Source organism: Ruegeria aquimaris, from assembly GCF_025751555.1.
GTDB classification, from domain to species: Bacteria; Pseudomonadota; Alphaproteobacteria; order Rhodobacterales; family Rhodobacteraceae; genus Ruegeria_B; species Ruegeria_B aquimaris.
In genome coordinates this window covers 1-114,050 of sequence record NZ_JAOWLB010000016.1, presented here as the reverse complement: position 1 = coordinate 114,050, position 114,050 = coordinate 1, and the positions used below count along the sequence as shown (strand labels likewise).

Sequence of the window (114,050 nt, the reverse complement as noted above, 5' to 3'; positions counted from 1 at the left end):
TACGCAAGCTTGAACGCTGACGAAAAAGCAGCCTAATCATTGAACCACAAACTCTCCGGTAAACCCGGGGCGGTTCACATCGTCGTCGGCGGACCGCCCCTAGCTCAAAGCCTGAAACTCGACACGCCGGTTTTCATCGGCCTTGGGATCGGAGGCGTTGAACGGAAACCGCTCGCCCATTCCGACGGTCTCAAGCCGTTCGGATGCGATTCCGCATTCCTGCACCAGATGCCGCGCGACTTCCTTTGCCCGCAGGACCGACAGGCGCTCGTTGTAGTCATCCGAACCAGAACTGTCTGTGTGGCCGACAATTCGAACAACGTTGATATCGGCAGTCCGCAGCACAGTGCACAGCGTATCAAGCTTTGGCTTCTCTGAAGCAGAAAGCGCCGCCGAGTCGAAATCGAACTTGATATGCAGATTGACCTGCAACTCGGGATCGAGTTGGCCAAAAACCAGTGGTTTGTTGGGATCTGCGGCGACCGTGGTTGTCACCTCTTCACTCGGGGATGACTGACTTTGAACACTCACCGCCGACTCACTGCTCACATCCTGGACCGTCACCAGCTTGAGCCCCCGTGTCTGACCCATTCCACTGTCCTGTGCCGCCGAGAACGCCTGTTTCTGACGCTCGAACAGGGCCTGGAGTTGCTCGGCGGTATAGTCCTGTGCAAGCACCGGATTGGCCAGCGCCACAAGGGCAACCGCCAGTCTGAGTGATGTCATGCGCATCTCTCCTTTTCTGAAAAGGCTTTGTGTCTAACTGCAAGCAGAGTATCATCAAAGTCGTTTGAATACATCCCATTTGAAAGGCCGGAACCGAACCTTGTCTCTGATGTTCGTGATAGACCTTGGATGATGACGGGACCGACGACGCGCATACCGTCCGTTTTGCCCCGCGCGCCGATCTTTGTCGGGTCGGGGCTGACCCATGTGGGTCGTGTTCGCGAGAGCAATGAAGATTCGATCCTGACCGATCCTACGGGCGTGGTGTGGGCTATCGCCGACGGAATGGGTGGATACGGGCATGGAGATGTTGCGTCTGACATCGTCACAGACTGTTTGAGCCGACTGAAGGATGATGCTTTGGCCGGGCCAGAACTGCGGATGAAACTGGCTGAAGCAAACGCAGCCGTGATTTCGCAAGCGCGCTCTCAGCGGTTGGATGGAATGGGCGCGACGGTTGTCGCGATGATGATCCAGAACGCCGTCGCAACGGTCGCCTGGGCCGGAGACTGCCGTGCCTATCTGCTCCGGCAGGGCGGGCTCAGGCTGCTGACCCACGACCATACGGTTGTTCAGGACATGGTTGATCAGGGTCTGCTGGATATCCGCAATCGAGACGATCACCCTGAACGGCATGTGGTCACCCGCGCTGTTGGGGCGCAATCCGAACTGGAGATCGACACGGCGACTGTCCCGCTGATCTCGGGCGACCGTCTGATGTTGTGCAGTGATGGGTTGACGACTTGCCTTGCAGATCAACAGATTGCCACAATCCTGGGAGAGAACGGCAACCCCGAGGACGCGTGCACGGCCCTGGTGACAAAGGCACTGGAACTTGGTGCCCCGGACAACGTTTCGGTCATAGCGGTCTTTGCCAGGGAGGGATGATACATGCGTCAGGGAACCCTGATCGGTCCCATTATCATCGCCATCGGCCTCATCGTCGCGGCCATAGCGTTCGCCGTTGTTGGAGCGTTGCTTCAGACTGCGGATGGGACCATGGAAATGCGCCTGAACGGAACGGACAAGGACATCGCGGACCTGCGTAGCGACATTGTGCGCCTGCGCGACACGCAGCGTGACCTTGAAGCCGAAGTCAAGCGTCTGTCCGAGGACACCAGCCTGTTGTCCGGGCTCGCGGCCAGGGGACAGCCGACCCAGGTGGATGCAGCTCAGATGACTTCGCTGGAAGAAACCGGAGATCACCAGGAAACAGAAGAGATGACAGAGGAGATGATCCTGGCGAAATCTCGATTCAATGCCGGTATCACCCAGCCAAAGAACCGCGTGATGCTGGATATCCTCGGCCATCCCCGAGACAGCTATTCCACCGAATGCCAACCGGTCAGCAACCCGCGCCTCAAGTCGCTATTGGAAACCCGTCAAATCGGCCCGATCCGGGTGACCATGGTACGTCCAGCGCTCGATTCACTGGAGCGCATCATGGCTCAGTTGCAGACGTCAGAACCCGATATCTATGCGGCGATGGGAACCGCAGGCGCCCTGTGCGCGCGCCTGATCCGGGGATCTGCAACCTCCGTGTCGAACCATTCATGGGGAACGGCAATAGACCTGAAGCTCGAGGGCCAGCTGGATGGGTTCGGAGATGGCGGTACGCAGTTCGGCCTGTTGCTTTTGGCCGAGCTTTTCAACGAAGAAGGATGGTTCTGGGGGGCCACCTGGAACCGCGAAGACTCGATGCATTTCGAGATTGGCGAAGAAACCCTGCGCGACTGGCAGGCCGAAGGAAAGCTGTGATTGATGGCGCGAGGCGCGCGTCCCCCGGGTCCCGGCAAGGGCCAGCCTTACGTGGCTCTGTCCGAACCGGTTCTTGCGTTTGCGGATGCGATGGAACGGAAATCGAAATCCGGCGAACGGACAATGTGCGAAGAGGCGGAGGCTCTTCTGGATGCCTTCGAGACGCGGCTACAGGATTCAGGCGTTCCGCGCGTGGCGATAAAGCCCGCGCGCTACTCGCTTGGCGTTCTCATTGATCGGCGCGCCCGGTCCTTGCCTCGAACCCGTCTTTCGACTTGGGCTATCGTCGCACAGCAAAGACTGTTTGACGGGCGGGAAATCGATCTGAATCGCATCCGGGATTTTGCCGACACGGCCCGGCGCGAAGGTGGCGAGCTGACCGCGTTGGGTGAATTCCTGGATAGCGTCATGGCACAGTGCAGGGACTTGCGGCAGGGTTACCAGCGTCAACGCACCGGCTGGGGGAAATACGCCCTGTTCAGCGTGGCCTTGTTTGTTGTTCTACTTGCAGCTTATGCGGGATTTCTTGAATACAGGTACCAATCCGCCGTTCTCGACCGCTTTCAGCAGGCGCAGGCTGATCTCGACCCATCTCTTTCTGTTGCGGCGCAACTCGATGCAAGCGCCGAAGCGCTGGCGCAAGTGAAGCGCGCCGCGACCAAGGCCCCGTTTGGTGGTTCGTTGCGCTTGCCTGTTTTCGATGCCTTGACCCAGGCAAGTACCCGGCATGCGGAGCGGGTGCAAAGGATGCTGCCGTCTGAGATACGGGCTGCAATCGAGGAGAGGCTGGCCGTCGAAGGCCAAGGCTTGATGATCTACGACGCCCTGCGCGCCTGGGCGGTGCTGATCGGTGATCTCGACTGGCATCCCGCCTACTTGACCGGTTGGCTGGAAGATAACGCGCCAGAGCTTGCTCCGCATGTTTCCGAACTGACCCGGCCCAGTATCGGGTTGTCGGCCGAAGACCCGGAACTGATGAACCTGGTGCGCGAGTTTGCCGCGGAAGCCGACGAACCCAGCCGTGCCTGGCTCGAACTGCTGCGTGCCGAGGGAACCCGCAGCCTGCCGCGCTGGCAGCCGGACCAATGGGTCCCCGGCATAGGCGCCGTGTTGGTTCACCGGTCCGGCGCATCCTTGTCAGGTGGTTTGCCCGGACTGTTCACCGCATCTGGTTGGCAAACCGCGCGCCAATACGAACTGGGTCTGGCGGTGCAGGCCGCCCGGAAGGCCGGACCGATAGTAACCGGAGTGACGCTGTCACCGCGCAATGATACCGCGGATCTGTTGGAAAACCGGCTATTGAGCGAAACGCTGGATGCCTGGAGCGACTGGCTGGCCGATGTAAGGGTCCGGCCCTTTGTCGACAGGGAAACCGCAATTCTCGTTTCCGGGGTGCTAAGCAAATCCCCCGGGCCGCTGGACGCACTGCTGCGACGGGTCTGGACAGAAATCGGCGGCGGCGACACCAGCAGAAGCCATGCGCAACAGTTGCGGATTGCGACCCGCTTCGGGGCGATGATCCAATATGTGGAACAGGGTCGCCTGGCCGAAATCGCTCGCCTGTTTTCCAGCCTCAACGTGGCGCTTGGATCCATTGATGTGAATGCCGAGCGCGGTGATCAAAGGCTGATGAGCGTCCATGAAAGCGCGCGTTCCGTTCAGGCGCTCAAGGCAGCGCCGCGGATCGTTGTCCAGATTGCCGAAGACGTTCTGGCCCAAGCGGGGCAGACAACCGGATCGCGCCAATCAAACCCAATCCTCAGGCAGTGGCAACAGGATGTTTTCCCACTCTGCCGCCAGTTGATCCAAGGGCGTTACCCCTTCTCCGACGGGGCAGATGTGGATCAGGGGGGCCTTGCCGCTCTGTTTGGACCTACCGGTGCCTTCGCCGTATTCCTGTCGGCCTATGCCGGTCCTTATCTCGATACCTCCGAAAGCCCGTGGAGATGGAAGCCCGAGGCGCGTTTCGCTGGTCTGACCCCCGAAGGCGCGGCGTTTCTCGAACGCGCGGCCTTGGTCGACCAGGCGCTCTTTGGGGCCAACGGCGAGTTGGGAACAGAGATGAGAGTGTCGGCGCTGGCCGAACGTGGCGAAACGCTTATGACGCTGGGTGGCAATGCGGCACCGATCCGGGCAACCGGCGAGGCCGCACATCTCTCTTGGCCCGGCCCCGATCCAACGGGGGGTGTCGAAGTGACCTTTCGCCTTGGCGATCAGACAACACGCCTGTCTCATGTCGGCCTGTGGGGGCTATATCGTTTGCTGGACGACCTGCGACTACGCGCGCGTGACGGAGGGCGCAGGATCCTGGTGGATTTGCGAACAGAGGGCGGGCGGGTGTTCGTCGAGATGGAGTTCGATCACGAGGTTAACCCTGTATCGGCGCGCGCGGCTGTTCAGGGCCTTTCGTGCCCACCGGTCTTGTAGTCCGACGAAAATCCACGCAGCACGCTGAAAACGCGCTATACTGAAACGGATTTGTTGTTGTCTTGGTGAGCCACCGAGGACGAAAGATGTTTGAAGCACGTAACATTAAGCTGCATTCCCCCTTACCGCCCGCGGATGACGACGCCGAGGACGGACTGCGATTCTGTAGCCTGAAAGGTCGGGATATGGCCGGTTCGTGTTTCCGGTACGAACTGACCGCTGTGAGTCTGAACCCCAACATCGATTCCCAGGACCTGTTGGGTGAGATGGTCTCGATCACGATCCAGGGCGACCATGAGCCCCGGTATTTCAACGGCTATGTCGACGAGTTCTGCTTTGGTGGAGTGACCGAGGGGATGGCGCGTTATGTGCTGATCCTGCGGCCGAACCTGTGGTTCCTGTCGAAGACAACCGACAACCGGATTTTCCAGGAAAAGACCGTTCCCGACATCATCGAACATGTTCTCAATCAGCACGGGATCGGCTCTTACGAAATCAGACTGACCGGCAGTTACACGCCCCGAGAGTACTGTGTGCAATACGATGAAAGCGATCTGAACTTTCTCGAACGCCTGATGCAGCACGAGGGCATTTGGTACTTTTTCACCTTTGAAGACGGCGAACACAAACTGGTTCTGGTTGACGGCAACCAAGAGTTGGACAGCGTGCATGGTTATGAAACCGTCGAATATGACATGAACTTGCAGCTGGCTGCGTTGGATGCCGAATGCATCAGCGAATGGAAACGCACCGACAGAGTGGTATCCGCAGGCTGGACCCATACGGATTACGACTTCACCCGCCCCTCTGCCGATCTGATCGCGATGTCCGAAGAGATGCGCGGCACTTCGCTGGCCGACAAGCAGCAATATTCCTATCCCGGGTACTACGTTGATCACGGGCGCGGAAAGGATCTGGCCCAGGTTCGAAACATTTCCGCGCAATCCAAAGCCGAACGGGCCGAAGCGCAGACATCGGCCCGAGGCCCCAGCAGCGGCTACGTGTTCAAACTGGTCGAGCACCCCAGGCGCAACGAAAACGTGGAATTCTTTATCCTGCAGGCCGATTATGACATCTGGGATGCCGAGTACTTCGCCGGACAAGGCAAGCGTGGCGAACAGGATGGGTTCGAGGCACGCTGGCTGGTGCAACCCCTGTCGCTCCCCTATCATCCGCCCCGCAAGGCGCGCGTGCCGGTCATGCGCGGCCCGCAAACCGCGGTGGTCGTGGGGCCCGCTGGCGAGGAAATCTACACGGATGAGTATTCTCGCGTCAAAGTGCAGTTCCACTGGGACCGCGAAGGCGTCAAGGACGAAAACACCACCTGTTTTATCAGGGTGAGTTCGGTCTGGGCCGGGTCCGGCTGGGGTTTTATCCAGATCCCCCGCATCGGCCAGGAAGTGATCGTCGATTTCCTCGAGGGCGACCCGGATCAACCGATCATCACCGGGCGTGTCTATAACGCCGAACAGATGCCGCCTTATGCCCTTCCGTCAAACGCAACCCAGTCAGGGTGGAAATCCAACAGCTCTCCCGGCGGCGGCGGGTTTAACGAGCTTCGTTTCGAAGACGCCAAAGGCAGTGAAGAGGTCTATTTCCAGGCCGAGAAAGATCACAACGAACTGGTCAAGAACAACGAAAGCCGCACCATCGGCAATGACTTCTATGAGTCGGTCGGGCACGACGCGAGACAGGAAATCAATCACGACCGAAGCGAGTATGTCGCCAACAACAAGGATACGACCGTCGATGTAAACCGGACCGTAATGATCGGACAGAACGACACCGAAACCGTTGGGGTCAACAGATCGCTGACGGTCGGTTCCAATGAAACCATCAGCGTTGGTTCGAATTCGACCGAAACCATCGGGGTCAACCACACCCAGACGGTTGGCGCGATTCAGACGGTCAGCGTCGGCGCGGTACGTGTGGACACGGTCGGCGCGGCCGAGCAACGAACTGTCGGTGGACCCCAATCCAATGACATCGGAGCGACGCGCTCGGTCTCGGTCGGCGCAAGTCAGACCCACTCTGTCGGCAGCGATGACAGCTGGACCGTTGGCGGCAACCGTTCCGTTCAGGTCGGCAAGGATCTGACGCAATCGGTCGGCAAGAAGGCCGACTATACGGTCGGCGACAGCATGACGCTTAAGGTCGGCAAGAAACTGGCCATCGACGCAGGTGACGAAATCCTGATCAAGACCGGATCGGCGTCCATTCTGATGAAAAAGGACGGTACGATCCAGATCAAGGGCAAGGACATTAAGGTGCAAGGCAGCGGCAAGATCGACGTCAAGGCGTCGAGCAGCATCAAGATGAAAGGCTCGAAGATCGACCAGAACTAGTGCGCGCTGAAATAGCCGTCCGGATGCCCGGGCGCTCGCTCATCGCACCACAGCAGCGGAGGCTGCAGAGGAACCGCCGAATCTGGTAACCTGATCGCGCCAAGGCTTGTAGCCAGATGCTCCAGATCGGCCCCGTTGCTGGCTGCCTGAGATAGCAATGGAAACACCTGATCTGCCCATTCGTCGACACCCTGCCTGTCTGAAACCCCCATAACACAAGCCGTAAGGGGAAAGACCCGGCCAGGGGTGTCTCGACTGGGCAACACGAGGATTGCAAGGGGCCCCGCCGGGCTCTGAAGCAGACCCCGCACTCCGCGATGCGGCCAGGGCGCACCGTCACGCAGCACCAAGGCCAATCCTTGACTAAGCCATCGGTCCAGATATCCTCGCACGCCCTGGCCAAGACCGCGCACGACAAAATCCCCATGACTGGGAAGCTTACCAAAGAAACCGGTCAACTCAGAACCCCCGGGGGCAGGCAAAGCCGGAGAACACCGTCAGGTCGAACGGATTCTCGACGGAATTGGCCCGCAGCTCAAACCGCGCGCTGTGACCGCCTGCTGCAAGACCCAGCTTGAACACTTCGGGCAAGTTTGTCGCCTGGAGCCTGCCTGACCGGATCAGCCTGAGAAACGCCCAGGCCCCGGTTTGTGAGGTGATCTGATCGCCGGTGCCGTCCACGGGGGTGAAACTGATCGTGATCATGTTGGTGCCATCCGGACCAGGCCAAGTCATCGGCATGGGACGGGCCGCCGCGTTGAAGTAGCTCAGCACCTGCCCATCCACGTTGAGCGTCACCCGAACTGCCGATGCGCTCAGGTCCAGTGGCATCAGGTTGAACGCCATGACCGGACCCGATCCGCCTGGGAACAGCGCATTGCGCAGCATGCGCGCATTCTCAAACGGTTTGAGCAGCGCATCATCCAATCCCAGATCCGCACGCCACCGCCATGGCCGGACGGAATTGTCGATATAGGTCTGCAAGTGATCATTGGTAAAGCTGTCAATCAGACCGCCCGCACCAAACAGCCGAGCAAAATCCTGGGTGTTCACATCAATCGCGCTGCGCTGATCGAACGGATAGCGTCCGGCTGTCGCCGACAGGCAGAAGGGCAAGACATCCGCTTTCCACCGAGCATTTAGTTGGTCGACGATGGCGTCTCGGGTGACTGCGATCGTGTCCCCCGCGATGCCACCGATCCAATCGTCGATCGGGTCGGGTAATCCGGCGGCCTCGTTGACGATTGCGCCGGTCAGCAAGGGCAGACCGCCACGGGCCAACAGGGCCTGTTCCGGATCGGGGCTGGCCGCCACGGTCTGCAATTCGTTGGACAGTGCAGTCAAAGCGGCGACCGCGTCGTCCAGCAGCGGCGGCACTCCGTCGACCTCCTGCACCGTGGCGCGGATCGGTGCAAAATGCAGCGCTACAGGTTCACCGGGCAGGGCTTCGGGCGCATCCGATCCGCCGGATTTGCCCGCGATCTTGGACCCTTTCTTGAGCAGCCCTCCGATTTTGCCCAGTTTCTTTTGCGCAGCTTTCAATGCCCCTTTCTTGGCAGCGTCATTACCGGCACCGCCGCCGTCTTCGGGAACCCGGGTCAGGTGCGTTTCCGCCACCACGGCCAGGATCAGCCGTTTCAGCGCGCTATCGGTCGAAGACAGATCTTTGAGGTTCTGGCGCGCTTGCGGCAAGTCCGAGATGGGTGCGAGCCGTACATCGCGCAGGAACCCGTCCCATTGGGCAACGAAGTCGTCATAGTACAGTTTGAGGATATCGGCCTCGAGCACGGCAACCGAGGCCTCGGCGCTTTCGGCGCACCCACCGGCGAACACTTCACGGTCAAGCACGGCCTGCGCCGCGACCTCGGGTACAAGCGGCAGAACAGTCTGGTGGAATCCGTCATAGGTGAACGCCCCGGGCAAACCTATGCGGAGGGTTTTTTCCGACAGGCGCGTCAGGACACGCGCACCATTGGGCCCGGTGTGTTCCGCGGGTATCCATTCAGGCAGACCGCTAATCTCGGGAAGCGTCACCAAGTTGCGATAGGCACGTACCGCAAGGGGAATGGTGCAGATGCTTTCCAGAGAGATGCTGACCAGTTCCGGATCGGGTGCGATCCGGTCTGTTTCCGCCCCTGCCCGCTCTATCGCTGCGAGTTGGTGAACCAGCGCCTCTTCGGTCGGGAACGGATCGATCGGGGCATATTCAGGCAGCGCCAGTTGCCACCAGTCGGCAATGTATTCGCCGTCGTATGGCGAACGCCCTGTGAGCATGAGATAGGCCTTGAGCGCACCCATCAGAAAGTCAGGATCGCGCGAGTGGCGCCACATTGTGGCTTCGAGCATCGCCACCATGCGCGGTTCGAGGATGTTCCGCAACGTACGGTCATATGCGATTTCTTGTGCTCGCGCCAACTCGGTCTCGGCTGTGGGTCCAAGAACCGTAAAGAAGCTCTCGGGCACAACAGAGGCGGCGTTCAACGTCTCGTTGGCGGCCTCAAGTGCCAGGTTCAGATCCAGCGGGTCGGTCGGCGCCTGCCGCGAGGCGACGTTTGACAGGCGCGCCGACAGTTGCGTCAGTTCGGTCTCTTGCGCGCGAATGCCCGCCGAATAGCGGATGAAGGAAAACAGAAAGAATATCCCGGCCACCACGGCCACCAAGGCCGAGGTCGCAAGTGTTCCCCGCCAGATCCAACGCCTGCGATCTTCGGCGCGTGGATCAAATCGACCAATCCCGGCCTCGGGAAAGATCAATTCAGTCAGAAGGTTGCGCAGGAAGTAAGAACGGCTTTCCCCGTGTGCACGGCGTTCGGGCGGGGGTGGAGCCAATCCCAGGGATTGGGCCATGCCGGACAGCATGCGGTCAATGGGCGAGCCTTCTTGTGTGCCAGAGGTAAAGTAGAACCCCCGTAGCCAAGGGCTGTCTTCGTATCTGCTTTCGCCAAACACCGCGTCGATGAGCGATTTCATCGGGCCTGTCAGCGCCGCGAATTGCCCCGGGAACCGGAATAGTTCCGCCCGCTTGGATAGGGGCAGATCGGAACCCAACCGAGCCACCAGTCGGGATTCCAGCGCCTCTTGCAATGCGCGCATTTCGCGTTCGACGGTGACACCGTCGACCCGGTCTTCGATACCCAGAGTGGCGCCCCAGACCTGTTCACGACCGCGCGACGACAAATCGCCAAAGAAATCCTCGAACCCCGGAACAAGGTCGGTCTTGGTGATCATCAGGTAGACCGGCAGCTTGATCCCAAGCTCGTCGCGCAGCTCGGCCAGTCGCTTGCGGATTTCGCGGCCATAGTCGCGAATGGCCGCGTCGTTCATTGACAATTCCTGTACCGACAATGTCAGGATAACGCCGTTCAACGCCCGGCGGCCCCTGTGTTTCTTCAACAGGCCGAGGAAACCCCTCCACTCGGCAGCATCGACTTCGGGATCGCTCATCTGTTGAACATAACGACCGGCGGTATCGACAAGCACCGCGTCCTCGGTAAAGAACCAGTCACAGTTCCGGGTACCGCCCACACCTTTGATGTCGTCGGACAGATCAATGGGAAAATGCAGCCCTGATTGCCGCAAAGCGGTCGTCTTGCCCGTCCCCGGCGGGCCGATGATCACATACCATGGCATGTCGCGAAGGAACTTTCGGCCGCCCAGTTTCGATCGTTTCATCTGATCGAGGATGTTACGGAACTTGACCTGCACCTCGGCCACGTTTTCCTCGCCTGGGCGAATTTCTGGTTCGGCAGCGGACAGGTCGGTAACAAAATCCCGGTTTGCGCGCGCGGCGCGCAATTGACCGATCAGTAGCGAGAGCAGCCACAGAACCAGGATAACACCGATCACGATCAGCCGGACCATTTCGCTGGCCAGGGGATCGGCATCGCCGATGCTGATCAAGGGTCCAAAGAACCAGATGAGGGCACACAGAGCCAGCAAACCAACCGCGGTCCAAAACAGGCGGGACAGAAAGAAACGAAAGACGGATTTCAGGACTTTCATTTCCTAAACCTTCTTTTGCAGAATGATTTCGACACGGCGATTTCTGGCGCGCCCGTCGCGGGTCTTGTTGTCACCTATCGGCTCGGTCGCCGCACGGCCTTCGGAAGTGATCAGTTCGGGAGGAACGCCTGCTTCGGTCAGGAAATCGGCAATCGTTCTTGCTCGCGCTTCGCTGAGCCCCTGGTTCGATTGAAACGGGTTTGACCGTTGAACCGGCACACTGTCGGTATGGCCTATGACCTTTACCGCACCGACGAACTCGATATTGGCCAGTATCACCCCGGCGACCGAGCGGATCAGCTCGTCATATTCGGCGTTCAGGTCCGCCTTTGCAGACTTGAACACCTCGGGGTTGGTTGATTGTACGACCACTACGGCGACTGACACATCCTCACGTCCTGACAGGGCCGCCACCCGGTCCTTGGGGGCGGCCTCGGCGATCAATGGCAGCAGTTCAAGCACTACAGGTTCAAGCAACACCGGTTCCGGTTGAGTCGTCTCGATGATCGGCCGGTAGATGTCCGCGCGTTCGGGGGGCGGCAAGACAGCCGCCAAAGTAAACAGGTTTTCGCCCCGGGCTGACAGGCGGATCCCCAGTGCGACATAGGTCGCGGCGATCATTGCGGCAGCTATAAGCACAATCGCCCAGATCGGCAGAATGAACCCTTTGTCCTCGTCCTGTGCGAGAACACCCTCCCAATGCGGGGACAAGGGGCGTTCAAGCGCCTCGCGATCCCGGTTGAGCCGGTCCAGTTGCGCCCGAAGCTGCATCAGGGCCGCCTCTCCGCTGCTGCCCTGAACCCGGTATTTTCCGCGAAACCCCAGTGCGGTGCAGACCTGAGCCAGTTCCAGCAAATCAGGATCGCGTTCCGGGTGGCGCATCAACTCTTCGATCAATTCGAAATACCGGTCGCCGACATCCACGTTGCCATAGAGCGAGACGACCAACGGCAACCGTGGCCAGCCCGAAGAGCCGCCCCACGGCGTATTGATGGCAATATCGTCAAGCAGGGCGGCAACGAACCACGCCCCCTGATCCGCCCGGCTCAATGGCACCCCGGCAGCTACCGCGCTGTCACGGGCATAGGTGAGATTGTCGAGCAGTCGCGTGCGCAGGGTCTCGGGATTTTCCGGTGCATTGGCCCGCTCGAGTTCCGGCGCCAAGCCCAAGAGCGATGCAAACGCGTTTATCAGGGGGTTCTGACCCGCACGGCTTTCCCGCAATCGGGGCGAATATCCCGGATCGGCGGCTGGCTGTCCGCCCGCCGTGGGCTGCGGTTGCCGGTCAGACGGGCCAGACGCGCCGCGCCGGACCGGTCGCACCCGTGTGCGGCCCGCGTCGTTCTTCAAGCCAAATGGATCATCCTTGGTCATAGTGTCACCGTGTTACGGCATAGCAGTCGATTTCCGGCTCGCGGTCCAGCTTTCCAGCCACCCCAAGCACAAAGCCAGGCGCGTCGCGTAGCGCGGCCCAATGTTCAGACCCGCGATCCAGTTCCAGGCAGAGGCGCTCGCCGTCATATGGAATTTCACGCGGTTGCGAATGCAGTGGGCGCAAAGGGATACCGGGCAAGCGTGATTTCCAGAGCGCGTCAAACTCGTCTGCCGCCCCAACCGTTGCCTGATCGACGAATATCTTGCGCAGCATCGCCTCGGACATGTCGCCACCGATGCGAAGGACAATCCGGGAGGAGTTCAGGATCTCTGGGTTGTCGATCCTAATGGTCCAGATATTGTCGGAATGTCGCGCGACCCTCAGCGCCCGCGTTTTCGGCTCGACATGCCGCAAGGACAGAACCAGCGAACGGAGCGTGTTGGCCAACTCGTCAAAGGCGGGCTGCGGATCAATATGATCGTACTCTGGCAGCACGGCCATGCGCCGCGCGGATGCGCCATAGGTCGACATTCTCCCCGCCAATTCCGCAAGTTCACAATATAGCTCGGAGGGATGAATATCGTTCTGGCCCAAAAGGTGGGCGATCTTGGGTCGGGCCGAATTCGCCAGTTCCAGGATCAACAGGTTTTCCATCGAAGCCCCTGCCCCGCCAACAACCAAACTGGCATGGGCTTCGGCGATGCGATCAAGGCCGGTCACCAGCTCTCGCAAGAAATCGCGATACCATGAAACCGCAGACAACCGCAGAGCCGGCGGCAGGAACCCAGGCACAAGGGCCACCCCACCATCGGCACCCAACCCTTCGATGCGGGCGATCGGAAGAACGACAAAACCCTTGGTTTCTTCGTCGGGGCGCAGCAAACGTGGGGCCAGCCGCGCGGTCTCGATCTCGGCGGGATCGGCTCCGTCGCGGATCACATCTCGCGCTTCGTGGATCTCGCCGCGATACCGCGCCCCTGACGGCACCGCGTGGGCCGGGTCGATTTGCGCCGCCCCGGCCCGTTCTGCCGGGATTGCAAGGGAGACAAGGCCGGATTTCATTCCGGCAGTGACCGGCATGGGTTCCACATCCGCAGTTGTTTCGGGCAGCGCGAACACCGTTCCATCAGGAAAAACACCCTGCGCCGATGAGAGGCTGACCATACCGGCCGCAAGGGCCGCCTCATCAAGCTCCAATCGTGTGAAGCCAAAGCCTTGCCGTGGCATGGCCCCAAGTGCAGCCCGTACCAGCCATTCGCCATGTCGATCTTGCTGCTGAAAGTGCTGGGTCCTGAGAAAGAGCCCCTCAGACCAAACCACCCTGTTCGAATTCGACATGCCTGCCGTTCCCTTCCTTGTCTTCAGGCTACAGAAATCCCGCGGGATCCGACCGTGACAGTCATGCCGCCGCTGCTTTTTGGCGCCGGCACGCGGCTCCGAAACGATTTACCCGCCGGATCGCGGAACCCGGCAACCACGCCGACCGCAGCCACCCCCGGCTGAACTGAAATGACCTTGGTGACCGGGGTCGCTCCGGAAACGACGATCTGATCCGCGCGCACAAAATCGGTGCCAAGCGCGGCGGAGGGGTTTTGCAGCGCGAAATAGTCCGCGCTGTCAAAGGCACCTGTGCCAGTCATCTGTACGATTGTCAGTGTCAGCGGCCGATCCGCACCGTCAGGGCCCGGGTTCATGCCAGGTGTCCCCACCGCCTTGACCGTCAGGTTTGCAGCCGAGGGGCCCAGACATCCCGAAAGTCCAGTTGCGGCGGTTATGCCGCCCAATATCACGAATTCTCTGCGTGCAAGTGCCATGTCAGTTCCTCCGTTGGTTTTCATATGCGTCTCTAAAATCCTGCCCGATCTCTCCAAGAAACTGCTCTTCGGCAGATCGCGCGATTTCGCGGTACCGATCCTGGTAGAGTTGCCACATCTTGGCGCTGCGCCCACCAGCGATGAGCTTTTCAAGCAGGCCGGTTTCGTCCATATCCTTTTCAATCTCTTCGGGATCAAACCTGTCGATCATTCGCCTCAGTGATGTTTGCAGCGCTGTCCAGGTCCTGAGCTGATGATCCACAAGATCGCTGTATGCCTCTGCCACAGCCCTGTCGGGCGACAGATATCCGGCGCCGCGCGGATGGAGTAACGCGGCAACGGCTTCGTCTGTCGACGCCAGGAACTTGAGCGGGTTCACGTCGGCGTTGGAAATCAGGGTCTGCGCCACCCGTACCTTCTGCTTTTCCTGCGCCCGCGTGCGCAGCAGCAGCATCAATCCGTCGACCAGTTCGCGGAGACGAGACCCGACTTCTTCAACCTCAGCGGCCAGATCTCCGGCAGGAAACCGATCCGGATCCAGACCGAGGCCACGATAAAGCGCGGCCCTGATCACGTCGGTCTCTTCGGTGTTTGCCTGCAACAGGCTCGGTCCGCTCTTTTGATCCGGAAAGGCCCTCTCGGGGGAAGGGGCGGACTGGACCAGCTCGGGGGGTGGTGTAGGCTGAACCGGATCTGACGTCACCACCGGTTCCACTGGTTTGGGAGCCGGTACGGGCGTGTCGAAGTAACCACCGCGCTTTAGGGGTGGTTCCGATGGCGGATCATCCGGTTTGGGTGCCTCCCGCGCCTTGCGCATATCCAATCCAAATGGATCCTCCTGTGCAAATGGCCGTGGTGTCGGCGGCGTTTCGCCGCGCGCGGGAAAGCGGTCTTCACGGCGCACGCCAAACGGATCCGGCAGGCTCCCGGGCCGCGCAGCGGGCTCTTCGGCCTTTTGGGCTGGGCCAAAATCGAACGGACTGTCCGGCAAGGCAGGTTCGGGCACCGAACTGTCCGCAGTCGAGGTTTCGACCCGAAAAACAAAATCACCAAGACGCAAGCGCATGCCTTGATCCAGCGGCACAGAGTTCCCGGCACCAAGCGGATTGGCCGCGTTGTCGATGTACAAGCCCCCGCTTGACGCATCGGTCACCATGACAGTGCCGTTCTCTTCGCTCAGGATCGCATGACGGCGGGATACGAACATGTCTGGGTCTTCAAGTCGCCAGTCGGCCTCGTCGCTGCGTCCGATGACAACCTGGCCGCCGGCGTACGGGATTTCCGTAAAATCTTGCGGCCTGGGCGCATTTTCGAGAACCAGACGCAACATCATGCCGCTACCCTCCGCCGGTCACGGGCGGTGAAATGGATGAAACACATATCTTCCGCTCCCTGGCTTTCATCAGGCGATAACCACGACGTACGTCCCAAACGCGAAGCGCCAAGCCTTGCCGCAGGAACCTCTCTAGCCGCGAGGATCAGACGCAGATCAAACTCGATAGCTTTGCCCTGGGCAAAAACCACCGCATGCCGCAAACGTTGCCAAGTGGCGTCATCGTCCAGAAAAGCTGAGAACTGGGAAAATGTGAGCGGCCCAATTCGGATCTCGGCCCGAGATTGGCGATCAAAAACCCGCGCTCCAGCCACCGCGCCCTGACCCAAACCTGAATGGGCGCGTCCTAGCCTTGATTGAAGGTGTTCGGGCAGGACAATCCAATGGCCCACGAACTCTCGCACGGCAACCGGCAGTTCCAGAACCGTGGACAGAAATGCCGCAAGGCGACCGGGACTTTGGACTTGCTGCACAAGTGCCGTCGCCTGCCGCAGTTTCCCGTTGTCGAGACGACCGTCGCCGCTGGGTGTTCCGGGAAGCCCGATACCGGCCAGCGCCCGCATCATGGCGCTGACATTACCTCCGCCGGAATAGCCAACCTGAACATCCGCCCGAGCATCCGCCCAGGCACGCCAGAACAGGGCGATGTGGCGATGTTGCAACAAATTGATGAAGTTCAGAAATGACGTATCCGCCGTTGCACCTGCGGTATCTCCCGCAAACCAACGGTTGGACATCCGTTCCATGATCCAGCGGGTAAGATGAAGGGGCAACGGTCCTTCCGGACCGATCAACCCAAGAACATTGACGGCAACCTGAGCCGGCTTGTCCGCCGTCCCCGGCACCATTTCCGCCACATCGGACGCCGCAAACACCATGCGCGGAGATTGCCCAAGCCGCGCCGGCTCGGTTCCCGGACCACCGGCCCTGCCAAACCGCGCGCCATCCCGTTCCAGCAGGCGCAGCAACTGGAAGAAGTTCATTTGACGCACAGTTTCGGCTTGCCTGGTCAGATCAGAACCCGGCTGCCGGGCTTCATCGGCCATGTCACCTCCTGTTGTTGTTGCAGTAGCCGGGTCTTGGTCCGGACAAAGGAGTTCGTGGCAGCTGCTCGGGTCAGAACCTGAGCCAGCAGCGACGACAACAATAGAGAACTGCCCCCGGACAGCTGGCTTTCGTCAACATCAAGCGTGATCTCCGTTCCATTACCAAAGCAAATTGGCCCCGGCACCTGCAACCGTTCGATCAGTGGCCGCGATCTCAATGCCGCGATCGAGCGCCCGTGCCGGGCCAGCACCGGATCGCCCCGGTCCGCGTAGAGAGATATCATCGCGCGTAACGGCTCGGCGCCCGCGCTGCCTTCGGCCAGCGAAACAAAACCCATGTTCAATTGCGCGATCCAACGCCAGATCAGATCGTTCATTCGCTCCTCGCCGCCGGGTCCCCCCGGGCGCGCACTGCGCAACGAGGGGCGTGGCCGGCGAAACGGCTGCAACAGGTTGACGCTTCCAACCGGGTCGCCGGTTTCAAGCGTCAGAACCGGAGTGTCATCCAGTATCGGCAGATCACGATTGGTGCAGAGCGCCCGAATATCCAACCGGGTTGGCGGCGAGGCCCCGGCACGCGCACCGGCCGGACGTGCCACGGAAATGAAAAGATCATCGCCGGTGTAGCTGGTTCGCGTCTGACCGCGCCTGATCTCGTCATCGCCGGGGCGCCGCGGTCTGCGATCCGTGGTGTAGACATAGCCGCTGTCGGCCTTGTCCTCGAAAGAGAAGAGTGGCGGGACAACAGCTTCGGGACCGTCGATATCGGCATCTTCAACCCGCAACAGCCTGTAGATTTCGAAATCCCGAGGCCGCGTGCGATCCGCATGGACAATATGAGCGGGTCGATGGGCATCGAGACCAACCAGATTGCATTCATGTTCGAACAAGTTGACAAGCGGCGCGACAAAGAGGCGGAAGTCGTCCGCCGCCAGATCCCTCAGATTGTCGAACGGTTCGTTCAAAAGCAAAACCACTTCGACATCGGTCTCTTTCGCCATCTGAATGGTCGGCAGCAGCCCCGAAATTGTGAGGGCAAGGAACCGCTCGGGCATCAGAAAGTATTCCCTCAGCAACCGGTATCCTTCGAATGCTGACCGGACACGGGGCAACAACGCCTGCTCGTCAGACAGGCCTACCATCGCAGGCGCATCGCACGTGGTGAACTTTGCGTCGGGCCGTCCCGGTCGGGCAATGACCGGCCCGCCAAACCCAAAGATCGCATCAAAGAGCAGCGCCCCCCGCCCGGCCGAACCAAAGTACAAGTCCAACCGATCAAGAGAGAGGTCCGACAGCGCACCCGGCCCCGTTCTGGTCAACACCAGCCTGATGCCGGCAGCGGCCGACCTGCTCAACCCCTCGGGCACACCCGCCTCGGACAAAGCACCTGTATCCTGAAGATACCGGGCCGCCTTGATCTTGATGGGCCAAAGATGAATGTCTTGGGCCGTAGTGTATACGGCACGGGTACTGAGACCCTGTTTGAGACCTGCTACCAGCCGCGTGCCGCGTTTGACCCTATGACCCGAAAGCATGCTTTCCACTTGCGGCCCGGGATTCAGCTGAGCCATGGACATCGCCGGTCCCGGTCCGGCCAAATCCGGATAGAGCATGTCCAGCAGATTACGCACATACCGGCTTGCCTCGCCATCGACCTTTAACCGCGTCCGCGCCGCCAGAAACGCAACCCCTTCAAGCAGGCGTTCGACATAGGGGTCGGGACAGGGCACGCTGTCCAGGGACAGGTTTCGCGCCACGTTCGGATGCAAGGCCGCAAATTCCTGAGCCAGGGCTCTAAGCTGGATCAGTTCTTCCTCATAATACTCCAGGAACGCCTGATCCATCACATATCCTCAAGCTGGGTCCGTGCCTGCCCGTTGTCCAGATCCACTGTTGTCGACAATCTCAATCGTTCCGGAACGGGTGACAACATCAAGACCCCGTCCACATCTATGCGCATACCGGTCTTGTCACCGACACGGACCTTGACCTTGATGCTCTCCTTTCGCAGTCGCGGTTCATAGACCTGGAGGACCTCTCGTATTTCCCGGGCCAGAGCGTCCTTGTCGAAATCGTTACCCGACATTCGGCCCGCGAAGGACGGGACACCATAATTGAGCACACTGCGCCGGATTTCTGGAAATCGCTCCAGCTTGGCGGCTGGCGTTTCGACCGACAGGCTTTCGCGTTCGGTCATCAGGAAATCCGCTTCCAACCGCTCGACGTTGAACAGCATTTCGATATCGCGCCGAACGGCCTCGCGCAGAACATCCGCGGAAACGACAACTCCACGGTCCTCGAGACGCATTCGATGCGAGAGTTTCTGTTGCAGACGATGCAGCAACAGCCTCGTTTTTTCCGACAGGTCAATCCGCTTCTCAATGGCCCGCGGACCGCCGGAAACCAAAGCGTCAACCTCCGCCACGCCTCCGAGAATGCGCGCGAGTTCCGCGCGCATTCCCTCTGTTTCTGCGACCAGTCCCGGCATGTCATCAACCAGCCGGTCCCAGAGGGACGGCTGCACCGCCTCGTGCCTCGACGTTCTTATGTCGTTGGCCTCAGCCATGCGCCGCCGTCCGTTTCTTCAAGTCATACGCCCTTGGCGATGTCGAACTCGATTTCGTGTTCGTCACCCGCCGAATGGTCGTCGGCCTGAACAATGTACTTGACGTTCACCTGCTCGAACGAAAGCCCGCCCTGTTCCTCGATCATGTCGTGCCGGTCACTGTTGTTGCCTAGCACATGATAGCTAGAAAGGACGGCATTCGTCATCGTGATGGTCAGATAGTCTAGATGGGCTTCTCCCGAGTCCTTGCGCACGGTCAGAACGATTTCGTCAAACGACCTTGCCTGCATACAGGCCAGCGCAAGATAGGGCGATGAAGCGTCATAGAACTTGCGAAACTTCAGCGCCTCTACACGCGCACGAGACTGCGACCGACCCCGGCCAATCTGCGCCACGGCGGCCTGTTCAATGGCCCATTCAACGTCGTGGATGTCGATTTCGTCTTCGTGCTCGGCACGCTGGGATTCCCCATCAATGTCGGGGATTTTCAGATAACCGGTCAACGGCATAGTATAGTCTCCCTGTTCTCAAGTTGGAGTAAAACAATCAGCTCTTTACAGAGGGCAGTTCCGAAACCAGCCGCAGGCTCGCATTGATACCTTCGAGTTGGTAATGGGGCCGCAGGAAGAACCGGGCATTGTAGTACCCCGGTCGTCCTTCGACGCTGTCCACCTGTACCTCGGCCGCAGCGAGGGGGCGCTTGGCCTTGGCCTTGTCGTCGGCCATGGCAGGGTTGGCCAATACGTAGCGGTTGATCCACTCGCTAAGCCAGACCTGCATGTCCGAGCGTTCCTTGAATGTCCCGACCTTGTCGCGGGCGATTGCCTTGAGGTAATGCGCGAACCGGCTGACCGGGAACAGATAGGGCAGGTTCGCCGAAAGCCGCTCGTTCGCCTGAGCGTCCGGGTCAACCAGACGGCCCGCACGTGCTTCGTCGTCCTGAAGGCTGTGCGCACCGATAAACGCGGCCACATCAGTATTCTTGCGATGGAGGATCGGCATCATGCCAAGCTTGGCCAGTTCCGCCTCGCGCCGGTCGTCGATGGCGATTTCCGTCGGACACTTCATCGCCACGGAGCCATCATCGGTCGGGAACGTGTGAACCGGCAGGTTGGTTACCGTGCCACCGGATTCGACCCCCCTGATCTGGGTCCCCCATCCGTACAGCTTGTGGCTGCGATTGATGTTCACGCCCATGGCAAACGCCGCGTTCATCCAGACGTAGTGGTCGTGCTTTCCGTCGATCTGCTCTTCGAAATCGAACCCTTTTACCGGCACCGTATCGGCCCCATAGGGAAGGCGAGCCAGGACACGCGGCATGGTCAGACCGATGTAGCGGGCATCCTCGCTTTCCCGCAGGGACTGCCAACTGGCATAATCGGGGCTGGACACGATCTGTTCCAGATCCTGCGGATTGGGCAGTTCCTGCCAGCTTTCCATCCGGAACAACTGTGGCGCTGCGGCTGCGATGAACGGCGCATGTGCCGAGGCGCAGATGCCAGAAAGGTTGCGCAACAGGCCCACATCCTTGGGCTTGTGGCTGAATTCATAGGCCCCAACGATGGCCCCAAAAGGCTCGCCACCGAACATCGAATATTCGTCGCTGTAGACTTTCTTGAAGATCGGCGACTGGTCCCACATCTGGCCTTCGTAGTCTTCCAGATGGTCGGCCAGATCCTCTTTCTTGATATTCAGAACCCGTATCTTGAGTTTCTGATCCGTTTCCGTGTTGTTCACAAGATAATGCAGACCGCGCCAGGTGCCTTCCATCTGGCGAACTTCCTCGCAATGCAGGATCTCGTTCATCTGCGTGCTGAGCAGACTGTCGATACCCGAAATCAGCGATTTGATCGACTTGACCGCGTTGCCCGAGATGGTTGCCGTTCCGGAACGTTCCTTGGCGGCGAGGGCCAGATTATGCACCAGCGACTTGATCTTGTCGCCCTCGCTGTCCTTGACGCGGAAATCCTTTTCCAAAAGATCGCTGAATTCACCCAGATCAAGCGCTTCGGCTTCGGCGGCGCCAGCGGCGCCTTGCTTCTGTTCTTCGGCCATGTCAGTCCTCGCTTCCGCCCGCGTTTGTCTTCACCGCCTCGTCCGCGACCTGGGCCAACAGCGGTTCGTTGTTCAACAGTTGCGCAATTCGTTTCTCGGCATCGACCTTGCCGTCCATGTAGCTGAGCAATTCTTCGAGCTGCCGGCGCATCTTCAGCAGTTCGGCAAGCGCCGGGACCTGTTCGGCCACTTTGTCCGGAGCAAAATCGCTCATGCTCTTGAACGAAAGATCGACGAACATTTCTTCGTCCGCCTCTTCGCCCTCGGCGGCAGGCAGCTTGTTCGGGACCCGCGCCTTGACCCGCGGAGCAAGCGCTTCCATGAACTTGTTGAACCGACCAGCGTCAGTTTCCACGAACGCCCGATCAACGACAGCCTTCTTGGCTTCTCGCGTCTCGGATTCTCCGGCCAGATCAGCCATCACGCCCATCACGAATGGGAGCTCGATCGTTGTGGGGCTGCCGTAATGTTCGACGTCATATGCAATCTGCACCCGAGGCGCGCGATTGCGTTCTATGACTTTCTGCTTGCTTTCGCTCATTCTAGTGACCTCTCCTGACTTCCCTTATTTTTTCTTGGACTCTTCCATACCCGCGACCAACCTGAACTCTTTCAAACCGGATGGTGCGACTTCCTCCATCAGTTGCACGAAATCCATCGCCACCATCCGGCGCAGACGTCGGGCAAGGTGCGGGATCGGACTCGAAGGTTCGGTCCGCTCGTAGAACGCAATGATGGCGTCCAGGCTTTTTTCGACATCGGCGCGTGACCCAATGGTACCGGGCGTCGGTGCAGCGGGTCTTGCCTCCGCCGCAGATGCATTTGCTACCGTCGCTGGGCCGGGTGCCGGTTCCGCTGTTTCAGCAGAAGGCGGCGGTTCGCCAGCGGAATGGGCAATGCCGGACTCTATTGCGGACTTACACTGGTCAAGAAACTCGGTCAGCGCAGGCACCGAGAAACCAAGGTCACCTGCTCCATTGCCCTTTTCGTTCAAGGCGGCGCTGATGGCCGCAATACCGCTCAGGGCCGCAGACAACCCTTCGCTCAACTCAGCGGCCCGCTCGGATTCTTCTGCCGCCAGCGCCCTTACCGCCGAGGTCACCCTGCTTCGGCGGTTCGAATGGCTGGCCAAGATGGCGTCTTTCTCTGCCTGGCTCAGCCCCGAGGCCGCCCGGTTGAGAATCTCGAAATCGGTCAACAGACCCTGGGCCAGATCGTTGCCGGAAACTCTGCCAATGCCGCGCGGGGTCAGGACGGCGTTGAACTTCAGATCTCCCAACAGACCATTGTCATCGTTTTCCAATTGCCGCAGGGCGTTCATTCGGGGAAGCGCCGCTGCTTTTGGGTCGTCCCGGTCGCGCAAGGCGGGATGCAGCGCATCCCAGTGGTTCGCAATGATCTGCGCAATCATCTGTAAACCTTGCGCAAGCCCTTGAAACCCCTCCAGATTAGCTGCGGCACGGGTGGCAATCACAACAAGCCGCAAGTCGCGCCCGAAACCTGCCAAGTCCTGAATCTGGTCCCAGATGTCTTGCCAATCGACCTGCGGAGCGCTCTCGTTGACAGATCCGTCCGGGTTCACGCGCTCTGACCTTGCGGCAGGCTGAAGCAGCCGCTCGATCGCGTGAAACGCAGGCTCGTTTCTCAACTCAATGCCTGCGGGATTTTCGCCTTTCGGATCCGCAAGGAGCGTGCCGAACTCCATCTCATCCAACCCCAACAAAAATAATGCAAAATCAATGCAGGTAGTCTTTCAGATGATTGCGATTCTTGCAACATTCATGGTTTGTCGGCGGCAGTAGTGGCGACAAACAGATAAGCCCACTCTCCTTTGAAACCCGGTTTGGCCATGAGAAGACTCATACGCTCGCGTAGAAAATCCAGGTACTGCGGAGCGGTTTCGACCAAGGGCCTGGGCGAGTTGTACAAAGGCGCGTTCACCGCAATGGTCAGAACGATGTCCTGCCCGAAAGGCGGTGCGATCTCGAACTTCATCGAAGGTTCACCGTCTCGCGATCCGGGCACGGAAAAAACATCGCCCGCCGGGCGCAACGGCGGAGTGCCACCTGTGGCATCGAGATGCAGAACCTGTCCTTCGCCATCGAAGTAATCGACATAAACATACGCGTCATAGTCCGGCGCGGTCAGATCAATGCGCAGCAGTTCTCCCTGCCTGAACGCATATTCCCGGGCGAAGCCTTGCGCGCCGATCATCGCGGCGTCTTTGAACTGCTCTTCCGATTGCGGAAGACCGCTTGCCTCGATCTGACCCAGAACGTCACATTGCGGATGAGGCAGAATGCGCAACCCATCTTCGATCTTGAGCGCCGAGCCAAGCTGCGTGCCGACCGCAGACAGCGCTGTTGCGCGAAGGTCGTCGGCTGGAATGTGGCCTAACAAACGCACCCGACCGGTGACGGGGTCGAATTCGGTTCGCATGCGGGCGCAATCAACCGCCATCATCGCTGCCCGGATACCATCCCGAACTTCGGTCGCGCCGGACGGAACAAGAAATGCCTCAACCGCCGACAGGGTTGTCGCATCCAACTCACCAACACCATCGGGACTCCAGTCTAGCGACGGTGTTAATCGGGTCTCGGTCAGCGCAGCCACAGCCGCAACAGCGCTCGGCGGTACATAGACCCGCGCCGGCTGACTGATCGGCACCAGACTGTCGACGCCACTTGCCGACGCCGGTTTTTCAGCCGCGGTTCCCGCCACCGGGCGCTCTTCGGACAACGAGGTGCCAAGAGCGGAAACCCTGTCAAGATTGACTGTTTGCGGCCGTGTGGAGCTTGCCAGAGAAAGCGTTGGTTGCGATGATACAACTCTTGTTTCTGTTCTTGCTATTGAAACGGCCACCGAGGGTTCGGCGATCAAGTTTGGCGCTTGCTCCCCAGAGCCGGTCTTTGCCGACAAGACCTGCACAGGCGGATTTGTGGCGGCAACCGTCTGTGAATCCGGCCTGTCAGATCTGGAAAGAACGCTCTGCGCCGTTGGTTGTGATCGCAATGTTGTAACTGGCAAAGCAGCGGGGCGCGCGACATCAATTGGCACGACAGCCGGGTCGGCCCGGCCTCCCGCAGGCTTCGCGGTCCGCGCATCAGAGGCGTCTGGCGAGACAGCGGCGCCCTGAACTTCGGGAACGCGAACCACGGCCATCATGAGCTCAGAGCGCGTTAACGGCTGTTGAGGCATGGGACGCGGCAACAGGAAAGCGGCGACGACCAGCACAAAGCCGCCATGCAGCGCCAGCGAAACCATGCTGCCGACGGCGGCATGGGCAAGCCGGGTCACTGCCCCGTCTCCGGGGTGACAACCAGAACGACATCGGCCAGTTCCAGCGCCTCCAGTTCCGTGAACAGCGGCAACACATGGCGAAGCGGCGTTGCGGCGTCGGCATTGACCCGGATCAATTCCACGTCTTCGGCAAGGGCGGCGCGCCGGACCCGGTCGATCCAATCTGCTCCGGCGGCCTGACCATTCACGGCCAAGGCTCCATCGGCGGCGACCGACAGGGTAACGCCGCCACCCGGCATATCTCTACCCGAAACCGCTGTCGGAGGAGTGACCTGGAAAGGCGCCGACGCATCCAGGCGGGCAACCAGCATGAAAAACACCAACAGGAAGAAGACGACATCCACCAGAGCCACGACAGGTTCTGCCCGTGGATTGGCGGGGCGCCGCCGCAGTCTCATGGGTGTGCCTCAAGCCGGACCAGACGCGTCCGGGTGATGCCGGAGCGGGCCAGTGCATCCATCACTCTGGCCAGCGCCTGCACGGGTGCTTCTCCGGACGGCAGGATCAAGACGGTATGCGTGCTGCGGCCTGTCTCTTGAAGCCAGTCGCCCAGTTCAGCGGCCGGAACAACCTTGCCGTTGATCACGCTTTGACCAAGCGAGTCGATACGCAACAGGATCGACCCACCGGGGTCTTCGACAGCGTCGAACCCGGTTTCTTCGGCCGACTGCGAGACCGGGATCATATCGAGATCGAGGTAGACCGAGGTCACCATGAAGTAGAACAACAGTATGAAAAGCACGTCGATCAGCGGCACCAAGGTGACCTTTGGCAGTATGCCGCCACGCCGCGCCGTCTTCATTTCTGCATCCGTCGGCGCGCCGAGGTCAGGGCGCCCACCATCGTCCGCTCTATCTGTGTCGCGCCGACCTCGGCCCGCGCGGTCAGAAGAGCGGCCCCCACCAGGGCCGGAATCGCCACAACAAGGCCCGCGGCAGTCGTCAGAAGCGCCTGCCAGATTCCACCGGCAAGTATAGAGGCATTGGCCGCGCCCTCGGCCAGTTCAAGAGATCGGAAGGATTGAATCATGCCCAGGACTGTGCCCAGCAAACCCAGAAGAGGGGCAATCATGCCCACAAGTTCCAGAAACCGGACCCCGCGATAAAGCACATGAGACTCTGCATTGCCATGTTGTTCCATTTCCGATGTCAGCACCTCAACGGAAACACCCTTCTCGAGCAAAGCCGCCGCCCGGTTCAGAACCCGATCGGCTGGACCCTTTTCCGGGACAGCGACGACCTCTCCCCGCGCCAGCTTCTCGAGCATCTCGTCTCGTTCCACACGTCCCTTGCCGACGCCCCAGAGCGCCAGAATTCGAGTGGCCAGAACGGAAACCGAGGCCAGTGACAGCAGCCCAAGCAGCAACAGGATCGGCCCCGATACCCCAAGCTCCGAAAGATCGAAGGAAATCATGACTATTTGACCAGCGGAACTGCGGCTTTGCTGTCCAGCTCGATCATCTCGAAACAATCCGCCTCATCCCGATTCTGCGGCTTGCAGCTTCCAATCTCGTGCAACAGGATCTCGCCGAGCCCGCTGCAATTCGTTTCCGGGAATTCAAACAGTTTCAGCGTTGTACGGGCTGCCGGCAAGGGCGAGGCGTCGACGGTCACCAATCGGTCGATGACACCACCCGTACCCAGCAACGCGAGAGATATCTCCAGCGCCTCAAAACTCATGCCGGTCTGATTTCGAAACAAGAAATACGCGCGACAGCCGCTGCCTTCGCCCGGTTCCAGTTTGTTCAGTTCGACGGTCAGCGGACCGGGTGCCTGGGCGGCGACACTGATGGGGACCAGCAGAATGGCGGTAACAATCCGTTTGATCACTGTTCCTGTTCCTCCGTTTCTCTATTGACGCGAGACTAGCAGAGATTCGCACTGCGGTCGCTAACCTTGGTGTTTGGCGATTTGTCGTGGGTGTGAGATAATGAGGGCAATTGTTGAGGAGATTGCCATGGGTGAAACCCGTCAGATAGATGGCGTGTCCATTGGATTGCTGTTGGGCTTCGAAGAAAACGCGCCCCTCGTCGTCTTTCCCGGTAATCCATGTGACCATGCGGTGACGGCGCGCAGCCTGGCGCGTCTGACGGATGAAGATGTGGGCGGCGAGGTCGCGCTGATGTTCGAAGACGGCGACCTGCGGCGGCCGCTGATATTGGGAAGAATTCAGCGAGAGGTGCGCGAAACCATCGAACCGACGGTCATCCACGATGGGGAGACCGTTCGTGTCAGCGCCGAGAAGCGTCTGGAGTTGAGGGTTGGCAAAGCATCCATCATCCTTGAACGGGATGGTCGGGTTACGATCAGAGGCACCAATGTCACCACTCAGGCCAGCGCGGCAAACCGCCTGCGCGGCGGATCAATTCATCTGAACTGAGGATCAAAGGTGGAAAACCGGATCGTCGAAGATGTCATCCGGGCGCACGCCGAGGGCGCGGCTTTCTCTTGGGCGCAATTCAGCCTGGCATCACTGGCTGACCCGGTCGATCGGGTCGTGATTGACCGGCGCCGTTCCGAAGCCGAGGCGCATCTGGACGGTCTGCGTATCGCCGGGATCGCGGCCTGGCCCATTTTGATAGATCAACTCGAAACATATGAGGAGCGGGGCGAGGTCTTTGCTGCTGCGCTGCTGGCCTTTGAGCAGTCGAATGATCGCCGTCTTCGACAGGTCCTCGGCCTCTCCGCAACTGAAGAAGGCAGAGTGGGCCTGCGTGGTGCGGTTGCTTGGGCCGCGCCAGAGCTTACCGCCGGTTACGTTCGCGAATGGCTCGATGCCGCGACACCCGCACTGCGGTGGCTGGCTGTCGCGGCCTTTGCCGATCGACATGCTGACCCGGGCACACGGCTGGAGCGCCTGTTGTCCGATCCCGACGACACCGTGCGCGCTTTGGCCTGCACCGCCGCGGCCAAAGCCCACCGGGCCGACATGGTGCCGCGATTGCGCGAACTACTGGAGACTTCCGGAGCGGAGGTGGAACTTGCGGCGGCAACCGCTCTGCTAGAGTTGGGTCACCCGCCGGATGACACTCTGACCACACCGCTCCGACGGGCGGTTTTGGCCGATCCCGGCAATGTGGATCTCATGAGAAAACTGGTCAGGGTCAGCCCGCCGGAAGATATCCGGGCATGGTTCGCAACGCTGCTGAAAGACAGCGAAACCGCCCCTATCGCCGTCCGCGGGGCCGGAATACTGGGAGACAGGACGCTCGTCCCCTGGCTTGTCGAACAGATGCGCGAGCCGACATTGGCCGACGCCGCTGGCCGTGCGTTTCTCGATCTGTTTCCCGAAGCATGGGAGAGCTGGGACGACTTGACCTCGCTCGACCCCAAAGACCACGGCCCGGCATTCGTCGAGGCATTTGGGGGCGAAATGGAGGTTCTGCCGGTTGCCGAGAAAATTGCATATTGGCAATCCGAACATTCCCAATGACCTTATTCAACTATGATCGATCTGACCTGAGGGGCGTTGTTACCAGTTGCCAAGATTGCATTTGCCAGCCCATTTAGGGCGCCCGCATGACAAAGGAAACGGTGTAGCGGAATCTCAATCTCGTTTTTGTAAAATCTGATTTCTCCGGGATCACGTACACTGCAGAACTCGGGCTCAACTGGTGCAACCGGATAGAACCCGGAAACAGCTCCCACCATCCAAGAGCCAATTCTACCCAGAACTTCATCTGCGCTCTCGCCTCGCGGTTGGTTTTCAAAGATGGCGGTTACCAGAATGTCAGACGAATAGTCACCATCTGAAACGAGAACAGCTTCCGTCGAAGGATGCAAACCTGGATAGGGGTCATCTCGAACCGATGATTTTTCCGGCTCGATCAGCTTTCCAGAGAAGCCTTGAGGAGACAGAGATATTTCTAACAGCCGCGAAGATCCCTTCAACATCATGAATGATTGGGCCAAAATGATTTGCGCAGCGTCATCCAAGCGCATTCCACCTATTTTCCAGTGGATTTCGTGACCTCGGATTCCAACAAACTCTGAATACTCGATGTCTGCATTTGCCGGCGAGATTTTTCGCCCGCCTAAACCTCCAGAAGCAACAAGCGCATCAAAAGTCATCACCAAAGCAGCCGCTGTTTCTACTTGGTCGCCACTGGGCACATCATCGAACAAAAGCTTAAGTTCGAAATCCAGGCCTCGCTCGCTCTGCCCAGGCGGGCTCAACAACGCACGATAGGGCAGATCATAGGCGCTGATCATTTATCTCTTCCACCGAGGAAACGCGTTTCCCATCTCTCGAGGGCATCTTCGTCGTCTTCAAAATACTCGAGCAGGTTCGCGTCCCCAAAGAATGTAATAGGTTCAAGATACCCAGCCACCCACTCGAGTCCCTGACAGTCTTGCTGCCTATTGGAATCGCAAACCTCCGGCATTTCGGATGTCTGAAGCTTCCGAATACCGCTGAAGTCCGAGATGGATAACTGGTGGGGTGGAGTCGGCAACTCTATCTCGTTCAATTGGCCCGAATGGGAGCGGGATAGAAAAGTAATCCATCTCGCCCCTCGGCTGAGACGCCCCAAACTTCCAGCGGTCCATTCGTTTTGCGCCAGATCCAAGCCAATGAACCGTTGTGCCAGTGCGCCTATGGCTTCGGCTACCTCGCCAAAGGCTTCCTCGGAAGTTGCGACCACGGCAGGCGCGGCATATCCCGTATCCAAAGGAAACTTGGCGGCAACTGAGGTCAGCCAGCGGCTGGCCTCGTTGGCCTGCTCAACCGTTTCCGGGAAAGGCAAGACAATTTCAATACTGTTTGTGACTTCGACTTCTTCGCTGGCACTGTCTTCTGATGTCATCCAGAACAGTGCATACTCTGGACCTTGGGCGTCAGGACCGCGAAGCTTGATGGCTGTAATGTCCTTTTCGCCGAGCGCATCCAATTCACGTTGAATCTTTGCCGCCGTCCCTTTGCCCGTTTTGGTGAAACGCATAGCGTTTGCTCCAACTGCCGCCCATGGCAAGGGTCCACCCGCATACTCTTGGAACGCCTGGAGCAACCACTCGCCAGCTGATCGCAACTCAATTGGAGGTGTCTTGCAAAATAGACAACATATCAAGCTCAAGCGCATGTTGGCGCTTTCAGGATCAAGTGTCTCCAGCCGACTCTTCAGGTTTTCTAGCATTTTCGACCATCTACGTGAATAATTGTCGGTTTGATCTTGAATACTGCCCGGTACTTCGCTGTCTGGCTCGGGGCCATATGGCCACCGGCCTTGCAGTTGAACTTGTAGTCATACGCGCGGACAGGTTTAGGATTATAGCGCACGACATCCGGGATAAAATCCCCCCCACGCGCTTTTCGCAACGCGTTGATATAGATATTCCTATTTCGAGCGGCACGTCTCGCGGCGGCACGGCCCTGCGCCTGTGTTAAAGATTTACTGTAGCCTGCCATACGGTTCGAAATGAAGGTCTCGTAGGCCTGTGTTGCCTGCTGTTGAGGCGATGGTCCTGCGCCGGGTGCTCGGCGCCGAAACCTCAGTGGATTGCTCGATACTCTTTGGTAGGGAACTTCTGTTTCAAAACCGTCAAGATCACCACCTGCATTCTGCTTCTCTTTCTTAAGTTGGTCTTCGCAACATTTGTGTTTGAGCGTACCAAGCCGAGTACATTCCCTGCCTCTTGGTCCAGTATTGGTCGTTCCTGGTCCGCAATAACCTTCAGCCTGGTTAACAGCCTTGTTGCAAGCCGCAGCAATTGCCTTGAGCCCCTTGGTTGGCATGACCGGATCCACGTTTCCGGCCAAATCAACCGTATTCTTATTGTTGTGAAACTTCTTGTCTGTGTTACGACAGGCGTTCTTGCCGTCCATCTTCACGTCAAAGGAATAGGTGATCCAGTCCGTCGCCTTCATGTTGACGTTGGATTTGATACCGCCAGCGGTTCCAGGCTCGTCCCCGTTCGAGGATTTGTATTGCGAGCCCTTGATGGCGATCATCTTGCCCTTGGCCTTGACCGTCGTCGTGCCGCCACTCAGCGTGCCCTGGTTGGCAATGTTCGGGTAAGGGACCGGGATCGGCCCCCCGGGCGATGGGGTCTTGCACACATCCGGTATGGTGGCGATCGAAATGCCGATCGTCGATTTGTAGGTCAGCCCAAGGCCGTTGACCAAGACGTGGCTAGGCATGCGCGCCTCCTGTCGTTGAACTCAGCATGACAGCCGCCCGGCTGCCATTGTCCGAACCGCCCCAGACCACGGATAGCGGCCCACCGGCATAGCCCCGGTCATGCGCCTGCATGATCAACCCGACGCAGGCCGGCCCCGTGGCCGCCCCAAGATCACCCCAGCAATCCGCCGGGGTTTCAAATCCGGCCGCATCGCGAAACAGTCCCGTGCTCCGCAGTACCGCGAAACCGTACTCGTTACCGCGATAACGTTCGCCATTCATATCGCAGAGAATGCGATCAACCGGTTGCTGTGGGTCAGGCAGAAATGTCCCAAGAGCAGCCAGCACGGATCCAAGTCCTTCGCCCAGACAGATGGTTTCAGTGCCGATCAGGTTCTCTTCTTTTCCGATCTCTGTCGCCACCACCCTCAACACCCGATGCAGGCCCAATCGGTTTGCGGTATCTTTTCGCGCCATCAGACAGAAACCGGCCCCTTCGCCTGGGCAGAAGCCATATTTGTTCCCGTCGGAATGCAACCGCTCGCCCTCATCAAGCCATTCCAGCGTTTCTGGAACAAGGTAGCTGTCAACGCCCCCAACCAGACACAGCTCGGCCTGCTGGGTGACCAACGCGCGCGCGGCGTGATGCAGCGCGACCAGACCCCCGGAATGCCCTTCGGCAATCACGCCGCCACGGGATGTTCCGACATGATCCGCAAGCCGATCACACAGCCCAGCGTAGACAGAGTCAGCATGCGAGAGAGGTTTTCCAGGTCGATCCTCTCCGGTCGAGATCATCAGGGTCACATCGGAGATCTTTGTGTTCTCAAGGACCGGTTTCAGAGCCTCCAACGCGGCTGAAGTGGCCAGATCAACTTCACGATCAATTCCCGACGCAATGGGGTCGAGCGCGGTATCGCGCGTCACCTTCATCGGCTGACCGAACCGGTCTATCATGAATGGATGGTCACCGATCACCGAGATACCGGCCCGGACCGCCGCCGCGCTGGCCGGCAGTGAAAAGCCCAATGGGGTGCGCGCGCCGGCCGAGATGATGACGATTTCATCACTCATCAGGTGACCCCCAGCCAGACGCCGGTGCGCCGGATCGAGTCAGGAACCCCAACTCGGGTGCGCAAGGACACCGTTGTCGATTTTAGCCGTTCCTCGTCATAGGGAACCGGAAGTGCGGACAGCCAGACCACAGTGAAACGCCGTTCGTCCGGGTAAAGCCATACGGAATGGATTTGCACATCACTGCGCCGGGTGGGCCGATTGTAAAACTCGGTCACGACATCAAAGCTGAGGCGCGGCAAAAGGAACTGCCAGAAACCGTCCGAAGTAAAATTCCCCATGCGGATATGTTCGTAACCGACGAGCGGTTTTTCGCTTTGCTGATCGCGCGGGGCCGCCTGATAGAATTGCCGGTCGAAATCAAGCGGTGGCAGCGGATCGCGGGCTTTCTCCCAGACCGCATCATAGGTTCCGGCATATTTCAGCCTGGGTAGCCAGTGCCGCGCAACAGGACCAAAGCCGGCGGGTCTGCCGCGTCCAGGTCCGGAATATGGCGTATCAGGGTATTCGAAATTCGGTGCGATCCTTCCGGCCAGACGATTTACGTCGGTCGCAAACCCGGTCCCGATGGTGTTCGCCGGTTCCCAACCCGGATGATCGGGGTCCTGATCCCAGCCGCCATAGGCCCGCCGCCAGCTGAGCGGTATCTTGGCAAACTCTCGCGGCCCCCCAATGGCCAATCCCATCGGCCCGACACCCATCTGCCGATCACCCAGCACCCTGACCCGCTTGTCGATATCAGCCACCTTTAAACGCAACTCGCACTCTTGCGCCCAGCCGCCGGGGGCATGGGCATGCCCGGCGACAAACACGTCGGTTCGCGGCTTGAAGATGTTCAGATCGGTTTCCTCGATCAGTTCCGCCGTGGGGCCTGACCCTTCATAAACCGGCGATAACGCCACCGGACGCTGGTCCGCCGCCGGGGTTTGCACGCCGTCCGCAGCGACGTCAAAGGTGCCCTTGACCACCACCAGCCAAGTCTCCGCTCCGCTTTCGTCGCGGGTCCAGCCGCGATCGGCCGCAAAAGGGGTGTTATTGAACAGCAACCACATGACGGGTCCCAGTACCCAAACCTATTCGAAAACGTAGTCGAAACCGTTCTCACCTCCGGTGACCGTCACCTTGGAAAAGCTCTCTCCGCTCAACCGCCCCTGCAACAAACGACGGCTCAGTTCCGGCATCAGCGTATTGGTCAGGATCGCGTCGATCATCCGGCCACCGCTTTCGATTTCGGTGCAGCGCGCCTTGATCAGGTCCATCGCGCCCTCGCCCAGCACAAGTTCCGCATCATAACCCGCCTCGAGCCGCTTCGCGATCGAGCGCAGTTTGTGCCCTGCAATTGCCTCGATCATCACATCTGACAACGGATAGTACGGAATGGTGACCACCCGCCCCAGCAAAGCCGCCGGGAAAACCTTGAGCAAGGGCGCCCGCAGGGAGGCGGTTAACTCATCTTGATCTGCGGTCTTGGCGCCATCCTCTGTCATCGCCATGATCTCTTCAGACCCGACATTCGAGGTCAAAAGGATCAGGGTGTTCTTGAAGTCGATCCGGCGACCCTCGCTGTCGTCCATCATCCCCTTGTCGAAGACCTGAAAGAAGATCTCGTGCACATCTGGGTGCGCTTTCTCCACCTCATCCAGCAAAACGACGGAATAGGGTCTGCGACGCACCGCTTCGGTCAACACCCCGCCCTTTCCGTACCCGACATATCCCGGCGGCGCACCTTTCAGGGTGCTGACCGTATGTGCCTCCTGATACTCGCTCATGTTGATCGAGATTAGGTTGTCTTCTCCTCCAAACATTTGCTCGGCAATCGCCAGCGCGGTTTCGGTCTTGCCCACACCCGACGGACCGCACAGAAGGAACACGCCAACCGGCTTTTCCGGTGCTTTCAGACCCGCCGATGAAGTCTGAATCCGGTTCGCGATCATTTCCATGGCGTGATCCTGCCCGACGACCCGTTCGGTCAGGGCCGATGCCAGATTGAGCGCGCGCTCAGCCTGGCTGGCCAGCATCCGACCCATCGGAATCCCGGTCCAGTCCTGGACCACCGAGGCCACCGCCATCCTGTCGACCGAAGGCAGGATCAACGGGTTTTCACCCTGCGCCTTGGCAAGCTCGACCATCCGTTCCCGCAAGGTGAGCAGCGTTTCTTCTCGGTCGAACGGGGTTGCTTCGGGCGCCTCGGCCACCTCGTCTTCGCCCCCGGATTCAGGTGCGTCAACAACCGGCGCATCGCCAACCTCGCCGGTGTCGTCCAGGGCCGCCCCCGCGCGGCGGAGCTGGGCCCGCAGATCGAGAATGTCGGCGACAAGCGCCTTTTCGGCCTCCCAGCGCGCATTGGCGGCGTCCATGTCCGTCCGGGCGGCTTCCAACGCGGCTTCGACATCCGACTTGCGTTCGCTCACGTCGATCCCGATGGCCTCTTCGCGTTCGATGATGCCCTGTTCGATCTCGAGCGCGGCAAGCCGGCGGTCGATATCCTCAACCTCGGCCGGTGTCGCATGCTGCGAAACCGCAACCCGCGCACAAGCGGTATCGAGCAGGCTGATCGCCTTATCCGGCAATTGCCGGCTGGGGATATAGCGATGCGACATCGCAACGGCGGCCTCGATTGCCTCGTCCAGAACCTCGACCTGATGGTGTTTTTCCAGAACACCCGCCACGCCCCGGCACATCAGCACCGCGTTGGCCTCGGATGGCTCCTCGACCTTGACCACCTGGAACCGCCGGGTCAGCGCGGGATCAGGCTCGATATGCTGCTTGTATTCGGCCCAGGTCGTGGCCGCGATGGTCCGCAACTCGCCCCGCGCCAGCGGTGGTTTCAACAGGTTGGCGGCATCCCCGGTCCCGGCCGCCCCACCTGCCCCGATCAGCGTATGCGCCTCGTCGATGAACAGGATGATCGGAACGTCTGAACTCTGCACCTCTTCAATGACCGATTTAAGCCGCTTTTCGAACTCGCCCTTGACCGAGGCACCGGCCTGCATCAGCCCGATATCCAGCATCTGCAATTCTACGTTCTTCAATTGCGGCGGCACATCGCCCTTGGCCAGGCGCTGTGCGAACCCTTCGACCACAGCGGTCTTGCCCACCCCCGCCTCACCGGTCAGGATTGGGTTGTTCTGCTTGCGCCGCATCAGGATATCGATGATCTGGCGGATTTCGGCGTCTCGGCCCACCACCGGATCCATCTTGCCGCCGCGCGCCCGCTCGGTCAGGTTCACCGCATATTGCGACAATGCCGACTGCCCACCTGGTTTTGGTTTCGCCTTGGGCGCATCGCCTGCGGCATCGCCGGTTCTTTCCAGTGACGCCGCCAGCAGATCGTCGAGCTGCCCGGACATCGCACCGGCGTCAAGCTTGTCGAATTCCAGGCTGATCTTGAACAGCAACCCTTCCAAGACCGGTGTCTGCAAGGCCGCGAGCAGGATGTAAGCCGACCGAACCTGGTCGTCACCAAATTCCAGCGAGCCAAAGTTCCACGCCTCTTGAATGGCCCGGAAGATATGATCCGAAAACTCTTCGACCGACCCCGCGCCATGCGGCAGCGCGTCGGTTGCCCGCAGCATGTCGCCATCCAGCTTGCCCCGATCCACGCCCGCCGCTTCCAGCAGCAGGGCAAAATCGGATCTTTCGCTGTCGGCCAGCGCGGTCACAAAATGCACCAGTTCGACATATGGATTGCCACGTCTCTTGGCCGCTTGTGCCGCAGCTGAAAACGCTTTCAGGCAAACCGGGTTCAGCTTGCCCACAAGTTCCTTACGCTTGACCGTCTCCTGCGCAGCGCGTGCCGCCATGACAGACCTCGTTTCTGAAAATTGTTGTTGGAACCAAGTTCCGGTGAAATAATCGACGCATTGCTATTCCGGTAGTGTAAGCCGGATTTCCGATTGAATCGACAATTTTTCTTGGAAACTGCCACAGCTTACGGAGTCTCTCAGATGATCGATCCGCTGCCCTCCGACATGTTCCGCCCAGGGCAGGTTCTGAACAACACCTACGAGATCCAGGGCGTCCTGGGGCGCGGCGGAACCGGCGAGGTCTACCTGGCCCGCAACCAGATCACCGGCCGCAGCTTTGCCATCAAGGCGCTGAATGCCCGGTTTTCAGGCAATGACGACTATCTGGAACTGATGAAGCGCGAAGAAGAGATGCGCAGCATCGTTAATGACGCGGTGGTGCGCTATGCCGATTGTTCAAAGGCGGACAGCGGTCAGGTCTTTCTTGTGATGGACTACATTGACGGACCGTCGCTGAACGATGTGATGTTCGAGCGGCGCCCCACTGATCGCGAATTGATGATCATCGTGCATCGGGTTCTGGAAGGTCTCGAGGCCACGCATGCGCAGGGCATCGTTCATCGCGATCTGTCGCCGGACAATATCATCCTGCGGGGCGGCGAAGCGGAACGTGCGACGATCATCGACTTTGGGATCGCCAAAGATACCTCTGCCGATGCCCGCACCATCGTTGGCAACGACTTTGCCGGAAAGTACGAGTTTGCCGCCCCGGAACAGTTGGACGGCAGGTCCGAATTCCGGACCGATTTCTATGCCTTGGGGGCCTCTATCCTGGCCGCAGCCAAAGGTGAGATACCCGATGTCGGCACCACACCGGGCGAGATTATCAGACGCAAGCAGCAGCCATTGGATACCACGCGGCTGAAAGAGCCACTCAAGGGTCTGATCGATTGGTTAAGCGCCCCCAGGCTGGAGGACCGCCCCGCTTCGGCCCGTGATGCCCTCAGGCGCTTGGACGCGGTTCTGAAACCGGAAACCAAGGCAAAACGAGAGCGCAACGAGAAGGGAGGCAAGCGCGCCAAAGGGTTGATTGCCGCAGTCGCGCTGTGCCTCGTCGCGGGTGCGGCGGCGGTGGGATATGTCTTGTTCAAGGACCACCTGTTCCCGCCGCCCTTACCGATTGCCTCGCCCTACAGCCTGACCGCCGCTTTCGCAGGCGGCGAATTGACCTTCGCGGCAAACGCCCCGGATGCCGAGACGGGAACGGCGCTGAACGCAGCCGCAGGCCGGATCGCCGGGACCCCGCCAAAGACCAGCGAGGTCGCGCTGGCGCAAGGGATGCCTTCGCCGGATTGGCCCGCGAAGGTCGAAGAGTTGCTGGCGCTGGCCGCCCGACTCGACGAGTGGCAACTCACGGTCGAAGACGCCCAGGCGTCGCTGACGGGCCTTGCCCCGGATACGGCGGTCAGAGACGAGTTGCAAACGCGGATCAATGAATGGCAACAAATTTCAGGCTTCTCTGTACGCACCGATCTGGCTGCCGGCCCGGTGACCTTGACCGCGCAAGAAGTTCAGCAACTGATCACACCCCTGAGCACCTGTGGCCCGCTGACACAAGCAGCCGGTTCGGACGCGACCTATCAGCTGGGTGATGTGATCACGCTCTCGGGCGATGTGGAACAGTCCGAGGATAGCAGCATCCTCAAGGAATTCCTGAAACCCCTGATCGGTGACCGGGACCTGCGCCTGAACATAGCCGTTCTCAATCCCGATCTCTGCGCCATCCGCGCGGTGCTTCCTCCGGCGTCGGCAGAGGCCTTGTCCATCCGCCTCGCCAATGGCGCCAGCGGGCAGACATCGCTGTCCGGAGTTTTTCACACCGGCGATAATCCCGTCGTCGATATCCGGATCCCCGCATCAACCGAAGGTTCGCTCTGGGTGATGGTGGTGGACAACACCGGCAAGGTCTTTCACGTGTTGCCCAACATATCGCAAACCGAACATGATCTGGCCGAGCTTGGAGCGATCAGTAACGGCCTGAGAGACATCCGCGTCCTGTGGTCAATTCCCGAGTTTCAGGAGGACAACAGCCGCCTCGCCATGCAAGTCACCGAAGGGGACTACGGCAAGAGCGAAATCATCGCCATCCTTAGCCGGACTCCTCTTTTCGACATGCGACGCCCGAGGGATGAAAGCGTTTCTTCAGTCTCCGAAGCGCTGGCCGAAACGCTGCAAGGTCGCGAAAGCGATATCCTTGGCGTTGCCAGCCGGATCATCGAGGCGCGGCAGTAGGCCGGACAGATCAGGCACGGTTTTTCTTGCCGCCGAATGGCGGGCTCCCTTAGGCTGTGGCGAGCAATCCTGAGGTAAACCATGTCTCATCCGCCCGTGTTCTCGTCACCGTTGCTGAAGACTTGCCCGGCTTCGCTGCCGCCGATGGCGTATTACGAACAGACCTGGTTTGAGCGGGAACGAGCGAAGATCTGGCACAAGGAGTGGGCCTATGCCGGGCGCCTTTCAGACCTGCCGCCAAACACACTGCGACGGGTCGAGATCGCCGGTCAGCCGGTCCTGGTCGCGCGCGGTCAGGGTGACGACATTTCCGCTTTTCTGAACGTCTGCCCGCATCGCGGGTCGGAGCTTTGCGGAACACAGGACAGGACCTTTAACGGCAAGCTCATCTCCTGTCCTTATCACGCGTGGTCCTTTGACATGACGGGCCGCCTCAGATCGACCGCATATGCAACCCCTACCGACGATTTCGACAGGGAGGCGCACGGGCTGTTTCCGGTTTCGCACAGGGTCTGGAATGGCTGCCTGTTCCTGTGCCTTGACGAGACCCCGCCCCAGTTTGCGCCGGATCTGGGTCTTGCCGCCCTGGACAACTGGCCCATGGACCGGTTGGTAACCGGCCATACCCGCGAAATCGAGCTGGCCTGCAACTGGAAGGTCTTTTGGGAAAACTACAACGAATGCCTGCACTGCCCAGGTATTCACCCCTCGCTCAGCACACGGGTGCCAATCTATAGGCAGGGTATCATGTCGGCCGCAGAAGCCAGCGGAACACCTTACAACGGCCCGGTTCTGGAATCCGGGACCGAAACCTGGACCGTCAATGGTCAACCCTGCGGTCCGATCTTTCCCGATCTGTCTGCGGTGGAACGCGCCGCCGGGCATACCTTTGTCACGATCTATCCGACCGCGTTCATCGTCGCGCATGTCGATTACGTGCGCATCGTCTCGCTGACACCGGTTTCGCCCGAACGCACCCGGCTGAAGGCGGAATGGCTGTTCCTGCCCGAAACGCTCGCCGCGCCCGGTTTCGATCTGGACAATGTCGTCGATTTTGCCGCCGCCGTGTTGGAAGAGGACGGTTCCGCCTGTGAGATGAACCAAAGAGGTCTGCGCGTCTCCCGGTTCAGGGGCGGCCGCCTGATGCCTCAGGAATTTGACATCAAGCGGTTTCACGACTGGGTTCTGACACGGCTGGGCGACTGAAACGGACAGGCTGATCAAAGATACCAGTCGTATTCGCGAGGCGAGATCTCTTCGCGGAACGAAGCGAACTCGGCCTCTTTCACCGCTGCATAGATCTCCAGGTACCTTGCCCCCAGATAACCGGCCAGGATCGGAGCATCCCGAAGAGCTGCCAAGGCATCCCACAGGGTCAAAGGCAGAGTCTCGTCCAGTTCCGAGCCCGCATTCCCGGTCGCTTTCGGCCCCGGATCCAGGGCTTGGGTTAACCCGTGGTGAACCCCCGCCAATACCGCAGCTGTCACCAGATAGGGGTTGGCCTCTGCCCCCGCGACGCGGTGTTCAAGGCGGCGGCCCGAGCCCGCGTTCGTCACCGGCAGGCGAAAGGCCACCGAGCGGTTGTTCTCGCCCCAGTCGCGGGTGACAGGGGTGAAGGCATCGGGCTCGAACCGGCGATAAACGTTAAGGTTTGGCGCAAAGATGGCCATCCCCTCGGCCATGGTCGCCCGTAATCCAGCAACCGCGTGCCCCAGACGCGTTTCACCATCAGCGCGCGCAGGGTCGAATACATTGCCCTCACCGTCGGTCAGGCTGAGATGGAGGTGCAGTCCGCTGCCGGTCTGACCGGCAAACGGCTTGGACATGAAAGTGGCATCGTATCCGGCGGCGCGCGCCGCACCCCGGACGACCCGACGCAACAGCGCGGCATGGTCGGCGGCGGCCAGCGGATCGCTGACATGCGCCAGGTTGATCTCGAACTGGCCAGCGCCGTATTCGCTGATGATGGTCGTGACCGGCAGACCCTGTGCCTGCGCCGCCGCTTCGATTGCACCCAGAACCGGCGCGAACTCTTCTAGTTTGGCCAGCGACAAGACCTGCCCCTGCCCTTCGCGCCGACCGCCAAAAGGCGAAGCAGCAGGCAAAGGCTCTCCAAAGGGACCGCGTTTCTGGTCAATCAGATAGAACTCCAATTCCAGCGCCAGAACGGGCTTTACCCCCAGGCTTTCGAAACGCTTGGCGACTGCGTCCAGAACAGCCCTCGGCTCATACCAGTAAGGCAATGCCGTTTCCGGGTCGCACATGACACAGAGCGCCTGCGCCCCGGCGCCATTGGACCACGGAATTGGCATGAAACCACCGGCAAGCGGACGCGCCAAACCATCGGGATCGCCGTCTGAGAAGCCATGCCCCATCGGGTCGGCCGTATTGCCCATCACATCGACCAGTTGCATCGCGCCGCATACCGGAGTGCCCCGCCCAAGGATCCCGGCCACCTGCGAGACCGGCAGCCTTTTCCCGATCGCATTGCCACACAAGTCGATCACAACGGTGTCGAGATAGCGCGTCTCGGGGTGGAGGGTCAGATAGTCCTGCCACTCGGCAGGATCGGCAAAATGCATCATGGTTTCCTCGCGAACAGATGCGACGGGCAATGCTCGCCCGTTTCAAGAACCCTGATCATCAATGTCCAGGTGTTGATCTGATAGTCGATGTAGTCCTTGCCGCAAGCAGCGCAGAATTCCGCGTAGCGGGTATCCTTCAGCTCTCTTAACTCAGCTCTTGCGCGCTCCAGATACCACGGGTTGCGGGAAACAACCCGTACCTCGGTGAACCCCGCACCCTCCATGGCAGCGCGGTAGCGGCCCGGAGACCCCATCGCAAAACCCAGATCCTCAGCCGCGACATAGGCTGCCATTTCGGCTGACATGGGCGCGTCATGACCGATCATCCAGTCCCCGACAGCCACCTGCCCACCCGGGGCCAGAACGCGATGGATTTCGGCGGCGAGCGCATCCTTGTCGGGAACGTGCAGTAGCGAGTCCTTGGAAAACACCAGATCGAAAGCGCCATCATCAAAAGGCAAAGGTCCGGGATCGGCCCGGACAAAACTCGCGCGATCGGCAAGCCCCTCCTCTGTCGCGCGGCGCGTCGCAACTTCGATCACCGGACCTTCAACATCGAAGCCGGTGATGTGTTTCAACGACCTTGTTCGCGCCAGATGCAAGGCGTTGCCACCTGATCCGCATCCGATATCCAGCACCCGCAGACCGGCAAAGTCGATGTCGGCGACGATACGATCCACCTCATCCGTGCCACCCGGCGACAGATGACCTTTGCCCCACAAAAGCTCAAGAAACGCAATCGCGTGTTCGTCGTAATCCGGATTCTCTGCGTCTTTCGCCGTCTGCGCCATGTCTCTGATCCTTTGCTGATCTGCGGCAATGCTAGCCGCGGCTCGCCACTTGGCACCAGCTTTCATCTTGCCTGCACGGCAAGTCTAGACTAAAATTTATTTAACCGCTCAAAAAAATATTGAACAGGGACATGACAATGGGGCGCACGCAAAATCCGCCACAAGGCGCGGAGGCCGCTCGGGATCGCAGCGGATTGCCGGCCTGGGGCTATTTCAGCCAGGACTTGCTGGAGCAGGAAAAAGAGGACCTGTTCCGCCGCCATTGGCAGGTGATCTGCCATGTCAACGACATTCCCGATCCGGGCGATTTCTTTACCTGCGACATCGTGGGCGACCGCGCGCTGATCGTGCGCGACTCACAGGGGACTGTACGCGCCTTCCACAATCTTTGCCGCCATCGCGGCAGCCGGGTGCTGGGAGACGAACACGGCAATTGCCGCAACTCGATCATCTGTCCATTTCACGGCTGGGTCTACAATCTGGACGGCACCCTCAGAAGCCCCGCCCAACCCGAAAGCCTGCCGGACCTTGACCCGATCGAATGGGGACTGAAGCCTCTCGAGTCGGAGATCTGGAATGGGTTCGTCTTTGTTCGTTTTCAACCCGGGCCACAACCCTCGGTGGCGGAACTGCTTGGTCGGTGGGACCAGGAACTGGCCCAATACAGAATGGACCGGATGGTGCCCGACGGAAACGGGGTCTGGTCAACCGAAGTCGAGGTGAACTGGAAGTGCATTCGAGATGTCGACAACGAGGGCTATCACGTCCCGATGGCGCATCCGGGGCTGGATGATCTGTTCGGGAAAAACTACTTCGACGAGCCGTTCCGTGACGGGACTTCTCGCTCCTATTCCGGCTTTCGGGCGGGTGACGGTCGTCTCTGGAGCGTGCGGAACTACAAGAAGATCCTGCCGGATGTCCCGGAACTGGATACCGATCACAAACAAGCGTGGCTCTACATCGGCGTGTTCCCGAACTTCGTCTTCGGGCTCTATCCCGACTCGATCTATTTCTATCAGGAAATCCCGGTTGAGGTTGGCCGAACCATCCAGCGCGGCGCGGTGTACCGTCATCCGGACGAAGACCGCCGCATGCGCGCGGCAAGATATCTTTCCGGCCGGATCGACCGCATCACATCCCGCGAGGACGAGATGCTGACTAAATGGACCTGGGAAGCCGCGTTTTCATCGGCGTATGACGGCGTTCTATTGTCCGACCTCGAGGTCGGGGTGATGAGCTATCACGACCAGTTACGAGATGTCTTCCCCGTGCTGGCAGAGGCAGAGCCAGACCCAGGAACCCTGAAGGAACGAAATGACTTTTTGCGGCAGAAGGCCGGGCAATCCTGGGAATTGCCGACGTAGGGAAACAGGATAATCTGTCGGAACCAAGCCAGCAAAACAGGACGGACCGACAAGCAGGGAGTTGCGCAACTGATCGACCGTGACCAAAGGCAAGGCCTGATACTCGTCGGCCCGCCATTCGCCTATGCTCTCCTCCTTCTCGCCGCTCCGCTGGCGATGGTGGTGACGTTCAGCTTCTGGACGCAGAACTATCTGGATCTGGACACGACATTCACCCTCGCCAATTACCGCGAGGCCTGGACCGACCCGCTATATCGCGAACTCACGCTGCGCTCGCTCAGGATTTCGCTGGTTGTCACCGTGGTGACCGTGCTTCTGGCCTTTCCCATCGCCTACCACGTTTCGTTTCACGTACACCACCGCAAGGCGCTCTGGCTGTTCCTGATCACGGTGCCGTTCTGGACAAGCTACCTGCTGCGGGTATTCCTGTGGAAGGTGATCCTGGGATATAACGGGGTCCTGAATTCGGCGCTGCTTGGGCTGGGCCTGATCGACGAACCGCTTTCGTTCATCCTCTACAACGCCAACGCCGTGGTGATCACGCTGGCCCATGCCTGGGCCCCGTTCGCGATCCTCCCGATCTTTGTCGCGTTGGAGCGGATCGACCGTTCGCTGCTCGAAGCGGCCAAGGATCTGGGCGACGGGCCGGTGCGCAGCTTCTTTCGCATCACGTTGCCTCTGGCCATGCCGGGTGTCGTCGCCGCCACGATCATCGTTCTGATCCCGACAGTGGGCGACTACATCACCCCGCGCCTCGTCGGTGGAACCGAGGGGCTGATGATCTCGAACATGATCCAGGTCCAGTTCGGCAAGGCGAACAACGCCCCGCTCGGCGCGGCGCTGGCAGTGTCATCGATGTTCATCGTCGGTGGTATCAGCCTGCTGATCTTCTTCGCGACACGCAAAATCGGGCGCGGAGGCGCAGACTGACCATGTCGAACCGTCGGAAAAACCTGAATTGGCTGAACGTCTACGCGGTCGTCTACATGGTGTTTCTCTATGCACCGGTCGTTCTGCTGCCGATCTTCGCCTTCAACAGCGCCACCATCATCGCCTTTCCGCTCAGCGGATTCACAACCGAGTGGTTCGGGGTCCTTTGGACGACACAGGCGCTGCACGACGCGGTCTGGAACAGTATGCTGGTGTCGGTCTCAACCGCGGTCATCAGCACGGTTCTTGGGCTTTTCGCCGCCCGCGCCGTGGCGCGATACACCTTCCCCTTTCAACGGGGGATCATGGGTCTGGTCATGCTTCCGCTGGTGCTGCCGGAAATCATCATCGCAGTGGCTCTGCTGATCGTTCTGATCCAGCTTGGGCTCAGCCTGTCCTTGTGGACGGTGGTTCTCGGGCATGTGCTGGTCTGCACCCCGTTTTCGATCGCGGTTCTCAGTTCCGCCTTTCGCGGCCTCGATCCCAGCATGGAAGAAGCGTCTTTCGATTTGGGCGAAACACATTGGGGCACCTTTCGCCGCGTGACCTTTCCGCTGGTCATGCCCGGCGTGATCTCAAGCCTGCTGATCACCTTCACGATCTCGCTGGACGAGTTCATCATCGCCTTCTTCCTGACGGGCACCGAGGTCACCCTGCCGGTATACATCTGGAGCCAGATGCGCTTTCCGACAAAGCTGCCCAGCATCATGGCGCTAGGGACCATATTGCTGGCCCTTACCGTGGCCCTGCTCATACTCGCCGAATTCTTCCGTCGCCGTTCGGCCACCCGCCGCGGCCTTGACGCCTCGACAACCGAAGGGCTGATCTGACCATGCTCGACACCGAAAAACCGCACGCGCGCACGATCATCGAACTGGACGGCGTTACCAAGAACTTTGGTGCTGTTCAGGCGCTCAAGGGGATCACGGCGAACATTCGCGAAGGCGAGTTCTTCTCGCTTCTGGGTCCGTCGGGCTGTGGCAAGACGACCCTGCTGCGCATGATCGCGGGGTTCGACGATCCCACGACAGGAACCATCACCATAGACAACAAGGCCATGGCCGGGATCGCGGCAAACCACCGGCCCACCAATATGGTGTTCCAGAGCTATGCGATCTTTCCGCATCTCAGCGTGGCCGACAATGTCGGCTATGGGTTGAAGAAACGTCGCCTGCCCAAGGCCGAGTACAAGCGAGAGGTGGAACAGGCGCTGGAGATGGTCGATCTTGGCGGATACGGCCCGCGCGCGGCCCATACGCTCTCGGGTGGGCAACGCCAGCGGGTCGCCCTTGCCCGCGCGCTGATCATGAAACCCAAGGTCGTACTGCTGGACGAGCCTCTGTCCGCGCTCGACAAGAAACTGCGCGATCAGATGCAGCTGGAACTGCGCCAGTTGCAGCGCTCGGTCGGCATCACGTTCATCCTGGTGACCCATGACCAGGAAGAAGCGCTTATCATGTCCGACCGCATCGCGGTGATGTTTGACGGGCAGATCGAACAGCTGGCCACACCCGAAGAGCTTTATCGTCGCCCTGTCAACCAAAGGGTCGCATCCTTCATTGGCGTGATGAACTTTCTCGAAGCGCGGGCCACGAAGTCGTCTGAAACACATGTTTCGCTCGACGTTCAGGCGCTGGGAAAGATCGACATTCCCCGCGCGGGCCTGCCTGACGGCATGAAACCGGAAGAGATCCATCGCGTTGGCGTGCGGCCCGAGATGATGACCATTCTGATTGATGGCGCCCCAAGCGCCGAGCGCATCGTCGAGGGCGAAGTTGTCGAGACGTCCTACTATGGCGACATGACCTACTACTCGGTTCGACTGAACGGCCTGGAGGCACCGGTCACAATCTCCATGCGCAACACGGCGGGCCGTGCGGTCCTGCGCCCCGGTGAAACCGCGCGCGTCGGTTTCGCCACCGATTCCATCATCGTCTTTCGCTGACACGACGACAGATTTCCAACGTTCCGCTACAAAGGAGGTTCAGCATGACTGGAAAACCCACACTGCATCTTACTCCGTGGCAGGACGAGGTCACCGCTCTGATCGCGGCATACAGGCCCGGCTACGCACTGGAACAACCGTTCTATACCTCTGATGCCGTGTTCCAGCGTGATGTCGAACGTGTCTTTTTGCGGGAATGGCATCTTGCCGGGCACATCAGCGAATTGCCGGATCCGGGCGACTATCTGTTGTTCGATCTTCTGGGCGAGAGCGTGATCGTCGTCCGCGACCGCGAAGGCGCGTTTCACGCCCTTGCAAACGTGTGTCGGCACCGTGGGTCACGCGTCTGCCTGGAACCCCGTGGCAATGTCAGCCGGTTTTCCTGCCCCTATCACGCCTGGGTCTACAACCTGGATGGCAGCCTGTTTTCCGCCCGCCTGATGGGAGCCGAGACCAACAAGGCTGATCTGGGGCTGAAACGGTTCTCGGTCGAAGTGTTCCACGGGCTCATTTACGTGTCGCTGTCGGATACGCCCGAGGATTTCTCGACCGCCCGGACCTTGCTGGAACCGATGATCGCGCCCTTTGGCCTGGCCAGAACCAGGATCGCCGCAAGAGCCTCTTATCCGGTGGCCGCCAACTGGAAGCTGCTCGTCGAGAATTACAACGAATGCTACCACTGCACATCGGCCCATCCCGAGTTCTCGCGCAGCCACGTGATCCATCTGCCCGACCGTTTGCACGCGCCCCTGAATGCCGAGGTCGGCGCAAGAGCGGCGGAAACCGGCGCTCCGGCCGATCTGCTCGACGCGACCGGCCCGAACAAGCCCCAAGGGTCGATAGACACTTACTATCGCCGTTACGCCCTGTTCGACGGGTACCAAACCGGCAGTGAAGACGGCAAGCCGCTGGCGCCCTTGCTGGGCGATCTCACCGGGTGGGATGACGCGGCATCCGACATCTATGTCGGTATCCTGAACCCGATGCTGGTCTATGCCGATCACGCGATCCTTTACCGTTTCATTCCCGTGGACAAGGACAACTCGATCCAGGAGATCATCTGGCTGGTCCACGAGGACGCAATCGAGGGTCGCGACTATGACAAGGCCCGCCTGACCTGGCTCTGGGATGTGACCACCGAAAGCGACAAACTGATCATCGAAAAGAACCAGGAAGGGGTGAATTCGCGGTTCTACGAACCCGGCCCCTTTGCCCCGATGGAAAGCTACACCCAGTGGTTTGTTGAAACCTACCTTCGCACGATTGCATGAACAAAGGCCGCCCGAAACCTGTCCGGGCGGCCTCTTTTCAGTTTGGAAAGGTCAGAAGCCGGCTTTGATTTTCTCGAAATCGGCGATCAGACGTTCCCGCACTTCCGGGCTTGTAGGTGCCTGCCACAGCGTACCGGCCCGCAGATTGTCCGAGGTTTCCAGGCCGACAGCGGCCAGATCTTCGACATTCATCTTGTCCATCGCTTTGGCATTGGAATGTCCGTAACCCCAGGCCGACACGATATAGTCGGCCGTCCGCGGCGCCAGCCAGGCGTTCACGAAGTCATAGAACTTGTCGTCGCTGCCCGGCGCATCGGCCAGTTTCGAATATCCACAAACCCAGCTCGACGACCCTTCGTCTGTGTCCCGCTTCATCGCGATCGGGTGGCCCTCGGCGCTCATGGTCGCAAAGGTCTCGTTCCAGGCCCAGGCAAGGTAGACCTCACCGCTCTGCATCATCTGCGCCAGTTCCGATCCGCTGGTCCAATAGGCCCGCAGGTTCTGGTGAACCTGACGCAGAAAATCCGATGCGGCGTCAATCTGTGCGTCGGTGACGTTGGTCCAGTCGTTCACACCGGTTGCCAAAAATGCGAGGGCGTAGGCATCGTCGACGCTGTCGCCGATGGACACGCGGCCCGCATGTTTGGGATCGGCAAAGGCTTTCAACGATTGCACATCCTCGGGTTTGAGAAGCTCCGTGTTATAGGTCATTGCGGTGTTGCCCCAATCGACCGGAACGAAATAGGGCTTACCGTCCTTCCAATATGCCTTGATGTCCCGGAAGCCGGGTTCCAGGTTGTCCCATTCCGTGATCTTCGAAGGGTCGATGGGGGCCAGCAATCCAGCGTCCATCCATTTTGGTACCGACTGGGAACAGGGATGCGCCGCATCCGCCTTGAACCCCGCCCGCAGTTTCTGAAAGGCTTCTTCCTCGTCCGAAAAGAAGGCAAAGGTCGGAGCGTCACCGTGCTTCTCGGTGAAGTTCACATAGAACTCGGGATCTTCATACCCTGCCCAGTCGAACACGACCAGTTCGGGGTCTCCGGCAAAAGCGGCGCTTGCCACCATACTGGCCGAAACCAGCAACGCATTTCTGAGGTGTTTCATCAGTTTTCTCCCTGTTTTGGTTCTTTGGATTCTCTTCTCTACGGCCTCGTTCGAATATCCCCCGAATCGAATGCCAGGGGTCGCCGCCCCGATTAAACGGGGCTGTGCCACGCCCCGACAAGCGTTTTGCGCAGCCGGAAAAACAACGAAATCCGAAGCGGTCAGCCATCAATCCCCATTTCGCGTGAAACCTGTTCCAAGGCGCCCTCGATGATGTCGAACATGGTGTCGATCTGGGGCTTCGAGATGATCAATGGCGGTGAGAAAACAGCCATGTTGAGCAGCGGACGCAGCAACAGACCATTCTCTTCACAGATCATATCCAGCCGGGTGCCGAAATCGCTGTCTGCGGCCAACGAAGCCCGGCCCTCGGTCACCTTGCCCTCGATGCATCCCAACAGCCCCATCCCGCGCAGGTCACCCACGATCGGGAACTTCTCGAAACTGCGCAGTCGCTCCTGGAAATAGGGCGTGACCTCGCGCACATGGCCCAGGATGTCCTCGCGCTCCATGATCTCGATGTTCTTCAACGCGGCGGCGCAGCTGACCGGATGCGCCGAATAGGTATACCCGTTCGAGAACAGCACCTCCTCGGGTCCGGTCATCTGCTCCATGATCCGGTCTGAAATGATGCAGGCACCTAGCGGCAGGTAGCCCGAGGTCAGCCCTTTTGCGCAGGTGATCATGTCGGGCACGATGTCAAACACGGGTTCCGAGGCGAACCAGTGCCCCAGCCGCCCGAAACCGGTCACCACCTCGTCCGAGATGTATAGCACGTCATGCTTGCGGCAGACCTCCAGCGTGCGCTTGTGATACCCCGGTGGCGGCACGATCACGCCGCCGGAACACAGGATCGGTTCCGCGATGAAGGCGCCCACGTTTTCCGGGCCAAGTTCCAGGATCGCCTGTTCCAGATCATCGACCTTCTGGTCACAGAACGTCTCGACGCTCATGCCCTCGGGGCGGTGATACGGATCGACATCGGGCAGGAAATGCACCAGCCGGTTTTCCTTGTCGAAACGGGTGCGATTGCGCTCCTTTCCCGATACCGTCGCCGACAGATAGGTCGATCCGTGATAGGCGCGTTCGCGCGAGATCACGATCTTCTTGTCCGGCATGCCACGCCGGTTGTTCAGGAAATGCATCGCGCGCAGCGCCGTATCAACGGCCGTCGACCCACCGGTGGTAAAAAACACGGTGTTCAGATCACCCGGCGCGAATTCGGCCAGCTTGCGCGCCAGGATCGCCGCTGGCTCGGTTCCCGTCGAGAAAGGAGAGGAATAGGCGAGTTTCATCACCTGATCAGCGATGGCATCCGCCATTTCCTGCCGTCCATGGCCGATCTGCACACACCACATGCCACCCGGGCCGTCGATCATCCGGCGGCCGTGGCTGTCCCACATATAGATGCCATCACCCCGGTCGATGATCTGCCCCTCTTCCTCGCGCCATGTGTTCATCATCGACCATGGTTTGAGGTTGTGCAGGCGGTCCCACTCGTGCAACTCCTCGACCGAAGGGCTGTTACTGATGGGTTTCAAATGAGCTCCAGACATGATTTGCTCTTCTTGCTTCTTCAAAATGCGGCCGGCGGCGTCGCCCGGGCGCGGGGGTTGCGGAAGAACGGCTGCGACAAGACGGTCGCGCGCGCCATGCGGCGCTGCCAGACGCCTTCCTGATTGAGATAGATTTCGACCCAGAGGTCTTTGGTTCTGTCGGGACCAAAGGGCGCGCGGACCTCGGCCAGCGCGATATTGCGCTTGAGCGTCGGCGACCACATGGCCGAAGTGATATGCCCGACTTCGCGTTTCTTTCGGTAATAGATCAGCGCGTCGGCGGCCGGTTTGAACCCGCCGATATCAAGCTTGACGATCATCGAGCGCGGCCCGCGTTCAGCCTGGGCCACCAGCGCGCGGCGACCGTTGAAATGCCCCTTGTCGAAATCGACCAGCCAGGCAAAACCCAGTTCCACGGGCGTTCGTCCGCGATGCAGCCGCAAGGTGTGATGGATCGGCTGGAATTCGACACCGGCGGCAATGAACCCGGCTTCGATCCGGGCCATGTTCAGCGCATGATAGCCAATGGCGCGAATGCCCCAGGTCTGCCCCGCATCCCACAGCCGATCCCACAGCGCCAATGCATGGTCCGGCGAGATCCACAGCTCATATCCAAGATCGCCGGTAAACCCGGTACGCGAGATCAACAACCCCGGCTCGGCCTCGGCCAGATCAAACGGGCGGAGATGGTCGATCTCGAAACCGGCCTCAAGCAAGACAGACGCCGAGGTCGGCCCCTGCAATGACAGGCCCGCAACACTGTGCGACTCGTCCTCGACCCGGACATCATAGCCCCAGGCCGCATCCAGCAACCATGAGAACTGCGGTTCCTGGCAGCACAGGCGGAACTCGGTTTCCGACAGCCGGAACAATGTTCCATCGTCGATCACCATGCCATCCTCGTCGCACCACATCACATAGGCAACGCGCCCCGGTGCCAGTTTCCGCACATCTCGGGTGACAAGCCGGTTCAACATCCCCAGTGCCTCGGGGCCGGAGACGCGGTATTTGTGCATGGGCGAGATATCGAACAGCGTCGCCTGGTTGCGGATCGCGAAATACTCGAACTCCATCGTGTCCAGTACGGCGGGCGAGATGTAGCCCGCCCAGTTCATCCAGTCCTTGGTCCGGCTCAACGGTTCCAGCCGTGGTTGGAACGGCGTCGGGATCAGGCCCAGCGGGACATGCTCCGGGGGCAGATCGTGGCGCGTATCCTTCATGCCGCCATCTCCTTCAATGCCTTCAGCGCGGCGTTCCGGCCCGGTGCGCCCGTGACATCGCCACCCGGATGCGCCGCCGCCCCGGCAAGGTACAGTCCCGCCGGACCGAAGCCATAATGGGCCAGGCCATTCGCTGGGCGCACCGACAGGAGCTGATCGAAACTCATCTCGCCATGATGCCAATGCCCACCCGGCGCACCGGTCTCAGACTCAATATCGGCAGGTGTCAGCAATTCGCTGGCCGTGACCATAGCGGCCAGTCCCGGCGCGAACCGATCCAGTGCGGCGACGACTTGGTCGATCACCGTCTGGCGCGCGGTGTCGGTCCAGCCACCGTCGGGGGCATAGGGGACATATTGAACAACCGCCGAGACCACGTGTTTACCGGACGCATCAGGCACGGTCAGCGTCGGCACCACCGCCTCAATGACCGGTGCTTTGGAAGCTTCGCCATATTTTACCGGGTTGAAGGCCCTCTCGACCGCCCGGACAGACCGTGCAATCAACAGTCGCCCGGATGCCTGTTCACGTGAAAGGCCGCTGAACTTGGGCGCACCACTCAGAACTAGGTTCACCTTGGCAGCCGTGCCCTTGGTGCGGAAGTTGCGCAACCTGCGGACGGCCTCGATATCATAGCTGCCGTGCCCGGCCAGCATCATGCTTTGCGCCGCACCCGCAGTAGACAGCACCATCGCCGACGATACCCGTGAGCCGTCGGCCAGTTCGACGCCCGTGACCCGATCACCTTCGACGACGATCCGCTGGACTGCGGCCCCGGTCCGGATCGTAGCGCCCCGGGCCTCTGCCGCCTTGACAAAGGCGGACACAACCGCATCCATCCCGCCCGAAGGCAGGGCAGCGCCACCGCCCTGCGCCAAACGGTAGATCAGCGAAAACACCGTGCCCGGCGCCGACGGCCCCGCCCAGGCCCCGCGCACCGCATCCGCTGCCAGCGCACCGGCCAGCGGCCCGTCAGCCAATTCGTCGAGAATAAGGTCCTGCGCGTTGGACAGGACGATCCGCAGGAATTCGCGCATCTCGGCCTTGCCCATCAGGCGCAGCCGCAAACCAAGACGCGCCAGCGCGCCCAGTTCTCCCGCCTGCGCCAGACTCAGCGACCCGGACAGGTCCGGCGGCGCTGCCTGTGCAAGCTGGCCCAGCAAGGTCCCAAACCGCACAAGCCTTTGGTACAAGGTCACAAAGGCCGCAGCATCGGGATGTGCCGTGCCATCGGCGAACCGGACCTCGGCTCCATCCATCACCACATGCCGACCATCCTCGGACAAGGCAACTGTAGGCACAGGTTTTGCGTCCAGTTTCAGACCCAGATCCCTGACCACGACCGGATTCAGGTTGTAAAGAAGATGGGCCAGACGGGGCAGCTGAACTCCATTCAGCGTTCCTGTCGCCATCATGCCGCCCAGTGACGTGCTACGCTCCAGAACAAGGACCCTTTTGCCCTTGCCCGCCAGAACCGCAGCCGCCGTCAGGCCATTGTGCCCCGCCCCGATCACGATCGCATCGAACTGTTCCATCGCCCGTCTCCTCACGCGGCCTCGGCCGGCAGCCCGCTGCGGCGGCCCAGGTCGATCAGGATTTCGCGCGCCGCATTCGCCCCGGGTGCGGCCATGACCCCACCGCCGGGATGCGCGGACGAACCCACCAGATAGAGGCCCCGGATCGGCGAGCGATAGTCGGCATAACCCGGCACCGGTCGATTGAAGAGCAACTGGTCAAAGGTCAGCTCACCCTGAAAGATATTGCCCTCGGTCAACCCGACCTCGGTCTCAAGTTCCAGCGGCGAACGGATTTCCACGTGCTGCACACGCTCTTTGATATCCGGACAGGCAGCTGACATCTTGTCCAACACGCAATCGGCAAAGGCGCGGCGACGCTCCTCGGTCCAGTTGGCGGCGTCGCGCACGCCGTCGACTTCAAGATCATAGGGCGCGTATTGTACAAAGACGGTCATCATATGGCTGCCCGGCGGCGCCATGGTCGGGTCGATCTGGCTGGGGATCAGCATGTCGAAATAGGGGCTTTGCGACCAGCGGCCGTCCTTCCAGTCGTCATAAGCGCGCTCAAGCTCGGCCAGCGAGGTCGAGCAGTGCATGTCACCGCGCAGGAATGGCGCCCCGGCGGGTGCGGCCGGAAACTCGGGCAGGCGATCCAGCGCGATGTTCAGCTTGCCCGACGAACCGCGGATCTTGAACCGCTCGACCGCGCGCAGGAAATCGCCCGGCAGATCGTCGCGGTCGGTGTGCTTCAGGAAGGTCCGTTTGACATCCATGTTCGAGGCCACAACAGGCGCCTCGTAAGTATCGCCGTTTTCCAGCGCGACGCCGGTCACCTTGCCGCCCCTGGTCAGGAACTTGTCGATCCCAGAGCCGGTCACGATGGTGCCGCCCGCCTCTTCAAACGCCAGTCCCAGCGCGCGGCTGATCGACCCCATGCCACCCCGGGCAAACCCCCAGGCACCGATGGTTCCGTCCACATCCCCCATATAATGATGCAAGAGCACATAGGCAGACCCGGGCGAATAGACGCCCAGCCCGGTTCCGATGATCCCCGAGCCAGCCAGATGCGCCTTGATCAGGTCATTCTCGAAATGCTCGTCCAGGAAATCGCCGATGGACATGGTCCAGAACCGCAGCGTCTCGCCGATCTCGCGCGCGCCCAGCCCGTGCACCTTGCGCACCAGATAAGCCAGTTCAGAGATATCGCGCGGACGCATCCGCACCGGATCGGGCGCCGTGCGCAGCAGGAACGGCCGGATGAACCGGCATTGCCGCATCACCGTCTGGCTGAACCGGTCATAGGCATCGACATCGCGCGGCTCGTGCCGGGCGATCTCGCGCCGCAGGGCGTCGTGATCAGAATAATAGGCGAAATAGTCGCCATCGGAGGTAAAGGTCGCGCCACCCTCGTAAGGGATGACCTGAAGCCCGAAGCGCGGCAATTCAAGGTCGCGCACGATCTCGCGCCGCAACAGAGAACAGACATAGGAACAGTTCGAATAGGTCCAGCCGGGATGCAGCGAGCGGCTGACGGCGGCGCCGCCGATCCAGTCGTTCTTCTCGACCACCAGAACCTTGAGCCCGGCCTTGGCCAGATAGCAGGCCGTGGTCAGGCCATTGTGGCCCGCCCCGGCGATTATCGCATCATATCGGTCGTGACGCCCCATCGCGTGCTCCCTTTTGCTGATCAAGGAATACCTCGGCGTCCGGGGTTCGTAAAGTTTTTTGAGCGCTCAAATAAATTTTGGACTACTTTATTCACGATACCGGACAGGATAGAGATGCGTCATGGAAAACCCGGAGCCGCCAGGATGACCGACAAAGCCCCGCCGCCGCCCCGGCAGCGCAAGGAACGCAAGGACAATGCCGACCGCCGCCGCAGGCAGCTGATCGAGGCGACGCTGCGCTCGGTTGTCGAGAACGGGTTGTCCCGCACCACGCTGGCAACGGTTGCGAATGCCGCCGGGCTGTCCCAGGGCGTCGCGGTTTTCTACTTTAAAAGCAAAGACATGCTGTTGGCCGCAGCGCTGGAGTACCAGTATTCGATCTATGCCGACACCTGGCGCAACGCAGTGGCCGAAGCCGGGACCGACCCGGCGGAGCGGCTGGCGGCGCTGATCCGGGCCGACTTCTCGCCAGTGGTCTGCAACCGTGAGGCGCTGGCGGTCTGGTTCTCGTTCTGGGGCGAGGCGAGTTTCCGCCCGCGCTATGCCGACAGCGCCCGGGATTTCGACGTCCAGAGGGGTGCGGCGCTCTATGAATTGTGCCGCGAACTGTTACCGAATGCCTCGGAAACCGAGGCCCGCGACGCGGCGTTCGGCATCGATTCACTGACCGACGGGTTCTGGCAAAAATTGTACCTGACCCCCGAAAGCTTCTCGATCGAGGAAGGGTTGCGCCTGACCATGGCGCATCTGCGCATGGTCTTCCCCGACCACAAGGCCACCTTCGCGGACTGAAGCAAACCGGCGTTTTGACCGTTTTGTACCGGGTTCCAAGGGGGGATTGACCGTTTTGTACAGGCCCCGAGAGGCCATTCCGCACCGGTTACCCGGATCGGGCCTACTTCGATCTTGCGGCGCAGATCGACCATTGGCCGTCAACGCCCCGCAATTCCCGCAAGCCCAGATTGTCGAAGATCAGGCCGGACCCGGCCACCAGATCGCGCACGGTTTGTGATACAAGGACCTGTCCGGCTTCGGCCATGCCACCGATGCGGGCCGCGATATGAACCGCTATTCCGGCAACGTCATCGCCGGAGATCGTGCACTCGCCGGTATGCAGGCCGATGCGGACCTTGAGGCCGATCGCATCCATGGCGGATTGAATCGAATGCCCGCAGCGGACCGCCCGTGCCGGGCCGTCGAACATCGCAAGAAACCCGTCGCCAGTGGTCTTGACCTCGCGCCCGCCAAAGATCTCAAGCTGGTTTCTGACCTCGTCATGATGCGCCGCCAGCGTGTCGTTCCAGGCCCTGTCTCCGACCTTGTGAACGAGGCTGGTCGACCCGACAATGTCGGTGAACATGATGGTCCCCAGAACCCGCTCCTCGATCTGGCGTCTCTCCTGTCCGGTAATGAATTGCCGGATCTCGGCCAAGACGCGTTCCGAGACCTCGGTATAGGGAGGATGATCGTCGGCGTCGATCTCGACCATCCGGGCGTTCGGGATGTTCGCGGCCAGGTACCGCCCGTTTGAACAGGCGACGACCCGATCCCGAACTGCGTGCAAAATCAAACTGGGCGCCTGCACCGAAGCAAGGATCGGTCGCACGTCGATTTCAAGGTTCATCCGCAGCAAAGCCAAGGCCGCTGCGGGTGAGGCGCCGCCGCGCAGAAACCGGGCCCACCAGTTGCGGAACCTGGGGTTATCCGCAAGGCTGGGAATGCGCCGCTCGATGTCCAGCGCGGTGCCCCAGTCCGCACGGACCCTTTCGACCAACCTTTCGATATCCGCCTCAGACAAGCCTTCGGGATAATCCGGGCGTGCGCGCCTGTTGGCATAACTGCCCGCCAGGACAAGGGCGCGGGTGCGGTCCGGATAGGTGGCGGCGAACAACACGCTCATCGGGCCGCCTTCGGAATAGCCAAAGATCGTGGCGCCTTGCGAGCCAACCGCATCCATGACGGCCCGGACATCATCCATCCGCTCTTCGAGGGTGGCGGCGCCAGAGCCCCGGTCCGAAAGACCGGTACCGCGTTTGTCGAACAGAATGACGCGACAAAAGCTTGAGAGTTCGGTGAGAAAGCGCGCAACGATCGGCTCATCCCAGAACAGATCGACATTGGAAACCCAGCCCGGAACGAGGACAAGATCCTCGTCGCCTTCGCCAAAGACCTGGTAGGCGATGCTAAGATCTCCGCTGCGTGCGTACCGGGTGTCGGGTCTCACATCTCTTTCCTTACCACCCTTTGTCAAAGCTCTTGTGGTGTTGGCTCACGATAGGATTTTCCTTTGGATTTGGCGAGATATTCAGTGCGGCAGGCGACCCCGGCCACCTGTCCACAGCCGTTTTCCGACCGCCAAGTTGCCTGCGTGCCGGGCTTTGGGCGCTTCCGCCGCAAAAGTCGATCCTGCAAAGCGCCCTGTTCCGACTGAAACTGACCACCCACCGTTGTCACAACCGCAAGCAGGCCCATTCGTGTCCGAAAAATCAGGCGCACTAAATCCGCGTCGCGGCTTCTTGTTTGTTTTCAAGGGGGTTTGATGGTGCTGCCGGAGAGATTTGAACTCTCGACCTCTCCCTTACCAAGGGAGTGCTCTACCCCTGAGCTACGGCAGCGGGGTGAGCGGGTGATTAGACTCAAACGAAACGGCGCGCAAGGGCATCTAGACGGTTTTTTTAGCCTCCTGTAGAGAAAGGCCATGGCAAAGGAAAAATCCCCCCCGAAGGCGAAACGCGGCACTGAGACCCGAGAGGACCGGCTTAAGGCGGCGCTCAAGGCGAATCTAGCGCGGCGCAAGGCGCAGGCGCGAGCCCGGTCATCGGCGGAGGAAGAAAAAGCAGCGGACACGGACTAGGCCGGGATCGCTGGGCGGGTGGCCTGGGACAGGGCGCGGGATGCTGCGAGGTGGGCCGAAACAGATGGGACACAGGGCGGCAGGGTCTATCATCGGGACCGGTGATATGAACATGTGTTGGACGGGCTCGAATCCTCGGGTGCAAGAATCGAACGGATCAGGGACGAATGGTGGACGCAAGTTTTGAAGATGGCAGAGAGGCCCCGCTGAACCTGGGGGCAGAGGATTCCGACGATCTCAAGATCATCTCGTCGCTGGTGCAGGATGCCGTGCTACCGGTCACCGAGATGACCTGGCGGGCCTCGGAGCGGCGGTTTGCGCTGTTGCTGAACCGGTTTCGGTGGGAGGATCGCGCCGCGGCCGAGCGGCGCGGCCGTGGTTATGAGCGGGTGCAGTCGCTGTTGGTGTTCGACAATGTGCTGGGCGTAGCGAGCCAGGGTATCGACCGCACCGACGCCGACATGATCCTTTCGCTGCTGTCGATCTCCTTCGAGCCCACTGACGATTGTGCCGGCGAGGTCTTGTTGACCGTTGCCGGGGACGGCGCGATCCGGCTGTCGGTCGAGGCGCTGGAGGTGACCTTGAAGGACGTCACCCGGCCTTATCTGGCGCCGTCGCGCCACGTGCCGCAGCATTCGGAATGATCCAGAACAAGCGCGGGATTTCCCAGGCATTCTCCCCGACAGGATCGGATGACATCCTGCGGCGGGCGACGGTGTTCGATGTGTTCGACATGTCGCAGGTGCTGGTCCGGTCAATCTCGGACCTGTGCGGCGCCGATCATGGCGGCGACAAGGAAGCCATCGCGCGGTGGTGCGCCAACAAGGAACCCGGGGCGTTGCGCGATCAGATGGCGGCGGAGGGATCGGAGTTCTGGATTCTGATCCGGGGCGGTCAGACGGCCGCGGTGGGCGCGCTGTCGGATCTCGACTCCGCAAGCGGGACCGGGCGCATCACCCTGAACTATGTCGATCCAGGGTTTCGTGGCACCGGGGCCAGCACGGCGATGCTGGCCGGGCTGGAAGAGCGGCTGCGCGCGTTGGGTGCCAGCGAGGGCCTGCTGACCAGCACGGCGACCGCGCGCGCGTTCTATGGCAGGCGCGGCTGGCAACCGGCGGGACCGGCCCGGCGCGGCAGGTGGATCCTGGGATACCCGATGCGCAAATCGCTGCACCCCTGACGGAAAGGGTTGAGAAGCACCGCCGCCATCGCTATCCCGCTGGCTCAACTGCCCGAGGAACCGCTCATGCCGCAAATTCTTGACACCACCGACCCGGATTTCGACGCGGCCTTTGCCGCGCTGTTGTCGGCCAAGCGCGAAGACAGCCCGGATGTGGACAATGTGGTGGCCGGGATCATCGCCGATGTGCGGGCGCGCGGCGATGCGGCGGTGATCGAGCTGACCGAAAGGTTCGACCGGATCGCGCTGACGCCCGAGACCCTGCGCTTCTCTCCCGACGAGATTGCCGAGGCCATAGCGCGGGTCTCATCCGAGGATCGCGCGGCGCTGGAGCTGGCGGCGGCGCGTATCCACGCCTATCACGCGCGCCAGATGCCACGGGACGAAGAATGGACCGATGAGGCGGGTGCAACCCTTGGCTGGCGCTGGTCGGCGGTCTCGGCGGCCGGGCTTTATGTGCCGGGCGGGCTGGCCTCTTACCCGTCCTCGGTTCTGATGAATGCGATCCCGGCCAAGGTCGCGGGAGTCGGGCGTCTGGCCATCGCGGTGCCTACGCCCGACGGGCAAGTCAATCCGCTGGTTCTGTTGGCGGCGCATCTGTCGGGGGTGGACGAGATCTATCGCGTGGGCGGCGCGCAGGCGATTGCGGCCTTTGCCTATGGTACCCGGTCCATCGCACCGGTCGACAAGATCACCGGGCCCGGCAATGCCTTTGTCGCCGCCGCAAAACGGCGGGTGTTCGGCAAGGTCGGCATCGACATGATCGCGGGCCCGTCCGAGATTCTGGTGATCGCCGACAAGAACAATGATCCCGACTGGATCGCGCTGGACCTGCTGAGCCAGGCCGAACACGACGAAAGCGCCCAGTCGATCCTGATCACCGATGACGCGGGCTTTGGCCGTGCGGTGGTGGCCGCCGTCGAGAAGCGGCTGGAAACGCTGGAGCGGCGCGCCATCGCCGGGGTCAGCTGGCGCGATTTTGGCGCGGTGATCACGGTGCGTGATCTGGACGAGGCGGCGGCGCTGTCCAACCGGATCGCGCCCGAGCATCTGGAGCTTTGCGTTGCCGATCCCGAGGCTCTGTCGCAAAAGACGGTGCATGCCGGGGCGATTTTCCTGGGCCAGTATACGCCCGAGGCCATCGGCGATTATGTCGGCGGGCCGAACCATGTGCTGCCTACCGCGCGCTCGGCACGGTTCTCGTCCGGCCTGAACGTGATGGATTTCCTCAAGCGCACCACCCTGTCCAAGATGACGCCCGAGGCGCTGCGCGCCATCGGCCCGGCGGCGGCGCGGCTCGCCCGGTCCGAAAGCCTGGAGGCGCATGGCCTGTCGGTTCTGGCGCGGCTGGATCGCCTGAACGGCTAGGCCTGCAATTCCCGCGCAAAGGGAAAGAACCAGTCCGACAGGCGGTCGTACATTTCGTGCACGGTCGCGGCGCGCGGGTCGAATTCGGCGAGGAAGGCACAAAGCGTCCCAAGCTCGCCACATTGATCCGCCGCTTCGATCAGGTTCGAGGATTGCCGCCCGGTATAACCATGCACCACCTCGGGGCGCAATTCGCGCGGCCAGTGGCGGGCGCGCTCAGAGAGCGCTTGGGCAAGGCGGACGGTGATTTCGCCCTCCTGGTCGTCAAGAATGTGGCGCAAGGGTGGGTAGAGATCCGGATTGAGCCCCCGGAACATGCGAAAGGCGGTATCCGAGTGGGGGAGCCGTTCGCTTTGCAGCAGTTTGACGATGTCCTCATCTTCTCCAAACTGCCGGTAGAGGGCGGCGATTTCCGACAGACCCACAGCTCCCTGCGCCCAGAATTTCTCGATCCGGCCGGCCAGGTCGGGTGCGGCTTCGAAGAGCGATGCGAACTCCTCCTCCGCGCCGATCCGGCCCGCCGCCAGAGCCAGGGCGCGCGGTGAACGAGGTGCGGCGGCGGACCCGCTGCCGGGTTCTCCGGTTAGAGAGGCCAAGGAAGAGTTGCGCCCCAACCAGTCGTCAAGCGGGCTTTCGGACAGGCGGTAGGAATCGACATAGGATCGGAAGCTCGCCGTCCGAAGGTAGTCAAAAGCCATTTCGCCAAGAGTCAGATCAGCGGAAAAATTGTGGATCGCCATGACCAACGACTGATACCCGTCGAATGATCCCACGAAGTTTCGGGCGGAGATGGCCATGTCCGATCTGTCAATATTTGTCCCCGCAACCAGCAGGCATTGCCACAGCGATTGCCGCCAGAACCCGCGTGTCAGCGCTTCGGCATTGTCCGCCTCGGCCTCTTCGAGAGACTGGTCGCCCAGGGCCTCGATATATTTCGCGCCCAGCTCGGCCACCTCATCGAACCGGGCGGCGGCAAAGGTGCGCTGGATGTCGCGCGACAGGCGCGAGGCCGAGCGCCAGTCGGCGCCTTCGGCGCGGTAGCGGTCTTCATGGGCCTCGACCTTGGGCCCGCGCGCGGCGCGTTTCCTGCTGGCCGCGCTGACAGTGCTGAACTCTTCTTCCGCCGCGCTCAACCCATGTTGGACGGCGGCGGTAAACTCCTGCGCCTCGGCTTTTTCCCTCAGGTCTTCGGGCACATGCGCGGCCTCTTCGCGTGTCAGGACGCGGTCGAGATGGATCTTGACCCGCGCCCGCCAGGCGGGCGGCAGCGTTTCCAGATCCTCGCCCAGGGACAGGTCCAGCGCGCGGGCGGTGGCCGCGTCGAAGGCGGGAGGGTCTTCGGGCGCGACAAAGGCCGAGTAGTGCAGCGCCTGCACCTCGCGCAACGCTTCGTCCAGCGCCGCCCAACGCTCCATGGGTTCCGCCCCGGCCTCGCGGGGCGGCCCGTTCAGGAAATAGTCGCGCGCGGCAGCGCAGACCGCCAGCGCATCGCGGCGCAGTTCGGTCTTGCGGGCGCGGTCTTGGGGCGTGTCACCGGCGCGCGGCCCGGCAAAGAGACCCGCCACCATCATGCGCCGGACATCGGCCCGGTGACGCAGGGCAAAGGGCGGTTCGTCCTCATCGACCAGCCAGTATTCGTCTTTCAGCTTTTGGCCCAGCCTTGCGGCCTGCTCTTCGCTGGGCAACGTTCCGTCGGGCAGGCCCAGACACGGCCCCGCCAGCACGAAACGGATCAGATCGTCGTTGATCTGCCTGAGGACAAGGCCGGGATGGGCGAGCTTGCGCATCTCGGGGTCGTCGATGCGCTCGAGAATCCGTTCGTACAGGAACCGGTGGGCAAATTCCGCGCGGAACCCCTCGTCCTGCTTGAGGCTGTCCACAAGCCCGTCGATATCCCCCTGATGGCCACGCGCGTAACTCACGAAGATCTGCAAGGCCAATGGGTGACCATCGAGCAATTCGCTGACCTGAAGCCGCAGGGCCGGATCGGTCAACACCGGGGGTGCTGCCTTGGTGGACAGGGAATTGTCCTTTTGTTCGAGCAGCTTTGCCCCCGCTTCCAGCGACAGACCCTCCAGTTCGATGCGCCGCGAGGCGGGGCCGAACCGCCGGTTCAGCTCTTCGCCCGACAGGGGCGCGGCACGGCCGGACAGAACGGTGCGCAACCCGGCGAGATGGGCGCGCAGCCAAAGCTCGACATTCAGGATCTGGATCACCACCTGGCCGCCCTGACGGTCAACCGCCTCAAAACTGTCCAGCGCCAGCGCGATGGGATAATCGCGCAGCTTGGCCGCCCAATCGCCCTGGAACCACTCGGGGAACATGGTTTCCAGCGCGGCGGCCTGGCTGACGTGATCGCGCAGGTCGCCGAATGTATCGGTGGTCAGCAGGCGGCTGCGCAGGTCGCGCAATGTGCGGGACATCGCCTCGGCCTCGGCGGCGGGTTCGATGGCGCGGCGCACGCCGGTGGCCAGCTGATTGAGGATTTCGCGCGCGATCTGGATCGGCGATCCGGACTTCAGTTGCGGGCGGTCGAAATCCAGAATGACCGTGATCGGCGCGTCCTGTCGCGTTTGCCAGTCCTGCAACAGTCGGGCCACCAGCGCCGACTTGCCGATGCCCCCCGTCCCGGTCAGCAGCACCGGTCGGGTATCCACGGTCTTGCCGCGCAGAAAGTTCGACAGGCGCCTGCGGACATTGCGATAGCCGAAATGGCGGGTGGGCTGGCCGTTGGCCAGGTCGCGGCGTTTCTGAATGTCCTGAATCTGCCGTTTCACCTCGGTTTCAAGGTCTTCCATGGCTTTCGTGTCCAGCATCGGAACAACGCGCACGAACTGCACCGCATCGAGCAGAGCGGCGTTCCGGCGCAGATGACGCAGCAGACTATCGTCGTCGTCGGTGGTGCGCGGGCGGGTGATCGCGACCTCGTCGCCAGCCAGCAGGCGGTGCAGCGCCTGCCCGAAGAGATCGTCTTGCCAAGGCGTCGGCGCGTGTTCGAGAACCTGGTCAAGCTGGGTTTGCGTCAGGAACTGACGCAGGGTCGAGCGGCGCTGGTCCGGGCTGAGAATCCAGCCGTACCGCCGCGCCGCGCCCGGAGCCGGGCTGGTCACTTCGCCAATGTCGCGCGAGATCTGTCCCAGAAAGTCGCGCCGGGTTTCCGACGGGTGTTGCAGGCCAACGGCCCGGCAGAGATCGTCGGGGGCGAAACAGCCGCTGACCGCGGCCACCTCTCTTGCCAGATCAACAAGCGCCCTTTGCATCAGGGATCCTCCGCCGTTTCTGTGTCGATACTGCCAAACAGCCGGTTGGCGGCACCGGCGACGTAATCCGTCACGAATTGCGATAGCCGTTCCAGCGGCGCCTCGGTGCCCGCATATGCTCCGGCGATATCGGCCAGGAATTTCAACCCGTCCTCGTCCAGCGCGGTGTCGCGCGCGCCGCGCTCGTTCAGCCATTCGCGAAAGATGACCGAGGGGTTTTCCAGCGACTGCGCATTGATCGCGGAATGCACCACCAGGGTCGGGTCGAGTCCGTTGATCTGGACATGCTCGCGCAGCCCCACCAGCACCAGTCTGAGGTTCTGCTGCTGCCCGATCTGGTCATAAAGGGTTCCCAGAAACTCGCGCCCCGAGGCATCGGACAGATCGTGCTTGTCCAGATCGTCGAGAACGATCCACACGGTCTTGTCGCTCAGCCGCGCATTGACCTGCTGCATGAACTTGGACACCAGCCGCCGGACATAGGCCGGTGTGGTGGTATCCAGCGCCTTTGGCAGGATCTCTTCCGCGTTGGGCGCGAAGGTTGCCAGCGTATCGCAGGCCAGCCGGTAGGCATCGACCTGAATGTCGCCTGCCCGGAACAGGATGTAGTGGTTTTCGGGCGCGGCAAAGAAATGTTGCAGGATGGAGAAGGAGAAGCTCTTGCCCGGGCGGGTGATCGGCGTATCGAACGGATTGACATGGACCCGCAGCACCCGCTTGCTGCCGTTCCAGAGGTCGCGCAGAACCCTGAAATACTCCTGTCGGCCAAAAACCGGCTGCCCGCCGCCGATGCACCCGGCAATCAGGTTGAGGTCGGTCGTGCTGGTCAGTTGCGACAGGGCGTTCTTTTGCCTCAGATCGTCCGAGATCGCCTTGAGCGTGATTGCGACATTCATCGTGGGGTGCTGGTGGAAAGGTTCCGAACGATCGGCGCCCGCCTCGTCTCCCAGATAGTGCAGCCCGATCGGGGTGCCGCTCTGGTTCAGCACCAGACCGCCCGACGACCCGTGGGCGGTTGTGGCCAAATGAAAGATGCGGCTCTTCATCGGGAAGGTGTGGACCGCCCGGCCCCCGGTCAGGGTTTGCCCCTCGGTCCCGGGGTGGTGCATGATCCAGACGCCGTCGGGCGCGGTCTCTTCCACCTGATCCAATGCGAACCATCCCCGCTGTAACCCCGGCGCCCCGTCCAGCCGAATGATGGCGTAATCCAGCGTATCCCCGACCCGGCCCAGCCAAGCCAGGCGTTTGGCGGGGTCGTCCCACCAGTAGTCGTCGTCCTCGATCCAGTCCGCCAGGCCGCTATGGGCAACCTTCCAGCCGGTTTTCGCGGCAGGGTAGCGGGGCTGATCGGCATCGCGCAAACCAGTGGTCGCCGAAAAATCGAACCGGACCGAGATCAGCTCCGGTTGATCGAGCACCTCCCAGACGTGCTTGACTACGTGGAAATTCGTCAGGACCGTCGACGGGCCGACCAGAAACCCGGTGCCGTTGGTCTGCTTGCCCGCCGCATTGATCGTGTCGATCCGGCACAGGCGGCGGCGGCCCAGGATGATCGCTGGCTGGAGATCTCCGGGATCGGTCCAGAAGCCGTTTTCCGGCACAAAGGCCTGCAATTCCGGGTTGGTCTCGGCGCGCTGCAAAACGCGGTGTTCGGGGTCGCGGCCCAGGGCGGCGGCCATGGCGTGCGCCAGCCTGCGGCGATGCTGGTCCCGGGTTTCGGTTGCCTCCGCCTCGAAGAGACCGGCGGCAACGGCGCCGGCGAAACAGTCGGCAACGGGTTGTGGCCCGCCAAGCGCCACCAGCGCCAGGCACAGCGCCGTGCCGTCATCGGCCGGGTCAAGACCCCTGCCCTGCCCGGTCACCACCATGGCATGGGCAAAGTTCTGCGGCGCGCCGGGCAGGCGCCGCGCCCTGAGCCAGTTGTCGTACCACGCTCGCAACCGCGGTCTGGCAAAGCGCAGGTCCCTGACGACCCCGTGGATGGACGCGATCAGGCGTTCTTCGGTCCATTCCTCGTGCATCGTTATCCGTTCCCGTCGATCATACCGGTCGAAAAGGCGCCATCGCCCATATTCAGCACGGTCTGGATATCATGCGCCAGGTTGGTTTCCAGCGATTGCCCGCCAAAATGCAGGCCGCAGAGCTGGCCGGGGCTGTGCAGCGACAGGATGGCCGAGCCCGAATTGCCGGGCAGCGTGGTTGCATCATGGCTGAAGGCCCAGCCGCGCGGGTCGCTGGCAAGTACGCCCGGACGCGCCTCGATCAGGCCGGGGCTGATGTATTTCACCCCGTACTTGTCGCCATATAGCTCGCCCAGGCGCGCCCAGAAGGCAAGATAGTTGTCCTTGTCCTGTCGCGGATCGGGACCACGGACGCTGCGCGGTTCGGCCGGGTATCCGGCGACCAGGATCTTGGTCAGGGCGGGATCGGTGGTCGAGATCAGACCGCGGGCAATCGGCTCGGGCGGCGGGGCACGGCCATTGTCGGGGTCGATGCGCATAAGCGCCATGTCGAGCCGGGACATGTTGACCGTGCGCCCGATGCGCGCGGCGCCTGCGGTCGCCACTTCGGTCAGAGTGAACCGGGTGTCGTCGTCCTGCGCCTCGGGGTCGAAGATGATCGAGACCGGGAACCGCAGATGGAACGGGCGCGAGCCGTCGGTCGAGGGGATCGGTTCGGCAAAGGCGTCGATCACGTGGCGGTTGGTCATCACCAGCCCGTCGGACAGAAGGAAGCCGGTGCCGACATGCACCCATGTCCCTTGGGCGTTCTGCGCATCTATCCGACCCACCGCGCGCACCAGCGGCTGCCAGCGGCTGACCGCGGTCAACAGGTCGGCTTTCCAGGTGCCCAGCATCGGGTCGAACAGTTCGGACCCGTCCGCCTGAACCCGGATCGCGGGGCGGCCAGTGAGTTGCACCAGCGCCTCCAGCGCGTAACCGATCTCTCCCGCCGAAATATGAACCTCGCGGTCCGGGTCGAGATGCGACTGAACCGCCTGCCTGATCCGGTCGGCCGCCTCGGCCTGCATCGTGGTGTCGACCAGATCCGGCGCCGCCTCGGCCCTGAGCTGGAACAGCTCGGTCACGGTTTCCATCACCGTATCCAGCCCCTCGCCGCGCAACCGCTCGACCGAGGCCTCATAGCTGATGTCAGAGGCGCTTTCGGTTGTACCTGAGCGACCAACCGCCACACGCCGCACGGCCCGGTCCAGCGGTGCGGGCGGGGCAGCGGGAGCCAGCACGAGACCCGGCGCGCCAATGGGCGCGCGATCGCCGAGCAGGGCTGACAGGGCAGGCGAGGGTTGCTCGCGCATCGCGTTTTCCAGGGTTATCGAGGCCTCGGGTTCGGCCCGCAGCCGCCAATCGAAGGCGACGAAATCGGCCTCGGCCTGAAGCCCTCCGGCGTCCAGATCGGGCCCAAAGAGGCTGAGCGCGGGGCCAGCGGCCTCGGGCACCGGGCCGGTCACGATATCCTGCGGATCAAGCGCCAGAAGCGCCTCGGCATCGACGATGCCCGCGCCCATCAGGTCGGTGTCCCAGCCTGCCGGGCATCGCGCGGTCTGGCGCAGCGCCGCCCGAAACAGCTCTTGCAGCGGCAGGCCCCTGCGATGCGCCTCTTGCCGCAACGGGTCCCAGCCGTACCGTTCAAGCCACAGCGCCGCAACGCCCGCCGTCAGGGCGACGGAAAAAGAGGTGCCCTGACCGCCTGTGTTCACATCGGCCAGGTCGGTCTCGCCGGGGCGGCGGCGGGCGACATGCAGGTTTTCGGCCGGGGCCGCGACATCGACCTCGGGTCCCCGGCACGAGCCGCGCCAGCGGTTACCCGCGTGATCGACGCCTGCAACGGCAATCACGTTGCGGTCGAAGGCGGGATAGGTGACGAAGCGCACACAGTTCCCGGCGGCCGCCAGCACGATCAGATCGGCGGAAACGGCCCGCGCCACCGCGCGCCGCATCACGCGGGGACCAAAGCCGCTGCCGAGGCTCATGGTCACCACGCGGCAGCCCTGATCCCGCGCCCGGTCGAGCGCCCGCGCCACCGGCACCCAGGCGCCGATGATCACCGCGTTATTGGTGCGGAACGGCACCAGCGTTGCCCCCGGCGCGCTGCCGGTTACATGATGCGCACGCCGACTGACCACCAGCGAGGCGGTTCCGGTGCCGTGGCCGGGCGAGCCCATCTGCGGCGACAGGGGGTCGGTCGGGTCGGGGGTGCCCTCGACAAAGTTGTAGCCGCGCGCCTTGTCCACGCCCTGATCCAGCTCGCGATGCGCCGCCACGCCGGTATCGGGCTGACCGATCCGTTGCCCGGCACCGGAAACGCCGAACCGGGCCATCGCACGGTCGGCCCTGATCAGCTTCAGCGCCCAATCCGGATCAGGCAGCGGCGCGGTATGGGCGCGGCACAGGTCCCAGACCACATCGCCAACGTTCTCGATGGCGGGCGCGACGCTTTCGACATCCGCGAAGGGCGGCGAAATGTCGGGCGTGACCGACACCAGCCCAAGCGCCTCCCTGAGCTCATCCGCCTGGGCAAACAGATAGCCCGGCGACTGCTCGATCGGCACCCCGGGAAATTGCAGAACCAGCAGGTCGTCATCGGCCTGGGTCGCGCGGAAGAGATCGAACCCATCGCCGCCAAGCAACCCCGCGATCGCGGCGCGCGCGCCCTCGGGCGATACCGGTGCCGGATACTCCAGCGTGAACGACAGGATATCTGTTGGCAGATTGTCACGCCCGGTCGGCACCGCCACCCGGCTGGCGGCCTTGAACAGGTCCAACATTGCAAGCTCCTCCAATTCCAGATCAAAAAAACACTCTCAAATATTGCCCGAGCCTATCACCAAATGGTCGAAAAATGAAGGTTTACCTTCCCCCATGGCGGGCAAATCATGCCCCGGAGAAAACCATACATTGCAAATTTCGGCTTCATTTTGCCCCTTTCGCTTCCTGGTTTTGCCCCGACAGGGACTTGGCAACCAGAGAAGTTGATAATATTCGTCAATAACTTGATCGCTTGGCGCTATATATCGGCACATAACGGAATGGGATATCGGACCGTGCGACCATCAAACAGAAAACCGGCAATTCAGGTCGAGACGGTTCTTTCCAAAGTATCCCTGCTGGCCGGTCTTGAGCCGCAGGATCTGCGACGGTTCGCCGATGATCTCGACTCGATGACCGTGAACACCGGGCAGACCGTGGTCGAGCAGGGCGAAACCTCGACCGAGATGTATGTCGTGCTCTCCGGTCGTCTTGTCGGCCTGCTGTTGTCGCCCAATGGCAAGGAAGTGGCGTTCACCGAGATCACCGCCGGCCGCTATTTCGGCGAGTTGGCCGCGCTGGACAATCGCCCCCGGTCGCTGACGATTTCAGCGGCGGAACCCACGGTACTGGGGCGGATGTCGGCGGACAGGCTGCTGGCCTGGATGGCCGAGGTGCCGCGGCTGGCGCGCAACCTCGCCATCGACCTGGCCGAGCGGAACCGGGCCCTGACCGAACGGGTGTTCGGGCTGGTGGTGCATGATGTCGACAAACGGGTGCGCGCCTTTCTGCTGCAACAGGCGCAGATCGAGCACCAGCTCAAGCCCGGCGGCGTGCTGGACCCCTGCCCGACCCATGACGTGATCGCCAACTATATCGGCGCCACACGCGAAGCGGTCAGCCGGGTGATGGCGCGGCTGGCGGCCACCGGCGTGATCGAAACCGGCCGCCGCCGGTTGGAGATTCTGGATATCGACCGGCTGTTCGAAGGCTTATGAGCCCCCCCACCCACGCTGAAGCCGCTGGCAGAGCGGCAGCATCCAGCGCTCGCCGGCGCGCACATCCTGTTCCAGAATGCTCAGATCCGCGGTCGGCGCCGGTAGACCGGTGGCCTCTTCGGCCATGGCGTGGATGGTGCGGAATGTCGGGTTGAGAAACAGAAACCCCTGGTTGGTCAGAACCGTCAGGGCCTGTTCGAAATCTTCCTGGCCCTGTTCGACATTGCCCTCGGATATCCTGCCGATCCCCGTCAGCATGCGCGCGTAGACAACCCAGAAGCCCAGATCCTTTTCCTTGGCCAGCCGCGCCAGCCGGGCCGAGTACGCGCGGAAGGCGGGCCAGTCGCCGGACACCGCCGAGGGGAAAGCCGCGCCAAAGGTCAGGGTATGGCACAGGGTGTGGGTCAGTTCGGTCTGGAGCGCTGCCGCGATGGCCCGGTCGATGGCCTGGCGCGTGCGTGCTTGTGGCGCGGTGAACGCGTTGATGGCGGCGACGCAACACAAGACGGTGGCATGATTGTCGGTCGCGCCGAACAGCCGCATCGGTTCGGCGTGCCGCGCCGGATCGTAAGTGTTCAGAAAGCGGTCGAGATGGACCCGGGCGGCCTCGAACTCGCCCCGGAACATCAGGCTGGATCCCAGCATACGGTCGAGAACCAGCGCATGCAGGCCGCTGGGGTCGGCCTCGGCGATCTCGGCCAGGCCCGAGGCGAACTCGTAACTTGCGTCGATATCGCCCTGCACGCTGTAATCGATCCAGCGAAAGAACATGGCCGAGAACACCCGCTGGCTGCCGCCGGTGCGCTCGATCAGCGCATTGATCCGGCCCAGCACATCCTCGCCAGCGGCGCGATAGCCCTTGGCACCGATCAGGGCGGGATACATGGCCAATAGCGTGTCAGCTTCGAAATGGTCGATCCAGTCGCCCTCGGCCTGCGCCATGCGCGGCAACAGCGACAGGGCATGACGGAACAGAGCCACCGCCTCGGCATCCGCCGATTGCGCCGCCGCGTTGCGCCCCGCTTCGGCCCACAGCTCGGCCGCGGGACGCAACCGGCCGGCCCGTTCCAGCTGATCGGCCAGCAGCGTCGGCTCGACCGTCAGGCCGCTCTCGCGCTGGCGGCCAAGCGCGTCGGCGATGGCCGCATGGATCCGTTCGCGGTCGCGGGTGAGAATAATGTCATAGGCGCAATCCTGGAGGAGCTGGTGCCGCAGGACCAGGCGCTTGTCGGGGCTGCTGTCGCGCGACAGGCGTAATTCGGCCAGGCCGGAGGCCACCAGTTCGTCAAGCGCGTCTTCGAAACGCCCCGGTCCGGGCCAGAGGTCGCGCAAGAGCGCGACCGAGGCTTCGCGTCCGATGCTGGCGATCAGTCTGAGCAAGGGGCGCGCTGTGGCAAGCCTGCGGATGCGCGCATGCAGGCTTTGTTGCAGGCTGGAGGGGACGGACAGGTCCGGCAGGTTGTCGGTGGCCGAGCTGTCGGCGGCCGTCAGCCGCGCCCGCATTTCCAGCGCCAGTTCCTCGGCGAACACCGGCACGCCCTCGGCGCGGGCGACCAGCGGCGCGACCAGCGCCTCGCTCCCGTCGGCCCCGGCCAGCACGCTGCGCACGATGCTGTTGGTGTGTTCCGGCGACAGCAGACCCAGCGAGATCGGCACCGCGCCATCAATCCTCATCAACCGCTGGTCGGGCAAGGCGTTGCGCGCGGACGCGATCAGAAGCAAACCCGGGGGCCGCAGCGCGGCCAGCGCCAACAGGACTTCGAGCGTTGACGGATCGGCCCATTGCAGATCGTCGATCCAGAGCGCATGCGACCCCGAGACCGAGGCGCCAAAATAATCGGCCATCGCCCCGATCACCCGGGTACGGCGCTGGCGGCGCTCGGCCCGGGTTGCCGTCGGTATGCCGTCCAGCTCGGTGCATAGCAGGTCGGCGGCGGGCGTGTTTTCCTGTGTCAGCAACAGCCGGAACACCTCGAACGGCTTGTCCCGGCCATGCGCCGGGCAGGTCACATGGCGCACCTGATGCCCCTCGCGCCGCAGGTTCGCCAGGAACTCGCTGACCAGCCGCGATTTTCCGATCCCGTGTTCGCCCGCCACCGTGACCAGGTTGAATGCCCCCATTCCAACGGCGTTCCAACAGGCCGACAGCCTTGCCAGCTCGGCCCGGCGGTTGACAAAGGGAACCCGCTCGGGCTGCGACAGCAGCGCCGCGTTGATATAGGGCGACCGTTCCGCGCCAACTTCGTAGAGCGGCGCGGGCTCTTCGATCCCTTTCAGATGCCGCAGACCGAGAAAGCGCAGGTTGAAATGCTGCTTGACCAGCGCCGCCGTCGTATCGGCAATGACAACCTTGCCCGGTTGCGCCTCGGCCTGGAGCCGGGCGGCGGTGTTCACCACGGCTCCATAGGCCCGGCCACCGCGTTCATACTGGCTGAGCTGGCGGTCTCCGACTACCACGGGACCCGAGGCAACGCCGACACGGACCTGAAGCATGTCGCCAGTCGGAGTCGACAGCTGGTTGACCTGGTCGATCGCCTCGCGCGCGGCAAGGACGCCGCGCAGGGCGGCGTCCTCCAGTGCATCGGGATAACCGAAATAGATCAGCACACCGTCGCCGTGATACTGCGCGACATGCCCGCCATAGCGGTCCACGGCGGTATCGACCGCGTGATAGAACCCGGCCAGCAGGTCGGTAAAGCGCTCCTCTCCCAGGTCATGGGCCAGGCCGGTGGAGCCGACAAGATCGCAGAACACCACGGTCAGGTAAATCCGCTCGCCCTCGTCGCCCGCATGCGGGGTGACGGCGGTCCGGCTCGTCTTCTGCTCGGCGATCCGGGCCAGAATCTTGCGCCGGTGACCAAGCGATTTCACCCCGAGATCGGCCAGATCCTGGTCCGTCAGATGGTCAAGGACCTCAAGGTCGATATCGGCGCTCTCGAACTGTTCCCTATATGAGCCGAGTCCCATCTGATCCAGGAAGGAGGCGACAGAGCCGATATCCCGGTAACCGTCATTCATTTACACTTACCCGGCGGCCGCCTGAATCGGATCCTCGAAACCTTTGAAACCGGGGGGAAACCCGGGGCCGGGCGGGTGCCATTCGAGCGGCGCGATGCTTTGCGGAAAGCGCAGCAGGTTAAGGGGATCGTATTTACCCTTGATCAGCCGCAACAACCAATAGTTGTCGCCCCAATACTGCTCGGCAAACCCCGGATTATCCGGGCTTGGATAGTTCTGATAGCTCTGACCGGTCCAGTGCGGGGCAAAGGTCTCTTCCCATCCCTTGATGAACTGCATCATCTGCTCTTCCTCCTGCTCGGTCAGCCAGAAGACATCGAAGAACAGATCGCAATACACATCCCGGTGAAGGAACGCGTTGCCCCTGACCGGCATGCGGGCAATTGCCCCACCATAGATCTCCATCGCGGCGATGGTATAGGGGCTGGGCGACGAGCGGAAATAGTCCAGCAGCTGTTTCCAGCCATCGGCGGAGACCGGTTTGGCGACATAACGGCTGATCTTGGCCTCGGGCGGCGGCATCGGCGTCATGTCTGCCGGGAACTCGGGCACCTCATAAGGTTCGCTCAGCAGGATGCGATTGAGATCGACATAGGGCTGCGGATCGTAGAGCGCCTGCAAGGTCGCGCCCGGCAAGTCCAGAACCGGGCTCAGAACCGCTTGCAGGTCCTCGCGGCTGCCGCGATAGACGCCGCGCATCAGCAGCACCGGTTCCTTGGGCTGACCGGTCGGGCCCTCAAACGCCCAGATCATCTGATACCCCAGCGTATCGGGCGCACCGGTGCGCATGAAATTCTCTTGCAACCAGGCCAGGGACTGCGCCGCCTTGGCGGTGCCGTCATCCGTCTGCATCGACCAACGCACGGAGAATCCAGAGAAATTCGACCCACGATAGAGGCGGTACTTGACCGCGAGCAGAACGCCGAAATTGCTGCCGGTGCCGCCCCGGACCGCCCAGAACAGATCCGGGTTCAGGTCTGCGCTGGCATGCACGATGCGCCCGTCGGTCAGCATCACGCGGATCTCTTCGACCTGGTCGCAATTCATCCCGAAGATGCGCGCGGTAAACCCGTAGCCGCCACCCTGCATGTAGCCGCCGACGCAGACATCGGGACATGCCCCGCCGGGCGTGTGAAGGTCATAGGTCTGAAGCTTGGCGTTGAACTTGCCGAAATTCGTACCGGGACCGACCCAGGCGCGCAGCGCCTCGGGTGTGATACAGACATCGTTCATCCGGCTGACGTCGATCAGAAAGCCGTTTTGCGATGAAAACCCCGCCGTGCTGTGGCCGCCCGACCGGACCACAACCGCCATCAAGAGGGCCCGCGCCACGCGCAGGCATTCGGCGACATCCGCTTCGACCTCGCAATAGACGATGACTTCGGGACAGGCCGAGAACCGGGGGTTCGACAGCATCCGGTCCGCGTTGTACTCGGGATCCCCCGGCAGGACGACCGTCCCCAGGATGTTCCTTTGCAGCTCTTCGGCATATTTGGCGGGAAGTCCCTGCGTGGACCCCTCCGCTTCTCTCCGGGCTGCCCACATAACCGATCTTTTGCGCAAACGTTGCGCGCGACTATCATACCAAAGCAAGGTTTTGTCCTATCACTTGAAACTGCGGCTCATCCTATGAGTGCAACGAAGTGATTGGCAATTTCCTTTTTGCACGCTGGGCGAGATTTCTCTATCTCGCCCTTGCGTCGGGTCAGATCTTGTCGCGCAGGCTGAACCACAGCATGGCCAGGATCAGCAACGGGGTCCGCAAGGCGGGGCCGCCGGGAAAGCTGGGCGTCGGCACACTGGCCATGACGTCAAAGCGTTCGGCCTGTCCGGCGATGGTTTCGGCGGCGATCTGGCCCGACAGGGTCGCCATCGCCACCCCATGGCCGGAGAAGCCCGACAGGCTGAGGATATTCCCCGCCAGCCGTTCGTAATGCGGCATCCGGTTCATGGTGATGCCCAGCGTGCCGCCCCAGGCATGGTCGATCCGGATATCGGCCAGTTGCGGAAAGATCTCCAGCATCGGCTTGCGCACCTTGGAGGCGATATCCCTGGGGAAGCGATAGCTGTAACTTTCCGTGCCGCCGAACAGCAGGCGGTGGTCGTCGGAGAAGCGGAAGTAGTTGACCACGAACTTGCTGTCGGCCACCGCGACATTGCCCCGGATCAGGCTTTCCTGCCGCTCGGGCGTCATCGGTTCGGTCGCGACGACATAGTTGTTGATCGGCATGACCCGCGCGGCGACCCGGTCGTCGAGACGCCCGAGATAGCCGTTGCAGCCCATGACCACGTAACGGGCGGTGACTTCGGCCTCGGCGGTCTTGACCCTGGCCGGGTCCGACTCGGTCAGCGACAGAACCTTGGACCCTTCAAAGATCCGGACACCGGCGGCGACCGCCATCCGCGCCAGGCCAAGTGCGAATTCCAGCGGATCGATATGGCCCGCATCCTCGTAGATGCAGCCGCCGAAATAGGCGTCCGAGGCCACCAGATGGCGCATCTCTTCCCGGTCCAGCGCGCGGATATTGGTATAGCCGTAGGTATCCTGCAAGTGGCGGACATGGTCGTGGCTGTGGCGCACGAAGCGTTCCCGGTGATCGGCGTGGATGATGCCGGGATGGAAATCGGCATGCACCAGATCCGAGGTCGACAGGTCCCGCACAAGATCGACCGACTGCCGCGCGATCTGCCACAGGGCGCGGGCGTGATCCGGGCCGACCATCTTCTCCAGCTCTGCCTGCTCGACCCGCTGGCCCTGTCCCACCTGGCCGCCGTTGCGGCCAGATGCGCCAAAGCCCACGCGCTGCGCCTCGAGCAGGATCACGTCATAGCCCCGCTGCGCCAGATGCAGCGCCGCCGACAAGCCGGTGAAGCCGCCGCCGATCACGCAGACGTCGCAGGCAAGCGCCCCTTGCGCCTCGGCGAAGGGCTCCAACGGCTTGGCCCGGGCGGCATAATACGAGGGCGGGTAATGCCCCTGGCGGTCGTTTACGGTCAGCAGATCCATCGGCAGTTTCCTGTCCTTTTGCCGACAGACATAGCAGCCCGGAGGAGTTTCCGCCAGATATGATCAAATTATTTTGTGGTGATTGCCGTCACCCGCTGGTGCCGATCAGGGCCACGCCGACAGCCATCAGAACCGCCGCGCCCAGCCGTCGCTTCCAGTTGCCCTCGCCAAGAAAGACAAACCCGATCAGGGCCGCGAAAATGACCGAGGTCTCGCGGAGCGCCGAAACCGCGCCCAGCGGGGCGAAGTTCTTGGCATACAGAACCAGACCATAGGCCGTCATCGACACCAGCCCGCCGACGATCCCCACCATCCAGACGCGCGGTTTCAGCCCGGGCAGGGCCGCGCGTTTGCGCAGCGCGACAAATCCGGCAATGAAGATATGCAGAAGCGCACCCCAGGCCCAATAGCCCAGCGTGTTCTGCGACAGGCGGACACCGATGCCATCCACCACCGAATAGGCCGAAATACAAAGGCCTGTTCCAACGGCAAAGCCAAGCGCGGTACGTCCGACCCCATGGCGCAGCGCCGCCCAGCTGCTGATCTGAATGCCCAGGGCGATGGTGGCGATGCCCAGCCAGGCCTGAAGCGGCAGCACCTCACCCAAGAGCAGCATCGCCCAAAGGGCGACAAGCGCGGGCACGATCCCGCGCGCGATCGGATAGACGACGCTCAGATCGCCATGCCGATAGGCCTGCCCCAGCATGTAGTAATAGCCGAAATGGATCACGGTCGAGAGCAGGATATAGGGCACGCTTTCCGGCGCGGGCGGCGGCAGCAGGATCACCATCACGCCCCCCGCCAACACATGGCCAAAGGCGACGAGACCCAGCATCGTTGTCCTGTCCGCCGCGCTCTTGACGATGGCATTCCAGACCGCGTGCAGCAGCGCCGCCGACAAAATGATCAAAACCACCGAAGGGGTCATATCAGGCGTCTTCCTGTCCGCGTGGCAGGGTTTCGATCAGCCGCGTTTCGAGCAGCTGGCCATTGTGATACAGGATCGGATAGGCGACCGCCGAGATATGGCTGTTGAACTCCCGCAACGCGCGCAGGGTCTCAAGGTGAATGTCGCTGGTCTCGAAGCTTTGTTTCTCACCGTTCTGCAAGCGTTTGAAATGGCGCTTGCGGCTGTCACGCTCGGCGCGTTTCAGCTCGGTTTTTTCCAGGCTCAGCAGGCGCGCGCTTTCCAGATCGTCGGAAATCAGCACATTCGAAGCCAGTTTCAGGTTGGCGATGATCGTCTCGTGCATGTTCTGAAGCTCGGACCACCCCTCGCGAGAGAAGCTCTTGCCGGTCTTGCGCAGTTCGCCCGCCAGCACCGTCAGACGCCGGGCGACCACGTCGCCGGCGGTTTCCAGGCGTACCGCATATTCCAGCATGTCGCGGGCGATCTTGGCCGTTTCCTCGCCCATGGTCTCGACCGGCAAGGCCGCCACGAACCGACGGATGCCGGACAGGCATTCGTTGACCTCTTCATCCAGCGCTTGCACCGCCTTGATCCGCGCCTTGTCGCCATCGCGGTAAAGACCCAGCGTCGGCCGGAACATGGCATCGACCAGATCGGTCATCACCAGCAATTCGCGTTTCAGGCTCGACAGCGCCTGAGCAGCGCTGCCGATATGGGCGGGGTCAAGATTGCTGTGCCGCTTCAACAGCGACTCGGCGCTCATAGGGTCGACCGGTTCGGGCAACAGCCGTGTCAGCGGCGCTTCCAGCGCCGAACAGAAAGGCAAGGCCAGGATCAGCAGCGAGGCGTTGAACGCCAGATGCGCGTTGACCAGCATCTGCCCCCCGTAGCCTGCGACATCCAGACCGCCCGCAATGATCATGTTCACGGCAAACAGGCACAGAACGGCCCAGGTGCCGCGCAGCGCCAGATTGCCAAAGGGAATGCGCCGCGCCGTCATCGGCATACCCCTTGTCAGCCAGACGGGGATGAAGGCGCTGCCAAAGTTCGCCCCAAGCACCAGCGACAGACCCGCGACAAAGGGGATCGCTCCGATCTGGACCAGGGTCACGCACATCAGGATGGCGGCGACCGAGGAATGCATGACAAAGGCCAGCGCCGCGCCCACGATAAAGGCGGTGACATAGTCCCGGGCCAAGTATTCGGCGACGGCGGGAAGGAATGCGCTGTCCCGGATCGGATCCATGGCCTCGCGCAGAAAACGCAGGGAAATCAGGATGAAGGCGACGCCCATCAGGATCCGGCCCAACTGGCGTGCCTTGCGCGCCTCGGTCTTGACGAAAAGCCAGCCGCCAACCGCCAGCAGCAGCGGCACCAGCCAGTCCAGCCGGTAGGACAGGACCTGAATGATCAGCGCGGAGCCCAGATCGCCGCCAAGCACAATGGCCAGACCCTGGCCAAATCCCAGCAGTCCGGCACCCGCAAAGCCGGAGGTCAGCAAGGCGACGGCAGCCGAGCTTTGCAGGATCATCGCCATGCAGAGGCCGACGATGCTGGACCGCAAGGCGCCTTGCCGACTGGTCATGACCCTCTGGAACGAGGCGCCATAGGCGCGCTCGATCCCGGTCCGCACCATTCGCACCGCGAACAGCAACAGCATGGTGGCACCGGCCAACTGGAGGAGAAATGCGAATATCGCCATGGTCTAGCCGTTCAAGAGATCAAGCAGGTCGCGATGCAATTCGGGCGACGCGGCAGACACAACGCGCCCGTCCGAGGTCAAGGTCAACGGGTTTCCCTGCCAGTCGGAAATCTCTCCGCCCGCCGCCCGCACAACCGCAGACAACGCCATGTAGTCATAGGGTTGCAGGTCGTAATCGACCACGGCATCGGCATGCCCCATCGCCACAAGGGCATGCGGATAACAGTCATAGCTCAACCGCCGGGTCTGACCACAGCCCATCAACCGCCCGAAGATAGCGGGGTGATCTCGATGGATCTTTTCGCCCTCATTCACGAACAGGCGCGCCGCATCGAGCCTTGTCTGCCCGGACACCCGGATCGCCGATCCGTTCAGCGTCGCGCCTTGCTCCGGAATGCCGATCAGCGTTTCGCGCAGGACCGGCGCCCCGATGACCCCCAGGATAGGCACGCCATCGTCCAGCAGGGCCAGCAGGAAGCCAAAGAGCGGGTGTCCGGTCAGAAAGGACCGGGTGCCGTCGATCGGGTCCACGACCCAGAGATACCGGGAGTCGCTGGCCGTCACCCCATGCTCCTCGCCCAATATGCCGTGTCCGGCGAAATGCTCGGCCAGATAGTCTCGGACCATCTCCTCGACCGCCTTGTCGGCCTGGGTGACGGGGCTTTCATCCCGCTTGAGTTCGACATGCAACTGGCCGCGAAAATACCCGCGCGCGATTTCGGCGGCCTTCTCGGCGATCACCTCGGCATGCGCGGCGAAATCATGACCCGTCAGCATCTGCCCTGCTCCCGTCCAGGGATACCCGATATGGCTGGGCGGTCCAGCAGGACAAAGCCGCATCCGCCTGAGTTCAGCCTATTGCAAACCCTGTTATCTCTCATAAAGATTGTGTTCCCACCGGTGCTGGCAACAAATCTGGCGCGCGCCATCATTCACGTCCGGTTTTGTTGCTTTATTTGGGATTTTGCACGATTTATGCCCGTTTGTACAGAGATCCTGATAGTCATCGCTCTGATCCGGTCAAAACCGGTCAGGCCGTAGCGTATCTACAATGCCGCCGGGTAGATCAGGAACAGGCCAAGCACCAGTGCAAAGAAACCGGCGATCACCACACTCAGCCCGGACAGCCACGACCGGGCGGCGGAAAGCTCCAGATATCGGGCCAGGATCACACGCGCCTTGATCAGCGCCAACACCAGGACGGCGGTGGCCACGATCTGTTGCGGCACCGGCAAAACAGTTGCCCCTGTCGATGCAAGGCTCAGCACCAGCAAGGCCAGCCAGGCCGTGGTCAGACCGGGCCTGTGGCCGTGACGCGGGGTATTGTCAGTGGGGTTCGGGGCAGTCACGATCCTTATCCCAACAGATAGACAACGGGAAACAGCAGGACCCAGATCAGATCGACCATGTGCCAGAACTGTGCGCCCGCCTCTATGTTTCCGGTCTCGTCGCGCCAGGCGACCAGCAGCAGAACCATCACACCCGCCAACACATGCGCGGCGTGAAAACCGGTCAGCAGATAGTAGAACATGAAAAACGGGTGGGTCTCGTAACTGATCCCCTGCGCCGCCTTGCCAGCATATTCGGCGCCTTTCACGATCAGGAACACACATCCCAGCGCCGCCGCCGCCACCAGCGAGAGCCGGGCCTGCGCCCGGCGATCCTTGCGCCGGTACTCCAGCGCCTTGGCCGCCAGAAAGCCGGAAGTGACAAGCACGGCGGTATTCAACGCCGCGCCGGTCCGGTAAAGCGCCGATTGCGCCTCGGCAAAGCCGCTTGGATCGGTCAGGCGGACAGCCATGAAGGCCAAGAGGCCCACGCCGAACACCAAGAGCTCGCTGAAGATCAGCACCCACATCAGCAACTCGCCGGGCAGCGCGTCGATCCCTGAAGTCTGCTTCATGCCCCGACCAATTGCCGATAGATCTGCGGCAGCGCCATGGTCAGGCGATGCGGATCGGGGATGACGGCGAAACCGCCCTGCCCGAACATGCGGGGAAACCAGCTTTTGCCGGATTTGTCGATGGTGACGCCGAACACCGATTGCCCGGCGCGGCGCGCCTCGTGAACGGCCTGCCTGGTATCCTCGATCCCGTGGCGGCCTTCGTAATGGTCAAGGTCATTGGGCTTGCCATCGGTGATGACCAGCAGCAGGCGGCGCTTGCGTGCCTGGCTGGCCAGATCGGCCGAGGCATGGCGCACCGCCGCGCCCAGCCGTGTGTAATGACCGGGCCGCAGCGAAGCGATGCGCCGTTCGACCTGCGCCCCCATCGCCTCGTCAAACCGCTTGCAGCGCTGCACATAGACGCGGTGCCGTTTCAGCGAGCTGAAGGCATGGATGGCGAAATCGTCGCCACAGGCGTTCAGCCCCCAGGCCAGCGCGGCCAGCGCCTCGCGCTCGATGTCGATCACGGCGCGACCGGTGACCGCGCTTTCGGTCGAGCGGCTGACGTCGAGCAGGATCGACACCGCCAGATCCCGCGCCTGCGGCCGGGATTGCAGCCAGACCCGCTCGTTTCCTTCGCCATTGGCGCGGCGGTCGGTTTCAGCCCGAACGGCAGCCTCGATATCCAGTTGGTCGCCGTCCAGATGGCCGCGGGTCATCACCCGTCCGGGGCGCAGCGCCTCGAACTGGCGTCGGACCGCGCGGATGCGGCGGGCGGTGGCCGGATCCTTGGCAAACTCCACCGCGTCGTCGCGAATATCGGCGTCCGAGGTCAGGACGTTGACATGATCCGGCAGGTACTGGCCTGTCCGGACGTCCCATTCGGGATACAGGATACGCCCCGACAGCCGTTCGCGGTCGACGTCCTCGGGCGCAAGATCGAGATGCAGTTTCAACCGGGTCGGCGGCGCCTTGGACACCTGACCCAACCCGATCTCGTCCTGATCGTCAGCGGCCTTTTTGGCGTTGTCGGGATCGTCGTCATCGACCCGGCGATTGAGGTTCAGGAACTCGGCCCAGCTCAGGATGGCTTCGAACTTGTGCAGGATGAAACTGTCGTTGCGCGCGGCCTGATCGGATTTGCGGCGGCGGGCGCGGTGGGTCTTTTCGTTCGACTCCTCGGGCGGCCCTTCGGTATCGCGGCTTTCGACCTCGTGATGTTCGGAAAACGCAACCGCGCGCAGTTCAGGCCAGAGCGGCACCGGGCGGAACGGCTGATAACCGCGCGGCGCGGTGACCTCGCCCGCCTGTATCCGCACGGCCCGGGCCGAAAGTTGCGAAGGATCGCCCAGCATATGGCGGATCAGTTCTTCGACCGCCGCCTCGTCGGGCGGCAGGGCGGGGGTTTCACGATGATGCAACAGGCCCCGGCACAGCTCGGCATAAAGCGGACGCAGGCCCGGTGCATTGTCCAGCGTGGCGTCGACCATGGCCTGCGCGGCCACCAATGCATTCAGATCGGCGCGCAGGGGGTCGGATTCGTCGATCCGCGTATCCGCATGTGCGGCGGCTGCGGCCAGCCAGACATAGAGCGCCCCGTTCGCCTCGCGCACGGGATAGACCGCCAGCCGGTCCGGCAAACGCAGAACCTCGCCATCGAAAGAGGCCCGCGGCAGGATCTCGGCCTCGGTGGCCAGCTTGCGGCGCCAGCTCAGGCGATGGCGGGACAGTTCCGGGGAAACGGGGCGCAGTTCGACACTCGGCTTGCCGCCCAGACCCCGGAAAAGAACGGCCAGCCGCCCCGCGACCTCTGACAGGTCGACCGCGGCTCCTTCGTGCACCAAGGGTGCATCGAGACGGCTGGCAAGGCTGTGCCACAGTTTCCCGATTGTCTCCTCGGGTTCCCATGGCTCAAAGTCGATCTTGACCATCACCGGCCTCACCCAAAGACGGCGGTGGTCAGATCGAGGAGCCCGCGTTTGATATCCTCGTCATCAGTCAGAGGTTCGACCATCGCGGCCAGGATGGCGCGTTCGGTCGGCATGCCCTGGGCGATCAGCGTCGCGGCATAGACGACGAGGCGGGTGGAAACCCCCTCCTCCAGATCCTGTCCCTTGAGCCCGCGCAGCTTGCCCGCGAGGCGGATCAGCGGTTTGCACCGGTCCAGCGGCAGGCCGCTTTCCTCGGAGACGACGCGCGCCTCCAGCTCGGGCGAGGGGAAGTCGAATTCCAGCGACAGGAACCGTTGCCGGGTCGAGGGTTTCAGGGTCTTGAGGATGTTCTGGTAGCCGGGGTTGTAGGAGGCAACCAGCATGAAGCCGGGCGCGGCCTCCAGCTCTTCGCCGGTGCGGTCGATCGGCAGGATGCGGCGGTCGTCGGTCAGCGGGTGCAGCACCACGGTCACGTCCTTGCGGGCCTCGACCACCTCGTCGAGGTAGCAGATCGCGCCCTCGCGCACCGCACGGGTCAATGGCCCGTCGACCCAGACCGTCTCGCCGCCCTTGAGCAGGTAACGCCCGATCAGATCGGCGGCGGCCAGATCGTCATGGCAGGCCACGGTGTAAAGCGGGCGGCCCAGTTTGGCGGCCATATGAGCCACGAAGCGGGTCTTGCCGCAGCCGGTCGGACCTTTCAGAAGGACCGGCAGATTGTTCGAATACGCGGCGGTGAAGACATCGCATTCATCGCCCTGCGGGAGGTAGAAGGGGGCGGCTGCCGCCCCCGTTCCGATGTTCATTGTTCCATCCATATCCATTACTCGGCCGGTGTTTCAGTTGCGCCGCGTTCGATGATTTCCTTGCGCGGCACCCACATGGCGTAGATGAACAGCAGCGCACCGATCACCACCACCAGACCGGATCCGAAGCGCATCCAGTAGAAGATCGCGACCTGATCCTGCACGTCCATGAAGTAGTCGCCCAAGACCCGTTGCAGGTGGGTCTGGATCGTCCCGGCGAATGTCAGCACGAAGGTCATGAAGACCATGCCGCTGCTCATCAGCCAGAAGGAGGCCATGTTCAGAACCTGGTTATAGGGATCGCGGTTCAGCAGGATCGGCATCGCATAGCTGAAGATGGCCAGGTTCAGCGACACATAGGCCCCGAAGAATGCCAGGTGCCCGTGGGCCGCGGTGATCTGCGTGCCATGGGTGTAATAGTTCACCCCGTGCAACGTGTGCAGGAAGCCCCAGACACCGGCGCCAAAGAAGGCGAGCGTCGCACAACCCAGCGACCACAGCAGAGCGGCCTTGTTCGGGTGGTCCCGGCGGCCCTTCCAGACCATGACAAAGGCAAAGGCCATCATCGCGAAGAAGGGGATCACCTCGAGCGAGCTGAAGATCGACCCGATCCACTGCCAGTATGCAGGGGTCCCGATCCAGTAGTAGTGGTGGCCAGTGCCCAGGATGCCCGAGAACAGCGCGGCGGCGACGATGACATAAAGCCATTTCTCGACCACCTCGCGGTCAACGCCGGTGAGCTTGAGCATCAGATAGGCCAGGATCGAGGCCATGATCAGCTCCCAAACGCCTTCGACCCACAGGTGGACGACGTACCACCAGTACTGCTTGTCCAGCGCCAGGTTCGACGGGTTATAGAAGCTGAACAGGAACAGCAGCGCCAGACCCCAAAGACCCAAGAGCAGGATGTTGGTGATCGCGGTCTTCTTGCCCTTCAGCACAGTCATCGACACGTTGTAAAGGAAGATGAGCGCCGCCACCACGATGCCTGCCTTGACCCATTTGGGCTGTTCCAGGAATTCGCGCCCTTCCTTGCCCAGCAGGAAGTTGCCCTCGAACAGGTTGAAGACATAGGTCACCACCACGCCCAGCGTGCCGACCACCAGGATCAGCAGTTGCAGATAGGCCAGCTTGGTGGAGTGGATTTCACGCTCCGCCTCTTCCGGGATCAGGAAATAGGCGGCGCCAAAGAACCCGGTGATCAGCCAGACGATCAACGAGTTGGTGTGCAGCATCCGCACGATGTTGAACGGCAGCAGTTCACTCAGCGTGTTGGGCGCCACATAGATCCAGCCGGCGAGCAGACCGCCCAGCACCTGGATCGCAAACAGGCCCATCGCTACGGCAAAGTAGACAAGGGCGATTTTCTGGGATTCGTATTTCATGTCTCCGCTCCCTTCTCAGCCCGCCTCGTTGGGCGGCCAGCCCTGGGTGTCGATCGTGTTCGTCCACAGCAGGAAATCGGCAAGCTGGCGGATTTCCTCGTCGCTGAGGTTGAACCTTGGCATCTGTCTCCGGCCCTCGATCCCGGTCGGTTGCGACTCCATCCAGCCCTTGAGCGTTTCAAAGGCAAGCTCGGGGTCGTCCTGAACACCCCAGCGTGTCATCACGTTCCCGACCTCGGGCGCAAAGTATGCGCCTTCGCCCAGGATCGAGTGACAGTTGATGCAGGCGTGTTTTTCCCAAACATGTTTCCCGGCCGCGACGCTGGCGGTCAGGGTTTCCGCGTTTGTCGAAGTGGTCGTGATGTAACGATGGGAATGGGCTGACAGAGCCAGAAAGATGATAATGAAGAACAACGACCCGCCATAGAATATGTTGCGGGCCATGCTTTTTGTCATGACTTCGCGCATTGCGCTCTCCTTTGCGCCGCGTTTCTGGTGCGGCGATCATCGACTGCGGCGGGTCCAGCCGCCTTAACCAAAGTCAAGACCGGGACAATGGAGTTTGGTCGGGGCCGCTCCGGATCATTTTGCAAATGCCTCGCAGAAGCATATGCATCTGTAATCATTGACATTTTCGGCACATGTTCTTATCTGAGCCGCATCGGGGAGTAGCAGCCGCAGCGATGCGGGATTGCGTCAACACACTCGCGCGGACGCGCGTGGCGCAGTCAGCCCGGGCCACCGGCCCGCGCCTTGCAAGACCGTGGTGACAGGACTCGGTGGGCAGAGTCCGGCCGTCACCCGGTAAGGCCCCGGAGATATGCACCATGACAGGTTTCGCCATCGGCCTTCTGGCCGTCACCCTCTCGCTCGACGCCTTTCTCGCCTCGCTTGGACGGGGTGCCAGAGGCCCGTCGGCTGGTATCGGGCTGGCGCTGCGCACCGGAGTGGTCTTTGGCACGGTCGAAGCGGTAACGCCCCTGATCGGCTGGGGTCTTGGCGTTGCTGCCCTGTCCCATGTTGCAAGCGTCGATCACTGGATCGCATTCGCCCTATTGATGGCGGTCGGGCTGCGGATGGCCCTGCAAGGGGTAAAGCCCCCCGCTCCCTTCCCTTCGGCTGGGCGCGGCACGGCGGCCTTGCTGGCGACGGCTATTGGCACCTCGGTCGATGCGCTGGCGGTTGGCGCCTCGCTGGCCCTGCTCGAAGTCAATATCGTTGCGGTTGCCCTGGCGGTGGGGATCAGTACCCTAATCCTGAGCACCGCCGGCGTTCTGGCGGGCAGATACCTGGGGCAGCGATTTGGCGGCTGGGCCGAACTGTTGGGCGGGCTGGTGCTGATCGGGCTGGGCTGCGCGATCCTCGCCGATCACCTCTCTACCTGATTTTTCGCTGGACCTCGCCGCCGCAGAACCACAGGGTTGACGAAAACCGGACCGGGACAGCCATGGCCGACCAGAAACTTGCACCGATCTGCGCCTTTGATTTCACGGGCGGTCAGTCACGGCCCGTCACCGATGACTGGCCCGCCCCAACCCCCGGCGACGGCACCGCCTTTCGCTGGCTGCATCTGGATCTGGGCAGGCCCGAGACCCGCCGCTGGATCGAACAGAACGTTCCGCCCATCGCGGCCTCTGCCCTGTTGCAATCTGAAACCCGCCCGCGCTGCGACGTGCTGGGCGAGGGGTTGATCCTGAACCTGCGGGGCGTGAACCTGAACCCCGGCTCGAATATCGAGGACATGGTCTCGCTCCGGATGTGGATCCTGCCCAATGCGGTGATCTCCTCCCGGACAAGGCGCATCTGGGCAACGGACGAGATCCAGCGCCGCGCCATCGAAGGCACTGGCCCCGCAACAGTTGGCGGATTTCTGGCCGAGCTTCTGCACGGGCTGTCGCACCGCATCGAACTGGTCTCTCTGGAGCTGGACGACCAGACCGACGGGCTGGAGGAACGCGCCCTGGAGGGCGCGTCTGCCCTGCATGACGATCTCAGCGCGCTGCGTCTGACCGTGATCAAGATGCGCAGGTTCCTGCACCCGCAGCGCGAGGCCCTCGACGCGCTGCTGCGCAACGAATCGCGCCTGCTGGACGCGTCGGAAATCACCGAGTTGCGCGAAGCGGTGAACCGGACGCGCCGCACCATCGAAGAGCTTGACGCCACCCGCGACCGGCTGGTCGCGGTTCAGGACCAGATCGCCTCCGAGCAGGTGCGCATTCTCGGGCGCAACAGTTTCATCCTGTCGATTGTCGCGGCCGTATTCCTGCCGCTGGGGTTTCTGACCGGGCTGTTCGGCGTCAATATCGCGGGCATGCCGGGCACCGAGTCACCTTTGGCCTTCTGGTTCCTGTCCGGCGGCTCGCTGGCGGTCGGCCTTGGGATCTTCCTGGTGTTCCGTGCACTGAAATGGCTGTGACCGGGTGATCACCCCGGCCTGCCCACACGTGGCTGAGTCAGGGCGGGCCACATGGATGTGAGGTACAGCGCAAAGGCCGCGACCCAGAGAACTCCGGTGGCCAGCATGGCCGGGCCATAGAAGTCAGCCACCTCTGTCCCGAACCAGCGCATAAGCGCCGCAACCGCGATCAGGCCATAGCCCCAGGCCATCGGTTGGGGCGCCACCAGAGGCCGCCCGGAATGGCCAAGGGCGGCGCGGCTCATCACCGCCAGGGTCATGCCGCCCACCCCGCCGATGCCCAGCAGGTGAATCCCCACAAGATCGGGCATCAGGTCGAAGCCCGACAGACCCCAGGCCACCATGCCAAGCGCCAGCATCGCCAGCGCCACATGCAGCGACAGCAGGATGGGCTGGCTCCGGCACCACACCCCCGCCCACCCGGCTAGGCGCAGCGCCAGAACGATACCGAATGCAAGCGCCACAAAACTCGTCGCCGTCTGTGACAGATCGATCAGGACGAGACCGGGCAGAACAAGCGCCAGGATCAGACCCGCGCGCTCCAGCACAGGCCGGGACACCGGCCATTTCGCCTCGGGCACGCCCGCGCGGTTCATGGCGTTGCGGGTAAAGGCGGGCGTGATCCGCCCGCCAAGGACAGCGATCAGCGCGCATAATGTGATCAGCCCGGCGCGCAGCCCGGATGAGGCGTCGCCGACATCCGCGCCCAGCCAGTCAAGATGCACCGACAGATTCGCACCCCACAGGTAACCGAGGAAGACCAGAAACATCAGGTTCTGCGGCTTTGGCCGCTTGACCAGCTGCGACAGGATCTTCAGCGCCAGCACCGGCAGAAAGGCCAGGTCCACGACCGCCACCAGCACCGGCGGCAAGACGCCGGCGTACCAGACGGCAAGCCGCCCCAGAAACCACAATCCGGCGGCCAGCGCGATGAACCCCTGCCGCGCGCCCGGCGCACCGGTCCAGTTCGGAACGGCTGTCAGGAAAAATCCGCCGATGGCCGCCGTGGCATAGCCAAATATCATCTCATGCGCGTGCCACAGGGTCGGGGTATCGCCCAATCCCGGCCCATCGCCCGCAATGTAAAGCGTCCAGACCAGACCGGTGAACAGGCCATAAAGCCCCGCGGCCAGGAAAAACACCCGGAAACCTTCGGAAAACAATCGGATAAAGGCAGGCATACGTGTCTCCTGTGCCGCGTGACGCTGTGCGGCGATCTGTTCGCTGATCCTGAACCCAGAATTGCCAGCGGCAACAGGCGGCGCCTTAACGAAAGTCAAGGATCACCCGTCCCGGCGGTGTCAGTCTCGACCCTGCCTCACCAGCCTTCGACGGAGATACCGTTATGAGACCAACCAAAGCCATTCGCAGATCCCTGCTCCTGACAAGCGCCGCGATGGCGCTCGGTCTGGCCGCACCCATGGTTGCCGCACAGGACACCCACGGGTCTGATGCAGGCTCTGCCTATCAGCCAAGCATGACCACCCTTGGTCAATTGAACCTGGAAATTCCCGGCCGCCGCGAAGGCGACCCGGTGATGACCCAGGAAGAGTACAACATCGGCAACAAGATCTATTTCGAGCGCTGCGCCGGCTGTCACGGCGTGCTGCGCAAAGGGGCCACCGGCAAGCCGCTGACCACCGACATCACCCGCGACGTGGGCTATGAATACCTGCGCGATTTCATCACCTACGGCTCGCCTGCCGGGATGCCCAACTGGGGTACTTCGGGCGAGATGAGCGAGGAAGAAATCGACATCATGGCGCGCTACATCCTGCTCGATCCGGCCTCGCCGCCGGAATTCGGCATGGCCGAGATGCGCGAAACCTGGAAAGTTCTGGTCGCGCCAGAGGATCGCCCGACCGAAAAGATGAACGATATCGACATCGACAACCTGTTCTCGGTCACGCTGCGTGATTCCGGCCAGGTGGCGCTGATCGACGGTGCAAACTACAAGATCCATGCCGTGATCAACACCGGTTATGCCGTCCATATCAGCCGGATCTCGGCCTCGGGCCGCTATCTCTTCGTGATCGGCCGTGACGCCAAGGTCAACATGATCGACCTGTGGATGGAAACCCCGGCAACCGTTGCCGAGATCAAGGTCGGCTCCGAGGCGCGCTCGATCGAGACCTCGAAATTCAAGGGGTTCGAGGACAAATATGCCATCGCCGGTTCCTACTGGCCGCCGCAATACGTGATCATGGACGGCGACACGCTGGAACCGCTCAAGATCAAGTCGACCCGCGGCATGGTCTATGACGAGCAGAGCTATCACCCGGAACCGCGCGTGGCCTCCATCGTGGCCAGCCACTACAACCCCGAGTTCATCGTCAACGTCAAGGAAACCGGCAAGATCCTGATGATCGATTATTCGGACATCAAGAACCTCAAGGTGACCGAGATCGAGGCCGAACGCTTCCTGCATGATGGCGGGTTCGACAGTTCCAAGCGCTACTTCCTGGTGGCCGCAAACGCCCGTGGCAAGGTCGCCGTGGTCGATACCAAGGACAGCACCCTGACCGCGCTGGTTGAAACCGGCGGTCAGACACCGCACCCGGGCCGGGGCGCCAACCTGATGCACCCGACCTATGGCCCGGTCTGGGCAACCTCGCACCTCGGCGATGAAACCGTGGCGCTGATCGGCACCGATCCCGAAGGTCACCCCGACCACGCCTGGAAGGTCGTGCAGACCCTCTATGCACAGGGCGGTGGCTCGCTCTTCGTGAAATCGCACCCGACCTCGGAGCATCTCTATGTCGATGCGCCGCTGAACCCGGATGCGGAAATCTCGGGCTCGGTCGCGGTCTTCAAGCTGGGTGATCTTACCCAGGAAGAGCCGGAATACACCGTGCTTCCGATCGTGGAATGGGCCGATATCGGCGAGGGCCAGCCCCGCGTCGTGCAAGGCGAGTTCAACCAGGAAGGCAACGAGATCTGGTTCTCGGTCTGGAACGCCAAGGACCTGGAAAGCGCCATCGTCGTGGTCGACGACAAGACGCTGGAACTCAAGGCCGTGATCAAGGACCCGCGCCTGATCACCCCGACCGGCAAGTTCAACGTCTATAACACTCGGTCCGACGTCTACTGACGTCGAACCACGGGCGGGCCCGGTTGCGTCCCTGGTCCGCCCTTTCTGTCCCTTCTCCAGCCAGTCGCCCCAACCTGACGGAGCCAGCCATGCATATCGCCGGAAAAGTTCACCTGATCGGAGCGGGTCCGGGAGACCCCGAATTGATGACCCTGCGCGCCCTGCGGATGCTGCAAGAGGCCCAGGTGGTGGTCTATGACCGGCTGGTCAGCCCCGAGATCGTGGCGATGGCCCCCAAGGATGCCCGCATGATACCGGTGGGCAAATCTCCCAAATGCCATCCCGTACCACAGGACCGGATCAACCAGATCCTGCTGGAAGAAGCGATGGCCGGTCATGTGGTCGCCCGTCTCAAGGGCGGCGATCCGATGATCTTTGGCCGCGGTTCCGAAGAGGCCGCGCATCTTCTGGCCCATGGCGTACCGGTCGATTACGCCCCCGGCATCACTGCCGCGCAGGGCGCCAGCAGTTCCACCGGCGTGCCGCTGACCCATCGCGGGCTGGCGACCTCGGTCCAGTATGTCACCGGCCACAGACAGGCGGACCGGGTGCTGGACCTCGACTGGAAGCGCCTCGCCGATCCCGACAGCACCCTTGTCGTCTATATGGGCGTGGCCAATATCGGACAGATCGCTATGGGCCTGATGACCGAAGGCCTGCCCGCCGCAACGCCGGTTCTGGCTGTCAGCCAGGCGACAACGGCACAGGAGCGTCGGCTTGTATCGCGGTTGGACAAGATCGCCACCGATGCCCGCACGGCCGATCTGGCCGCGCCCACCCTTTTCATCATCGGCCAGGTCGTTTCGCTCTATGCCGAACATTCCTTTCACGACCTGATGGATCAGGTGGCGGCCCATGGATGACGTTCCGTTGATCCGCACCCAGAAACCGGACAGGTCGGCCCCGGCGCTGGCCCTGACGATGCTGTTCCTCGCCACCACCGCCTTTGCCGCCGATGCCATCGACCCCGCCGCCCTGAAACGTCTGGTGCAGCAGGACTGCGGCTCGTGCCATGGGCTGACGCTCAAGGGCGGACTTGGCCCCGACCTGCGCGCCGAATCGTTGCAGCACTATGACCCCGAGGTCCTGACCTCGGTGATCCTCGACGGCATCCCTGACACGGCCATGCCGCCCTGGCGGCCGCTGATGACCGAGGAAGAGGCCGAATGGATCGCCCGCTATCTGCAAAACCCGGAGGGCAAATGAAACCTTTCGCACTCGCCCTTGTCGCGGCTCTATGGGCCGGAACCGCCGCCGCCGAAACCATCGCCACCGGAGATCTGGGGCTGGTGATCGAGCGCGCCACCGGCTCGGTCCTTCTGGTCGATCAGTCCGACCGCGCCGCGCTCGCCCGGATCGAGGGCTTGGGCGATCTGTCCCATGCCTCGCTGGTCTATTCCCCCGACGAACGCTTCGCCTATGTCTTTGGCCGCGACGGCGGGTTGACCAAACTCGATATCACCACCCGCCAGATCGTGGGCCGCGTCGTGCAATCGGGCAACGCCATCGGCGGCGCCATCTCCGATGACGGCAGGCTGGTCGCCGTGTCCAACTATGAACCGGGCGGCGTGCGCGTCTTTGACGCCGACACGCTGGAGATGGTTGCCGACCTCCCCACCGGCGGCAAGACCATCGGGCTGGTCGATGCGCCGGGGCGCCGGTTTGTCTTTACCGTCTGGGATACCGGCGAAAGCTGGATTGCCGACTTCTCCCAAACGCCGCCGCAGATCACCACCATTCCCGGCATGGGCAAGAACCCCTATGACGCGCTGATCACCGGGAATGGCCGCACCTATATCACCGGCCTGTTCGGCGAGGATGGGCTGACCGCGCTGGACCTCTGGTCTGAGGCCCCCGAACCGATCCGCGTTCTGCCCGGCTATGGCCGGGGCGAGCAGGAAATGCCGGTCTACAAGATGCCGCATCTCGAAGGCTGGGCGCTGACCGGGCGCGAATTTGTGCTGCCCGCCGTTGGTCACAGCCAGGTTCTGTGGATCGACGCCGACACATTGACCGAAACCGGGCGCACCCAGACGTATGGTCAACCGGTCTTTGCCATGGCGCGCCCCGACGGGCGGCAGGTCTGGGTCAACTTCGCCCATCCGCTGAACGACACGATCCAGGTGATCGACACCGTCACCAAAGAGGTGATCCACGAGTTCAAGCCCGGCCCAGCGGTCCTGCATATGGAGTTCACGCCGCGCGGGCACGAGATCTGGATCAGCGTCCGCGATGCCAACCGCATCATGATCTACGACACGCGGACATTTGAAAAACTGCGCGAAATAGAGGCGGAGAGCCCCTCGGGCATCTTCTTCACCGCCCGGGCGCATAAAACAGGGTTGTGACCGCCATGTGCCATATCACCGATCCCATCGACCGCGCCCTGCTGGACGACTGGCAACGCAACTTTCCGATCACCGACCGCCCCTTTCTGAACATCGCCGAAGAACTGGGGCAAAGCGAAAGCAACGTGATCGCCCGTCTGAAGCGGATGCGCACCTCTGGCCGGATCACCCGCGTCGGCGCCACCGTGGCGCCCGGCACCGCCTCGGCCAGCACCCTGGCCGCCGTCGCAGCACCCGAGGATCAGGTCGAGGAAATCGCCGCGCTGATCGGCGCGGAACCGGGCGTGAACCACAATTACCAGCGCGAGGATGACTGGAACCTCTGGTTCGTGGCCACCGGCCCGGACCGGGCGCATGTGGACGCCACGCTGGCGCGCATCGGCGCGCGGACCGGCCTACGTGTGCTCGACCTGCCACTTGTGCGTCCCTTCAACGTGGATCTGGGGTTCCGCATGGGCGCGGCGACGCCGCGTGTTCCTGCCCGCCGCGAGACCGACGTTTCCGCCCTGCGGCCCGGCGACACGGATCTGCTTCAGGCGCTGACATCGGGGTTGCAGCTGGTCTCGAACCCCTATGCGACCCTGGCCGAAGAGCTAAACCGCGACACCGGCGATGTCATGGCCCGCATCCGGGCGATGCAGGCGGCCGGGATCATCGCGCGGCTGGGCGTGATCGTGCGCCACCGCGCGCTGGGATGGTCCTCCAACGCGATGGTGGTCTGGGATTTGCCGTCCGATGCCATCGCCGCAGCCGGTCCCGCGCTGGCCGCCTGCCCAGGTATTACCCTGTGCTACGAACGGCGCCCCGTGCCCGGTATCTGGCCCTATCGCCTCTACTCGATGATCCACGCCCGCTCGCGCAGCGAAGCGGAAGAGGTTCTGGGCCGCGCCTCCACATTGCCGGAACTGGCTGGAGCCCCGCACAAGGTCCTGTTCTCGACCCGCTGCTTCAAACAGACCGGTGCCCTGATCAAACCCAAGGAGAAGGCCGCATGACACTGGATGACACCGATCGCCGGATCCTGAACCTTATGCAGGACGATCTGCCGCTCTGCCCTGAGCCTTATGCCGCGGTCGCCGCCGAGCTGGGGCTGGCGGAAACCGACCTTCTGGCGCGCCTGGCGCGGATGCAGCAGAGCCGGGTGATCACCCGGTTCGGCCCGTTCTTCGACGCAGCCGCCATGGGCGGCGCCTTCTGCCTTTGCGCTATGGAGGTGCCGGAGGCGGTTTTTGAAACCGTCCTGACCAAAGTCAATGCCCATCCGGAGGTGGCGCATAATTATGAACGCACGCACCGGCTCAACATGTGGTTCGTCCTGGCAACGGAAACGCCCGAAGGAATACAGGTGACCGCCGATGCGATCGAACGGGAAACCGGGATCGCGGTCCTGCGCTTTCCCAAACTGCAAGAGTTTTTCATCGGCTTCCGGGTGGCGGCATGAGCATTTCGGATACGGACAGGCAGATCATCGCAGCAATGCAGGAAGGCCTGCCGCTGGTGCCGCGTCCCTTTGCGGCCATCGCCAGCCAGACCGGCCTGACCGAGGAGGCCCTGCTGCACCGTATCGCCGAGTTGAAGGCGCGCGGCGTGATCCGTCGCATCGCCGCCGCACCCAACCACTACAAGCTGGGCATGACCGCCAACGGCATGACCGTCTGGGATGTCGACGACGCCCGGATCGCCGGGCTTGGCGCGCAGATCGGTGCCTTGCCCTATGTCACCCATTGTTATGAACGCCCCCGCGCACTGCCCGACTGGCCCTATAACCTGTTTGCCATGGTGCATGGCGCTACCCGCGACGAGGTCGAGGCCAAGCGCGGCGAAATCGCCGCGATCCTTGGGTCGGCCTGCCGGGGGCATGACATCCTCTATTCCACGCGCATCCTGAAAAAGACCGGGCTGCGCCTGAAACAGAAAGGCTGAGACCTCATGTTCCGCCTGACCGAATACATGCATCAACTGGTCGAACCGACCCCGGTGTGCCAGCGCCGTCCCGGCCCGGTGAAACCGGTGGTGATCTGGAACCTGACCCGGCGCTGCAACCTGAAATGCCGCCACTGTTATACCGTCTCGGCGGATGTGGATTTTCCCGGCGAGCTGAGCCACAAACAGGCGATGGAGACGCTGGAGGATCTGGGCCGGTTCAAGGTGCCCGCGATCATCCTGTCCGGGGGCGAGCCGCTCGACCGGTTCGATTTCTTCGACATCGCCCTGCGCGCGCGCCAACTGGTGCCGATGCTGGCGCTGTCGACCAACGGAACCAGGATCCACGGCGAGACCGCCGACCGCATCGCCGATGTGGGCTTTAGCTATGTGGGCATCTCGCTGGACGGGATCGGCGCCACCAATGACTGGTTCCGCGGCGTCGAGGGCGCCTTTGCCGATGCCCTGCGCGGGGTGCGCGCCTGCAAGGCGCGCGGCATCAAGGTTGGCCTGCGCTTCTGCCTGACCGAGGGCACCCAGCACCACCTGCCCGATCTCTTGCAGCTCTGCGATGACGAGGGGGTGGACAAGTTCTATCTCAGCCATCTGGTCTATGCCGGGCGCGGCGACAAGAACCGGGGCGAGGATGCGGCGCATCTGCGCACCCGCCACGCCATGGACCTGCTGCTGGACCGCGCCTGGGTGGCGGCCGCCGAGGACATGCCTCTGGATATCGTGACCGGCAACAACGACGCCGACGCGGGTTACTTCCTGGACTGGGTGCGGCGCAATTTCGACGCCGAGCGGGCGGCGCATATCCGCGCCCATCTGGCCGCCTGGGGCGGCAATTCCAGCGGGCTGGGCGTGGCCAATATCGACAATCTTGGTCGGGTGCATCCCGATACCTATTGGTCCGACTACACGGTGGGCAACGTGAAGACGGCACCGTTCTCGCAGCTCTGGACCGGCGACGACCCGATGCTGGCGCTGCTGCGCACGCGCCCCCGCCCGCTCAAGGGCCGCTGCGGGGCCTGTACGCTCAAGGATGTCTGCGGCGGCAATACCCGCATCCGCGCCCTGCAACTGACCGGCGATCCCTGGGCCGAGGACCCGGCCTGTTACCTGTCGGATGCCGAGATCGGTGTCACGGGTTCGGACCGCCTGACCGTCACCCCGTTCCGAGGAAAGAGACATGACCCGGCGCATCAGTTCTTTTGACACCCGCCCGCTAGGAGCCGCACCTGTTGTGCCTGTCGCGCGTGCGGGAGCCTCCGGCGGGAGTATTTGGAGCAAAGTGAAATATGGGGTCTGTGCCCTGATGCTGGCGGGACCCGTGGCGGCGGGACCGGCCGAGGACTATGCCGAATATTGCGCAAGCTGCCACGGCGCGGCGCGGCTGGGCGGGTTGGGGCCGGCGCTGATCCCCGAGACGCTGGGCCGGATGCGCGGGCCGAAAGTGGCCGCCGTGATCCGCGAGGGCCGCACCGCGACCCAGATGCCGGGGTTCTCGGACACGCTGGACGAAGCGGCCATCGCCGCGCTGGCGGAGTATGTGAAGGAACCGTTGGCCGAGATCCCCGCCTGGGGCGAGGCCGAGATCAAGGCAAGCCGGGTGTTGGACGGCGACTATGTGGCCGCCACTGCGCCGGTCTGGGATGCCGATCCAATGAACATCACCCTGGTGGTGGAAACCGGCGATCACCATGTCAGCGTGCTGGATGGCGACACCTTCGACGTGCTCGACCGGTTCGAAACGCCGTTCGCCGTGCATGGCGGGCCCAAGTTCAGCCCGGACGGGCGCTATGTCTTCATCATGTCACGCGACGGCTGGGTGCAGAAATACGACCTCTGGTCGCTGCAACAGGTGGGCCGGGTGCGCGCGGGGCTCAACAGCCGCAACATCGCCATGAGCCATGACGGCAAATGGCTGGCGGTAGCCAATTACCTGCCGATGTCGCTGACCCTGCTGAGCACCGAGGACCTGTCGGTGGCGAAGGTCATGAAGGTGACCGCCAAGGATGGCACGCCCAGCCGGGTCTCGGCCGTCTATCAGGCCCCGCAACGGCAGAGCTTCATCCTGGCGCTCAAGGACGCGCCCGAGATCTGGGAGGTGGCGACAGACCCCGATGCCGACCCGGTTTACGAGGGCTTCATACACTCCCGCGAAAAAGGCATGGTCGAGGCGATCCCCTCGTCCGAAGGTCTGTTCGCCCGGCGCCGGATCGAGATCTCCGAGCCACTCGACGATTTCTTCTTCTCCGACGATTACCGCAACCTGATCGGCGCCGCGCGCGACGGGGTGCGCGGGGTGGTGGTGAACCTGAACGTCGGCCGCGAGATTGCCGAACTGCCGCTGGAGGGCATGCCGCATCTGGGCTCGGGCATCAGCTGGGCGCGCGACGGACGCCGGGTGATGGCCACGCCGCATCTGAAAGAGGGCAAGCTGAGCGTCATCGACACCGAAAGCTGGACCCGCATCGCCACCATCGCCACCGAAGGGCCGGGATTCTTCCTGCGCAGCCACGAGAACACCCCCTATTTCTGGGCCGACGTGTTCTTTGGCCCCAACAAGGACGCGATGCATGTGATCGACAAGCAGAGCCTCGAGATCGTGCGCACCCTGCGCCCGGCGCCGGGCCAGACGGTGGCGCATGTGGAATTCACCCGCGACGGCAAATACGCGCTGGTCTCGGTCTGGGAGGAGGACGGCGCGGTCATCGTCTATGACGCCGCAACGCTGGAAGAGGTGCGCCGCCTGCCGATGAAGAAACCCTCGGGGAAATACAATGTCTGGAACAAGATCACCTTCTCCGAAGGCACCAGCCACTGAGCCGGATACCGAGGGCCGCTGGCCGGTGTGGAAACTGGCGCTGCTTCTCTATCCGGCGGTCGCGACGACGGTCGCGATCAACCTCTACATGGGCGCGCTGATGCTGCGCGCCCTTGGCTGGATGCCGCTGTCGCCGGTCGCGGCCTTGCTCTGGTCGGTGCCCCTGGGCATTCCCGCCACCTGGCTGGCCGGGCGCTGGCTGCGGCACCTGCTGGACGAGGCGGCAACCTGACCCATGGCAAAAAGAAACCCGCCGTCAGGCGGGTTCCAGTTTGCCGTGTGAGTAGTGGTTTCTTATCTCAGCCGTGCTTGACCATCACGTGGCGGACAACGGTGTAATCCTCCAGCGCATAAGAGCTCATGTCCTTGCCATAGCCGGACTGTTTCAGCCCGCCATGCGGCATCTCGTTGGTCAGCATGAAATGGGTGTTGATCCAGGTGCAGCCATAGCGCAGGCGCGCCGCCGTTTCCATCGCGCGGCCCACATCCTTGGTCCAGACCGACGAGGCCAGGCCATAGTCGCTGTCATTCGCCCAGGCCACGGCGGTATCCACATCCGAGAACGGCGTGATCGACACCACCGGGCCAAACACCTCGCGCCGAACGATCTCGTCCTCCTGCTGGGCGCCGGCAATGACGGTGGGCTGGAAGTAGAACCCCTGCCCCATCGGATCGCCCCCGGTGGTGACCTCGATGTGATTGAGCTCGCGGGCGCGGTTGACAAAGCTCGCCACCCGGTCGCGTTGACGCAAGGAGATCAGCGGGCCGATCTCGTTCTGGCTATCGTCCTCCAACCCCAGCGCGATGGTGGAAACCGCCGAGGTCAGGTCGGCCACCAGCTTGTCATAGACCTTCTTGCCCGCATAGATGCGGCAGGCGGCGGTGCAATCCTGACCGGCATTGTAATAGCCAAAGGCGCGCAGCCCTTCGACCACCTCGGACACATCGGCATCGTCGAACACGATGACCGGCGCCTTGCCACCCAGTTCCAGATGCGTCCGCTTGACCGACTTGGCAGCCGCATCCAGGATCTTCTTGCCTGTCGCGATGTCACCGGTGAGCGAGATCATGTCCACATCCGGGTGGTTGATCATCTGGTTGCCGACCGAGTGACCCCGGCCCGTGACCACGCTCACCACGCCTTCGGGCAGTTCCTCGGCCAGGATGCGCGCCATTTTCAGCGCGGTCAGGGGCGTCTGTTCGGACGGTTTGAAAACGACGGTGTTGCCGCCCCCAATGGCGGGGGCAAGTTTCCACGCCATCATCATCAGCGGATAGTTCCACGGTGCGATCGAGGCGACGACACCGATCGGGTCGCGCCGCACCATGGATGTGAACCCTTCCAGGTACTCGCCCGCCACAGCGCCATGCTGGCAGCGGACGGCGCCCGCGAAGAACCGATAGCAATCGACAATGGCCGGGATCTCGTCCCCCCGCGCGGCGTTGATCGGCTTGCCGCAGTTCAGCGCCTCAAGGGCCGCAAAACCATCCGCCTCGGCCTCGATCCGGTCCGCGATGCGCAACAGCGCCGCCGACCGTTCCGCCGGTGTGGTGCGCGACCAGGTGCGAAACGCCTTGCGGGCGGCTGCAACCGCGCGATCCACCTGCGCGGCCGAGGCTTCGGGCACCTCGATGATCAGCTCGCCGGTGCGCGGGTTCAGGACCTGTTCGGCCACTTCGGTGCCGGTTTCGAAATCGGTCCCGATCAAAAAACTGGTGTCGATCTTCATGTGTCGGACTCCTTTGGTCACTTGCCGCCACCCGCGGTCTCGGAACCGCCACGGGTGAGGTAATAGGCGAGAAGAATGGGAACGAAAGTCGTGGCAAAGACCACGATGGCCACCACGTTCGTCACCGGGCGCTGACGCGGGCGCACCAGCTCGTTCAGCATCCAGATGGGCAGGGTCGATTGCTGGCCTGCGGTAAAGGTGGTCACGATCACCTCGTCAAAGGACAGCGCGAATGCCAGCATGCCACCGGCCAGCAGGGCCGAGCCGAGGTTCGGAAGCAGCACATAGCGCAGCGTCTGGAACCCGTTGGCGCCCAGGTCGGCCGAGGCTTCGAACACCGCGCCCGACAGGCGGCGGAATCGGGCCACCGCGTTGTTGTAAACGATCACGATACAGAACGTCGCGTGCCCCAGCACGATGGTAAAGGTCGAGAACGGGATATCCATCACCGCAAAGGCCGAGCGCAGCGACATGCCGGTGATCACGCCCGGCAAAGCGATGGGCAGGATGATCAACAGCGCGATCTGCTCGCGGCCAAAGAACCGGCTGCGCGCCATGGCCGCCGCGATGAGCGTGCCCAGGATCATCGCCAGCGCGGTCGAGACGGCAGCCACCTTCAGGGACAGGTAAAGGGGCGGCCAGATATCCTCGCGGTGCCAGGCCACGGCGAACCATTCGGTGGTCAGCCCCGGCGGCGGGAACTGGTATGTCCGCTCCTCGGTGGTGAAGGCATAGAGAAAGATCAGAAGGATCGGCAGGTGCAGGAACAACAGCCCGGCAATCGCCCCGATTTTCAGCCCGGTCGAGGCGCGCGCTTCAGAGTGCATCGAACGCCCCTCCCCGTTTGGCCAGTGCCAGATAGACCAGCATGATCAGGATCGGCACCATGGCGAATGCCGCCGCCAGCGGGATGTTCCCGGCGGTGCCCTGGAACTGGTACACGGCCTGCCCGATGAACCGGGCCGATGTGCCCACGATCTGCGGAATGATGTAATCGCCCATGGTCAACGAAAAGGTGAAGATCGACCCCGCGATCACCCCCGGCATCGCCAGCGGCAATACCACGGTGCGGAAGGTCTGCTTGCGGCTGGCGCCCAGATCGGCCGAAGCCTCCAGCATCGACAGCGGCACCCGCTCCAGCGACGCCTGCATCGGCAGGATCATGAAGGGCATCCAGACATAGACAAACACCAGCCAGGTGCCAATGAACGAGGTCGACAGCGAGTTGCCGCCAACCCAGGGCAGCGCCAGCACGGCATCCAGCAGGAACCCCGCGCCGATGCCTTCGGCGGCCCAGGTGATGATGCCTTCCTTGGCCAGGATCAGCTTCCAGGCATAGACCTTGACCAGGTAGGACGACCACAGGGGCAGCATGATGCCGAGGTAGAACACCGCCTTCCACCGGCCCCGCGCATAGCGGGCGGCGTAATAGGCGATTGGAAAGGCGACGAATGCGCTGGTGATCGTCACCGCCGTCGACATCAGAAGCGTGCGGATGATGATATCCATATTGGCGGCGCGGAACAGCTCGCCATAGGTCTTGAGGGTGAACTCCTCCTTCACCACGCCCGAAAATTCGTCGATCGAATAGAAGCTCTGCAGCAAGAGCGCGGCAAGCGAGCCGAGGTACACGACGCCCAGCCAGAGCAGCGGCGGCGAGATCAGCAGCAAGAGCAGCAGCTTTGGCCGCCGCCAGAACACTGTGCTCAGCCGGTCGGCAAGCCCGCGTTCGGGCAGGATGGCAGAGACGCGGGTCATGCCTCCTCCATCACGTGCAGGGCGCCCGCGTCAAAGGCCAGACCAATCGCCGCGCCGACACCCGGGATATCGGCGCCGGACGGCGCCAGTGCCGCGATCTCGGTTCCGTCTATGTCAACGGCCACCCGCGTCCCGGCCCCGAGATAGCGCAAGCCGGTCACGGTTCCGGCCAGCCGGGCGCCCTCGGGCGCGACCAGGCGCAGGGCCTCGGGCCGCAGGCTGGACCAGCGCTTGCCGCCCCCCAGACGTTCACTCACCTCGGGCGGCAAAACGTTCGACGATCCCACGAAATCGGCAACGAACCGGGTTCGGGGTTTGTCATAGATCTCGGCGGGCGTACCGATCTGGGCGATCTTGCCCTCGTTGAACACCGCCAGGTGATCGGCCATCGACAGCGCCTCGCCCTGATCATGGGTGACAAAGACAAAGGTGATGCCCAACCGCTGTTGCAGCGCCTTCAACTCGTCCTGCATCGCCTCGCGCAGCTTCAGGTCCAGCGCGCCCAGGGGTTCGTCCAGCAGCAGAACCCGCGGCTCGTTCACCAGCGCCCGCGCCAGCGCCACGCGCTGCCGCTGCCCGCCCGACAACTGCCCCGGCTTGCGGTCGCCGAACCCGTCGAGCTTGACCAGTGCCAGCATCTCCTCGGCCTTGGCATGGCGTTGCGCCTTGCCGACACCGGCCACCATCGGCCCATAGGCGACGTTGTCGCGCACGTTCATATGCGGAAACAGGGCATAATCCTGGAACACCGTGTTCACGCTGCGCCGGTTGGGCGGCACGTGGCTGACGTCCTGTCCAAAAATCGCGATCTCGCCCGAGGTCGGCGATTCAAAGCCCGAGATCAGGCGCAGGCAGGTCGTCTTGCCGGATCCCGAGGGCCCCAGCATGGCAAAGAACGACCCTTCCTCGATGGTCAGGTTCACCTGATCCACGGCCCGGACGGAGCCGAAATGGCGGGATACACGGTGAAAGGATACGGCAGCGGTCATGTCATCTCTATTCGGCCCAAAGCGGGGCCGTTTTTCGTGTTTCTGTCATGGTGCGGGGAACGGCCCCCGGATTGCACCGGGGGCCAGGGGTAAGATCAGCGGCCGCCGATCACACCGATATAGTCGGACACCCAGCGGTAATAGGGCACGCATTCGCCCTGGCTTTCGCACCGGCTGACCGGGGTGGTCCAGAACCGGATCCGCTCGAAATCAGCCAGACCGTTGGCATCACAGCCTTCCTGGGTCTGCATGCCGCGCCCGTCCGAACAGGCCGCCGGAACCGAAGGCACCGCGCCGAACCAGACCGACAGGTCCGATTGCAGGTTCGAGCTCAGCGTATGTTCCATCCACAGATAGGCGCAGGTCGGATGTTCGGCATCCACATGCATCATCGTGGTGTCCGCCCAGCCGGTCGCGCCTTCCTCGGGGATCACCGAGGATACCGGGAAACCTTCGGACTTCAGCAGGTTCACCTGGAACGGCCAGGAACCCGAGGCAACCACGCCCTCGTTCTTGAAATCGTCCATCTGGATGAACGCGTCGTGCCAGTAGCGGCCCACCAGCTCGCGCTGCCCGCGCAGCAGGTCCAGCGCGGCCTTGTACTGGTCTTCGGTCAGCTCATAGGGCGAGGTGATGCCAAGCTCCGGCTTGTGCGTCATCAGGTATTGCGCTGCATCCGCCACGTGGATCGGGCCGTCATAAGCCTGCACCCGGCCCTTGTTCGACTTGCCGTCGGGCAGGGTCATTTCCTCGAACACCACGTTCCACGAGGTGGGCGGCTGATCGCCAAAGGCCTCGGTGTTGTACATCAGCACGTTCGGCCCCCACATGTAGGGCGTGCCATAATGCACGCCATCCACCGTGTGCCAGGGCGCGCTTTGCAGGCGCTCGTCCACCGTGCCCCAGGACGGGATCAGGTCGGTGTTGATCGGCTGCACCCGCTTGCCCGCAACCAGACGCAGCGAAGCATCGCCCGATGCGGTCACCAGGTCGAAGCCGCCCTCGTTCATCAGGGCCACCATCTCGTCCGAGGTATTGGCGGTCTTGACCACCACCTTGCAACTCGTGGCCTCTTCGAACTTGGTCACCCAGTCGAATTCCTTCATCGTCTCGCCGCGCTCGATGTAACCGGGCCAGGCGACGATGTTGACTTGCCCTTCCGGCGTCCCCAAGGCGGCAAGCTGCGCGCCCGCCGGGCCAACCGCAATGGCCGTGGCAAGCGCCGTGGTTCCGAGAAGTCCGAGGATCTTCATGCTGTCACTCCCTGTGTTCGGACACGCATTCCACGCGCGCCCCTTTTGATGCGCACAGGATATGAACAGCACGAAGCTTCGCAAATTCAAAAGAATGAACACATGTATCGGTTTTTCCGATAGGTCGGTTTCACCACGGCCCGAAACGGGCGAACGGCTTGAATCACCGGTCCGAAATGGCGCTTTGGGCAGACCTCAGGAAATTGCGGGCCGCATCGGAAAGAGGCGCGCCGCGCCGCCAGGCAAGCCCCACCTGCACCGATGGCAGGTCGCCCGAGACGTCGCGAATCTCGATCCTGTCCCCTTCCAGCGACCAGGGCCGATAAACCATGCCGGGCAGAATGGCGATGCCCGCGCCGGTGGCGACAAGGCTGCGCACCGCCTCAACCGACCGGGTCCTGAACGCGATCTCGGGCCGCACCGACAAGGATTGCATCAGCTGTTTCATGCTCTCCTCGATCTCTTCGACCATCAGCTGGATCATCGGCAGACCGACAAGCTGCTCCAGTTCGATCGCCTCCTGCTGCGCCAGCTCATGGCCCAGCGGCAACCACAGCCGGTATTGCGATACCAGCAATGTCTCGACATGCAGCGCCAGACGGTCCTTGACCGACGAGGTCAGCAGCACCGCCACATCCAGTTCGCCGCCGATCAGCAGGTGTTGCAGGTACTCGCCTGAATCCTCGATCACGTTCAGCTCGACCTGCGGAAACGCCCGGCGGAACCGGGCCAACAGATCCGATAGAACATATCCTGCAACCAGCGAGGTCACACCCAGCGACAACCGCCCCGTTACCTGCGAGGCCTCCTCGCGAAACGCTTGTCTGGCGCTTGCGACATCACCCAGGATCTGCCGGGCATGGCGCAGAAAGGCCGACCCCCGGTGGGTGATCTGCAACCCCCGCGCCTGCCGTTCGAACAGCGACACGCCCAGATCCTCCTCCAGCGAGCGGATCGCCTCGGTCACCGACGACTGGGAAATCGACAGCACCCGAGCGGCACCTGTGACCGATCCCTGCTCGGCTGCGGCGACAAAGAACTGTAGCTGGCGCAGGGTGAAGGCCACGTCACTCTCCGATGCGGTGGTATGGAAAACGTCCGCCCACTATCACCCGAACCAGCGCCCCGGGAAAGCACGAAAGGCGATCACTCGGCGGCGCTTCTGAGACTGGCCATCAGGTTGTGAAACTTCTCGCCCTGCACCGCCACATGGGTCCTCAGGGCTGCGGCGGCAGCCTCGGCATCGGCGGCGGCCAGCGCCGCCACGATGGCCTCATGCTCTGCCATCGACTGCCCCATCCGCCCCCGGAACCGCAGTTGCACCCGGCGGAACGGCTTCAGCCGCTTGTGCAGTTTCGTCGCCTCCTGTTCCAGGAACGCGTTGCCCGAACTGCGATAGATGATCTTGTGAAACCGCTCGTTCTCGGCGTAGTAGCTGTCGGTGTCGCCCGCCTCGACCGCCTGCTGGCACAGCGTATTGGCCTGCCGCAGCGCCTCCAGCGCCGTTTCAGAAATCCGCATCGCCGCCAACCGACCACAGGCGGCCTCCAGCTCGGCCATGACCTCGAACATCTCGATCAGCTCCACCGGGCCGGGCTGTCGCACAAACGCCCCCCGACGGGGAATCAGCTCGACCAGTCCCGACTGGGCAAGCCTTTGAATTGCCTCGCGAAGTGGCGTTCTGGATACCCCGAACTGCTCCGACAGGCGCACCTCGTCCAGCCGGTCCCCATCCGAGAAGGTTCCGTCGAAAACCAGCTCTTCCAACTGTTCTGCAATGCGATCCGCGTGGCGCTGTTCCATGAAGATTTACTAGCTTTGCCCGAACTAAAATTCAATCCTGTAATTCTTGTATACAAAACTATTGACCTGAAAAACACTACCGGCATAGGTTAACCCGGTCCCCGGTCCGTCCGGGTCGATGAAAGGGAGGAAACCATGAAATCCATGCTCAAGACCGCCGTTGCGGCTCTGGCACTCGTATCGGCGGCCTCGGTCGCCCATGCCACCGAACTGCGCCTGTCACACCAATGGTCGAACAACGACATCCGGCACAAGGTCGCCCAGATCGTCGCCGACGAGGTCGCGGCGGCCAATGTCGATCTGGACATCAAGATCTTCGGATCGCAATCGCTGTTCAAGGCGCGCGAACAGTACAAGCCGCTCAGCCGGGGCCAGCTCGACATGACCGTGCTGCCGCTCAGCTACGCGGGCGGCCAGCAGCCCGCCTATAACCTGACCCTGATGCCGGGCCTGGTAAAGAACCACGACCATGCCGCCCGGCTCAGCGCCTCGCCCTTCATGGCCGCGCTCGAGGAAAAGATGGCGCAGGATGACGTGATGGTGCTGGTGCATGGCTACCTGGCCGGTGGTTTTGCGGGCAAGGACAAGTGCATCACCAAACCCGAAGACGTGCGGGGCCTGCAAACCCGCGCCGCCGGCAAGGCGTTCGAACAGATGCTGGCGGGCGCCGGTGCCTCCATCGCCTCCATGGCCTCGTCCGAGATCTACAACGCCATGCAGACCGGCGTCCTTCAGGCGGTGAACACCTCGTCCTCGTCCTTCGTGTCATACCGGATCTACGAACAGGTCAAGTGCTATACCCCGGCGGGCGATGTGGCGCTGTGGTTCATGTACCAGCCTCTCTTGATGAACAAATCCACCTTTGACGGGCTGACCGAGGCGCAACAACAGGCGCTGCGCGACGGCGCGGCCAAGGCACAGGCGTATTACCTGGACGAAGCCAAGAAAGAGGACGCGGCCTCGGTCAAGGCGTTTGCAGATGCCGGTGTCGAGATCGCACAGATGACGCCCGAGGATTTTGCGGCCTGGCGCGAGCTGGCCAAGGAAACCTCCTACAAGGCCTTCATCGCAGACGTGGCCGACGGTCAGGCGCTGCTTGACATGGCGCTCGCGGTCGACTGACCCAGCCCATGGGCGGCCCCCCGGTGGGCCGCCCGACCCCACAGATAACACCCCGACCGTTGGAGGAGCCGATGTCCGGCCACAGTTCCGCTGCCGCCGCCCGAACCGGCAGCAACCCGGTGTTGCGCGCCGTCGCCGCCATCTCGACCTTGGCAGGATGGGTTTCGGCCACGATGATCGTCGCCGCCGTCCTCATCACCTGCCAGATGATCGTGATCCGCTATGTGCTGAACGGCTCGACCGTCTGGCAGACCGAAGCGGTCATCTATCTCATGATCGCGGCCACCCTGCTGGGCCTGTCCTATGTCCAGCGGTTGCGAGGTCACGTGAACGTCGATCTGATCCCGCTGTCCCTGCCCCCCCGGATCCGTTTCGTTCTGGCCTTGACGACCTCGGCTCTCACCATCGCAATCGTCGCCGTGATCCTCTGGTACGGCTACGAATACTGGCATTTCGCGTGGGAGCGCGGCTGGCGCTCCGACACCGTCTGGGGGGTAAAGCTCTGGATCCCCTACCTCGCCATCCCGGTCGGGTTCGGTCTGCTGCTGCTGCAACTGGTCGCCGATTTCATCGCCCTTCTCCTGGGCATCGACAAACCCTTCGGATTGGAGTGAGCGCATGGACCCGTTGCTGCTCGGCGCCATCGTCGCCATCGCCACCATCATCGTTCTGTTCTCGGGCGTCTCGGTCGCCATCGGCCTGTTGATCGTCTCCGCCGGTTTCCTGCTGATCTTCGACGGTGCCCGGTCGCTGGAGCTGATCCCCGAGATCCTGTTCGGCAAGCTCGACAACTTCGCCCTCCTGTCGATCCCGATGTTCATCATCATGGGCGCCTCCATCGCCTCGACCCGGGCGGGCGCCGACCTCTACGAGGCGCTTGAGCGCTGGCTCACCCGCGTGCCCGGCGGGCTGGTGATCTCGAACCTCGGCGCCTGCGCGCTCTTTGCCGCCATGTCGGGATCCAGCCCCGCCACCTGCGCCGCAATCGGCAAGATGGGCATCCCCGAAATGCGCAAGCGCGGCTATCCCGACGGGGTCGCGGCGGGTTCCATCGCGGCGGGCGGCACGCTGGGCATCCTGATCCCGCCCTCGGTCACCATGATCGTCTACGGCATCGCCACCGAGACCTCGATCGGCCGCCTGTTCCTGGCGGGCGTGATGCCGGGTCTGATGCTGGTCGGGCTGTTCATGGCCTGGTCGATCTATTCCACCTGGCGCTCGGGCGACACTACGGTTCTCAGCGCGGGCAGCTATAGCTGGGCACAGAAATTCGAGATCCTGCCGCGCGTCCTGCCCTTTCTGCTGATCATCCTCGGCGTGCTTTACGCCATGTATGGCGGCATCGCCACGCCATCGGAAACGGCGGCGGTCGGTGCTCTGCTCTGCATGATGATCGCGATGATCATCTACAAGCTCTGGAACCCGCGCGACCTCTGGGTGGTGCTGCGCGACTCGACCCGCGAAAGCGTGATGATCCTCTTCATCATCGCCGCCGCTGGCGTGTTCTCCTACATGCTCAGCTCGCTCTTCATCACCCAGGCCATCGCCGAATGGATCGGCACGCTAGAGGTGAACCGCTGGGTCCTGATGGGGGCGGTCAACGTCTTTCTCCTGATCGCCGGGTTCTTCCTGCCGCCGGTCGCGGTGATCCTGATGACCGCGCCGATCCTCCTGCCGATCATCACCACCGCCGGTTTCGACCCGATCTGGTTCGCCGTGGTGCTGACCATCAACATGGAGATCGGCCTGATCTCGCCCCCGGTCGGTCTGAACCTCTATGTCATCAACGGCATCGCCCCCGACATCTCGCTGAAAACCATCCTGACCGGCTCGCTGCCCTATGTCGCCTGCATGGTTCTGGGTATCATATTGCTGTGCCTGTTTCCGGGTATCGCCACCTGGCTGCCCGACCTTGTGATGGGATCATCGCTGTGACCCTGCTTGCCGATCTGCTGTCCTCTGTCTTTGAACGGCGCTATCGCCGCGATCCCTCGCACCCCACCGACAGCCGCCCGGTGCAGGAACTGGTCGAGGCGCTCATGGGCACTGCGGGCGAGACCTCGGGTCATGCCCTGGCACAGGACATACTTGCCGGGTTTGGCGCGCTCGACGACGCCGCCAAGCTCGACTTCTTCCGTCATGTGGCGCGCGCGATGAACATCGACCCGGAAACCGTGCGCTCCACCCTCGACGCCTATGAGCGTGACCCGTCCAAGGCCACCTATCGCGCCTTTGCCACCGCCGCCGAACCCCGGCGCCAGGAGTTGATCCGCCGCCTCAACAGCCTGCCGGGCGCAACCGGCGCGCTGGTCCGGATGCGGGCAGACCTGTTGCGCCTTGGCCGGGGCGACCCCGAGCTTGAAGCCTTCGATCTCGACTTCCGCCACCTCTTCAACAGCTGGTTCAATCGCGGCTTTCTGGTCTTGCGCCCGATCAGCTGGGAAAGCCCGGCGCATATCCTGGAAAAGATCATCGCCTACGAGGCGGTGCACGCCATCGACAGCTGGGACGACCTGCGCCGCAGGCTGGAACCCAAAGACAGGCGCTGTTTCGCCTTCTTTCACCCATCCATGCCCGACGAGCCGCTGATCTTTGTCGAGGTCGCCCTGACCCGGGGCATTCCCGGCTCGGTTCAGGGCCTGCTGGCCGAGGACCGCAAGGCTATCGCCAGTCACGACGCCGACACCGCCGTCTTCTACTCGATCTCCAACTGTCAGGCGGGGCTGGCCAGCATCTCCTTCGGCAATTCGCTGATCAAGCAGGTGGCCGCCGACCTGTCGGCCAACCTGCCCTCGCTCAAGACCTTCGTAACCCTGTCGCCCATCCCCAAGCTCAACACATGGCTGACCGGAGAAGGGCTGGAACCAAAGCAGGATCAGATGCCGGCGCTGGCCGCGCATTACCTGCTCAACGCCAAGGCATCCGATGGCGCGCCCTTCGATCCGGTCGCCCGCTTCCATCTGGGCAACGGCGCCATCGTGCACGCGCTCCACGCCGATGCCGATATCTCCGACAAGGGGCGCAAGCAATCGGGCGGCGTGATGGTGAACTATCTTTACGATCTCAGGAAGATCGGCCAGAACCACGAAAAATTCGCAACTGCAAAAACCGTCGCCGCCACCGCCGCCGTCAAAACGCTGGCCGCAGGCGCGGATCTGAGCAAACCGCAGGAAAGGTAGCTGAATGGCAAACCCCCTCTATGACCGCCTGTTCGGAGCCTATGCCGGCAAACAAACGCCGTTTCTTCACCTGGCCGATGGCCGAACCGTCACCCATGCCGGGTTTCTGGAACAGGCCGCGCAGATTGCCCATGTCGCCACGACGCTCGGCCTGAAACCGGGCGACCGCGTCGCCGCCCAGATCGAAAAATCGCCCGAGGCGCTGGCGCTCTATGCCGCCTGTGCGCAGGCGGGGCTGATCTTTCTGCCGCTCAACACCGCCTATACCGCCGATGAACTCAGCTACTTCATCGAAAACAGCGGCGCCGCGCTGATCGTCTGCGACGGCCGCAGCCGCGAGACATTGCAGCCAATCGCCAGTGACCTCGGCGCCCGGATCGAGACCCTGAATGCCGACGGGTCTGGCAGCCTGACCGACAGCGCCGCCACCATGCCGACCACATTCGCAACCGTCGACCGCGCGGGCGATGATCTGGCCGCCTTCCTCTATACCTCGGGCACCACCGGCCGCTCCAAGGGCGCCATGCTGACCCAGGACAACCTCTTGTCCAACGCCGAAACCCTGGCGCAGGAATGGCGCTTCACCGCCGATGACGTGCTGCTGCACGCGCTGCCGATCTTTCACACCCACGGCCTGTTCGTGGCCACCAACATCGTGCTGATCACAGGCGGCAGCATGATCTTCCTGCCGAGGTTCGACCTCGACCAGATCATCGCGCTGATGCCGCGCGCGACCAGCATGATGGGCGTCCCGACCTTCTACACCCGCCTCCTGGGCGATCCCCGGTTCACCCGCGACCTGGCGCAACACATGCGCCTCTTCGTCTCCGGCTCGGCGCCTTTGCTGGCCGAAACCCATGTCGCGTTCGAAGAGCGCACCGGCCACCGCATCCTGGAACGCTACGGGATGACCGAGACCAACATGAACACCTCAAACCCCTATGACGGCGACCGCCGCGCGGGCACCGTGGGCTTCCCCCTGCCGGGGGTCGAGCTGAAGGTGACCGACCCCGAGACCGGCGAGACCCTGCCCCGGGGCGAGATCGGCCAGATCGAGGTGCGCGGCCCGAACGTGTTCAAGGGCTATTGGCAGATGCCCGAGAAAACCGCCGCCGAACTGCGCGCCGACGGGTTCTTCATCACCGGCGACCTCGGCCTTGTCGATGCCGATGGCTATGTCACCATCGTCGGCCGCAACAAGGACCTGATCATCTCGGGCGGCTACAACATCTACCCCAAGGAGATCGAGCTTTTGCTCGACGAGCAGCCCGGCGTGCTGGAAAGCGCGGTGATCGGCGTGCCGCATCCCGATTTCGGCGAAACCGTGCTGGGCATCCTGGTCCCCCGCCCCGGCCAGACCCCGGATACCGGCGCGATCATGCAGACGGTGGGCGCCGCGCTGGCCCGGTTCAAACACCCCCGCAAACTGATCGTGCTGGACGAACTGCCCCGCAACACCATGGGCAAGGTGCAAAAGAGCATCCTGCGCGACCAGTACAAGGACATGTTCCAGCCGGGGTGAGGCTTGCACCCCGCAACAGGCGCTTGACGCAGGCGAGACGCCCACGGTCGGGCCAGAACAGAGGCGACACGCACAAGCCTCCTGCCGCCCGTGGGTCACGATGGTGTTACTGATGGCGTCTGGCGGGTGATGTTTGCAGTGGGCGGAAACCGGCCCTTCTCTGCCACCGCCAACCCATTTGGCAGAAAAGCTGGAAGCCGACATTCAATCCGAGCCAATCACTGCCTTAACTCTGCATCGCCACAAGGCAGCAGCGAGCCCAATGCACCAGTTCGCATCGATGCGCCGTATGGCTGGTCAAGCACCTTGAGCTGCCCTGCGTCGGGCCGAGCGCGAAGGCTGCATCGTCATCGTCTCGCTCGCCCACGACCCGGATGTTCAGGACGAATAGACCTGCTTCCCATCCATCCAGGTCTCCATGACACTGATGTCTTTGATCGTGTCGGGATCGACCTTGCGGGGATCCTTGTCGAGGATCACGAAATCGGCGAGCTTGCCGGCTTCGAGGCTGCCGACCTCATGGTCGGAAAAGAGCTGCCATGCCGCTTCCGACGTCACGGCGCGGATGGCGGACTCGACGGAGATCCTCTCGTCCGGCGCAAGCACGTAATCCGGCTCCTTCCATGTCCGCCGCGTCACCGCCATCTCGATCATGTGCAGCGGGTTCGGGTCGGTCACCAGGAAGTCGGAGTGCAGGGTGAAGCCAATGCCGGCCTCCTCGACGCTGCGGCAGCGATCGAGAAGTTGAGCCTTCTCCTCGCCAAAGACCTCGTCTCGCATCGCGACGCCCCAGTAGTGGACGTGTCCGATCAGGAAGCTCGCCGACACGCCGAGCGCGCGCATCCGGTCGATCTGATCGTCGTGGAGGATCGAACAATGCTCGATCCGGGCGCGCACGCGGGCCATGTCGATGCCGGCGTCTGCCAGCGCCTGGCAGGTGTCGAGGATGTTGTCGATGGCAGCATCGCCATTGCCATGGATCGCGAGATGCCAGCCTTTGCCGGCCCGGTCGAGCGCCATTGCGGTCAGTTCAGCGGGCTGCATGTAGGCGAGTCCCCGGTCCTCGCTGTTCAGGTAAGGCTCACGCTGCAAGCCGGTGAAGCCCTGGTTCGACCCGTCGGCCACCAGCTTGAAGCCCGCGATCCGGGCCATAGCGTCGCCGTCGCCCTGGCGGATGCCGGCCTCGTCCCAGGCATCCGTGCCCAGTGTATAGAAGGGATAGGCCCTGATGCGCGCCTTGAGGCGCCCGGACTGCGCCGCCGCAGCCATGACCTGCGCGTCCGCGGGAGACTGCGCGAGGGCGCCGAGGCTCAGCTCCGAGACCGTCGTCAGGCCGACGGCGCCCCACTTGTCGAGCAGGCCGATCAGGCCTTCGACCGGATCGGCCTCCATCATCGCCGGGTAGTTCGAGGAGACCTGCAGGAAGGCCACGTTGTTCTTCATGAAACCGGTCAGGTTGCCCGCCGCATCGCGGACGAATTCGCCGCCCGGCGGGTCTTCGACGTCCTCGGTTATACCCGACACCGCGAAAGCCTTCGAGTTCGCGTAAGCTAGGTGACCCGAGGCGTTAAGCACGAAGATCGGGTGCTCGGTGGAGATCGGGTCGAGCTCCGCGAAGGTCAGCGCGTCCGGCCCCTCCTGCACCGCAGGATCGAAGTTGCGGAACACGAGCCATTCGCCGGCGGGCGTCTCTGCCGCGCGCGCTGCGATGTGGTCGAGCACCTCGGCGGCCGTCGTGAACCGGGCCATGCCGACATAGTCCATGATGGCGTCGACGACGGAGCCGGAAATGACATGAGCGTGCGCGTCGATAAAGCCCGGCAGGACGGTCTTTCCGTCGAGGTCGACGATGGTGGCATCCTCTCCGGCCGCGGCGCTTACCTCGTCGTCGGTGCCGACGGCCAGGATGCGGTTGCCGCGTATGGCAAGGGCCTCGGCTTCGGAGAAATCCTCATCGACGGTGAGGACGGTGCCGTTGGTGAAAACGGTGGTGGTCTGCTGCGCAGGGGTCTGTGCCCGGCCCCCCGCCGGGATCAGGGCCGCGAGGCTTGCCGCCGCCACGCCGGTCTTGAGCAGCTCCCGCCGGCTGAGGGCCAGCCAATCGATCCCCCAGTTGCAGGACCAGCCGTTGCCGCTGTCGGCCTGTTCCTTCAGGTGGCGCACCGTTTCGTTGACGGCGAACAGCCCACCGAACGTGCCGCTGCAGCAAGGGCAGCCATAAAGGTCGTGCGTCATGTGATGCCTCCGGTCCAATTGCCCTTGTCCAGCAAACCCTCGAGCGTGCCTCCTGACATTTTGCGTCGAGTGCCTACTTGCCCAATATGTCCAGCGCCAGCACCGTGGCAATCTTGGTGCCCCACGGGATGGCATCCAGATCGACGACATAATTCGGTTCGTGGGCGAAGAAGGGAAACTCCTTGCCTTCGGCTCTGGCCGCAGCAAAGACCTCCGGGTTGGCGGAACCGACAAAGATGTAGGCGCCTTTTGCTCCCTCGATCCCCTCGATCAGAAGAAAAGCGTCATCCGAACCCGGTATCTGGACGCCAGCAAGGGCATTGCCTTCAACGACCGGTTGGTCACTGACGAGTGCGTCCACGGCCTTGGCTTCCTTCAGGACCTCCCATATGTGATCCATCCATTCATCGTCATTAACGATAACAGGGGCGTAGCCCTTTTCGACGATGGTCGGCATCATGTTCTCGTCCGTTATGCCATATGTCCGGGCGTTATTGTTGGCGATCCGCTCGATGCCGGACACCATGACCTCGCGAATGTCCCGTGTCGAATAGTGTAGCTTGAGCTTCAGTTCGGCCTCGGTGGGGATGACGTTGTTGTCGATACCAGCCTGCATGCTGCCGACGGTGAGAACGCTCGTCTCAGTCGGATCGGTCATGCGCGAAATGATCGTCTGGTATTGCAGGATCGACATTGCGGCCATGATGACCGGGTCGGTTGCGTGATGTGGCGATGACCCGTGACCGCCGGACCCGAAAAATTTGACGTCGATATGATCTGTTCCCGTGCTGATCCGGCCCTTGGTCAATGCGACAGTGCCAAGCGGAAACGGCCCGGTGTGAAGGGCGAGGAAATAGTCTGGCTCAGGCACGCCATGGGTTTCGTAGAGCCCGTCATCGCGCATTGCCTTGGCGCCCTCCACGGGCTCTTCCGCTGGCTGCGCGACGAGAACCAGCGTTCCGGACCATTGATCTTTCAACTCTGACATGGTCTTGGCAAGGCCGATAAGCCAAGTTGTGTGGGCGTCGTGGCCACACATGTGGGCGACGGGCACTTCGTAGCCAATGGCGTTCTTAACGGTCTGCGTGCTGGCATAGGGCAAGCCCGTCTCTTCGCGGACCGCGTTGGCATCCATGTCCGCCCGGAACATGAATGTGGGCCCCTCGCCGTTCTTCATGATCCCGACGACGCCGGTGATGCCAATGCCGGTCTTCACCTCATAACCCAGCGCCTCCAGTTCGGCGGCGACGATCCCTGCGGTGCGGACTTCCATGAAACCAAGCTCGGCATGCTGATGGATGTCCTTGAAGATGTCCTGCAAGCGCTCCGTATCCGCTTCAACGATCCGGTTGATCTCCGGGACCAAAGCAGCACCCTTGCTCTCCGTTTCGGCGACAGCGGACGGGGCCTGAGGGCTCACGGACAGTGCTGCACCAACGATCAGGCTGGCAATCGCACGGCTGAACTTCGACATGGTCCCTCTCCCTAATTTCCAAAGAGCCCGGAGGTCGCCAGCGGGCGCAGGTACTTCTGAATAATCTGGCTGGGGTCGTTCGAGAAGTACGCAATCACGAGGTTCCGGTCCGGCGAGACGTAGATGCCTTGCGTGTTGAGGCCGGCCTTGAAGAAATCGCCGTCTTCCCAGATCGCGTCCCATTGCCGCCCGCCCGTCCTGACGGTCTGGTCTCCCAGCCGGTCCATGAAGTTCTGGCCGGACGGTCCTGCCAGGTAGAACTCGCGGGTGCGCTGTGGCGAGCGCGTGCGTTCGAGGATGGCCGGCGTGACGACACGCTCGGTCGCAACCTGATCCCAGTCGTCGGTGTAGAGCATTCCGACGCGGGCGAGATCGCGGAGCCCTATGGACATGAAGCCGTGGACCAGCGCGATCCCGTCGGGCGAGAGATGCGCCTGCATCGGGCCGTCAGCCCTGACCTTCGACCAGATGCGTTCATCGAAGACCTCCGCCCAGGGTTTGCCGGTCGCCCCCTCGACCAGAAAGACGAGCGCCTGTGTCGCCATCGAGGAATAGGTGAAGCCGGTGCCGGGCTCGGCGACGGGTTCGGCCTCCCGCATGACCCCGAGCATGGTCTCTTCGGAGTTGCCCATCTCCGCGGTCAGCATGCGCGCGATGATCGAGGTTGGGTTCGCAAAATACTCGGGCCCGTCGATGGCGTTGAGGCCGGTGGCCATGTCGAGCACGTCGACGACCCTGATCTGCTCCCACGCGCTACTCTTGAAGCCCTTCACATACGTCCCGATAGGTTCGTTCTCGTCGATCAGACCCGCATCGATCAGCACGTCGACCAGGAGCGACGCGAAAATCTTCGACGCGGACGCCGTGATGTGGAAATCGGTCTGGCGCATGCCGGGATAGGTCTCGTAGACGATTTTCCCCTCGTGGACGACGATGAAGCCGCGCGTGTAGCTTTCCGGATGCGCGATGAACTCGGCGAGCGGCATTGTGCCGAGGGCGGTCTCCGCCGTAAACCCGGAAACCTCCGCCATCGGAGCGGCTTCGAACGTGCTGGCGGCATTACGCGCCGGAATGATCGCTGTCGGAAAGACCTGCGCGCCGTTCGTGCTGAACCAGAGCAACGGTCGGCCGACTGAAAGCGCATCGGCGAGTTGCAAATCGGCGACCCAGCCGTGCACCTCTTCGGTGGTGTAGCCGTCGAAGGCTTGTTTCACAAAAGGCGTTTCGTCTGCGAGGGCCGGGCCCGTAAAGCAGGGCGCAAAAACCAGCGCAGTCGCGAGCCATATGGGGATGTGTGATCTCACTAGGTCATGTTGACAAATGTCTGAGCCAAAGCCGGATGGAGGTAATGTCGATGAAACCCAGGAAGCTTTCCATGGT

At 62.3% G+C, this 114,050-nt stretch carries 94 protein-coding genes, 1 tRNA gene and 1 riboswitch; of the genes, 35 read left to right on the top strand and 60 right to left on the bottom strand.

Features of this window, described 5'->3' with window-relative positions:
* Positions 1-99 precede the first annotated feature (99 nt).
* Positions 100-726 carry an OmpA family protein gene (locus OE747_RS18540; protein ID WP_263830032.1) on the bottom strand — a complete coding sequence of 209 codons (627 nt, stop codon included), beginning with the start codon at positions 724-726 and terminating at the stop codon, positions 100-102.
* Positions 727-858: 132 nt separating this feature from the next.
* Between OE747_RS18540 and OE747_RS18535 the strand changes: the two genes are divergently transcribed.
* The 4 genes from OE747_RS18535 (at position 859) to OE747_RS18520 (ending at position 7,256) form a co-directional block, all read left to right on the top strand.
* On the top strand, positions 859-1,614 hold the full coding sequence (locus tag OE747_RS18535) for a PP2C family protein-serine/threonine phosphatase (RefSeq protein WP_263830031.1): 756 nt from the start codon (positions 859-861) through the stop codon (positions 1,612-1,614).
* A 3-nt stretch (positions 1,615-1,617) separates the two neighbouring features.
* Positions 1,618-2,484, top strand: a complete 867-nt coding sequence (locus OE747_RS18530) for a M15 family metallopeptidase (RefSeq protein ID WP_263830030.1) — start codon at positions 1,618-1,620, stop codon at positions 2,482-2,484.
* Positions 2,485-2,487: 3 nt separating this feature from the next.
* Positions 2,488-4,911, top strand: a complete 2,424-nt coding sequence (locus tag OE747_RS18525) for an ImcF-related family protein (protein WP_263830029.1) — start codon at positions 2,488-2,490, stop codon at positions 4,909-4,911.
* An 86-nt stretch (positions 4,912-4,997) separates the two neighbouring features.
* Positions 4,998-7,256, top strand: coding sequence for a type VI secretion system Vgr family protein (locus OE747_RS18520; RefSeq protein ID WP_263830028.1), 2,259 nt, complete (start codon positions 4,998-5,000; stop codon positions 7,254-7,256).
* Here OE747_RS18520 and tagF read toward each other — a convergent pair.
* The 18 genes from tagF to OE747_RS18435 all read right to left on the bottom strand — a co-directional run bounded on the left by tagF (position 7,253) and on the right by OE747_RS18435 (position 26,576).
* On the bottom strand, positions 7,253-7,714 hold the full coding sequence (tagF, locus tag OE747_RS24680; RefSeq protein WP_404818336.1) for a type VI secretion system-associated protein TagF: 462 nt from the start codon (positions 7,712-7,714) through the stop codon (positions 7,253-7,255). The genes OE747_RS18520 and tagF overlap by 4 nt on opposite strands.
* Position 7,715: 1 nt before the next feature.
* Positions 7,716-11,258 carry a type VI secretion system membrane subunit TssM gene (gene tssM / locus OE747_RS18515; protein ID WP_263830027.1) on the bottom strand — a complete coding sequence of 1,181 codons (3,543 nt, stop codon included), beginning with the start codon at positions 11,256-11,258 and terminating at the stop codon, positions 7,716-7,718.
* 3 nt (positions 11,259-11,261) lie between these two features.
* Positions 11,262-12,632 carry a type IVB secretion system protein IcmH/DotU gene (gene icmH / locus OE747_RS18510; protein WP_263830026.1) on the bottom strand — a complete coding sequence of 457 codons (1,371 nt, stop codon included), beginning with the start codon at positions 12,630-12,632 and terminating at the stop codon, positions 11,262-11,264.
* Between the two features lie 4 nt (positions 12,633-12,636).
* Positions 12,637-13,971, bottom strand: coding sequence for a type VI secretion system baseplate subunit TssK (tssK, locus tag OE747_RS18505; protein WP_263830025.1), 1,335 nt, complete (start codon positions 13,969-13,971; stop codon positions 12,637-12,639).
* A gap of 23 nt (positions 13,972-13,994) precedes the next feature.
* Complete coding sequence (gene tssJ / locus OE747_RS18500) at positions 13,995-14,447, bottom strand: type VI secretion system lipoprotein TssJ (protein ID WP_263830024.1); 453 nt, start codon at positions 14,445-14,447, stop codon at positions 13,995-13,997.
* 1 nt (position 14,448) lies between these two features.
* The gene (gene tagH / locus OE747_RS18495) at positions 14,449-15,780 is read right to left on the bottom strand and encodes a type VI secretion system-associated FHA domain protein TagH (protein WP_263830023.1); all 1,332 of its coding nucleotides are present in this window, start codon (positions 15,778-15,780) and stop codon (positions 14,449-14,451) included.
* Complete coding sequence (tssG, locus tag OE747_RS18490) at positions 15,777-16,826, bottom strand: type VI secretion system baseplate subunit TssG (protein ID WP_263830022.1); 1,050 nt, start codon at positions 16,824-16,826, stop codon at positions 15,777-15,779. Before tssG ends, tagH begins: the two co-directional genes overlap by 4 nt.
* Entirely contained in the window at positions 16,790-18,670 is a 1,881-nt protein-coding gene (tssF, locus tag OE747_RS18485; protein WP_263830021.1) for a type VI secretion system baseplate subunit TssF, read from the bottom strand. Before tssF ends, tssG begins: the two co-directional genes overlap by 37 nt.
* Positions 18,670-19,392: a type VI secretion system baseplate subunit TssE gene (gene tssE, locus OE747_RS18480; RefSeq protein ID WP_263830020.1), complete on the bottom strand. Its 723-nt coding sequence runs from the start codon at positions 19,390-19,392 to the stop codon at positions 18,670-18,672. The genes tssF and tssE overlap by 1 nt, the downstream gene beginning before the upstream one ends.
* Before the next feature lie 23 nt (positions 19,393-19,415).
* Positions 19,416-19,901 carry an Hcp family type VI secretion system effector gene (locus tag OE747_RS18475; RefSeq protein WP_263830019.1) on the bottom strand — a complete coding sequence of 162 codons (486 nt, stop codon included), beginning with the start codon at positions 19,899-19,901 and terminating at the stop codon, positions 19,416-19,418.
* 37 nt (positions 19,902-19,938) lie between these two features.
* Positions 19,939-21,447, bottom strand: coding sequence for a type VI secretion system contractile sheath large subunit (gene tssC, locus OE747_RS18470; protein ID WP_263830018.1), 1,509 nt, complete (start codon positions 21,445-21,447; stop codon positions 19,939-19,941).
* Between the two features lies 1 nt (position 21,448).
* On the bottom strand, positions 21,449-21,988 hold the full coding sequence (gene tssB / locus OE747_RS18465) for a type VI secretion system contractile sheath small subunit (protein ID WP_263830017.1): 540 nt from the start codon (positions 21,986-21,988) through the stop codon (positions 21,449-21,451).
* Positions 21,989-22,012: 24 nt separating this feature from the next.
* Positions 22,013-23,152 (bottom strand): type VI secretion system protein TssA, encoded by a 1,140-nt coding sequence (locus tag OE747_RS18460; RefSeq protein WP_263830016.1) that lies wholly within the window; start codon positions 23,150-23,152, stop codon positions 22,013-22,015.
* A 74-nt stretch (positions 23,153-23,226) separates the two neighbouring features.
* Positions 23,227-24,744, bottom strand: a complete 1,518-nt coding sequence (locus OE747_RS18455; protein WP_263830015.1) for a DUF4384 domain-containing protein — start codon at positions 24,742-24,744, stop codon at positions 23,227-23,229.
* Complete coding sequence (locus OE747_RS18450) at positions 24,741-25,145, bottom strand: ExbD/TolR family protein (RefSeq protein ID WP_263830014.1); 405 nt, start codon at positions 25,143-25,145, stop codon at positions 24,741-24,743. The genes OE747_RS18455 and OE747_RS18450 overlap by 4 nt, the downstream gene beginning before the upstream one ends.
* Positions 25,142-25,549, bottom strand: coding sequence for an ExbD/TolR family protein (locus OE747_RS18445; RefSeq protein WP_263830013.1), 408 nt, complete (start codon positions 25,547-25,549; stop codon positions 25,142-25,144). Before OE747_RS18445 ends, OE747_RS18450 begins: the two co-directional genes overlap by 4 nt.
* Positions 25,546-26,160, bottom strand: coding sequence for a MotA/TolQ/ExbB proton channel family protein (locus OE747_RS18440; protein ID WP_263830012.1), 615 nt, complete (start codon positions 26,158-26,160; stop codon positions 25,546-25,548). The genes OE747_RS18445 and OE747_RS18440 overlap by 4 nt, the downstream gene beginning before the upstream one ends.
* A 2-nt stretch (positions 26,161-26,162) precedes the next feature.
* Positions 26,163-26,576, bottom strand: coding sequence for a hypothetical protein (locus OE747_RS18435; protein WP_263830011.1), 414 nt, complete (start codon positions 26,574-26,576; stop codon positions 26,163-26,165).
* A 127-nt stretch (positions 26,577-26,703) separates the two neighbouring features.
* Here OE747_RS18435 and OE747_RS18430 point away from each other — a divergent pair, with 127 nt between their 5' ends.
* Positions 26,704-27,126, top strand: coding sequence for a DUF6484 domain-containing protein (locus tag OE747_RS18430; RefSeq protein ID WP_263830010.1), 423 nt, complete (start codon positions 26,704-26,706; stop codon positions 27,124-27,126).
* Between the two features lie 9 nt (positions 27,127-27,135).
* Entirely contained in the window at positions 27,136-28,179 is a 1,044-nt protein-coding gene (locus OE747_RS18425; RefSeq protein WP_263830009.1) for a HEAT repeat domain-containing protein, read from the top strand.
* 2 nt (positions 28,180-28,181) lie between these two features.
* Here OE747_RS18425 and OE747_RS18420 read toward each other — a convergent pair whose 3' ends face one another.
* The 6 genes from OE747_RS18420 to tssH are packed head-to-tail and all read right to left on the bottom strand — an operon-like array spanning position 28,182 to position 35,739.
* Entirely contained in the window at positions 28,182-28,958 is a 777-nt protein-coding gene (locus OE747_RS18420) for a hypothetical protein (protein ID WP_263830008.1), read from the bottom strand.
* Positions 28,955-29,824 carry a type VI immunity family protein gene (locus OE747_RS18415; protein ID WP_404818340.1) on the bottom strand — a complete coding sequence of 290 codons (870 nt, stop codon included), beginning with the start codon at positions 29,822-29,824 and terminating at the stop codon, positions 28,955-28,957. The genes OE747_RS18420 and OE747_RS18415 overlap by 4 nt, the downstream gene beginning before the upstream one ends.
* 47 nt (positions 29,825-29,871) lie before the next feature.
* A complete protein-coding gene (locus OE747_RS18410; protein ID WP_263830006.1) occupies positions 29,872-30,882 on the bottom strand; it encodes a DUF4150 domain-containing protein in 1,011 nt (336 codons plus the stop codon).
* Positions 30,875-31,936: a beta-ketoacyl synthase N-terminal-like domain-containing protein gene (locus OE747_RS18405; RefSeq protein WP_263830005.1), complete on the bottom strand. Its 1,062-nt coding sequence runs from the start codon at positions 31,934-31,936 to the stop codon at positions 30,875-30,877. Before OE747_RS18405 ends, OE747_RS18410 begins: the two co-directional genes overlap by 8 nt.
* The gene (locus OE747_RS18400; protein WP_263830004.1) at positions 31,936-32,988 is read right to left on the bottom strand and encodes a DUF2169 family type VI secretion system accessory protein; all 1,053 of its coding nucleotides are present in this window, start codon (positions 32,986-32,988) and stop codon (positions 31,936-31,938) included. The genes OE747_RS18405 and OE747_RS18400 overlap by 1 nt, the downstream gene beginning before the upstream one ends.
* A 21-nt stretch (positions 32,989-33,009) precedes the next feature.
* On the bottom strand, positions 33,010-35,739 hold the full coding sequence (tssH, locus tag OE747_RS18395) for a type VI secretion system ATPase TssH (protein WP_263830003.1): 2,730 nt from the start codon (positions 35,737-35,739) through the stop codon (positions 33,010-33,012).
* Positions 35,740-35,883: 144 nt separating this feature from the next.
* Between tssH and OE747_RS18390 the strand changes: the two genes are divergently transcribed.
* Both OE747_RS18390 and OE747_RS18385 read left to right on the top strand, forming a co-directional pair.
* Positions 35,884-37,974 carry a serine/threonine protein kinase gene (locus OE747_RS18390; RefSeq protein WP_263830002.1) on the top strand — a complete coding sequence of 697 codons (2,091 nt, stop codon included), beginning with the start codon at positions 35,884-35,886 and terminating at the stop codon, positions 37,972-37,974.
* Positions 37,975-38,055: 81 nt separating this feature from the next.
* Positions 38,056-39,180, top strand: a complete 1,125-nt coding sequence (locus OE747_RS18385; RefSeq protein WP_263830001.1) for an aromatic ring-hydroxylating oxygenase subunit alpha — start codon at positions 38,056-38,058, stop codon at positions 39,178-39,180.
* A gap of 14 nt (positions 39,181-39,194) precedes the next feature.
* Here OE747_RS18385 and OE747_RS18380 read toward each other — a convergent pair whose 3' ends face one another.
* On the bottom strand, positions 39,195-40,556 hold the full coding sequence (locus OE747_RS18380) for a glutamine synthetase family protein (RefSeq protein WP_263830000.1): 1,362 nt from the start codon (positions 40,554-40,556) through the stop codon (positions 39,195-39,197).
* Positions 40,556-41,416 carry a class I SAM-dependent methyltransferase gene (locus tag OE747_RS18375; protein WP_263829999.1) on the bottom strand — a complete coding sequence of 287 codons (861 nt, stop codon included), beginning with the start codon at positions 41,414-41,416 and terminating at the stop codon, positions 40,556-40,558. Before OE747_RS18375 ends, OE747_RS18380 begins: the two co-directional genes overlap by 1 nt.
* Positions 41,417-41,481: 65 nt before the next feature.
* Between OE747_RS18375 and OE747_RS18370 the strand changes: the two genes are divergently transcribed.
* The 5 genes from OE747_RS18370 to OE747_RS18350 all read left to right on the top strand — a co-directional run bounded on the left by OE747_RS18370 (position 41,482) and on the right by OE747_RS18350 (position 46,860).
* On the top strand, positions 41,482-42,714 hold the full coding sequence (locus OE747_RS18370; protein ID WP_263829998.1) for an aromatic ring-hydroxylating oxygenase subunit alpha: 1,233 nt from the start codon (positions 41,482-41,484) through the stop codon (positions 42,712-42,714).
* A 156-nt stretch (positions 42,715-42,870) separates the two neighbouring features.
* Positions 42,871-43,644 carry an ABC transporter permease gene (locus tag OE747_RS18365; RefSeq protein ID WP_263829997.1) on the top strand — a complete coding sequence of 258 codons (774 nt, stop codon included), beginning with the start codon at positions 42,871-42,873 and terminating at the stop codon, positions 43,642-43,644.
* A 2-nt stretch (positions 43,645-43,646) separates the two neighbouring features.
* Positions 43,647-44,474, top strand: coding sequence for an ABC transporter permease (locus OE747_RS18360; protein ID WP_263829996.1), 828 nt, complete (start codon positions 43,647-43,649; stop codon positions 44,472-44,474).
* A 2-nt stretch (positions 44,475-44,476) separates the two neighbouring features.
* Positions 44,477-45,589, top strand: a complete 1,113-nt coding sequence (locus OE747_RS18355) for an ABC transporter ATP-binding protein (RefSeq protein ID WP_263829995.1) — start codon at positions 44,477-44,479, stop codon at positions 45,587-45,589.
* A 44-nt stretch (positions 45,590-45,633) separates the two neighbouring features.
* On the top strand, positions 45,634-46,860 hold the full coding sequence (locus tag OE747_RS18350) for an aromatic ring-hydroxylating oxygenase subunit alpha (protein WP_263829994.1): 1,227 nt from the start codon (positions 45,634-45,636) through the stop codon (positions 46,858-46,860).
* 51 nt (positions 46,861-46,911) lie between these two features.
* On the opposite strand, the gene OE747_RS18345 is transcribed toward OE747_RS18350, so the two are convergent.
* The 5 genes from OE747_RS18345 to OE747_RS18325 form a co-directional block, all read right to left on the bottom strand.
* Entirely contained in the window at positions 46,912-47,967 is a 1,056-nt protein-coding gene (locus OE747_RS18345; RefSeq protein ID WP_263829993.1) for an extracellular solute-binding protein, read from the bottom strand.
* 161 nt (positions 47,968-48,128) lie between these two features.
* The gene (locus OE747_RS18340; protein ID WP_404818335.1) at positions 48,129-49,523 is read right to left on the bottom strand and encodes an aminotransferase; all 1,395 of its coding nucleotides are present in this window, start codon (positions 49,521-49,523) and stop codon (positions 48,129-48,131) included.
* 20 nt (positions 49,524-49,543) lie between these two features.
* Positions 49,544-50,743 carry an aminomethyltransferase family protein gene (locus OE747_RS18335; protein WP_263829991.1) on the bottom strand — a complete coding sequence of 400 codons (1,200 nt, stop codon included), beginning with the start codon at positions 50,741-50,743 and terminating at the stop codon, positions 49,544-49,546.
* Positions 50,740-52,278 (bottom strand): phytoene desaturase family protein, encoded by a 1,539-nt coding sequence (locus OE747_RS18330; protein ID WP_263829990.1) that lies wholly within the window; start codon positions 52,276-52,278, stop codon positions 50,740-50,742. Before OE747_RS18330 ends, OE747_RS18335 begins: the two co-directional genes overlap by 4 nt.
* Before the next feature lie 11 nt (positions 52,279-52,289).
* Positions 52,290-53,927 carry a phytoene desaturase family protein gene (locus OE747_RS18325; RefSeq protein ID WP_263829989.1) on the bottom strand — a complete coding sequence of 546 codons (1,638 nt, stop codon included), beginning with the start codon at positions 53,925-53,927 and terminating at the stop codon, positions 52,290-52,292.
* Between the two features lie 144 nt (positions 53,928-54,071).
* Between OE747_RS18325 and OE747_RS18320 the strand changes: the two genes are divergently transcribed.
* The gene (locus tag OE747_RS18320) at positions 54,072-54,719 is read left to right on the top strand and encodes a TetR family transcriptional regulator C-terminal domain-containing protein (protein WP_263829988.1); all 648 of its coding nucleotides are present in this window, start codon (positions 54,072-54,074) and stop codon (positions 54,717-54,719) included.
* A gap of 103 nt (positions 54,720-54,822) precedes the next feature.
* On the opposite strand, the gene OE747_RS18315 is transcribed toward OE747_RS18320, so the two are convergent.
* Both OE747_RS18315 and OE747_RS18310 read right to left on the bottom strand, forming a co-directional pair.
* Complete coding sequence (locus OE747_RS18315; RefSeq protein WP_263829987.1) at positions 54,823-56,151, bottom strand: adenylate/guanylate cyclase domain-containing protein; 1,329 nt, start codon at positions 56,149-56,151, stop codon at positions 54,823-54,825.
* A gap of 316 nt (positions 56,152-56,467) precedes the next feature.
* A tRNA-Thr gene (locus OE747_RS18310) sits at positions 56,468-56,542 on the bottom strand.
* A 406-nt stretch (positions 56,543-56,948) separates the two neighbouring features.
* Here OE747_RS18310 and OE747_RS18305 point away from each other — a divergent pair.
* From OE747_RS18305 to hisD, 3 genes are all read left to right on the top strand, one after another.
* Positions 56,949-57,425, top strand: a complete 477-nt coding sequence (locus OE747_RS18305) for a DUF2948 family protein (protein ID WP_263829986.1) — start codon at positions 56,949-56,951, stop codon at positions 57,423-57,425.
* Positions 57,422-57,961 carry a GNAT family N-acetyltransferase gene (locus tag OE747_RS18300; RefSeq protein WP_263829985.1) on the top strand — a complete coding sequence of 180 codons (540 nt, stop codon included), beginning with the start codon at positions 57,422-57,424 and terminating at the stop codon, positions 57,959-57,961. Before OE747_RS18305 ends, OE747_RS18300 begins: the two co-directional genes overlap by 4 nt.
* 66 nt (positions 57,962-58,027) lie before the next feature.
* Positions 58,028-59,329, top strand: coding sequence for a histidinol dehydrogenase (gene hisD, locus OE747_RS18295; RefSeq protein WP_263829984.1), 1,302 nt, complete (start codon positions 58,028-58,030; stop codon positions 59,327-59,329).
* On the opposite strand, the gene OE747_RS18290 is transcribed toward hisD, so the two are convergent.
* The 3 genes from OE747_RS18290 to OE747_RS18280 are packed head-to-tail and all read right to left on the bottom strand — an operon-like array spanning position 59,326 to position 67,375.
* On the bottom strand, positions 59,326-62,589 hold the full coding sequence (locus OE747_RS18290) for a hypothetical protein (RefSeq protein WP_263829983.1): 3,264 nt from the start codon (positions 62,587-62,589) through the stop codon (positions 59,326-59,328). The two genes, hisD and OE747_RS18290, sit on opposite strands and share 4 nt — an antisense overlap.
* A complete protein-coding gene (locus OE747_RS18285; RefSeq protein WP_263829982.1) occupies positions 62,589-64,610 on the bottom strand; it encodes a trypsin-like serine peptidase in 2,022 nt (673 codons plus the stop codon). The genes OE747_RS18290 and OE747_RS18285 overlap by 1 nt, the downstream gene beginning before the upstream one ends.
* Before the next feature lie 2 nt (positions 64,611-64,612).
* Positions 64,613-67,375, bottom strand: a complete 2,763-nt coding sequence (locus OE747_RS18280) for a S8 family serine peptidase (RefSeq protein WP_263829981.1) — start codon at positions 67,373-67,375, stop codon at positions 64,613-64,615.
* 261 nt (positions 67,376-67,636) lie between these two features.
* Between OE747_RS18280 and OE747_RS18275 the strand changes: the two genes are divergently transcribed.
* The gene (locus tag OE747_RS18275) at positions 67,637-68,353 is read left to right on the top strand and encodes a Crp/Fnr family transcriptional regulator (protein WP_263829980.1); all 717 of its coding nucleotides are present in this window, start codon (positions 67,637-67,639) and stop codon (positions 68,351-68,353) included.
* Here the strand turns inward: OE747_RS18275 and OE747_RS18270 are convergent.
* The 12 genes from OE747_RS18270 to OE747_RS18215 all read right to left on the bottom strand — a co-directional run bounded on the left by OE747_RS18270 (position 68,348) and on the right by OE747_RS18215 (position 83,465).
* Positions 68,348-71,371 carry an adenylate/guanylate cyclase domain-containing protein gene (locus tag OE747_RS18270; RefSeq protein WP_263829979.1) on the bottom strand — a complete coding sequence of 1,008 codons (3,024 nt, stop codon included), beginning with the start codon at positions 71,369-71,371 and terminating at the stop codon, positions 68,348-68,350. The two genes, OE747_RS18275 and OE747_RS18270, sit on opposite strands and share 6 nt — an antisense overlap.
* A gap of 6 nt (positions 71,372-71,377) precedes the next feature.
* On the bottom strand, positions 71,378-72,916 hold the full coding sequence (locus OE747_RS18265; RefSeq protein WP_263829978.1) for an FAD-binding oxidoreductase: 1,539 nt from the start codon (positions 72,914-72,916) through the stop codon (positions 71,378-71,380).
* A gap of 160 nt (positions 72,917-73,076) precedes the next feature.
* Positions 73,077-74,378, bottom strand: coding sequence for an NAD(P)/FAD-dependent oxidoreductase (locus tag OE747_RS18260; RefSeq protein ID WP_263829977.1), 1,302 nt, complete (start codon positions 74,376-74,378; stop codon positions 73,077-73,079).
* Between the two features lie 88 nt (positions 74,379-74,466).
* Positions 74,467-75,306 (bottom strand): EamA family transporter, encoded by an 840-nt coding sequence (locus OE747_RS18255; RefSeq protein WP_263829976.1) that lies wholly within the window; start codon positions 75,304-75,306, stop codon positions 74,467-74,469.
* Between the two features lies 1 nt (position 75,307).
* Entirely contained in the window at positions 75,308-76,990 is a 1,683-nt protein-coding gene (locus tag OE747_RS18250) for a Na/Pi cotransporter family protein (RefSeq protein WP_263829975.1), read from the bottom strand.
* A gap of 3 nt (positions 76,991-76,993) precedes the next feature.
* Positions 76,994-77,767: an inositol monophosphatase family protein gene (locus OE747_RS18245; protein ID WP_263829974.1), complete on the bottom strand. Its 774-nt coding sequence runs from the start codon at positions 77,765-77,767 to the stop codon at positions 76,994-76,996.
* A 269-nt stretch (positions 77,768-78,036) separates the two neighbouring features.
* Positions 78,037-78,339: a cytochrome C oxidase subunit IV family protein gene (locus tag OE747_RS18240; protein ID WP_263829973.1), complete on the bottom strand. Its 303-nt coding sequence runs from the start codon at positions 78,337-78,339 to the stop codon at positions 78,037-78,039.
* A 5-nt stretch (positions 78,340-78,344) separates the two neighbouring features.
* Positions 78,345-78,893 (bottom strand): cytochrome c oxidase subunit 3, encoded by a 549-nt coding sequence (locus tag OE747_RS18235; protein ID WP_263829972.1) that lies wholly within the window; start codon positions 78,891-78,893, stop codon positions 78,345-78,347.
* Entirely contained in the window at positions 78,890-80,806 is a 1,917-nt protein-coding gene (locus tag OE747_RS18230) for a nitric oxide reductase activation protein NorD (RefSeq protein WP_263829971.1), read from the bottom strand. Before OE747_RS18230 ends, OE747_RS18235 begins: the two co-directional genes overlap by 4 nt.
* An 8-nt stretch (positions 80,807-80,814) precedes the next feature.
* Positions 80,815-81,624 carry a CbbQ/NirQ/NorQ/GpvN family protein gene (locus OE747_RS18225; RefSeq protein WP_404818339.1) on the bottom strand — a complete coding sequence of 270 codons (810 nt, stop codon included), beginning with the start codon at positions 81,622-81,624 and terminating at the stop codon, positions 80,815-80,817.
* A 5-nt stretch (positions 81,625-81,629) separates the two neighbouring features.
* Positions 81,630-82,997, bottom strand: a complete 1,368-nt coding sequence (locus tag OE747_RS18220) for a cbb3-type cytochrome c oxidase subunit I (RefSeq protein ID WP_263829969.1) — start codon at positions 82,995-82,997, stop codon at positions 81,630-81,632.
* A gap of 15 nt (positions 82,998-83,012) precedes the next feature.
* Positions 83,013-83,465: a c-type cytochrome gene (locus OE747_RS18215; RefSeq protein ID WP_164132043.1), complete on the bottom strand. Its 453-nt coding sequence runs from the start codon at positions 83,463-83,465 to the stop codon at positions 83,013-83,015.
* Positions 83,466-83,648: 183 nt separating this feature from the next.
* Positions 83,649-83,745, top strand: a riboswitch (yybP-ykoY riboswitch).
* A 79-nt stretch (positions 83,746-83,824) separates the two neighbouring features.
* On the opposite strand from OE747_RS18215, the gene OE747_RS18210 reads away from it, so the two are divergent.
* Both OE747_RS18210 and OE747_RS18205 read left to right on the top strand, forming a co-directional pair.
* The gene (locus tag OE747_RS18210) at positions 83,825-84,382 is read left to right on the top strand and encodes a manganese efflux pump MntP (protein WP_263829968.1); all 558 of its coding nucleotides are present in this window, start codon (positions 83,825-83,827) and stop codon (positions 84,380-84,382) included.
* A 62-nt stretch (positions 84,383-84,444) separates the two neighbouring features.
* Entirely contained in the window at positions 84,445-85,413 is a 969-nt protein-coding gene (locus tag OE747_RS18205; RefSeq protein ID WP_263829967.1) for a zinc transporter ZntB, read from the top strand.
* A gap of 8 nt (positions 85,414-85,421) precedes the next feature.
* Here the strand turns inward: OE747_RS18205 and OE747_RS18200 are convergent, their stop codons facing one another.
* Entirely contained in the window at positions 85,422-86,594 is a 1,173-nt protein-coding gene (locus OE747_RS18200) for an NnrS family protein (protein WP_263829966.1), read from the bottom strand.
* A gap of 164 nt (positions 86,595-86,758) precedes the next feature.
* Between OE747_RS18200 and OE747_RS18195 the strand changes: the two genes are divergently transcribed.
* From OE747_RS18195 to OE747_RS18150, 10 genes are all read left to right on the top strand, one after another.
* Complete coding sequence (locus tag OE747_RS18195; RefSeq protein ID WP_263829965.1) at positions 86,759-88,504, top strand: cytochrome D1 domain-containing protein; 1,746 nt, start codon at positions 86,759-86,761, stop codon at positions 88,502-88,504.
* 89 nt (positions 88,505-88,593) lie between these two features.
* Positions 88,594-89,367, top strand: a complete 774-nt coding sequence (cobA, locus tag OE747_RS18190; RefSeq protein ID WP_263829964.1) for a uroporphyrinogen-III C-methyltransferase — start codon at positions 88,594-88,596, stop codon at positions 89,365-89,367.
* 58 nt (positions 89,368-89,425) lie between these two features.
* Positions 89,426-89,710 (top strand): c-type cytochrome, encoded by a 285-nt coding sequence (locus OE747_RS18185; protein ID WP_263830033.1) that lies wholly within the window; start codon positions 89,426-89,428, stop codon positions 89,708-89,710.
* Positions 89,707-90,852 (top strand): cytochrome D1 domain-containing protein, encoded by a 1,146-nt coding sequence (locus OE747_RS18180; protein ID WP_263829963.1) that lies wholly within the window; start codon positions 89,707-89,709, stop codon positions 90,850-90,852. Before OE747_RS18185 ends, OE747_RS18180 begins: the two co-directional genes overlap by 4 nt.
* A gap of 5 nt (positions 90,853-90,857) precedes the next feature.
* Positions 90,858-91,847: a siroheme decarboxylase subunit beta gene (ahbB, locus tag OE747_RS18175; RefSeq protein WP_263829962.1), complete on the top strand. Its 990-nt coding sequence runs from the start codon at positions 90,858-90,860 to the stop codon at positions 91,845-91,847.
* On the top strand, positions 91,844-92,293 hold the full coding sequence (locus OE747_RS18170; RefSeq protein WP_263829961.1) for an Lrp/AsnC family transcriptional regulator: 450 nt from the start codon (positions 91,844-91,846) through the stop codon (positions 92,291-92,293). The genes ahbB (OE747_RS18175) and OE747_RS18170 overlap by 4 nt, the downstream gene beginning before the upstream one ends.
* Complete coding sequence (gene ahbB, locus OE747_RS18165) at positions 92,290-92,775, top strand: siroheme decarboxylase subunit beta (RefSeq protein ID WP_263829960.1); 486 nt, start codon at positions 92,290-92,292, stop codon at positions 92,773-92,775. Before OE747_RS18170 ends, ahbB (OE747_RS18165) begins: the two co-directional genes overlap by 4 nt.
* A gap of 6 nt (positions 92,776-92,781) precedes the next feature.
* Entirely contained in the window at positions 92,782-93,993 is a 1,212-nt protein-coding gene (gene nirJ, locus OE747_RS18160) for a heme d1 biosynthesis radical SAM protein NirJ (RefSeq protein ID WP_263829959.1), read from the top strand.
* Between the two features lie 100 nt (positions 93,994-94,093).
* Entirely contained in the window at positions 94,094-95,605 is a 1,512-nt protein-coding gene (locus tag OE747_RS18155; RefSeq protein ID WP_263829958.1) for a nitrite reductase, read from the top strand.
* Positions 95,562-95,837 (top strand): hypothetical protein, encoded by a 276-nt coding sequence (locus OE747_RS18150; protein WP_263829957.1) that lies wholly within the window; start codon positions 95,562-95,564, stop codon positions 95,835-95,837. Before OE747_RS18155 ends, OE747_RS18150 begins: the two co-directional genes overlap by 44 nt.
* Before the next feature lie 67 nt (positions 95,838-95,904).
* Here the strand turns inward: OE747_RS18150 and OE747_RS18145 are convergent, their stop codons facing one another.
* The 7 genes from OE747_RS18145 to OE747_RS18115 all read right to left on the bottom strand — a co-directional run bounded on the left by OE747_RS18145 (position 95,905) and on the right by OE747_RS18115 (position 103,138).
* Positions 95,905-97,329, bottom strand: a complete 1,425-nt coding sequence (locus OE747_RS18145) for a gamma-aminobutyraldehyde dehydrogenase (RefSeq protein WP_404818337.1) — start codon at positions 97,327-97,329, stop codon at positions 95,905-95,907.
* Between the two features lie 23 nt (positions 97,330-97,352).
* Positions 97,353-98,162 carry an ABC transporter permease gene (locus tag OE747_RS18140; RefSeq protein ID WP_164132054.1) on the bottom strand — a complete coding sequence of 270 codons (810 nt, stop codon included), beginning with the start codon at positions 98,160-98,162 and terminating at the stop codon, positions 97,353-97,355.
* Positions 98,152-99,093 carry an ABC transporter permease gene (locus OE747_RS18135; protein ID WP_263829955.1) on the bottom strand — a complete coding sequence of 314 codons (942 nt, stop codon included), beginning with the start codon at positions 99,091-99,093 and terminating at the stop codon, positions 98,152-98,154. Before OE747_RS18135 ends, OE747_RS18140 begins: the two co-directional genes overlap by 11 nt.
* Positions 99,090-100,082 (bottom strand): ABC transporter ATP-binding protein, encoded by a 993-nt coding sequence (locus tag OE747_RS18130; protein ID WP_263829954.1) that lies wholly within the window; start codon positions 100,080-100,082, stop codon positions 99,090-99,092. The genes OE747_RS18135 and OE747_RS18130 overlap by 4 nt, the downstream gene beginning before the upstream one ends.
* A gap of 95 nt (positions 100,083-100,177) precedes the next feature.
* Positions 100,178-101,335: an ABC transporter substrate-binding protein gene (locus OE747_RS18125; RefSeq protein WP_263829953.1), complete on the bottom strand. Its 1,158-nt coding sequence runs from the start codon at positions 101,333-101,335 to the stop codon at positions 100,178-100,180.
* 163 nt (positions 101,336-101,498) lie between these two features.
* Complete coding sequence (locus tag OE747_RS18120) at positions 101,499-102,401, bottom strand: LysR substrate-binding domain-containing protein (protein ID WP_263829952.1); 903 nt, start codon at positions 102,399-102,401, stop codon at positions 101,499-101,501.
* Positions 102,402-102,481: 80 nt separating this feature from the next.
* Positions 102,482-103,138, bottom strand: coding sequence for a GntR family transcriptional regulator (locus OE747_RS18115; RefSeq protein ID WP_263829951.1), 657 nt, complete (start codon positions 103,136-103,138; stop codon positions 102,482-102,484).
* A 135-nt stretch (positions 103,139-103,273) separates the two neighbouring features.
* On the opposite strand from OE747_RS18115, the gene dctP reads away from it, so the two are divergent.
* From dctP to OE747_RS18090, 5 genes are all read left to right on the top strand, one after another.
* Positions 103,274-104,260, top strand: a complete 987-nt coding sequence (dctP, locus tag OE747_RS18110) for a TRAP transporter substrate-binding protein DctP (RefSeq protein WP_263829950.1) — start codon at positions 103,274-103,276, stop codon at positions 104,258-104,260.
* 71 nt (positions 104,261-104,331) lie between these two features.
* Complete coding sequence (locus tag OE747_RS18105; protein WP_263829949.1) at positions 104,332-104,874, top strand: TRAP transporter small permease subunit; 543 nt, start codon at positions 104,332-104,334, stop codon at positions 104,872-104,874.
* Between the two features lie 4 nt (positions 104,875-104,878).
* Positions 104,879-106,195, top strand: coding sequence for a TRAP transporter large permease (locus OE747_RS18100; RefSeq protein WP_263829948.1), 1,317 nt, complete (start codon positions 104,879-104,881; stop codon positions 106,193-106,195).
* Complete coding sequence (locus OE747_RS18095; protein WP_263829947.1) at positions 106,192-107,439, top strand: malonyl-CoA decarboxylase; 1,248 nt, start codon at positions 106,192-106,194, stop codon at positions 107,437-107,439. Before OE747_RS18100 ends, OE747_RS18095 begins: the two co-directional genes overlap by 4 nt.
* Before the next feature lie 4 nt (positions 107,440-107,443).
* Positions 107,444-108,961 carry a malonate--CoA ligase gene (locus OE747_RS18090; protein ID WP_263829946.1) on the top strand — a complete coding sequence of 506 codons (1,518 nt, stop codon included), beginning with the start codon at positions 107,444-107,446 and terminating at the stop codon, positions 108,959-108,961.
* 378 nt (positions 108,962-109,339) lie between these two features.
* On the opposite strand, the gene OE747_RS18085 is transcribed toward OE747_RS18090, so the two are convergent.
* From OE747_RS18085 to OE747_RS18075, 3 genes are all read right to left on the bottom strand, one after another.
* Positions 109,340-111,196 carry an amidohydrolase gene (locus tag OE747_RS18085; protein WP_263829945.1) on the bottom strand — a complete coding sequence of 619 codons (1,857 nt, stop codon included), beginning with the start codon at positions 111,194-111,196 and terminating at the stop codon, positions 109,340-109,342.
* A 73-nt stretch (positions 111,197-111,269) separates the two neighbouring features.
* On the bottom strand, positions 111,270-112,670 hold the full coding sequence (locus OE747_RS18080) for an amidohydrolase (RefSeq protein WP_263829944.1): 1,401 nt from the start codon (positions 112,668-112,670) through the stop codon (positions 111,270-111,272).
* Between the two features lie 11 nt (positions 112,671-112,681).
* On the bottom strand, positions 112,682-113,884 hold the full coding sequence (locus OE747_RS18075) for a serine hydrolase domain-containing protein (RefSeq protein WP_263829943.1): 1,203 nt from the start codon (positions 113,882-113,884) through the stop codon (positions 112,682-112,684).
* Positions 113,885-114,050 lie beyond the last annotated feature (166 nt).

Bases quoted from the DNA above. Each gene is read 5' to 3' on its own strand.
- OE747_RS18540 (WP_263830032.1), bottom strand. From the start codon at position 726: ATGACATCACTCAGACTGGCGGTTGCCCTTGTGGCGCTGGCCAATCCG.
- OE747_RS18535 (WP_263830031.1), top strand. From the start codon at position 859: ATGACGGGACCGACGACGCGCATACCGTCCGTTTTGCCCCGCGCGCCG.
- OE747_RS18530 (WP_263830030.1), top strand. From the start codon at position 1,618: ATGCGTCAGGGAACCCTGATCGGTCCCATTATCATCGCCATCGGCCTC.
- OE747_RS18525 (WP_263830029.1), top strand. From the start codon at position 2,488: ATGGCGCGAGGCGCGCGTCCCCCGGGTCCCGGCAAGGGCCAGCCTTAC.
- OE747_RS18520 (WP_263830028.1), top strand. From the start codon at position 4,998: ATGTTTGAAGCACGTAACATTAAGCTGCATTCCCCCTTACCGCCCGCG.
- tssM (WP_263830027.1), bottom strand. From the start codon at position 11,258: ATGAAAGTCCTGAAATCCGTCTTTCGTTTCTTTCTGTCCCGCCTGTTT.
- icmH (WP_263830026.1), bottom strand. From the start codon at position 12,632: ATGACCAAGGATGATCCATTTGGCTTGAAGAACGACGCGGGCCGCACA.
- tssK (WP_263830025.1), bottom strand. From the start codon at position 13,971: ATGTCGAATTCGAACAGGGTGGTTTGGTCTGAGGGGCTCTTTCTCAGG.
- tssJ (WP_263830024.1), bottom strand. From the start codon at position 14,447: ATGGCACTTGCACGCAGAGAATTCGTGATATTGGGCGGCATAACCGCC.
- tagH (WP_263830023.1), bottom strand. From the start codon at position 15,780: ATGATGTTGCGTCTGGTTCTCGAAAATGCGCCCAGGCCGCAAGATTTT.
- tssG (WP_263830022.1), bottom strand. From the start codon at position 16,826: ATGGCCGATGAAGCCCGGCAGCCGGGTTCTGATCTGACCAGGCAAGCC.
- tssF (WP_263830021.1), bottom strand. From the start codon at position 18,670: ATGGATCAGGCGTTCCTGGAGTATTATGAGGAAGAACTGATCCAGCTT.
- tssE (WP_263830020.1), bottom strand. From the start codon at position 19,392: ATGGCTGAGGCCAACGACATAAGAACGTCGAGGCACGAGGCGGTGCAG.
- OE747_RS18475 (WP_263830019.1), bottom strand. From the start codon at position 19,901: ATGCCGTTGACCGGTTATCTGAAAATCCCCGACATTGATGGGGAATCC.
- tssC (WP_263830018.1), bottom strand. From the start codon at position 21,447: ATGGCCGAAGAACAGAAGCAAGGCGCCGCTGGCGCCGCCGAAGCCGAA.
- tssB (WP_263830017.1), bottom strand. From the start codon at position 21,988: ATGAGCGAAAGCAAGCAGAAAGTCATAGAACGCAATCGCGCGCCTCGG.
- OE747_RS18460 (WP_263830016.1), bottom strand. From the start codon at position 23,152: ATGGAGTTCGGCACGCTCCTTGCGGATCCGAAAGGCGAAAATCCCGCA.
- OE747_RS18450 (WP_263830014.1), bottom strand. From the start codon at position 25,145: ATGAGACTGCGGCGGCGCCCCGCCAATCCACGGGCAGAACCTGTCGTG.
- OE747_RS18445 (WP_263830013.1), bottom strand. From the start codon at position 25,549: ATGAAGACGGCGCGGCGTGGCGGCATACTGCCAAAGGTCACCTTGGTG.
- OE747_RS18440 (WP_263830012.1), bottom strand. From the start codon at position 26,160: ATGATTTCCTTCGATCTTTCGGAGCTTGGGGTATCGGGGCCGATCCTG.
- OE747_RS18430 (WP_263830010.1), top strand. From the start codon at position 26,704: ATGGGTGAAACCCGTCAGATAGATGGCGTGTCCATTGGATTGCTGTTG.
- OE747_RS18420 (WP_263830008.1), bottom strand. From the start codon at position 28,958: ATGATCAGCGCCTATGATCTGCCCTATCGTGCGTTGTTGAGCCCGCCT.
- OE747_RS18415 (WP_404818340.1), bottom strand. From the start codon at position 29,824: ATGCGCTTGAGCTTGATATGTTGTCTATTTTGCAAGACACCTCCAATT.
- OE747_RS18410 (WP_263830006.1), bottom strand. From the start codon at position 30,882: ATGCCTAGCCACGTCTTGGTCAACGGCCTTGGGCTGACCTACAAATCG.
- OE747_RS18405 (WP_263830005.1), bottom strand. From the start codon at position 31,936: ATGAGTGATGAAATCGTCATCATCTCGGCCGGCGCGCGCACCCCATTG.
- OE747_RS18400 (WP_263830004.1), bottom strand. From the start codon at position 32,988: ATGTGGTTGCTGTTCAATAACACCCCTTTTGCGGCCGATCGCGGCTGG.
- tssH (WP_263830003.1), bottom strand. From the start codon at position 35,739: ATGGCGGCACGCGCTGCGCAGGAGACGGTCAAGCGTAAGGAACTTGTG.
- OE747_RS18390 (WP_263830002.1), top strand. From the start codon at position 35,884: ATGATCGATCCGCTGCCCTCCGACATGTTCCGCCCAGGGCAGGTTCTG.
- OE747_RS18385 (WP_263830001.1), top strand. From the start codon at position 38,056: ATGTCTCATCCGCCCGTGTTCTCGTCACCGTTGCTGAAGACTTGCCCG.
- OE747_RS18380 (WP_263830000.1), bottom strand. From the start codon at position 40,556: ATGCATTTTGCCGATCCTGCCGAGTGGCAGGACTATCTGACCCTCCAC.
- OE747_RS18375 (WP_263829999.1), bottom strand. From the start codon at position 41,416: ATGAAAGCTGGTGCCAAGTGGCGAGCCGCGGCTAGCATTGCCGCAGAT.
- OE747_RS18370 (WP_263829998.1), top strand. From the start codon at position 41,482: ATGACAATGGGGCGCACGCAAAATCCGCCACAAGGCGCGGAGGCCGCT.
- OE747_RS18365 (WP_263829997.1), top strand. From the start codon at position 42,871: ATGGTGGTGACGTTCAGCTTCTGGACGCAGAACTATCTGGATCTGGAC.
- OE747_RS18360 (WP_263829996.1), top strand. From the start codon at position 43,647: ATGTCGAACCGTCGGAAAAACCTGAATTGGCTGAACGTCTACGCGGTC.
- OE747_RS18355 (WP_263829995.1), top strand. From the start codon at position 44,477: ATGCTCGACACCGAAAAACCGCACGCGCGCACGATCATCGAACTGGAC.
- OE747_RS18350 (WP_263829994.1), top strand. From the start codon at position 45,634: ATGACTGGAAAACCCACACTGCATCTTACTCCGTGGCAGGACGAGGTC.
- OE747_RS18345 (WP_263829993.1), bottom strand. From the start codon at position 47,967: ATGAAACACCTCAGAAATGCGTTGCTGGTTTCGGCCAGTATGGTGGCA.
- OE747_RS18340 (WP_404818335.1), bottom strand. From the start codon at position 49,523: ATGTCTGGAGCTCATTTGAAACCCATCAGTAACAGCCCTTCGGTCGAG.
- OE747_RS18335 (WP_263829991.1), bottom strand. From the start codon at position 50,743: ATGAAGGATACGCGCCACGATCTGCCCCCGGAGCATGTCCCGCTGGGC.
- OE747_RS18330 (WP_263829990.1), bottom strand. From the start codon at position 52,278: ATGGAACAGTTCGATGCGATCGTGATCGGGGCGGGGCACAATGGCCTG.
- OE747_RS18325 (WP_263829989.1), bottom strand. From the start codon at position 53,927: ATGGGGCGTCACGACCGATATGATGCGATAATCGCCGGGGCGGGCCAC.
- OE747_RS18320 (WP_263829988.1), top strand. From the start codon at position 54,072: ATGACCGACAAAGCCCCGCCGCCGCCCCGGCAGCGCAAGGAACGCAAG.
- OE747_RS18305 (WP_263829986.1), top strand. From the start codon at position 56,949: ATGGTGGACGCAAGTTTTGAAGATGGCAGAGAGGCCCCGCTGAACCTG.
- OE747_RS18300 (WP_263829985.1), top strand. From the start codon at position 57,422: ATGATCCAGAACAAGCGCGGGATTTCCCAGGCATTCTCCCCGACAGGA.
- hisD (WP_263829984.1), top strand. From the start codon at position 58,028: ATGCCGCAAATTCTTGACACCACCGACCCGGATTTCGACGCGGCCTTT.
- OE747_RS18290 (WP_263829983.1), bottom strand. From the start codon at position 62,589: ATGCAAAGGGCGCTTGTTGATCTGGCAAGAGAGGTGGCCGCGGTCAGC.
- OE747_RS18285 (WP_263829982.1), bottom strand. From the start codon at position 64,610: ATGCACGAGGAATGGACCGAAGAACGCCTGATCGCGTCCATCCACGGG.
- OE747_RS18280 (WP_263829981.1), bottom strand. From the start codon at position 67,375: ATGTTGGACCTGTTCAAGGCCGCCAGCCGGGTGGCGGTGCCGACCGGG.
- OE747_RS18275 (WP_263829980.1), top strand. From the start codon at position 67,637: ATGGGATATCGGACCGTGCGACCATCAAACAGAAAACCGGCAATTCAG.
- OE747_RS18270 (WP_263829979.1), bottom strand. From the start codon at position 71,371: ATGAATGACGGTTACCGGGATATCGGCTCTGTCGCCTCCTTCCTGGAT.
- OE747_RS18265 (WP_263829978.1), bottom strand. From the start codon at position 72,916: ATGTGGGCAGCCCGGAGAGAAGCGGAGGGGTCCACGCAGGGACTTCCC.
- OE747_RS18260 (WP_263829977.1), bottom strand. From the start codon at position 74,378: ATGGATCTGCTGACCGTAAACGACCGCCAGGGGCATTACCCGCCCTCG.
- OE747_RS18255 (WP_263829976.1), bottom strand. From the start codon at position 75,306: ATGACCCCTTCGGTGGTTTTGATCATTTTGTCGGCGGCGCTGCTGCAC.
- OE747_RS18250 (WP_263829975.1), bottom strand. From the start codon at position 76,990: ATGGCGATATTCGCATTTCTCCTCCAGTTGGCCGGTGCCACCATGCTG.
- OE747_RS18245 (WP_263829974.1), bottom strand. From the start codon at position 77,767: ATGCTGACGGGTCATGATTTCGCCGCGCATGCCGAGGTGATCGCCGAG.
- OE747_RS18235 (WP_263829972.1), bottom strand. From the start codon at position 78,893: ATGAAGCAGACTTCAGGGATCGACGCGCTGCCCGGCGAGTTGCTGATG.
- OE747_RS18230 (WP_263829971.1), bottom strand. From the start codon at position 80,806: ATGGTCAAGATCGACTTTGAGCCATGGGAACCCGAGGAGACAATCGGG.
- OE747_RS18225 (WP_404818339.1), bottom strand. From the start codon at position 81,624: ATGGATGGAACAATGAACATCGGAACGGGGGCGGCAGCCGCCCCCTTC.
- OE747_RS18220 (WP_263829969.1), bottom strand. From the start codon at position 82,997: ATGAAATACGAATCCCAGAAAATCGCCCTTGTCTACTTTGCCGTAGCG.
- OE747_RS18215 (WP_164132043.1), bottom strand. From the start codon at position 83,465: ATGCGCGAAGTCATGACAAAAAGCATGGCCCGCAACATATTCTATGGC.
- OE747_RS18210 (WP_263829968.1), top strand. From the start codon at position 83,825: ATGACAGGTTTCGCCATCGGCCTTCTGGCCGTCACCCTCTCGCTCGAC.
- OE747_RS18205 (WP_263829967.1), top strand. From the start codon at position 84,445: ATGGCCGACCAGAAACTTGCACCGATCTGCGCCTTTGATTTCACGGGC.
- OE747_RS18200 (WP_263829966.1), bottom strand. From the start codon at position 86,594: ATGCCTGCCTTTATCCGATTGTTTTCCGAAGGTTTCCGGGTGTTTTTC.
- OE747_RS18195 (WP_263829965.1), top strand. From the start codon at position 86,759: ATGAGACCAACCAAAGCCATTCGCAGATCCCTGCTCCTGACAAGCGCC.
- cobA (WP_263829964.1), top strand. From the start codon at position 88,594: ATGCATATCGCCGGAAAAGTTCACCTGATCGGAGCGGGTCCGGGAGAC.
- OE747_RS18185 (WP_263830033.1), top strand. From the start codon at position 89,426: ATGCTGTTCCTCGCCACCACCGCCTTTGCCGCCGATGCCATCGACCCC.
- OE747_RS18180 (WP_263829963.1), top strand. From the start codon at position 89,707: ATGAAACCTTTCGCACTCGCCCTTGTCGCGGCTCTATGGGCCGGAACC.
- ahbB (WP_263829962.1), top strand. From the start codon at position 90,858: ATGTGCCATATCACCGATCCCATCGACCGCGCCCTGCTGGACGACTGG.
- OE747_RS18170 (WP_263829961.1), top strand. From the start codon at position 91,844: ATGACACTGGATGACACCGATCGCCGGATCCTGAACCTTATGCAGGAC.
- ahbB (WP_263829960.1), top strand. From the start codon at position 92,290: ATGAGCATTTCGGATACGGACAGGCAGATCATCGCAGCAATGCAGGAA.
- nirJ (WP_263829959.1), top strand. From the start codon at position 92,782: ATGTTCCGCCTGACCGAATACATGCATCAACTGGTCGAACCGACCCCG.
- OE747_RS18155 (WP_263829958.1), top strand. From the start codon at position 94,094: ATGCTGGCGGGACCCGTGGCGGCGGGACCGGCCGAGGACTATGCCGAA.
- OE747_RS18150 (WP_263829957.1), top strand. From the start codon at position 95,562: ATGTCTGGAACAAGATCACCTTCTCCGAAGGCACCAGCCACTGAGCCG.
- OE747_RS18140 (WP_164132054.1), bottom strand. From the start codon at position 98,162: ATGCACTCTGAAGCGCGCGCCTCGACCGGGCTGAAAATCGGGGCGATT.
- OE747_RS18135 (WP_263829955.1), bottom strand. From the start codon at position 99,093: ATGACCCGCGTCTCTGCCATCCTGCCCGAACGCGGGCTTGCCGACCGG.
- OE747_RS18130 (WP_263829954.1), bottom strand. From the start codon at position 100,082: ATGACCGCTGCCGTATCCTTTCACCGTGTATCCCGCCATTTCGGCTCC.
- OE747_RS18125 (WP_263829953.1), bottom strand. From the start codon at position 101,335: ATGAAGATCCTCGGACTTCTCGGAACCACGGCGCTTGCCACGGCCATT.
- OE747_RS18115 (WP_263829951.1), bottom strand. From the start codon at position 103,138: ATGGAACAGCGCCACGCGGATCGCATTGCAGAACAGTTGGAAGAGCTG.
- dctP (WP_263829950.1), top strand. From the start codon at position 103,274: ATGAAATCCATGCTCAAGACCGCCGTTGCGGCTCTGGCACTCGTATCG.
- OE747_RS18105 (WP_263829949.1), top strand. From the start codon at position 104,332: ATGTCCGGCCACAGTTCCGCTGCCGCCGCCCGAACCGGCAGCAACCCG.
- OE747_RS18100 (WP_263829948.1), top strand. From the start codon at position 104,879: ATGGACCCGTTGCTGCTCGGCGCCATCGTCGCCATCGCCACCATCATC.
- OE747_RS18090 (WP_263829946.1), top strand. From the start codon at position 107,444: ATGGCAAACCCCCTCTATGACCGCCTGTTCGGAGCCTATGCCGGCAAA.
- OE747_RS18085 (WP_263829945.1), bottom strand. From the start codon at position 111,196: ATGACGCACGACCTTTATGGCTGCCCTTGCTGCAGCGGCACGTTCGGT.
- OE747_RS18080 (WP_263829944.1), bottom strand. From the start codon at position 112,670: ATGTCGAAGTTCAGCCGTGCGATTGCCAGCCTGATCGTTGGTGCAGCA.